Consider the following 111,524-nt stretch of genomic DNA (forward strand, 5'->3'; position numbering starts at 1 on the left):
TGACCGTTCGTCCGACGGATGGAATTGGCAAGCACCAGTCACTACGGCATGCTGTCGATGGATATCGTAGTGCCACTACTTGGTCGTAGGGCAATTCTCGGGTGTCGTACTCCCCCCTTCGCTACTGAGATAGGTTTTTTGATGATGGTGTTGATCCTGCCCGAGTCGCGGCATGCCGGATAAGGCATTGGCCGAGGAGCAGCGCCTGGCCGCCCTGTATGCCCTCGAGCTGCTGGACACGGCCCGCTGCGAAAGTTTCGATCGCATCTGCCGTCTGGCCGCGCAGTTCTTCAAGGTCCCCACGGCGTTGATCACCCTGGTGGATCGTGATCGGCAGTGGTTCAAGTCGCGAGTGGGTTTCGCCGTGGAGCAGACGCCGATCGATCAGTCGTTCTGTGCCTATACGATCCAGTCTGCTGATGTGTTCGAAGTTCAGGACGCTCGCCAGGACGTGCGTTTCCATGCCAATCCGCTGGTGACCGAGGGCCCGGGCATAGGTTTTTATGCCGGGGCGCCCTTGATCACTTCCACGGGGCACGCCATCGGCAGCTTGTGTGTCATCGACAAGCTGCCACAGCGGCTCGATGCCGCCGAGCGCCAGCAATTGCGCGACCTGGCATCCCTGGTGATGGAGCAGATCGAGCAACGCCAGCGCCAGACCCGCCGTGATCCGGTCAGTGGCCTGCCCAACCGCGAGCAGTTCCAGTGCGACCTGCACGACCTGGCGGACCAGCAACCCGGGGAGAGACGGGTGCTGGTGCTGGTGGATGCGGTAGACATGACCGTGGCCCATGAGTTGACCCTGGCCCTGGGCATGGCGCCGTTCGAGACCATTGTGCGTTTCCTTGCCCAGCAGTTGCTGGCCTACCTCGGGCGGCATGTGCGGATCTATCACGTCTCGGCCAAGCGCTTCGGTTTCCTGCTGCCGGCCGCGCCGGGGGTGGAGCGCTTGCTGGAGGGCTTGGTGCGTCGCCTGCGCCGCCAGCCGCCGGGCCTGGAGTTGCCGATGATCCCGGGAGTGTGCGCGGGCATGGTGGAGTTCTCCACGGACCATGATGCGGTGCCGGACGTATTGCGCAAGGCCATGTTCGCCCTGGAACTGGCCGCGCTGGAGCGCTGTACCTGGGCGCCCTACGACCTGGTACGCGACCAGGCCTACCGGCGTGCCTTCAACCTGGCTGCGGACATCGGCGAAGCCCTGGACACCGGGCAGATCTACCTGATGTTCCAGCCGCGCTTCGCCTTGCCCGATGGTGCCCAGGTCAGTGCCGAGGCGCTGATCCGCTGGGACCATCCCTGGCTGGGGCCGATTTCCCCTGCGGAGTTCATCCCGGTGTTGGAACGCAACGCCCAGATCCACCAGGTGACCCACTGGCTGATCGATGCGGTGTTGCACAAGCTGCATCTATGGAGCGCCAGTGATGTGCAACGCTTGTCGATCAATCTCTCGCCCCAGGATTTCGAGGACCAGGACATTGCCGATGTGCTGCGCGATGCTTGCCTGCGCCACCGTATCGATCCTCGGCGCCTGGAGGTGGAAATCACCGAGGGTGCCTGGTTGCGCTCCAACCCGAAAGTACTTGAGCAGTTGAGCAAGATTCGCGCCCTGGGCATGGATGTGGCCATCGACGATTTTGGTACCGGCTACAGCAACTTCGCCTATTTGCACCAGATTCCGGCCAATGTGGTGAAGCTCGACAAATCCATGGTCACTGACCTGGAGAGCAATGCCCAGCACCAGAAAATCACCCGCTCGGTGATCGCCCTGGCCCGCGAACTGGGCTACCGCACCGTGGCCGAGGGCATCGAGAGCTTCAAGTGCCTGCAGATGCTGCGGTCCTTCGGCTGCGACGAGGCCCAGGGCTACTTCCTGGCCCGGCCCATGGCCCAGGACAAGTTCCTGGCCCGCAGCGAAGCGCAGCGCTTTCCGCTGCAGGCTGGGTTCTAGGACCGGAGTCGTTGCTTGAGCCCTGTTGCCATCGGGCGTTTAACCTTTCTATACAAAATCCCCACACTTGGAGATGAACGGCCCTGGGGCGCTCGTTAGGCTGGGGTCGGCAGGTCTCCTGATACCAGGAGGACGCTGCCGTCTCATTTCCGATCCGAATGACCAAGGGATTGCTCGATGATGAAGTTCGTCAGAGTCATGGCGAGTTGCGGTGTAGTGATTCTCAGCCTGGCCAGTTGCAGCAATGCCGCGCAGCAGCCATATGCGCGGCGCTGCGAGTTGCCGGCGGCTGGCCTGCAGGCCAGGCAGGTGCCGGCGCCCAGCGGCGCCTGGTGCGTGGGCAAGGCTGCTTTCGCCTTGCGCGATCCGGCGCGTGCGGAGACCTTTTCCAAGGTCGCCGGCGCCCGCCGCGAGCTGGCATTGAAAGTCTGGTATCCGATCGTTGCGCCTGCCGGCAGGCTGCCCCGTGCCGAGTACGCCGAACCCGAGGCCCTGGCCGCGATGCAAGCCGGAAGCGCGGTGGAGGTCGCCAGCCATTCGGCGGCCGGAGCCAGGATGGAAAAGCACCGCCAGTATCCGGTGCTGCTGTTTTCTCCCGGCCTGGGAGCAGTGGCCGAGCTCTACAGCGGCCTGCTGGAAGACTTGGCCAGCCGTGGCTATGTAGTGGTAGCCATCAATCACCCTTACATTTCCGGGGTCACGGTGCTGCCGGGAGGCCGGGTGGTCCCGGTCCTGGACGTGCTCGAGCAGGACGAGGAACAACTCGCGGCCGCCGCGCCTTCGGTGGTGGCGGACCTGCGCAGTACCCTCGATTGGCTGCAACTGCGTAACCAGGAGCCGGAGCACCTGCTAGGCGGACACCTGGACCTCGAGCATGTCGGGGCGCTGGGCCATTCCTTCGGCGGTTCGGCTGCCTTGCAGGCGACGCGCCTGGACCCGCGCCTGCGGGCGGCGGCCAACCTCGACGGCAGCATCCAGGGCGAGCTGGCCGGTCCCTGGAACAAACCCATGCTGTTATATGCGGCTGGCCAGGACCCACGGGACGCTAGCATGGACGCGGTGTGGGCAGCCCGTCGGGGGCCTGGGGCATACAAGGTGCTGGAGAATGCCGGGCACCATGACTTCACCGATGGGCGCTGGGTGCTCCCGGCGTCGGTCATCAAGGCCATGGGCGACGACTTCGGCAGTATCGATCGCGGCCTGGCAGTACGGACCTTGCGCGAGGATCTGGGCGACTTCTTCGCCCGTTACCTGGCTCGTCCCTGAGACGGAGGGGACCCAGATATGGAGGCCGGCCACAAGGCCGGGCTTGGGGTTTTGTCGCGCTCGCGCTTCGCGTGCCCGATACCCTTTGCCGCGCAATTGTCTCTGCGTATAGGAGGTGACGAGTGAGCTGCATACCGTCACTTGGGTGCTGGCGGAGGTAGTCAAGGACCAGGGAAGTGGCTTCCTCGGCACAGGCTCTTCGGTCATTGCCCTTTCTGGAGTGAAAGTAACCAGCCCAGTTCGGGGATGCACAGTAGCTGCTGAAATCGAGAAACCGTTGTGTGATGCTCACCAATGGCCTCGTCCATCCTGCCGTTGTTTCTTCCATATACCCCAAGGCGTCGAGGGGAATCATCCAGTGGGTGAGCGCCAGCTCCAGCTGGTTTGTGCACCGTTCGCCGCCAAGTGCAGATCGAATTCACCCCGCCGGATTCCTGGACTGGATGATTGGCCAAGAAGATTGGTTGGAAGCGGTTGCGGCTGGGATTGCCAGACTGGAAAAACAAGACGGGTTCTTGTTCCAGTGGGTTATGCGAAGTTGGCGGATTGCCATGGAAAGGGAAGTGGAGCGGGTGAAGGGAATCGAACCCTCGTTATCAGCTTGGGAAGCTGGAGTAATGCCATTATACGACACCCGCTCGAACGGCTGACTTTGTACCAGATGTGGCCGTGGATTTGAAGTTTTTCTTTATCCGATCTGTACTTGCGTGTCCCTTCGATGTTGCCAGGGCGCGCCACGCGCCCGCTACTCATGCGGTTCGAGGACGGTGGCGGCCTGTGGGAAATCCCATCAACTGGCACGCGCATGCTGGCCCAGGGCGTAGTGCGGGCGCGCCTGGTGTTCATGCTGTCCTGGTTTGAGGAAGTTCAGCAGGGCCCGGCGGCTGTCGCGACAGGCGGCCTTGTGCTCCATGTCGAGAAAGTGCCCGGTGGCCTGGATGGTGCTGAAGCTCGAATGCCGCACGTGGTTGGCGAACAACTGGGCATCCTTGGCCGAGGTGTATTCATCCCATTCGCCATTGATGAACAGCACCGGGACCTGGATGTTGCGCGCCGCCTTGACGTAGCACTGGCGATCGCCGTGTAGCATGTGGCTGATGTGGAAGCGCATCTGCCCGTACTCATGCTCGGCCAGGCTGCTCACATGGCGATAGTTGAAGCGCTTGAACAACGATGGCAGGTGCTTGCCGATGGTGTCGTTGACCAGGTGGCCGACGCGATGGCGGTCAAGGTTGCCGAGGTAGTCGACCCCGCGCTCCAGATAGTCACGCATCGGCTCGTTGATCACCGGCGAGAACGAGCTGATCACGGCCTTTTCGATGTGCCGTGGTCGCTGGGACAACGCTTGCAGGGTCGCGGCCCCGCCCCAGGAAAACGACAGCACATGTTCGGCGGCGAAGTGCTCGATCAGCTCCAGCAGGATCTGTCCCTCGATTTCCTTGGTCAGCATGCGCTCATGCCGGTTGTGGGCCTTGGAGCGACCCGCGTAGGGCTGGTCGTAGAGCACCACGTTGAACTGCGGATGGAGGTTTTTCACGGTCTGGGCAAAGGACGCCGTGGTCGCCATCGAGCCATTGACCAGAATAATGGTCTTTTCTGCGGCCTCTGCGCGATAGAACTCCGTGTAAACCCGATACTGACCCTGTATATCCAGCACAGCGATTTCTGGCCTCATGTCATAAGACTCCTGGCAAGCGGGTATGCGCGCATACGATTGAGTGTGCACGGGCAATGTGACAGGTAGGCATACGCCTGGAATCGAAGCCCATGTCGATCCGGTAAGGCAGGTCGACGGGTGTTGTTATTGGCGGGCGGTTACCGGGGGGAATGCAGAGCTGGCAGGCTCAGGCCGGCTGAAGACTTATTGTTGGTTCTATTTTGTGTCGCTTCTATTTTGTGACTGGCCGGTCACAATTCGGCCGACGGACTGATTCAAGCAGGGCAATCACGAACCTGCAAGTGCCGTTGGGCAAATTGTTCGACAGCGTCCGCCCAGTGGTCGTCCTGTACCCAAGTCTTCAGATCAGGGCGATCTCGGCGGCGCTGAGCGCCCGGTATCCACCTGGGGCCAGATCCGGGTCGAGCACCAGCGGACCCATGCGCTCGCGATGCAGGCGCAGGACCTTGTTGTCGAAGTGGCCGAACATGCGCTTGACCTGGTGGTAGCGCCCTTCGACGATGCTCAGCCGGGCGCTGCGGGGGCCAAGGATCTGCAGTTGGGCAGGCAGGGTGGTGAGGTCTTCGAACGCGAAGTACAGGCCACGGGCGAAGGTCTGGACATATTCAGGGCCGATCTCTTGTTCGGTCTCCACGTAATAGAGCTTGGGCAGCTTGGTCTGCGGTTGGGTCAGGCGCCGCGACCAGTTGCCGTCGTTGGTGATCAGCATCAGTCCGGTGGTGTTGTAGTCCAGGCGCCCGGCGATGTGCAGGTCCTCTGGATCGGGTTCGTGGATCAGCTCGAGCACGGTCTTGTGCTCGGGATCGCGAGTGGCGCTGACGCAGCCCATGGGCTTGTGCAGCATGAAATAGCGCGCGGGCTTGCCGGCCTGGAGCAATTCGTCATCGAGTTCCACCCGGTTGAATTCGCGGACGTCGGCCCTGGGATCGCTGACCGCCTGGCCATCGATGCGCACTCGGCGCTGGACCAGGAGCAGCCGGACCTGCTGGCGGTTGAAACGTGGCAGGTTGCTGAGGAAACGATCAAGGCGCATGGGGCAGGGGAGCGCTCGGCAGTGGGTGCAGGTTCATGGGCGGGGGCGCGCGTCTTCGCCTTGGTCCAGTTGCGCCTCGACCCCGGCACAGCGCGGACACAGGCAGGACTGGTTGCGCAGCTCTGGCGGCAGGCCTTGGATGATGGCCGGGTCGATGCTCACGCTGTAGCACCAGCAGGCCCGGCCGGCACTGCGCGGGTCAGCCAGGGTGCAGTCGTTGCGGGCGCCACAGGCGGGGCAGAACTCGGGTCGGTCCATGGTCGGGGCGAGAGCGGTTCGGGACGAAGGAACGTGCAGGGTGTCTGCCGATGGCCGACCGGTCAAGTCGTTGCTCACGATTCGCCGGGCTTTTTCATCGGGCTGCGGGGCGAGGATACCGGTGGTCGCAGACAGGTATCAATGTGTTGCAAAAAAACGCACTGAAAGGCGTTTTCACGGTCAGATATTTCGTCAATCGGCCATTTGCCGATTGCCGCCCGCCAGCGTCGCTGGTGTGGCTTCTTCGCGGTCCAGGAGGCCGCCATGTATCGTCGACTTGTGCTGATTGCCTTGCTGGGTTCTAGCCTTTGTGCGTGTGCGCCTTACTACGCCGGGGACTACTACGATTCGCAGATCTACAGCTCCCCGGCGCCGGCCTATTACTACGGTGGCGGTTCTTCCTATTACTACTCCACCGGGCGTGGTTACTACGCGCCGCGCTACTACCAGCCTGCGCCCCGTTATTACCGGTCGTCCCCGCATTACTACCAGGCGCCGCGCGCGTTGTACCGGCCATATCCGGACCGTGGCTGGGGCGGGCATGACCGCCGCGGCGACTGGAACAACGACAATGGCGGCAACCACGATTGGGGCGGCCATGGCCACCATGACCGTGGCGACCGTGGCCGGGGAGGGCGCGGCCACTGATTCCCGGTTGTCGAGTCTTTCCTGGGACTAACTAGTAGTCGGTGAGGTCCGCCAGTGGATGGCGGCCTTCCCAGACCTTGTGGAAGTGCGCCTGCACCACGGCCTCCGGTACGCCGTTGATGTCCGCCCAGTGCCAGTGTGGCCGCTGGTCCTTGTCGATCAGGCGCGCGCGTACCCCTTCGGCGAACTCCGGGTGCCGGCAACAGTTCAGGCTCAGGGTGTATTCCATCTGGAACACCTCGGCCAGGGACAGGTAGCGCGCCCGGCGGATCTGTTCCCAGACCAGGTGGGCGGTCAACGGGCAGCCTTCGCCGAGGGTCTTGGCCGCACGGCTGTAGAGGGCGTCCGGATGGTCGCGCAGCTGGCTGATGGCGCGCCAGGCGCAGGCCACGTCGCTGACATCCAGCCATTGGTCGATCTGTGGTCGGCGTGGCAGCCATTGGGCTTCGGGCAACTGCCCCAGGGCTTCCTGCTGCAGGGCGCGGAACAGGCTGTTGAGCTGGCGCGCAGTCTGCTCCTGCCAGTTCAGTTGCAGCAGGCCCTCGATCAGTTCTTCTTGCTGTTCATCCAGCAGGAAACGGTCGGCGAGATCCAGGTCCAGGGCATCGCGGGCGTTGATGTGGGCGCCGGTGAGGCCGAGGAACAAGCCGAGCTTGCCGGGCATGCGCGAAAGGAACCAGCTGGCCCCCACGTCGGGATACAGGCCGATGCTGATTTCCGGCATCGCCAGGCGGCTGCTGGGGGTGACGATGCGGATTCCAGCCCCCTGCAACAGGCCCATCCCGCCGCCGAGCACATAACCATGTCCCCAGCAGATCAGCGGCTTGGGGTAGGTGTGCAGGCGATAGTCCAAGCGATATTCGGCGGCGAAGAAATGCCCGGCCAGGGGCGGTACCTCGCCCGGATGCGCCAGGCATGCCTGGGCCAGGCTACGCACCTCGCCTCCGGCACAGAAGGCCTTGGCGCCATTGCCGCGCAGCAGGACGCAGACCACCTGGGGATCCTTGGCCCAGGCCTCGAGACGCTCGCTCAATTGCTGGATCATGGGCAGCGAGAGGGCATTCAGGGACTTTTCCGCGTCCAGGGTGGCGATGGCAATACGCGCGCCACCGGTGGCGGTGAGTTCTTCGACGTGCAGGTTCATCGTGACCTCGTTGCTAAACCAGAGCGGTCAGTATGATCGCTGTGGGGGAAAGTGCCGGTTATGTGTCAGATCAATTGACAAGCGAAGTCGGCTTTCCTAGGGTGCGGCCATTGTTTTTTTCGGGCATGGCCATGACTGCTGACGATCGTATCAAACTCGAACCGAGCTGGAAGGCGGCCCTGCGGGCCGAGTTCGACCAGCCCTACATGAGCGAACTGCGGGAGTTCCTGCGCCGGGAACACGCTGCCGGCAAGGAGATCTATCCGCCCGGCCCGCTGATCTTCAATGCCTTGAACTCGACCCCGCTGGACAAGGTCAAGGTGGTGATCCTCGGCCAGGACCCCTACCACGGCCCGGGCCAGGCCCATGGCCTGTGCTTCTCCGTGCAACCCGGGGTTCCGGCGCCACCTTCGCTGGTGAACATCTACAAGGAGCTCAAGCGCGACCTGAACATCGATGTGCCCAATCATGGCTATCTGCAGAGCTGGGCCGAGCAGGGCGTGCTGCTGCTCAACACCACCATGACCGTGGAGCGGGCCAATGCGGCCTCCCATGCGGGCAAGGGGTGGCAGTTCTTCACCGACCGGATCATCGAGGTGGTCAGCGAGCACCAGCCGCACCTGGTGTTCCTGCTCTGGGGCGCCCACGCCCAGAGCAAGCAGAAGCTGATCGATAGCACCAAGCACCTGGTGCTGACCTCGGTGCATCCATCGCCGCTGTCAGCCTATCGCGGCTTCTTCGGCTGCGGGCATTTCAGCCGCGCCAACAAGTTTCTCGAGCAGAACGGCGAGACCCCGATCGACTGGCGCTTGCCAGCGCTGTAGCAGGCCGTTGAAAAAAGTAAGCGAGGCAGTCAGCGCCAGGCAAAAACAGGTGAAAAAGCGCAGTTTACGCGTGGTGAATGAGCATTTTGACCGGGCTGGCGCACCAGACTGTTTTCGACGCCAGCGATGGCAACGCAGATGGTTTTTCAACGGCCTGGTAGACAAAGCCGGCAGCCGCTAGCCCTTGTTCCAGTGGCGGAACAGGGGCTCGGCGAGAAACAGCACGAACAACAAGCGCATCACTTGCATCGCCGTCACCAGCGGCACCGAGAGTTGCAGCACCTCTGCCGTCAGGCTCATTTCCGCGATTCCCCCGGGCATCATGCCCAAGGTCAGCGAGCGCAGGTCCAGTTGGGTCAGCAGGCTCAGGCACCAGGCCGCGAGGCCGGCGATCAGCATGCTCATGGCCGTGCCCAGCAGGGTGCGTCCCATGAACGAAGGGGCCTGGCGAAAGAACTGACGGTTGAAGTGGCATCCCAGCCCGCTGCCGATCAACCACTGGCCCATCTGGCTGGCGCCATCGGGCAGGCCGGTGTGCAGGTTCCAGGCGATGCTGGCCACGGCGCTGAGCAACAATGGGCCGAACAGCCACGGGTTGGGTTGGCGCAGCCACTGCCAGAGCCAGGCCAGCAGGGCGCCGGCGGGGAACAGCAGGGCCAGCCAGCGCCAGTCGACGCTGGCGCTGTGCAGCACCGGCGTCCCCTGGCCCAGGAGGTACTTGAACGCCGCCGGTACGCACAGCACCACCGCCAGCACCCGCAGGCTCTGCCCAGCCGCTACCCGGCTGAGCACCGCGCCGTTGCGCGCGCCGAGGTTGACCATCTCTGCGGAGCCGCCGGGCATGCTGGAAAAGAACGCGGTGGCGCGGTCCTCGCCGGTACGCCGCAGCAGCCAGACCGCCATCACGCTGGACAGGCTGGTGACCAGGGCTCCGCAGAAAATCAGGCCGAAGTGGCTCATCACCTGGTCCATCACCGCCGGGGTGAAGTGCAGGCCGATGCCGATGCCCACTATCCATTGCCCGCACTTGCGTCCCCCAGGGATCTGCGCCAATTGCCAGGGCGTCAGGCTGCGCACCAGGATGATCGCCAGCAACGAGCCGACCATCCAGGGCAGGGGCCAGCCGACCTGGCTGGCGAGATAGCCGCCAGCCAGGCCCACCAGTGGCGTGCCCCACCATTGCCGCAAAGCGCCTTCAGACATCGGTCACCACGCGCTGGCGGGCCGAACGCTTGCGCCAGATACGCAGCAGCGGCAGGCACAGCATGCACGCCGTCAGTACCCAGACCCCGAGCGTGATCGGGCTCGACCAGAGGATCTCCAGCGCGCCGTTGGAGATCGACAGTGCACGACGCAGGTTCTGCTCCATCAAGCCGCCGAGGATGAAGCCCAGCAGCACCGGCGAGAGCGGGAAGTCGAGCTTGCGCAGGATGTAGCCGAAGATGCCGATGCCCACCATCAGGAACAGGTCGAAGGTGGTGGCGTGCACGGCATAGACGCCGATCGCGGTGATGATCGCGATGGCCGGCACCAGGGCCCAGTTCGGCACCGCGAGGATGCGGGTGAAGAGGCGGATCATCGGGATGTTGAGGATCACCAGCATGACGTTGGCGATGAACAACGAGGCGATCAGGCCCCAGACGATGTCCGGTTGTTGCTGGAACAGCAGCGGGCCCGGGGTGATGTTGTACAGCGACAGGGCGCCGATCATCACCGCCGTGGTGCCCGAGCCCGGCACGCCCAGGGTCAGCATCGGCACCAGGGCGCCGCAGGCCGAGGCGCCGATCGCGGTTTCCGGAGCCGCCAGGCCGCGTTTGTCGCCCTGGCCGAAAGTGCCGCTGGCGCCAGCGATGCGTTTCTCGGTCATGTAGGCCACGGCGCTGGCCAGGGTCGCCCCGGCCCCGGGCAGCACGCCCATGATGAAGCCCAGCAGGCCACAACGGATGTTCACTGCCAATACCGCGGCCGCTTCCTTGAAGTTGAACAGCATGCGCCCGGTGGCCTTGACCGCTTCCTGACCACGGTGAGTCTTCTCCAGGAGCAGGAGTATCTCGCTGATGGAGAACAGGCCCAGCACCAGCACCACGAACTGGATGCCATCGGCCAAGTGGATGTTGTCGCCGGTGAAGCGGTACACACCGCTGTTGGCATCGATCCCCACTGCCGACAGGAACAGCCCGATCAGCGCGGCGATGAAGGTCTTCAGCGGCTTGTCGCCGGCCATGCCGCCGAGGGCGACGATGGCGAACACCATCAGCACGAAATACTCCGCCGGGCCGAAGGCGATGGCCCACTGGGCCAGCAGTGGGGCGAACAGCACCATGCCGCAGGTGGCGATGAGGGCACCGATGAACGAACTCCAGGCCGACAGCGACAAGGCCACGCCGGCCAGGCCCTGGCGAGCCATCGGATAGCCGTCGAGGGTGGTCATCACCGTGGAGGCCTCGCCGGGGATGTTCAGCAGGATCGAGCTGATGCGCCCGCCGTACTCGCAGCCCAGATAGACCGCCGCCAGCAGGATCAGCGCCGATTCCGGCGGCAGGCCCAGGGCGAAGGCGATGGGGATCAGCAGTGCCACGCCGTTGATCGGACCCAGGCCCGGCAGCAGGCCGACCACGGTGCCGATCAGGGTACCGGTGAGGGCGGTGACCAGGTTGTAGGGGCTCAGGGCCACGCCGAAGCCCTGGCCGAGGTAGCTCAAGGTATCCATGTCAATTCTCCAGAACGTCGAGCAGGCCCAGGGGCAGGGGCACGTCCATGACCCGATCGAACAGCCAGTACAGGCCGATGCTGAGCAGGCTGACGATCACCAGGCTGGGCCACCAGCGGCCGCCATACAGGCGGGCCATGGGGACGCCGACGAGGATTCCGGCGAGGATGAAGCCCAGGGGTTCGAAGGTGCCGGCCAAGACCAATAGCAGGGCTACGCAGAGGCCGATCTTGACCAGGGCCTCACGGTCCAGGGGTGGTTCGTCGTCGCTGTGCCTGATCGGTGTCGGACGCACCAGCAGGTACAGCAGCGCCAGGCCCAGCAGGCCGAGCATGAGTAGCGGAAAGGCCCTTGGGCCCACGGGTTCGTAGGAAAAGGCCGCCTGGTACGGCCAGGCCATCAGCGCGAGGCTGGCACAGGCCAGCAACAGCACCGAGGCGAATAGACGTTGGACGAGCATGGCTAACTCCCGGGCCCGACCCTCGCTGCGCAAGGGCCGGGTCGTCAGAATGGGGGGTCACTGGATCAGGCCGAATTCCTTGGCCAGGGCTTTGTAGTCGGCCACCTGTTTCTTCACATAGGTGTCCAGCTCCGGGCCGGTCAGGGCGAAGGGGAACAGCTCGCGCTGGTCACGCAGCTTGGCGAACTCCTCGGAGGCCAGGAGCTTGTCGAAGGCGTTTTTCCACCAGGCATACTCCTCGTCGCTGACCTTCGGCCCCAGGTAGAAGCCGCGCACCACCGGCCAGACGATGTCATAGCCCTGTTCCTTGGCGGTGGGGATGTTCTTCATTTCCGGCTCGTCCAGGCGCTGCTCGGAAAACACCGCCAGCAAGCGCATGTCGCCGGCGAGGATGTGCGGCATGGAGTCGGAGATGTCGGTACTGCCCACCTGGATGTGCCCGCCCAGCAGGGCCGTGGCGATTTCCCCGCCGCCCTCCAGGGCCACGTAGCGCAGGTCCCGCGGGTTGATCCCGGCGGCCTTGGCGATCAGCGCGGTTTGCATCCAGTCCTGGCTGCCGACGGTGCCGCCGGAGCCGATCACCACCTTGCTCGGATCTTTCTTCAGGGCCGCGACCAGGTCATCGAGAGTCTTGTAGGGCGAATCGTTCTTCACCGCGATGGCGCCATAGCTGGTGCCCACGGCCGCCAGCCAGTGCACGGCGTTTTCATCGAAGCGCCCGAACTTGCCCTGGGCCAGGTTCAGCAGCGAACCGCTGGACCAGGCCACCAGGGTCCCGGCATCGGCCGGGCGCTGGGCCACCACCGCGTTATAGGCCACGGCCCCGACGCCGCCGGGCATGTAGGTGACGCGCATCGGTTTGCTGAGGATCTTCTCGTTGACCAGGGCGCTCTGCACCAGCTTGCAGGTCAGGTCGAAGCCACCGCCGGGGGAGGCCGGGGCGATGCATTCCGGGCGCTTGGGTTCGGTGGATGCGGCCAGCAGCTGGCCGGTGAACAACAGGCAGCCGGCGGCGAGGGCCAGTTTACGCAATGAAAAGTCCATGAGTGTCTCCACAGGAGTTGTTATCGGTATGCCCGGGTCGTCCTCGATCCCTGGGCGCAGGGGCCGGCCTGTCGGCATCGGCCATGTACGCGGTCCGTGGGGTCACCACAGGGCCACGCTGTAGCTCACCAGCAGGCGTACCTCGTCCGCGTCGCGAGCCGAATAGTTGGAGCGGTAGGTGGCATTGCGCAGGCGCACCGCGACATCCTTGAAGGTGCCGCTTTGCACCACGTACTTGAGCTCGGTGTTGCGTTCCCATTCCTTGCCGGTGTCGCCGTTCTTCAAGGCGATGTTGTCGCCGCTCAGGTAGCGGGTCATGAAGCTCAGGCCGGGAATCCCCAGCTTGGCGAAGTCGTAGTCGTAGCGGGCTTGCCAGGAACGTTCCTCGGCGCCGGCGAAGTCGTTGATCTGCACGAAGTTCACCAGGTAAGGGTCGCTGCCATCCACATAGGGAAAGGCGCTGTCGCCGGACAGGTGCTGATAGCCGGCGCTGAGTTTATGCCCGTCCAAGGCATAGCTCACCAGGCCGTTGAGGGCGCGGTTGTCGATCTTGCCGCCGCGGGCCTGGCCCTGGTCGTTGCTGATGGCCAGGCGCAGGTCGCTGGTGAAGGTGCCGGGGCCCAGGGGACGCGATGCCAGCAAGCCGAGGAAGTGCTGGTTGTAGACGTCGTCCAGCTGGGCGAAATGGTAGCTGGCGGTGATTTTGTCGCTGAGCTTGTAGTCCAGGCCGCCGAAGTTGAAGTGCTTGCCGGCCACGTTGCTGGCGAAGCGGCTGTTCTTGTTGTTGAGGCGGATATCCTCGTAGTTGCTGTCGTCGCGGTCCTTGGCTTTGTCCAGGCGACCGCCGGTGAAGGTCAGGTTGTTGATTTCCCTGGACGTCAACAGGCCGCCCTGGAAGGTCTGCGGCAAGATCCGCCCATCGTTGGGCTTGAGGATCGGCAGCTCGGGGATCAGGCTGCCGATCTTCAACTCGGTAGCGGAGAACCTGACCTTGCCGGTCAGGCCCAGCTTGGAATACTGGTTGGCCGCGCGACCGTCGTCGTGGGTCGGCAACAGGCCGGTGCCGGTGCGGTCGGGGCTGGAGTCGAGCTTGACCCCGAGCATGCCCAGGGCATCGACGCCAAATCCCAGGGTGCCTTCGGTGTAGCCCGACTGCAGGTTGAGCATGAAGCCCTGGGCCCACTCGTCGCGCTTGGATTGCTGGGTGCGGGTGCCGTCGCGAAAGTCGCGATTGAAGTACATGTTGCGGGTTTCGAAGGTGGCGCTGCTGTCTTCGAAGAACGCGGCCTGGGTCAGCGGAGCGGCAAGGGCGGCGGCGCTGGCGAGGGCGGTCGGGGTCAGGCGGGAGAAACGCACAGGCGCGCTGGCCTGGGAGTGCGGGGATGGCATCCGGTGGTACTCCGATATTGTTCTTATTCTGATGAAAACGCTTCGAGGCGCTTTGCATGTCGGCGGAGCTCGGCAAGGCTGCCGAAACTTTCCGTGACAGGACTCTAAAGGGCCAACCTTTCGCTAACCTTTCAGCCAGCTTTCAAGGTTTTCGGGCTTCACAGCAGCGGTTGCGGCGGTACACTCCGCGCGCAAAAGGACTGTCGATTCCCCCCTGAACGAGGTGCAAAACCATGCGGGTCCTGCTGGTCGAAGACCATCTGCAACTGGCTGAAAGTGTCGCCCAGGCGCTCAAGAGCACGGGCCTGACCGTGGACGTGCTGCACGATGGGGTGGCCGCTGACCTGGCGCTGAGCAGCGAGGAATACGCCATGGCGGTGCTGGATGTCGGCCTGCCGCGCATGGATGGCTTCGAGGTGCTGGCGCGCTTGCGCACCCGTGGCAAGAACCTGCCGGTGCTGATGCTCACCGCTCGCAGCGACGTCAAGGATCGGGTGCATGGGTTGAACCTGGGGGCCGACGATTACCTGGCCAAGCCTTTCGAACTGACCGAGCTGGAGGCCCGGGTCAAGGCCCTGTTGCGCCGCAGCGTGCTGGGCGGCGAGCGCCAGCAGCGATGCGGAGTGCTGGCCTACGATCTGGATACGCGGCGCTTCACCCTGGGCCAGGAGCTGTTGACCCTGACCTCGCGCGAGCAGGCGGTGCTCGAGGCCCTGATCGCCAGGCCCGGGCGGGTCATGAGCAAGGAGCAGCTGGCGTCCCAGGTGTTCGGCCTGGATGAAGAGGCCAGCCCGGACGCCATCGAGATCTACATCCACCGTTTACGCAAGAAGCTCGATGGCCACGCGGTGGCTATCGTCACCTTCCGTGGCCTGGGCTATCTGCTGGAAAGTCGCGATGCATAGGCCCAGCAGCCTGCGCTGGCGCCTGTTGTGGAACCTGGCGCTGTTGCTGGTGGTATTGATGCTGGCCAGCGGCCTGAGCGCCTACTGGAACGGTCGCGAGGCCGCCGACACCGCCTACGACCGAACCCTGCTGGCCTCGGCGCGGACCATCGCCGCCGGTTTGTCCCAGCGTGATGGCAGCCTCAGCGCCAACGTGCCCTATGTGGCCCTGGACACCTTCGCCTATGACAGCGCAGGGCGGATCTACTACCAGGTCAACGATATCCACCAGCAGTTGATTTCCGGCTACGAGAACCTGCCGGGACCACCGCCGGGCACCCCGCGCACCGATGACTATCCAGCCCTGGCGCGATTCTACGATGCCACCTACCAAGGGCAGAACGTGCGGGTGGTGAGCTTGCTCAAGGCGGTCAGCGAGCCGAACATGAACGGCATGGCGGAAATCCGCGTGGCCGAAACCGATGAAGCCCGGGTGGCCATGGCCCGCAGCCTGATGGCCGATACCCTGTTGCGCCTGGGGATGTTGGCCATCGGTGCCTTGCTCCTGGTGTGGTTCGCGGTGAGTGCCGCGTTGCGGCCGCTGGAGCGCTTGCGCAGTGCGGTGGAGGAGCGCCAGCCGGATGATTTGCGTCCCTTGCCACTGGTGTCGGTGCAGCATGAACTGGGACCGTTGGTACGGGCCTTGAACCATTTCACCGAGCGCCTGCGCGGCCAGTTCGAGCGCCAGGCGCAATTCATCGCCGATGCGGCGCATGAGTTGCGTACTCCCCTGGCGGCGCTCAAGGCGCGTCTCGAACTGGGGCTGCGTTCCCAGGAACCGCAGACCTGGCGTTCGACCCTGGAGAACGTGGCCCAGGGCACCGATCGCCTGACTCACCTGGCCAACCAGCTGTTGTCCCTGGCCCGGGTGGAAAACGGCGCCCGGGCCATTGCCGAAGGTGGGGCGCAGTTGCTCGATCTCAGCCAGCTGGCCCGGGAGCTGGGCATGGCCATGGCGCCGCTGGCCCATGCCCGGGGCGTGGCGCTGGCCCTGGAGGCCGATGAGCCGGTGTGGCTCAAGGGCGAGCCGACCCTGCTCAACGAGCTCTTGAGCAACCTGCTGGACAACGCCTTGGCCCATACCCCGCCGGGCGGCAACGTGGTGCTGCGGGTCACGGCGCCGGGAGTGCTGGAGGTGGAGGACGACGGTCCGGGGATTCCCCTGGAGGATCGCGAGCGGGTCTTCGAGCGCTTCTACCGGCGCAACCAGCAGGTGGTCGGATCGGGCTTGGGCCTGGCCATCGTCGGCGAGATCTGCCGCGCGCATCTGGCACAGGTCAGCCTGCATGACGGCCAGCCGTCGGGCTTGAAGGTGCGGGTGAACTTCGGCGCTGACCAGGAGCCCCTGTAGGGAGTGCCACTCAATAGAGCATCGAGCGCGACTCTTCGAGGTCGCGGCACATGGCCTGGTCTTCCGGGTCGATCTTCAGCTTCTTGAAAGCAGGCACGCTCAAGGCATCGACCCGCGAGAGGCGATGGTCGGTGTCCTTGTGGCAGTACAGGATAGCGACCTGGACCAGGTCGACGTAGTCGATCCCGTCGGCTTGGCGCTTGAAGTCCAGGTACTGCTCGGGGATCTGTGCCAGTTGCTCGGGGAATTCCCAGACTTGCAGCAACTTGTTCCCCAGCAATGGATGGATCTGTTCGATCACGTGATTGAGGCTGACCGGGTCGGCCAGCAGCTCGTAGTGGTCCTCGGCGTAGGTCAGGATCGGCAGCACGCCAATCTGGTGCACCAGGCCGCCGAGCGCCGCCTGGTCCGGCTTGAGCTGGCTGTAGCTGCGGCATAGGGCATAGCTGACCCCGGCCACCTCAAGGCTGCGCCGCCAGACGTCGCGCATCTTGCGTTCCACCACCTCGGAGCGGGCGTTGAAGATCTGCTCCATCACCAGGCCGATGGCCAGGTTGCTGCTGTAGTTGACTCCCAGGCGGGTGATGGCGGTGTGCAGGTCGGTGACTTCCTGGGCCGCCCGCAGCAGCGGGCTGTTGACCACCTTGATCAGCCGCGCCGACAGGGCGGTATCGCGGCCTATCACCTTGCTCAGAGTGCTGACACTGATTTCCGGGTCTTCGGCGGCCTGGCGAATCTGCATGGCCACCTCCGGTAGGGTCGGCAGGACCAGGTCATCGTTGTCGATGGCCTCCAGCAAATCCTGTTGGACCTTTTCCGCCAGCTCAGTCATCTCGGTTCTCTTGGGTGGTGCAGGAAAGGGCGGGCGATCAGCGCTGGATTTCGCGATCACGGTCCAGCTGGTATGGCAGCTCGAGCAATTGCAGGTCCGGTCCTTCGGGCGTCCCCAGGTGCAGGTTGCCATCTTCCACGGCCTCGGCCTGCAACACCGCCAGTAATTCGATCCGCTCCGGGGCGCGGGCCGCCAGGACCACTTCGCCGATGGCGCTGCCGTGGATCGGGGCAAACAGCGGAGTGCCGGGCTCCGGTTGTTCGTCCGTGGCCAGGGCCAGGCGGTACAGGCGGCGCTTGAGCTTGCCCAGGTACTGCATGCGGGCGACGATTTCCTGTCCGGTATAGCAACCCTTCTTGAAGCTGACGCCACCCACGGCCTGCAGGTTGAGCATCTGCGGGATGAACAGCTCGCGGGTCTGTGCCATGACCTGGCCCAGGCCGGCCCGGATCTGCCCCAGCAGCCACTGGTTCAGCTGGCCTTCGGGCAGTCGCGCGGCCAGTTGCTGGCCCAGGCTGGCGGCGCGTTCGGCCGGGACCCAGAGTTCGGCGCGGTCGCTCGAGACGCGCACCGCGATCAGGCCATCTGCCCGGGCCACGGCACCGTCTTCCTGGGGCAGTTCCAGGCCCAGCTGGTCGAGGGCGGCCTGGGCCGAGGACAGGCCGAAACGGGCCCAGCGGGTGCTTTCATCGCTGAGCGTGGCCTTGGAGAACACCGCGTATTTCTTCAGGTCCGCCAGTTGCGGCTCCACCAGTTCGCCGGCCATGGCCAGCAGGCAGCCGTCACCCTCCAGGAGGATACGGAAACTGGATTGCATGCGGCCTTTCTGGGTGCAGCGGGCGCCAAGGCTGGACTGGCTGTCGCTGAGGTAATTGAGGTTGCAGGTCAATTGGCCCTGCAGGAATTTGCCGGCATCGGGGCCGCGGACGGCGAGTACGCCTTCGTGGGACAGGGGGCAGAAAAAAGCGGAGTCAGCCATGGTTCATCGCAGGGTAAAAAGTCTGGGGCACATCATAAGGGGGCGCCTTTGAAATGGATAGTTCACAAAGGATAGGCGGTGGCCGACCAAAGCCGACTGTCATCACCTGTCCCGGGCTGTATACTGGCGCCCTATTTGAGGAGCGTTCCATGGTTGAAGATGTTGAACTGAATCGCCTCTACTGGCACAGCCGTCGCGGCATGCTCGAACTGGACGTGTTGCTGGTGCCGTTCGTCAAGGAGGTGTACCCGCATCTCAACGAAACGGATCGCCAGTGCTACCGCAACCTGCTCGAGTGCGAGGACCAGGACATGTTCGGCTGGTTCATGGAGCGCAGCGAATCCCCTGATCCCGAGTTGCAGCGCATGGTGCGCATGATCCTGGATCGTGTCCAGCCCAAGTAAGCTGTTCGAGAGCCGCTGGCGGGCGTCCATGCAACTGCTGGCGGCTTATCTGTTGGCCCAGGCTTTCGCCCTGGGTGCCGTTTTTCTTCTCGACATTCCGCTTTTCTCCAAGCTCCTGGGGTTGTCGCTGTGCCTGTTGCACGCCGCCTGGGCGCTGCCCCGGCAAGTCCTGTTGAGCCACTCCCGAGCCTTCACCCGCCTGCGTCACGGTGTCGCCGGCTGGCAGTTGTGGAACCGTGCCGGTGGCTGGCAGGCGGTGCAGTTGTGTCCCGATAGCCTGGCGCTGCCGTTGATCGTGGTATTGCGTTTTCGCCTGAAGGGCCGGCGCCGGATTCACTCCGTCTGCGTTCCGCGGGATGCGCAGGCGGCCGACGAGCATCGGCGCCTGCGGGTACGGCTCAAGTTCGCTCGCGATAGGTGGGCGGCTGCAGAATAGTGTCCCGGGCCTCGGGGAGCATCTGTGGATAGTCGAGGGTGTAGTGCAGGCCCCGGCTTTCCTTGCGAGCCATGGCCGAGAGAATCATCAGCTCGGCGACCTGGGCCAGGTTGCGCAGCTCGATGAGGTCGCGGCTGACCTTGTAGTTGCTGTAGAACTCGTCGATCTCGTCCAGAAGCAGGCGCACCCGGTGCTGTGCCCGTTGCAGGCGTTTGTTGGTACGCACGATGCCTACGTAGTCCCACATGAACCGCCGTAGTTCATCCCAGTTGTGCGCGATGATCACGTCCTCGTCGGAATCGGTGACCTGGCTGGCGTCCCAGGCGGGCAGGGCGATAGGCAAGGCGACCTGCGGTAGTTGCCGGAGGATGTCGGCCGCTGCCGAGCGTGCATAGACGAAGCACTCGAGCAGCGAATTGCTGGCCATGCGGTTGGCCCCGTGCAGGCCGGTAAAGCTGGTCTCGCCGATGGCATACAGGCCAGGCACGTCGGTCTGGCCATGCTGGTCGACCATGACTCCGCCGCAGGTGTAGTGGGCCGCCGGCACCACCGGTATGGGCTGCCGGGTGATGTCGATGGAGAATTCCAGGCAACGCTCGTAGACCGTGGGGAAGTGGCTCTTGATGAAAGCTTGCGGCTTGTGGCTGATGTCCAGGTAGACGCAGTCGATACCCAGGCGCTTCATTTCATGGTCGATGGCCCGGGCGACGATGTCCCGGGGGGCCAGCTCGGCCCGTGGGTCGAAGCGCTGCATGAAGCGCTCGCCATTGGGCAGCTTCAGGTGGGCGCCTTCGCCGCGCAGGGCTTCGGTCACCAGGAAGTTCTTGGCCTGCGGGTGGTACAGGCAGGTGGGATGGAACTGGTTGAACTCCAGGTTGGCCACCCGGCAGCCCGCGCGCCAGGCCATGGCGATGCCATCGCCGCAGGCACTGTCGGGGTTGCTGGTATAGAGGTAGACCTTGGCCGCGCCGCCAGAGGCGAGGATCACGAAGCGCGCGCCGAAGGTGTCGACTTCGCCGGTGGTGCGGTTGAGCACGTAGGCACCCAGGCAGCGCTCGCCTTCCAGGCCCAGGCGCTTCTCGGTGATCAGGTCGACCGCGACCCTCTGTTCCAGCAGTTCTATATTGGGATGCTGCCGGGCCTTGGCCAGCAGGGTGGTGAAGATGGCCGCGCCGGTGGCATCCGCCGCATGGATGATCCGCCGATGGCTGTGGCCTCCTTCACGGGTCAGGTGAAACTCGAAGCCGTTGTCATCGTTGCCGGCTTCTTCGTCACGGGTGAAGGGGACTCCCTGGTCGATCAGCCACTGGATCGCCTCGCGGCTATGCTCCACGGTGAAGCGCACGGCGTCTTCGTGGCACAGGCCGGCACCGGCATTGAGGGTGTCGTCGACATGGGAATCGACCGTGTCGGTGTCGTCCAGCACCGCGGCCACGCCGCCCTGGGCGCGATAGGTCGAGCCGTTGGCGAGGTCGCCCTTGCTCAGGACCGCAATCCGCAGGTGGCTGGGCAGCGTCAGGGCCAGGCTCAAGCCGGCGGCACCGCTGCCAATCACCAGAACATCGTGTTGAAACTGTTGGCTCATTTGAAGGATTCCGCTCAAAGCGACCCGGGACGGGGTTGGCGCAAGACGCCTGAATCGGCAAGTCAAAGCAGCCACACAGCCCACTAGTATATAGAGGGGGGGAGCGGCACAATAGCCGCGCCTGCATGGCATTGTGCGACTTCGCTGAGCAAAAGCGCTGCTTGCGGTCAGCCGGGGCTCAGGCCGTTACCAGGCCTGACAGGGACGATCGAGGGCACAGGGCTGTTTTTCTCTTTAGCGTTACACATACTTCGTCCGGCACGGCTATAAAGATTGGGAACTTTTGCCAAGGCCCCAAACTCAATAGAAGGTTGCCTGAAAGAAGGGACAGCGTCGGTTTTATCCAGGGTTTTCAGCCTGTTTTCCTGGGGTGAAAATCGACGACAGGATTATTCGCGCAGCCGGCCTTGCCCGCGCTGCGTTTTTCGTGCGTGCCGGATCAGAGCCCGCAGGAAACTTGCTTGGAGGGGGAGAACTTTTGCGAAAAGCCCGAGTCTATGTTTGCAAGCCTGATCAATTAGTAGTGCACGCCTCCTCCGAGTTTATCGAGGAGTGTTCATGCTAACCCAGGAAGAGGATCAGCAGCTGGTCGAGCGCGTTCAGCGTGGCGACAAGCGAGCGTTCGATCTGCTCGTGCTGAAGTACCAGCACAAAATTCTCGGGTTGATCGTGCGTTTCGTGCACGACACCCATGAAGCCCAGGATGTCGCACAGGAAGCCTTTATCAAGGCATACCGTGCACTAGGTAATTTTCGTGGTGACAGCGCGTTCTATACGTGGCTTTACCGTATCGCCATCAATACGGCGAAAAACTATCTGGTTTCACGCGGCCGCCGGCCGCCGGATAGCGATGTCAGTTCTGAAGATGCGGAGTTCTATGATGGCGATCACGGCCTGAAGGATCTCGAATCACCGGAACGGTCATTGCTGCGGGATGAGATCGAAGGCACCGTCCATCGAACCATCCAGCAACTACCTGAAGATTTGCGTACGGCTTTAACTTTACGTGAATTTGATGGTCTGAGTTACGAGGACATTGCCAGTGTCATGCAGTGTCCGGTGGGTACCGTGCGCTCCCGGATTTTCCGCGCTCGGGAAGCCATCGATAAAGCCCTGCAGCCGTTGTTGCAGGAAACCTGAGACAGCGGCGACAGCCAAGAGAGGAACCGCCATGAGTCGTGAAGCCCTGCAGGAATCGCTGTCCGCGGTGATGGATAACGAAGCGGACGAACTGGAATTACGTCGGGTATTGAATGCCGTCGACGAAGTGGAAACCCGTGAGACCTGGGCTCGTTATCAAATCGCCCGGGCGGCCATGCACAAGGAGTTGCTGCTTCCACGTCTGGATATCGCCGCTGCCGTTTCTGCAGCCCTGGCTGATGAAGCCGTACCTGCCAAGGGTTCCCGTGGGCCATGGCGTAGCCTGGGTCGCCTGGCGGTAGCCGCCTCGGTGACGGTTGCGGTCCTGGCGGGTGTGCGCTTGTACAACCACGATGAGATCGCTGGCGTCGAACTGGCTCAGCAGGCTGGCCAGCCCACCCTGGCAGCGCCACAAGTCAAAGGCCCAGCGGTACTGGCCGGCTACAATGAGAATTCGGAAGCCACTGGCCCCATGGCCAATGGCGTATTGCAAGGACAGCCAGGCTGGCATGACCAGCGTCTGCCAAGCTATCTGCGTCAGCATGCCCAGCAAGCTGCACTCAAAGGCACTGAAAGCGCATTGCCTTATGCTCGTGCGGCAAGCCTGGAAAACCGCTAAGGAGGATCATGCGCGCCATCCCTCTACTCTCGCTTCTGCTCAGTGGCTGGTTTGTGGTTCCAGCCCACGCCGACGAAGCCCAGGACTGGTTGCAGCGTCTTGGGCAAGCGGAACAGCAGCAAAGCTTCCAGGGCACCTTCGTTTACGAGCGTAACGGTAGTTTCTCTACCCACAACATCTGGCATCGTGTCCAGGATGGAAGGGTTCTCGAGCGTCTGGTCCAGCTCGATGGCTCTGCTCAAGAGGTAGTGCGTGTCGATGGTCGCACCCAATGTGTCAGTGGCACGCTGGTGGCAGGATTGGGAGATTCTGCAGACTCGGTGGCGCGTGCGCTGGACCCTCAGAAACTCAAGAATTGGTACGACCTTGCCGTCATCGGCAAGTCGCGGGTGGCAGGGCGTCCGGCGGTGATCGTCTCGGTCGCGCCCAAGGACCAGCATCGCTACGGCTTCGAGCTGCACCTGGATCGTGAGACCGGGCTACCACTCAAGTCCTTGCTGCTCAACGACAAGGGGCAATTGCTCGAGCGCTTCCAGTTCACCCGCCTGGATACTCGCGATGTTCCGGGGGATGCCGAGCTGCGTGCCACCGCCGACTGCAAGCCAGTCACCCTTGATAGTGATAAGGCTTCGGCAGTCAAGGCTGCACAAACCTGGCGCTCCGACTGGTTGCCGCCGGGCTTCGAGTTGACCAGCAGCAGTGCGCGCAAGGATCCGCAAACCAAGGTGATGGTCAACAGCCTGCTGTATGACGATGGCCTGGCACGGTTCTCGGTATTCCTCGAGCCGCTCAACGGTGCAACGGTCACCGACACCCGGACCCAGCTTGGGCCCACCGTGGCGGTATCGCGTCGCCTGACCACGCCCGATGGCGAGATGATGGTCACGGTAGTCGGGGAGATCCCGATCGGTACCGCCGAGCGTATCGCCTTGTCGATGCGTTCAGACTCTACCGCTAAGCAATGAAGCTTTATTGGTTGTGCAAGAGGTCAGTGATGGCTACTCCACAATTGAGAAGATGAAATGTTTGGCCAGCAAATTCATTTGCAAAATCCCCAGAGTTTTTTTATAGGTCAGAGCCTTTCGGTTCTGACCTAATTTGTCGTTCCTGGAACAAAACTGCCGCCCGCTTGGTGTCGGCGCTGTTCGTTCCCTATCGCTTAACCACGCTCGTCGTAACGGGAGCCGTATGTCGATACCACGCTTGAAGTCCTACTTCACCATCCTCGCCACTGTGCTGGTGCTTGGGCAGGCCGTTTCTGCCCAGGCGGCCGAACTGCCTGATTTCACCCAACTGGTCGAGCAGGCATCGCCTGCGGTGGTGAACATCAGTACCACGCAGAAACTGCCTGATCGCCGGGTCTCTGCGGGCCCCATGCCCGACCTCGAAGGCCTGCCGCCGATGCTGCGGGAATTCTTCGAGCGTGGCATGCCGCCACAGCAGCGTTCTCCCCGTGGGGATCGACAGCGCGAAGCCCAGTCCCTGGGCTCGGGTTTCATCATCTCCCCGGATGGCTACATCCTGACCAACAATCACGTGATCGCTGACGCTGACGAAATCCTCGTACGCCTGGCCGATCGCAGCGAATTGAAAGCCAAGCTGGTCGGTACCGATCCGCGTTCCGACGTGGCGCTGTTGAAGATCGATGGCAAGGACTTGCCCGTATTGAAGCTGGGCAAGTCCCAGGATCTGAAGGCTGGCCAATGGGTCGTGGCCATCGGCTCGCCGTTCGGCTTCGACCATACCGTGACCCAGGGCATCGTCAGTGCCATCGGTCGCAGCCTGCCGAACGAAAACTATGTGCCGTTCATCCAGACCGACGTGCCTATCAACCCGGGTAACTCCGGTGGCCCGTTGTTCAACCTGGCCGGTGAGGTCGTGGGGATCAACTCGCAGATTTATACCCGTTCCGGCGGCTTCATGGGCGTTTCCTTTGCTATCCCGATCGACGTAGCCATGGACGTGTCCTCCCAGCTCAAGGCGGGAGGTAAGGTCAGCCGTGGCTGGCTTGGCGTGGTGATCCAGGAGGTCAACAAGGACCTGGCCGAGTCTTTCGGACTGGAAAAACCTGCCGGAGCCCTGGTCGCACAGATCCAGGATGATGGTCCGGCTGCCAAGGGTGGCCTGCAGGTGGGAGATGTGATCCTCAGCCTCAATGGCCAGCCGATCGTCATGTCAGCGGACCTGCCACATCTGGTCGGCGCGCTGAAAGCCGGCGCCAAGGCCAACCTGGAAGTGATCCGTGACGGCAAGCGCAAGGCTATCGAGCTGACCGTCGGCGCTATTCCTGAAGAAGATCGGGACCTGAGCCAATTGTCCAAGTCCGGCGTCGAGCGCAGTAGCAACCGCTTGGGCGTGGCCGTGGTCGAGCTCAGTGCGGAACAGAAGAAAGCCTTTGATCTCAAGGGTGGCGTGGTGATCAAGGAAGTACAGGACGGCCCTGCGGCGCTTATCGGCCTGCAGCCTGGCGATGTGATCACTCACTTGAACAACCAGGCGATCAGCTCGACCAAGGAGTTCACCGAAATCGCCAAGGCGCTGCCGAAGAACCGCTCGGTTTCCATGCGGGTACTGCGCCAGGGACGAGCCAGCTTCATTACCTTCAAGCTGGCGGAGTAACTCGCCAGTTCCAGGTCTCGCCCAATAAAAAGCCCGCCTCACAAGAGGCGGGTTTTTTATTGTTCCGTCCAGCGTCAGCGCATCATGTCCTTGATCATCTGTTCCTGATCCATCATCTCGCGCTGGCGAGCATCGATTCGTGACGACAGCGGAAAGTTGCTGCCGGCGCGGCGCTTGGCGAAATCCAGCTGCTGGATGGCCTGGCGATAGTCTCCCACCAAGGCGAAGTACTCGGCGCGCGCCTGGTGCAGACCGATGATGTTGCCCGATAGGCCGCGGGTTTCCGCCACCAGGTACCAGACGTCCGGGTCATCGGGGCGGCTCTTGAGCAGACTTTCCAGGGCCTTTTCCGCATCGGCCGGACGATTCTGCTTGAGCAGCAGGTCGACCCGGATCTGGTGCAGCGGATAGTTGTTCGGATACTGGCCGAGCATCCGCTCCACTCGCGCCTGTGCGTCCGGCAGGCGGCTGCTGTTCATGTCCAGCTCGATCTGGGCCAGGTTGTAGGTAATGTCATTGGCCGATCTGGCTAGTAGCGGCTTGAGGTTCTCCCGAGCTTCGTTCCACTGGCTGCCCTTGATCTGGGCGATGGCCAGCCCGTAGCGGGCAATGTCGTTCTTTGGGTTTTCGTCGAGCTGGGCACGGAAGCGCTTGGCGGCCAGGCCAGGCGATTCCTCATAGTTCAGTTGCACCCGTGCGCGGATCAGTTGGTAGCGTAGGCTGTCCTCGATGCCGCCAGGCTTGGCCTGTTCGGCACGGTTGCGCGTGTCGGCGATCCGCGATTCGGTAACCGGGTGAGTCAGGAGGAACTCTGGCGGCTTGGCGTCGAAGCGGTACTGGCGCATCAAGCGTTCGAACATGGTGGGCATCGAGCGCGGATCGTAGCCAGCCTTCTCCAGGTTGAGAATGCCGATGCGGTCGGCTTCCTGTTCGTTCTGCCGTGAGAAGCGCCGCTGCTCCTGGATAGCCGCGGCCTGGGTGCCGGCGATGGCGGCGATCCCGGCGTCACCGGCGCCGGTGGCGGCAATCACGATGCCGGCCAGCATGGCGGCCATCATCGGCACCTGCATCCGGCGTTGTGCCTCGACGCCACGGGCGAAGTGGCGTTGGGAAAGGTGCGCCAGTTCGTGGGCCAGTACCGAGACATATTCACCCTCGGTCTGGGCGTTGAGGAACAGCCCGCCGTTGACGCCGACTATTCCGCCTGGTGCAGCGAATGCGTTGAGCTGGGGACTGTTGATCAGGATGAATTCCAAGCGCCGGTCGTTGACCTGGCTGGTCTCCACCAGCTTGTAGACGCTGGTTTCGACGTAGTCCTTGAGCTGCGGATCACTCAATTGCGAGACCTGGCTGCGCAGCAAGGAGAGCCAGGCCCGGCCCAGTTGGTATTCTTGTTGTGGAGAGACAATGGCTGAACTGGCATCGCCAAGTGACGGCAAGTCGTCGGCGAAGCCCGGTGAGGCGAGCAGGCAAGCGAGCGTCAGCAGAGTAGGGCGCAACAAATTCATGCACAGAGCCTTAATCGACAAAGGCTCTACTGTAGCTGGACACCTGTTCGGGAGCCAGACAAGGGCGGTGAAAACTCTGATGGAATAACGGTGCTTTTCGGCAAATTACTGCGTCTACGTCTGTACGCCTTTGGCGCGCGGGATTTTTGCGCCTGCTGGTTATCGGCTGCTTCGTCCCTCGGGGTATCCTAACGCCCTTGCATTTACCACCGGAGTAACACCATGACCGATGTCGTCGCCCATGATGCCGAGCTGGACGCCAGCGGGCTGAACTGCCCGTTGCCGCTGCTCAAGGCCAAGATGGAGCTCAATCGCCTGGCCAGTGGTGCGGTGCTCAAGGTCATTGCCACCGATGCCGGCTCCCAGCGCGACTTCCGCACCTTCGCCCGCCTGGCCGGTCATACGCTGCTGCGCGAAGAGGACGAGGCGGGAGTCTATCGCTACTGGTTGAAAAAGGCCTGACGCCGTTCACCGCTTTCATCTTAAGGATCACTGATGTTCAAAGTGCTACGCGACTGGATACAGCGCTATTTCTCGGACGAAGAGGCGGTGGTGCTGGCTGTCTTGCTGTTCCTGGCCTTCACCGCGGTACTGACCCTGGGCGGCATGCTTGCGCCGGTGCTGGCGGGCATGGTCCTGGCTTACCTGATGCAGGGGCTGGTGGTGAGCCTGGAGCGCCTGCGGTTGCCGGGTGGCGCCGCGGTAGGACTGGTGTTTGCCCTGTTCATGGGGGTGTTGCTGCTGTTCATCCTGGTGGTGGTGCCGCTGCTCTGGCACCAGTTGATCACCCTGTTCAACGAACTCCCGGGCATGCTTGCCAAGTGGCAATCGCTGCTGCTGTTGTTACCCGAGCGTTATCCGCACCTGGTGTCCGACGAACAAGTACTGCAGGCCATCGAGGTGGCGCGGGGCGAGATCGGCAAATTCGGGCAATGGGCTCTGACGTTCTCGCTGTCGAGCCTGCCGTTGCTGGTGAACATCATGATCTATCTGGTGCTGGTACCGATCCTGGTGTTCTTCTTCCTCAAGGATCGGGCCATGATCAGTCGTTGGGTCATCGGCTACCTGCCGCGGGAGCGGACACTGATCACCCGCGTGGCCCACGAGATGAACCGGCAGATCGCCAACTATATCCGCGGCAAGGTCATCGAGATCGTCATCTGCGGCGGTGTCACTTATATCGCCTTCGTCACCCTGGGCCTGAACTATGCGGCGCTGTTGGCGTTGCTGGTGGGAATCTCGGTGGTGGTGCCCTATGTCGGCGCAGTGGTGGTGACGGTGCCGGTGGCGTTGATCGCCCTGTTCCAGTGGGGGTGGAGTGACCAGTTCATCTACCTGATGGCGGTCTACGGGATCATCCAGACCCTGGATGGCAACGTGCTGGTGCCGCTGCTGTTCTCCGGGGCGGTGAACCTGCATCCGGTGGCGATCATCTGCGCGGTACTGTTGTTCGGCGGGCTCTGGGGCTTCTGGGGGATCTTCTTTGCGATTCCCTTGGCCACTCTGTTCAAGGCTGTGCTGGATGCCTGGCCGAGGAAGGATCCGATGGTGGCGCCACTGCTCTAGCGGTGGAGCAGATGCAAGCGGGGCGGCTGATCAGCCGCCCCGTTGGTTTCAGGCCTTGTTCAGGGCCTGGGCTGCGGCCAATACCGCATCGACATGGCCCGGGACCTTCACTGCGCGCCATTCCTGGCGCAGCACACCGTCCTTGTCGATGAGGAAGGTGCTGCGGTCTACACCCATGTATTCCTTGCCATAGAGCTTTTTCAGCTTGATCACGTCGAACAGCTGGCAGATGGCTTCGTCCTTGTCGCTGATCAGTTCGAACGGGAACTCCTGCTTGCACTTGAAGTTTTCGTGGGACTTCAGGCCGTCGCGGGAGATGCCGAAGATCTCGGTGTTGGCCGCCTGGAAGGCCTTGTACTGGTCGCGAAAGCCCTGGCCTTCGGTGGTGCAGCCTGGGGTGCTGTCCTTGGGATAGAAATACAGCACCACCTGCTTGCCCCTGAGGCTGGACAGGCTGACGGTCTGGCCGCTGGTGGCGGGGGCCTGGAAATCGGCGACGGGTTGGTCGATAGCTACGGCCATGGGGGTTTCCTTACATGGGGTTCTGTGGGCGCCAGGGTTCGATCAGGGCGTCGAGGTTCATGGCGTCGGCGAAATCCAGGAACTGGTCTCGCAGCCAGCTGATCTGGGTCCCGGCGGGCAGGGTCACGGTAAAGGTGGCATTGAGCATGGTGCCGCCGGTTTGCGGTGCCTGGTAGGTATCGCAGGTCAGGTTTTCCAGCTCCACATGGTGGTCGATGAAGAACTGGCACAGCTCGTTGATGATGTCCGGGCGGTAGGCCGCACTGACATAGGCGACATAAGGCAGGGCCTGGGGGCGGTTCTCCAGGGCGGCACTGCGTACCACGTTGGCGGTGAAGGCGTGCTTCTTGGCCAGGAAGGGCAGGTTGCTCTCCAGGCGTGCCAGGGCATCCCAGCTGCCGGAGACTTCCAGCACCAGCGCGCTGCACTCGCCGTGCCGGGTCAGGCGCGAGGTCACCACGGCGCAGCGGTTTTCATGGCTGGCGCGGCACAGGACGTTGGTCAGCTCCATGGGGTTGGCGCCGAGGGCACTGATGACAAGGAATTGTTCGCGAACGGTGGGGGTGGACATGCAGCGTTCCTAAAGCGATGAGCGGTCGATACTTGCAATAAGCCTGGGCCGGGCAAGCGCCGCTGGCGGCTTCCCGAAGTCCTGGACCACAAGCCGGTGGCGGGCCCCGGGATTCATGGAATAGAGGCAGGCAACGCGGGAACGGGGCTTTGGGGAGGCGGCGGGAGGCGATAACCCGGCCCATGTGCTTATCAAGTAGCAATCAAAGGCTGAAGGGTAGCGAAAACCATCGCTCAGGGGAATGCTCAGGGTGCGGGACTTCGCTTGTGCAAGGAACTTGGCGCCAGTACCATTACCGCTCTCTTTTTCCGGCAGGAGCGGTTGCATGATTGCGGGCAGTATGGTGGCACTGGTCACACCCATGGATGCACAGGGAAATCTCGACTGGGACAGCCTGAGCAAACTGGTGGACTTCCACCTGCAAGAGGGCACCAACGCCATCGTGGCGGTCGGCACCACTGGCGAGTCGGCCACCTTGGACGTCGATGAGCACATCGAGGTGATTCGTCGGGTAGTCGACCAGGTGGCGGGGCGCATCCCGGTGATCGCCGGCACCGGCGCCAACTCGACACGCGAAGCGATCGAACTGACCACCAATGCGAAAATCGCCGGCGCCGATGCCTGCCTGCTGGTGACCCCGTACTACAACAAGCCGACCCAGGAAGGCCTGTACCAGCACTTTCGCACCATCGCCGAGGCCGTGGACATTCCGCAGATCCTCTACAACGTGCCGGGCCGCACCGCTTGCGACATGCAGGCCGAGACCGTGATCCGCCTGTCCACCGTGAAGAACATCATCGGCATCAAGGAAGCCACCGGCGACCTGGAGCGCGCCAAGGCCATCCTGGCCGGTGTACGTAGCGATTTCCTGGTGTACTCCGGCGATGACGCCACTGCCGTGGAGCTGATCCTGCTGGGCGGCAAGGGCAACATCTCGGTGACCGCCAACGTCGCGCCGAAGGCCATGAGCCAGATGTGCGCCGCGGCCATGGCTGGCGATGCCGCCAAGGCTCGGTCGATTCACGAGACCCTGATGCCGCTGAACAAGACTCTTTTCATCGAATCCAACCCTATTCCCGTGAAATGGGCCCTGCACGAGATGGGCTTGATGCCGGACGGTATCCGCCTGCCGCTCACCTGGCTCAGTGCCGCCTGTCACGAACCGCTGCGGCAGGCCATGCGCCAGTCCGGCGTATTGGTTTAATTGAGGAAGTACAACGCATGAAGCGAATGGCCGGACTTTCCGCACTTGCCTTGATTATCTCCAGCACCAGTGGCTGCGGTTGGATCTGGGGCCCGGAAGGCTACTTCCGTGACCGGGGTAGCGATTACCTGCAAGCGCAACAAACGGCACCGATGCAACTGCCGCCGGATATCCAGACCTCCAAGCGTCTGGATCCGCTGCTGCCGATCCCGCGCAACGTTGCCGACGATAACGTCAAGGGCGAGTACGAAGTGCCTCGTCCACAACCGCTGTCGGCCATTGCCGATTCCAGCGACTACAGCCTGCAGAAGAGCGGCGACTCCCGTTGGGTCATGGCCCAGCATCCACCGGCCGAGGTCTGGCCAGTGGCGGTGCAGTTCTTCCAGGACAACGGTTTCCGCTTGGACCAGCAGCGTCCGCAGACCGGCGAGTTCACCACCGCCTGGCAGCGTTCCGACGAACTTTCCGCCGCCGTTGCCAAGCGCCTGGGCAGCGCTGGCGTCGCCGCCGATAGCGAGACTCGGGTACGGGTACGCATCGAGCCGGGCGTGCAGCGCAACACCAGTGAAGTCTATGTGGTCAGCGCCGAGCGCCCTGCCGGTAGCACCGCCGATGTGGAGTTCACCAATCGTTCGGTCAACACCGGCCTGGACGCCGCCCTGGTGGATGACCTGCTGGCCAGCATGAGCCGTACCTCCGAGAAAGGTGGCTCGGTATCCCTGCTGGCGGCCCGTGATTTCGACACTCCAAGCCGTGTCAGCCTCAGCGAGGACGGCAGTGGCAACCCGGTGCTGAACCTGGGTGCCGACCTGGATCGTGCCTGGTCCAGCGTCGGTCGTGCCCTGGAACAGGGTGAATGGCGGGTCGAAGACATCAACCGCAGCCTTGGCCTGTACTACATCAACCTGGCGGAAAAGGCCGAGAAAAAGAACGACGAGCCGGGCTTCTTCGGCAAGTTGTTCGGCAGCAAGCCCGCCAAGGAAGAGGTCGAGGCCCGTGCCGAACGTTATCAGGTACGCCTGAGCAAGGTGGGCGAGAACGTCCAGGTCACCGTCGAGAAGAACATCAACACCGTGGCGCCCGCCGACGTGGCGCGCAAGGTGCTGGGCATGATTCAGGACAACCTGGGCTGATTGGATGCGTTTCGCCGTTCTCGGCAGCGGTAGCCAGGGCAATGGCACCCTGATCGCCAGCGGCGACACGCATGTACTGGTGGATTGTGGTTTCTCCTTGCGGGAAACCGAGCGGCGCCTGTTGCGCCTGGGTGTCGCCCCGGAGCAACTGAACGCCATCCTGGTGACCCACGAACATGCCGACCATGTGCATGGCGTGGGTTTGCTGTCTCGGCGCTACAATCTTCCGGTCTACCTCAGTCAGGGAACCTTGCGTGGCATGCGCAAGCCAGTGGTGGCCACGGGCTTCGTACAGGGTGGCGAGCGGTTGCAGGTTGGTGGGCTGCGCATCGACGTGATCAGTGTCGCCCATGATGCCCTGGAGCCTACTCAGTTTGTCTTCAGCGATGGCCGACGACGCTTCGGCCTGCTGACCGATCTCGGTTCCTATGGTTCCGAGGTGTTGGACGGCTATCGCGGGCTGGATGCCCTGATGATCGAGGCCAACCATTGCCAGGAAATGCTGGCACGAGGTTACTACCCGTACTTCCTCAAGCAGCGTGTCGGTGGTGACCAGGGACATTTGAACAACCAGCAGGCCGCAAGCCTGGTGGCCGAATTGGGATGGCAGGGCCTGCAGCATCTGGTCCTGGCTCATCTGAGCAGCAAGAACAACCTGCCGCAGCTGGCCCGGCAATGTTTTGTCGACACCCTCGGGTGCGACCCGGACTGGCTGCAACTGGCCGATCAAGATTCAGGGCTCGACTGGCGTCACATCGCCTAGCCCAACTACCTAGCAAGCGGAGCCCATCATGGAAAAACGTGAAGAACTCTACCGCGGCAAAGCCAAATCGGTTTACAAGACCGATGACGCCGACCGCCTGGTCCTGCTGTTTCGCAACGACACCTCGGCGTTCGACGGCAAGCGCATCGAGCAGCTGGATCGCAAGGGAATGGTGAACAACAAGTTCAACGCCTTCATCATGCAAAAGCTCGAAGCCGCCGGTGTGCCGACCCAGTTCGACAAGCTGCTGAGCGACAACGAGTGCCTGGTGAAGAAGCTGGACATGATTCCGGTTGAGTGCGTAGTGCGCAACTACGCCGCCGGTAGCCTGGTCAAGCGCCTGGGCGTGGAAGAGGGCATGAAGCTCAATCCCTACACTTTCGAACTGTTCCTCAAGGACGATGCCAAGGGCGATCCCTTCATCAACGAATCCCATGTGGTGGCATTCGGTTGGGGCACTGCCGAACAACTGGCCCGCATGAAAGAGTTGTCGCTCAAGGTCAACGAAGTCCTGAGCAAGCTGTTCGACGACGCCGGCCTGTTGCTGGTGGACTTCAAGCTGGAGTTCGGCGTGTTCAGCGACGGTTCCATCGTCCTGGGTGACGAGTTCAGCCCGGACGGTTGCCGCCTGTGGGACAAGGACACCAAGAAGAAGATGGACAAGGACCGCTTCCGCCAGGGCCTCGGCGATGTGATCGAAGCCTACGAAGAAGTGGCCCAGCGCCTCGGCGTACCGCTGTAATCGACGCAAGCATCTGATAGCACGGAAAAATTTGCCTAGGGGGCTTCGCTTCCGGCAAAGGTGCTGTTATGATGCGCGCCGTTGGAGAGATGCCAGAGTGGCCGAATGGGACGGATTCGAAATCCGTTGTACCTTCGCGGGTACCTAGGGTTCGAATCCCTATCTCTCCGCCATTATTGAACAAGACTAAGCCCCCGTAATCTTTGAAGATTACGGGGGCTTTTTCGTTTTATGCCTTTTTCCCCATGTCCCTTGGCTTACTCCAAGGCGCGCGCGAGATCCTGCGCTGAATTTCAAGCGGACCTGCATTGAGTATTTGACATATTTGATTTGTGATCACATATTGTCGAGCACAAGAATCACAATACAGGTACGCCCCATGTCCGAAGGTCCCATCCCTCTTCCCACGTTGCGTCAGGTTTCGCGCGATACCTTGCAAGAGCAGGTATATCGGCAAATTCGCGAGGCCTTGATGAGCGGCCGCTTCCAGCCTGGTCAGAAGGTGACCATCCGTGGCCTGGCCGAAGCGTTGGGTTCCAGCCCGATGCCGGTGCGCGAGGCTCTGCAGCGCCTGAGTGCGGAAAATGCCTTTGAGGTCACCGAGACTTCTCGCTTACGGGTACGAATGATGACCGTGGAACGTCTGCGGGAGATTCGTGATGCCCGGGTGGCCCTGGAGGGGTTGTTGGCGGAGAAGGCGGTGCAGCACATGCAGCACGGTGACTTGCAGGAGATCGTCGAGCTCTGCCGGCAGATGCGCAAGGCCGCTGACGAAGTGGATGTTTCCCGCTATCTATGGACCAACTTCGCCTTCCACCGGCGTATCTACGCCGTGGCTCGGGCCGAGCTGACCATGGCTGCGGTGGAGAATTTCTGGTTGCACATGGGGCCTTGTTTCGCCCTGGTGGCCCCCGACAAGGCTCACCTGCAGCGTTCCATGGAGGCCCACGATCGGATCGTCGCGGCCCTGTCGACCGCAGATGCGCCTGCTGCCCGAGCAGCGGTCACCGACGACATCATGCAGGCCGCCGACTCCCTGGCCCGTTTGCTGGCCAAGGCGCCGAAGGCAGCGGCCAAAGGAGGTCGGGCATGAGCGTCTTGCAACGTTTACAGCCTTATCCGGACCTGCGGGTCATGATTTCCGGTGGTGCGGCGGGTATCGGCGAAGTGCTCGCCCGTGCCTATCTCGAGGCTGGAGCCCAGGTCCATGTATGCGATGTCAGCGAGGCGGCCTTGGCGGCGTTTCGCGACCGCCATCCCCAGGCGTTGGCCAGCCGGGCCGATGTCGGTGATCCGCAGCAGATCGAGGCGTTGTTCCAGCTGCAGGTCCAGCGTTTCGGCGGCCTGGATGTGCTGGTCAACAACGCCGGTATCGCCGGGCCCACCGCGGGTATCGATGCGGTCAGCGATGCCGACTGGCAACGCACCATCGATATCAATCTCACTGCCCAGTACCGTTTTGCCCATCATGCCGTGCCTTTGCTCAAGGCCTCGAGCAATGCCCACCTTTTGCATATCGCCTCGGTGGCCGGACGCCTGGGTTACGCCTGGCGCACTCCATATGCGGCGACCAAATGGGCGATCGTCGGCTTGATGAAGTCCCTGGCCGCCGAACTCGGCGCCAGCGATATCCGGGTCAATGCCCTGTTGCCGGGGATCGTCGAGGGACCGCGCATGGACGCGGTGATCCAGGCCCGGGCCGAACAGACCGGGACTCCCGTCGCGCAGATGCGCCAGCAGTACCTGGACAAGATTTCCCTCAAGCGCATGGTCAGCGCCGAGGACGTGGCCGCCATGGCGCTGTTCCTCTGTTCGCCGGCGGCGCGCAATGTCACCGGCCAGGCGATCAGCGTCGACGGTAACGTCGAGTACCTCTGACAGGCCGTTGAAAAACTACCTGCGTTGCCATCGCAGCGTTGAAAACAGGCTGGTGCGCCAGCCCGGTCAAAATGCTCATTGACCACTCGTGAACTGCGCTTTTTCGCCTGTTTTCACCTTGCGCCGGCTGCCTTGCCTACGTTTTTCAACAGCCTGCTAGCCGTACATGCGGCCAACCCTGCCGAAGGACTCGGCGGCGGATTTCATCAGCGACACCCTGGGATTTTTTTCTTCAAGAATAAAAGTCGGAGTACCGTCATGCCTGGAAAAACCCCTGTCATCATCACCTGTGCCGTCACCGGTGCGATCCATACGCCGTCCATGTCACCGCACTTGCCGGTTACCGCTGGGCAAATCGCCGCCGAAGCCATCGCCGCTGCCGAGGCCGGCGCCGCCATTGTCCACCTGCACGCCCGGGACCCTGAGGATGGGCGGCCGAGCCAGGACCCGGAGCTGTTCCGACGCTTCCTGCCACAGATCAAGTCGGCCAGCGACGTAGTGATCAACTTGACCACCGGCGGAGCGCCGACCATGGGGGTCGAAGAGCGCCTGCAACCGGTGCTGGAGTTCAAGCCGGAACTGGCTTCGCTGAACATGGGGTCGATGAACTTCGGCCTGTACGAAATGCTCAACCGCTTCACCGAGTTCAAGCACGACTGGGAGCGTCCGTACCTGGAAGAGAGCGACGATCGGATCTTCCGCAATACCTTCCGCGATATTGCGCACATCCTCAGCGCTTGTGCGCAAAACCGTACGCGTTTCGAGATCGAGTGCTACGACATCGGCCACCTCTATACCGCGGCGCATTTCCTTGAGCGCGGCTTGCTCAAGACGCCGCTGTTCATCCAGTCGGTGTTCGGCCTGCGGGGCGGGATCGGTGGCCATCCCGAGGACCTGGCCCATATGCGGCGCACCGCCGATCGCCTGTTCGGCGAGGACTATCACTGGTCGATTCTTGGCGCCGGACGCCACCAGATCCCCCTGGGGACCATGGGCCTGGCCATGGGCAGCCATGTCCGGGTGGGCCTGGAGGACTCGCTCTGGGATGGTCCGGGCAAGCTGGCCGCCAGCAATGCCGATCAGGTGCGGCGTATCCGCGCGGTGATCGAGGCCTTGGGCGGCCGTGTGGCGACGCCGGACGAGGCCCGGGCCATGCTCGGCCTCAAGGGGCGCGACCAGGTCGCTTTCTAGGCGACATATCCAGCCTGGGCGGAGCCTGTCCGCCCATCCCGCACAACAACAATAAAGGGATAACACCATGCGTATCGAAGTCCTGGTGGATGTCAAAACCAATCTCGGCGAAGGTCCGGTCTGGGACCTGGAACAACAACGGCTGTACTGGGTCGACAGCGCCGATGGGCGAATCCTGCGCTGTACCGTCGATGGCACCGAGCTCAGGGCCTGGGACGTGGCGCAGAAAATCGGCTCCATGGCCCTGCGCCGCTGCGGGGAACAAGCGCTGGTCGCCTTGCAGGAAGGGCTGCATAACCTGGACCTGCGTAGCGGCGAATTGCAGCTGATCGTGGATCCGGAGCCCGATCTGCCGCACAACCGGCTCAACGATGGCAAGGTCGACCGCCAGGGGCGTTTTGTCTTCGGCTCCATGGATACCCGCGAAGAAAGCCCCAGTGCCAAGCTCTATCGGTTGGACCCGGACCTCAGCCTGCATACCCTCGATAGCGAGATCATCGTTTCCAATGGCCCGTGCTGGAGCCCGGGAGGCGACCTCCTGTATTTCGCCGACACCTGGTCGGGGGAAATCCGTGCCTACGACTACGACACCACCTCGGGTGCGGTGAGTAACCGGCGGACCTTCGCCAAGGTCGATACCGCCGCCGGCGGTGCTGCCGATGGTTGTACCGTGGATGCCGAGGGCTACCTGTGGCAGGCCCTGGTCTATGCCGGCCAGTTGGTGCGCTACAGCCCGGACGGGCGGGTCGACCGGGTCATCGAAATGCCAGTGAAGAAGGTCACCAGCCTGACTTTCGGCGGACCGGACCTGGACATCCTGTTCGTCACCTCGATGGCACGACCGCCATTGCCACGCTTCCCAGCGGACGGCCAGCAGCGTGGGGCCTTGTTCGCCATCCATGGCCTGGGTGTGCGGGGTATCGCCGAGCGCCGTTTCGCCGGCTGAAGCAGTCCCCTCAATCCCTTCTGCAATCCCGTGTCAGTGCGCGTCGTCACGCGCCTGGAGAGGCCCATGGCTATCGTCAAGAAAGCTTCGCTGCACCAGATTCATCGTCACTCCTGGGTGTCTTTGCTGGTCTGCTGGATGATCTGGATCCTCAATGCCTACGACCGTGAGATCGTCTTGCGGCTGGGGCCGACCATTTCCAAGCACTTCGAATTGTCCGCCGAGCAATGGGGGACGCTCGCGACCCTGATCATGCTGGCCCTGGCCTTGCTGGATATTCCCGGTTCGATCTGGAGCGACCGGCATGGTGGCGGCTGGAAGCGTGCGCGTTTCCAGGTCCCGCTGGTGCTGGGCTACACCGCGATTTCGTTCCTGTCCGGATTCAAGGCCCTGAGCGGCAACCTGGCCGCGTTCGTCGCCTTGCGCGTGGGCGTCAACCTGGGCGCCGGTTGGGGGGAGCCCGTCGGGGTCAGCAATACCGCCGAATGGTGGCCGGTGGAGCGCCGCGGGTTCGCCCTTGGGGCACACCACACCGGTTACCCGATCGGCGCCATGCTCAGCGGCCTGGTGGCCAGCTTCGTCATCGGCACCTTTGGCGAGGACAACTGGCGCTACGTGTTCTTCTTCGCCTTCGTCGTGGCCGTACCACTGATGCTGTTCTGGGCACGCTACTCCACGCCCCAGCGTATCACCCAGCTCTACCTCGACATCGCCGCCAAGGGCATGACCCCACCGCACAGCACTCCCGTGACCCAGGCCAAGGGTCAGGCGTGGCGTACCTTCGTCGCGACCCTGGGCAATCGCAATATCGCCCTCACGGCCGGCAATACCCTGCTTACCCAGGTGGTGTACATGGGCGTGAACATCGTCCTGCCGGCCTACCTGTACAACATCACCGGCCTGTCCCTGGCCGAGTCCGCGGGCATGAGCGTGGTCTTCACCCTGACCGGGATTCTCGGGCAACTGATCTGGCCGGCGCTGTCCGACATCATCGGCCGGCGCCCGACCCTGATCATCTGCGGGCTGTGGATGGCCGCCAGTGTCGCGGCCTTCTACTTCGCCAGCACCCTGGCGCTGGTCATCGTCATGCAGTTGCTGTTCGGCCTGGTGGCCAATGCGGTGTGGCCGATCTACTACGCCGTGGCCTGCGATTCGGCCGAGCCTTCGGCTACTTCCACCGCCAACGGCATCATCACCACTGCCATGTTCATCGGTGGCGGCATGGCGCCGCTGCTGATGGGTAGCCTGATCGCCTCCGGCGGAGGCTGGACCAGCCTGCCGGGCTACATCCTGTGTTTCTTCGTCATGGCCGGTTGTGCCCTGGGCGGCGTGCTGCTGCAGCTGTTCGCCCGGCCTGCGCAACCGCCGCTGGCGCAACCCGAGTTCTAGAACAACACCGATGCGCTCCCCGGCCATCGCTGGCGGGGCGCCAAAGCCGCTCGATAGGAGCTCCGTACCATGCATACCGCCGCACCCATCGCTCCCCGGGACCAGCAGCAGTTGACCCGCCTGATGTTTCGCAAGCTCATGCCATTGCTGATCGCCGCCTATGTCCTGAGCTTTCTCGATCGCACCAATATCGCCCTGGCCAAGCACCAGCTGGATGTCGACCTGGGAATCTCCGCCGCGGCCTATGGCCTGGGCGCCGGCTTGTTCTTCCTCACCTACTCGCTGTCCGAAGTGCCGAGCAACCTGATCATGCACCGGGTCGGCGCGCGCTTCTGGATTGCCCGGATCATGGCCACCTGGGGCCTGATCTCGGCCGCCATGGCCTTCGTCCAGGGCGAGACGTCCTTCTACGTGCTGCGCCTGTTGCTGGGCATCGCCGAGGCGGGGTTGTTTCCCGGCGTGATGCTGTACCTGACCTACTGGTTCGACCGCCAGCAGCGGGCCCGGGCCACCGGTTACTTCCTCTTGGGGGTATGCCTGGCCAATATCATCGGCGGCCCGTTGGGCGCGGCATTGATGAAGATGGATGGCTTGCTGGGCTGGCATGGCTGGCAGTGGATGTTCCTGCTCGAAGGCTTGCCGGCGGTGTTCTTCGCCTGGGTGGTCTGGCGCCACCTGCCGGATCGCCCGGGCAAGGCTCGCTGGTTGAGTGCCGAAGAAGCCCAGTCCATCGAACAACGACTGGCCAGGGAGGCCGACGAAGGAGCGGGGCAGGGCGGGCATTCGTTCAGGCAGTGCTTCACTCCGCAGATCCTGCTGGCGATCTTCGTGTACTTCTGCCACCAGATCACCATCTATACCGTGATCTTCTTCCTGCCCAGCATCATCGGCAAATACGGCAGCTTGAGTATCATGAGCGTCGGCTTGTTGAACTCCCTGCCCTGGATCGCCGCCGCCGTGGGAGCCGTCGCTTTGCCCCGGCTGGCCAACAGTGCCCGGCGCTCGCGACAGTTGCTGGTCCTGGGACTGCTGGTGATGGCCTCGGGATTGCTGATCGCCGCGGTTTCCGGGCCGGTATTCAGCCTGGTGGGCTTCTGCGTCGCTGCGCTGATGTTCTTCGTAGTGCAGTCGATCATCTTTCTGTATCCCGCTTCCCGGCTCAAGGGCGCGGCCCTGGCAGGTGGCCTGGGGTTCGTGAACTGCTGCGGCTTGCTGGGCGGGTTTGTCGGGCCCTCGGTGATGGGCGCGATCGAAATGACCACGGGCGACGCCATGAACGGTCTCAAGGTCATCGCCCTGGTCTTGCTGGTAGCGGCGCTGGTGGCGTTGCGTTTGCGCCAGGGACAGGAGGATCGGGGCTATACGGACGCTGTGGACGGGCGACCGGTCAAGCAGCACTCGATGTGATGGCCGGGGCCGGCCTGCCTCAGCGCGAGCAGGCCGGCTGGTCAGGGATACGGATATCCTTGCCCTTGAGCAGCACCGGAGCCCCCGGGTAGACGTTGAACGGGTCGAGCTGGCCACCGTCCACCATGGCCTCGCGAACCTGATAGCGCACATTGCCGCTGGCTTCCAGGCGTGTACCCTCGGTTTCGCAGCGGATCGTAAGTGTGGATCGCTCCTGGGCTGGTAACTGGCGGACCAGGGTGCTGTATGCCAGGTTGATCACGACGTTGCCGGAGGCTTGCGACTGGAGTGAGCCAAGCGGGTTGACGATGGGGCGGATATCCAGGCGATAGACCTGTTCCCGCTCTACCTTGTGCAAGGGCCTGAGGGTGACCGTCTTGCTCTGGCCAGGGCTCAGCGAGAGCTTGAAGGGGGAAGCATACAGGGGCGGATTCTGCGACTGGGTGATGGCTTCGAGTTTTTCCTCCGCCAATTCGACCCCAGGGTTGAGCAGTCGTGACAGGTTGATCGATACATATTCCGCGCGATCCCCCAGGTTGCTTATTTCCATGGTCATGGATTGCTCCTGCACCACCAATACCTTGGGTTGGACGTCGATTACCGCCCAGGCCTGGCTTGGCGACAAAATACAGGTCAGACATAGCCAGGCCCCGCTGCCGCTGGCTGGTTTTCGACTTCTTGCTGGCCATCGCACTCTGCTTGTCATTTCAGGGATCCACGGCGACGGGTTCGAAGGTCAATGACAGCTCACCGCTATAGAGGCCGCTGGTGTCCTTGAAGGAGCCCACAGGAGGCATGGCTGAGACCGCCAACTGGTAAAAGCCTATGGAGTCCTCGTCTGCATTGGGCGCCTTGGGGTTCCTGAATTCGGTATTCCGAGCTACCACCAGAAGTTTCATCGGCTCGCCCTCCAGGCCGAAGCTGACACTGGGCTTGCGGAACACCAGGGTTGGGTTCTTGATATGGCGAATTTGTGGTTCGGCATCCATCCGTACCTGAAATATCCCGGTGGATGACACGATGCGCAATCGGGCCTGGACTTCATAAGGAGAACTCCAGCTGCCCGGTTGCTGCATCTCCAACCCTTGGTCGAACCAGCCTCCAAAGGAGTCGGTCACGAACAGGTTGTTGGGGTTTTTCACGAAAGCGGTGATGGTACTGGTGATTTTGCCACTAAGGTTCACGTCCGAGGAGTGGGCCAATGGTGCCAGTGTGCCGGCAAGGAGCAACAGGCCAAGTGAGAGAGTGGTCTTCATGGGATGTCCCCGGTTTGAGGAAGGTGCGCTGCCATTTGATAGATCAGCACGCCGTAGCCGATATTCAGGGACAACGGGGCGCCCTGCTGATCGGGTGTGGTGGTTTCGACGATGACTCTCTGCCGGGGGCGGAAAGTCAGCCGCCAGACACGATGCCGGGCGGGGGCGGACAAGGTGCGCAAGGTCATCTGACGTTTTTGGCCCGGTGACAGCACCAGGCGCTGGGGGGATATCAGCAGCGATGGGGCTTGCACTTGCTCGACAGGCATCAATTCTTCCGGCGATTGCCCCGGATTGACCAGCAACTCCTGGCGCACATCCAGGAACAGCGGGGTATCGCCGGTGTTCTCCACATGCAGTTGCGGCATGCGTGCACCAGGCTCCAAGCGCAGCACGCTGTCGGAGAGTTGCAGTATCCCGGCGGCCAGGCTGGATGCTGGGAGTAACAAGGCGACCGCTGCACAACACATCCGGGCGTTATACAGCTTGCTCACTGTTGGAGAAGCGTCCATGGCGCACCCGTGGCTTGAAGGAGTCGCATGCTATGTATCTTCATTTCTCTGTATACACCGAAGAACCTCAGTGGCAGTCCAGGACTACCGGTTTTTCATCGAAGTTGAACGTCAGTTGCTTGCCGGGAAAGAAATGCGGCGTGCCAGGGAACACCGCGACGCGTTCCTGTTTCGTGCCATCGGTAGTCTTGAGATCGGAGAACAGCAGGCGCACGCTGCCGGTGTTTTCCAGCAGTATCCCCCCGTCCTGGCAACGGTGGCCCCAGGTCTCACGTTGATTGGCAGGCTTGGGCATGTGGCGGACCAGCACGCCATACCCCACCGCTACGGAAACCGGGGCGGCAATCTTTTCCGTTATCGCGTTGTCGATTTGCAGCGAGCGAACGGGAAGGACATAAACCCGGTACAGCTCCTCGGCCTGAGGTTCATGCAGGGACCTTAGGCTGACCTTACGGCTCTGGCCGGCACCGAGGGTGATTTTGTCGGGATTGGCCAGCAGGCCTGGGCGTTCCAGTTCGTTCACCGGCACCTTGATCTCAGGAACCAGGCCCGGATTCTGTACTTTCTGCACGGACACCGACAGGTAGAGTGGAGCATCGCCAAGGTTCCTCAGGCTGATGCTGTGCTCGTGGCTGTTGTAGACCTTCAGGCTGGCCGGCATCACCATCAGTTCACCTTCCGCACGGACAGCGGTGGAAGCGAGCAGAAGCAGGCCAGGTAGGGCCAGCTTTGCCGGAATGCGGAGGAAATTCATCGAGGGAGGCTCCTGTTCGGTCGGTTCATTCATTGCAGCGGTACTGGCTTTGGCTACCGTCGACGGTTTTCGAAAGATCGCAGCGATAGCGTCGCTGACCCTTCTCGACGGTGATTCCGGGCAAGATAGATTTGCTGGAGATGGAGAACAGGCCGTTGGGGTAGGCCGTGTCGCCGGTTTCGACGATGCGTCCGCCTACTGGCTTGCCAGCGGGGTCCACCAACAGGCCGCTGTAGATCATATGGATGTCCACCTTGGCATCGGCGGAGTACACCTGGCCGGGGTGGGCGCGGATGATGTTGGCGGGAACCTCGATGTTCATGTCCAACTCTTTGCTGTTGGTAAGGACACGAGCGAATGCGACATCGCCGTAGTTCCCCAGTGGCACTGCATACGTGCCGTTCCCTGCGACCGGGTGGCCCTCCACGCTGAAGCCATAGGGGGTATCGCCGATCGCTGGGGTGTTGAGCAGCATGGCGCTTCCGCTGGGGCTGTAGCGGCCCAGGGAGACGCCCTGGGAGCTGGCGGCGAGCATTCCGCGGTAGTTGAAGTCGGCGTTGCTGGTGTCCGAATCGTGGCCCAGGTTGAGGGACACGTCGCCACGGGTGCCGGAACGGCTGGCATAGGCATTAACGCTGTTCTTGCTATCCAGCCGGCTCACGGTCATCCCGGCGGTGGAGGTGCCGTAGCTGTCCTGGAATTCCTTGCGGTAGTCGCCGCTGACCTGGGTTTGGCCACCGACACGGGCGGCGCGGAAGCTCGCCTGGTTGCGATCCAAGGTCCAGGTCATGTTGAAGTACAGGGAGTAATCGCTTTGGTCCAGGCTGCTGTAGCCGCCTTTCTGCACGCCAAGTACGAACGACGACCAGAGCCCGTTGGGACGATAGTTCCAGCGCACTTCGGCTTGCTGGATCTCGCCACGACTGCGTTTCTGGTAGTTGTAACCGGCCGTTATGCCTAGCACGTTGCGGCTATAGGAGAAGTAGGTGCTGGGCATGCCCTGGTAGAAGCGCGAGACGCCGGTGTTCTGGTAGCGGTTGAACGACAGGTTGCCGAACAAGTCGTCGTTCATGGTCAGGTTGACGTAGGCCCCGGTGCTGCGTTCACCGCTGAGCAGCCCGACGGTCGGAGTCAGGCTGGCCGAGCCGATAGTGCTGGGGCGGGTGGCGTTGAGTTCGGTAGCCCAGCGCGAGTCGCCGCTGACGGCGGAGGCGTTCATGTAGAACTGGCTCATGTTGCGGCTGGCGCTGGCCTGGAACAGGCGGCCACCGTCGTACATGTCCTTGCCGGCGGTGATGTGCCAGGAGTTGCTGCCGCCACCGGCGAAGTTGAGGTTGTTGATGTCGCGGATTTCACTGTTGACCACGTTGCCGCTGCGGTCGACCAGGCGTACCTCCACCGGATAGTAGCCGCCGGGCAGGTCCAGGTAGCTGAATTCGTTGCGACCCAGGATGGCCGGGCGTTTGAGAATCAGTCGGCCGTTGCGGTAGAACTCGTAGTTGCCCTCGCGTGCCGAGTACAGCACTAGCGATCCGACAGCACGGTCGGAGCGCAGGTTTTCCTGGCTGCCCAGGGTGATGAATTGGTCGAAACTGGGCGTCAGCAGAGTGCTCACCGCGCCGGAAGCGTAGTCTACGCTGTCCTGCTTGCCTGCACGCAGGTAGGAGGCGCCGAAGTTCTTTTGCAGGAAGTAGGACGAGACGTCGTGATCCTGGCGACTGTAGCCGCGGACTTCACTGCGGTTGGCGTACCAATTCATGTAGCCGAAGCTCTGGGAGGGCATGCCTAACCAAGTGCTGCCGCTCAGGTTCATTGCACGATAACCATCGGAAGCGCCGCGCAGGTCCAGGGACTGGTTGTTCACCAGTCCCCAACTGGTTTCGGGCTGCAGGTAATCATCCTTGGAGTCGCGCAGGCTCAGGGTGCGTCGCTGCTTGTCGATGCTCACGTGGTATTCGTCCAGTGACAGGTCGCAGCCTTGTTGGCACTGCTTGTAGTCGATCTTGGCGAGTACCCGGCGGATCGCATCCTGTTCATCGATGGAAATGCCGTTCTCGGTGTATTGGCTGGCGTCGAACTCCAACCGGTTGCGCATCACCGAATAAGAGACCAGCCCCGGTAGGGTCTTTCCGTTGAGGGTGGAGACGTAGGTGGCGCTGTTGTCCATCTCGACCGCACTGAAGCCTTCTGGCACCCCGTAGGAGATCTTCATCTGGGCGAAGGCCGGAGTCTCAACGACGGCGATCAGGCAAATCGATAGCTTTGCCAGTCGAAAGGGAATTCGATGGATGCGCATACCAAGGTTTTGGCTCTTGAAAGGGTCAAAAGCCCAGGCCAGAAGGCCTGGGAGTCGATCAGGATCGGTCTACCGCGAGGGTTATGGTTGTCCGGTGGCGGCGACAGGTTCGAACACCATCACCAGGTCGCCGCTGTAGGTGCCGCCATCGTTGCCCGAAGCGCCACCAGGCGCGTCGGCGCTGATTTTCAGGTCGTGGATTTCGTCGGTGCCGCCGTCCAGGGCGATGGACTGCTTCACCTGCTGGGTCTTGCCAACTGCCAGGAGGTGTTCACCACCGGCATGGCCGAACTTGACGGTGGGATTGAGCATTTCCTTGCTGCCATTGCTCATCTTCAGGGGCTGGGCCAGGGAGACGTTGAACTCGGTGCCCTTGGTCCAGACGCGGATGGGCAGGGTGCGGGAGAACTTGCGCTGTTTGTAGTCCTCGGCCTCCAATTCCTCGGTGCCGTACCAAGTGGAACCGTCGGGTTTGGAGACGAAGATTGAGTCGTTGATCTGTGCGGTCAGAGTGATTTTCTTGGTCACCCCGTCAGCTGCATGGGCCATGCCTGTCAGAGCAAAACCCAGGGCTACGAACAAGAGGGATTTATTGAGTTTCATCGTTCGATTCCATTGCTAGAAAATACACGTGCGGTCCGCATCGGTTGCGGATAGCACGGGTCCGTTCGGATCCGGGGAGGATTTTTCCTGGCGTGCCTGGCGTGGCGACATCAGCCGATTCCTAATCTGCCGATGCGCCAATCCGTGAAGAAAAGAGCGCTAGTGAGGGCTATCGGATTGCGCCCTGCGGAAGGGGTAAAAATGAGCTTTTAAGTGAGGGAAGGCTGGCAACAAAGAGATCTCGGAAAAGATCGAAACAGGCTTTATCCGATTCGCAGATGCTGGCGACGGCATCTGGCTAGCGATAGCGGAAAGCGTTAGGGCCGGCCTGGGCTATATCAGGTAGGGGAGAGTGTTTGCGAACGTGTTTTAGGTAGCGAGGCGGTTAATCCCGCGGAGTACTGCAGGCGTTCGTGGAGAGGTGAAGTGGCCGCTGCATTTGCTTCGCAGCGGCTCGGTATCGATGGCAGTCGACACGGTTGCGGCCAGGAACCGGCCGATTCGGATTATCTGTCCAGCAGCTTGAGGATGTCCTCGTACAAAGCCTTGGGCAGGAACACGCCGGCGTCCTTGCTGCGCTGGCGGGCCTCGTAGCGACGCTGGGATGGCAGGCGCGCGCCTTGTTGCACGATCCCATCGAACAAGGCTTGTGCACGCTGGGCGCCTTCTTCGGGCTTGCCGTTGGAGAACAGTTGCGGATCGAAGGCCAGGATCAGTTCGCCGTGCAGTGGCGTGGCGCCCACGCCGGCGTCGAAGGCCATGGATTCCATGCTCGTCATGTCGTTGATCAGGGCGCCTGCCAGGAGCTCGACCATGGCCGCCAGGGCCGAGCCCTTGTGCCCGCCGAAGGTGAGCATGGCACCCGACAGCGCGGCCAGCGCATCGGTGGTGGGCTGGCCGTCGCTGTCGATGGCACAGCCTTCGGGCAGCGGGCTGTTGGCCCGTCGGTGCAGCTCGATATCTCCCCGGGCGATGGCGCTGGTGGCGAAGTCGAAGACGAAGGGATCGCGACCTGGGCGTGGCCAGCCGAAGGCGATGGGGTTGGTGCCGAACACCGGTTTGCTGCCGCCAGCCGGAGCGACCCAGCTATGGCTTGGCGTGAGCGCCAGGGCGGCGAGACCCTGGGCCGTCAGCGCCTCGATTTCCGGCCAGAGGGCCGAGAAGTGATAGCAGTTGTTGATCACCATGGCCGCCACGCCGTTCTGGCGAGTCTTGCGTACCAGCACCGGCAGTGCCGTTTCGAATGACAACAGCGAGTACCCCCGGTGGGCGTCGACCGCGACGATACCGGCGCAGCGGTCGCTCAGGGTGGGCAGGGCCTGTGGGTCGACCTGGCCTTCGCGCATGGATTTCACGCAGACCAGCAACCGATACAGGCCATGGGAGTGGCACTCGTCGGCTTGTCCGCTGGTGACGGTGCGCGCGATGGCTTGAGCATGCGCCTCGGAAAAGCCGTTGCTTGTCAGTACATCGCTGGACAGTCGATAGGCTTGGTCGAGCGACAGATTAATCAAGTCAGACATGGAACTTATCCTTGGGTCCTGGGTGAACGATGGATAGGTCGAGGGCCGGCCCGACGCCGTGCCGGGTCGGTCCTCTACCAGCTGCTGCGGGACGTCCTCAGCTCTGGCGCTGGCCATTGACCAGGCGTGACAACGCCATGGGGTTGGCGCCCTGGATGGCCACGGGCAGCAAGGCGTCCGGGAAGTTCTGGTAACAGACCGGCCGCAGGAAGCGCGCGATGGCTGCGGTTCCCACGGAGGTGGAACGCGAGTCGGAAGTGGCCGGGAAAGGCCCGCCGTGGACCATGGCGTCGCATACCTCGACACCGGTCGGCCAGCCGTTCACCAGGATCCGCCCAGCCTTGCGCTCCAGAGTCGGCAGCAGGTTGCGAACGGCCTGGGCGTCGGCCTCGTCCAGGTGCAGCGTCGCGGTCAGTTGCCCCTCCAGGTGCTCGGCGACCTGCAGTACTTGGGCGGCGTCTTCACATGCCACCACCAGCGAGGCGGACCCGAAGATTTCCGCCTGCAGCGCGGGCTCCCGCAGGAAGTCCTGGGCACTGGCCACGAACAGGTGGGTCTGGCACTGGTTCGGTCCTGCGCCTTCCAGCCCGGCCCCGAGCACTCGTGCCGCGGCATTGCCGGCCAAGGCTTGCAGGCCGTTTGCATAGGCCCTGAAGATGCCCGGGGTCAGCATGGTCTGGGCGGGGCTGCGCTGGACTGCCTGGGTAGCCGTGGTGAGGAAAGCGTCCAGGGCATCGCCCTTGATGGCGATGACCAGCCCAGGGTTGGTGCAGAACTGGCCGGCTCCCTGGTTCAGCGAGGCGACGAAGCCCTCGGCCAATGCGGGGCCGCGGTTGCGCAGGGCATGCTCGAACAGGAAGACCGGGTTGATCGAACTCATCTCGGCATAGACCGGGATGGGTTCCGGACGAGCCTGGGCTGCCTGGGTCAGGGCGATACCGCCACTGCGCGAACCGGTGAAGCCCACGGCCTTGATTCGTGGATCGCGCACCAGGCCGATCCCGATCTCCGCTCCCGAGCCGTACAGCAGCGAAAACACCCCGGGGGCCAGGTCATGTGCGGCCACCGCTCTGCTGATGGCCTGGCCTACCAGTTCGCTGGTGCCAGGATGGGCGCTGTGAGCCTTGACGATCACCGGGCAGCCTGCCGCAAGGGCTGAAGCGGTATCGCCGCCGGCCACGGAGAAGGCGAGGGGAAAGTTGCTGGCGCCGAAGACGGCCACCGGGCCGAGGGCGATGTGCCGCTGGCGCAGGTCGGGGCGTGGCAGCGGCTGGCGCTCCGTCAGGGCCTCATCGACACGTACGTCGAGCCATTCGCCGGCCCTTACGGTTCGCGCGAAGGTGCGCAATTGGAAGCAGGTGCGTCCGACTTCGCCCTGGATGCGGGGGCGGGGCAATCCCGATTCCGCCACGGCGCGGTCCACCAGGGCGTCGCCCAGCGCCTCGATCTGCCCGGCGATGCCTTCCAGGAAGGCTGCGCGCTGTTCCAGCGAGGTTTCGCGATAGCTGTCGAAGGCCGACCAGGCCAGGGCGCAGGCCTGTTCGACATGTTCGCGGGAACCGCCGGGGTACCCGGGTTCCAGTGCCTGGTCGGTTGCCGGGTTGATGGCCTTGATCGCGTCGCGGTTGCCCGGCACGGCTTGTCCGCCGATGAGCATCTTTCCTGTCAGGTCCATATCAGGCCTCCTGAGATGACTAAGGTATTTGCCTGCCGCCTGGCCGAGGACCTGGGGGCAGGAAGAAATGCAAGCGGCGCGCATGGGCGCGCCGCTTGGGTGGGGAACCTGCGCCGTCAGGCCAGGTTGTTTTCCTGCAGCCAGTTGGCGTACCAGGTACGGAACAGCTGGTACTGGGCCTCGGCGTAGTTGCGCTGGGCATCGCTCAAGGCATCGGTCTCGTTGAAGTGCAGGGTGTATTCCAGGTCGCCGTTGAGCACCATCAGGTGCTTGTAGTAGAGGACCAGGTCGCCGCCTTCATCGAACGACGACAGCACGTGCAGCGCCGACTCCAGTTCCAGCGCCAGGCGGCGGGCCTTGGCATCGCCCTTGGCGGCCTGCTTGCTCAGGGCCACCAGTTGCAGCACTTCACGTGGCAGGGCATTGCCGATACCGGTGATCGAACCGGTGGCGTTGCAGTTGACGAAGCCATTCACCACGTCGGTGTCCACGCCCACCATCAAGGTCACGGTGTCATCCTTGGAGGTGATGAATTCCGCCGCATAACGGCTGGCTGCGGCGCCACCGAATTCCTTGAAGCCGATCAGGTTCGGATGCTCGCTGCGCAGTTCGAAGAACAGGTCCGCGCGGGTGGCGAAACCGTAGTGGGGGCTGTTGTAGATGACTGCCGGCAGGTTCGGCGCCGCGGCCAGGATGGCCTTGAAGTGGGCCTTCTGCGCGACCAGCGAGGCACCGCGGGACAGTACGCGGGGAATGACCATCAGGCCATGGGCGCCGACCTTGGCCGCGTGGGCCGCGTGGGATACCGCCTCCTTGGAGTTGACGGCACCGGTGCCGACGATGGTCGGGATGCCGGCGGCCACCAGGCGGGCAACGCCTTCCTGGCGCTGGGCTTCGGTGAGCAGCGGCCAGTCGCCCATGGAGCCGCAATACACCACGGCGCTCATGCCCGCCTCGATCAGCTCGCGGCCCTTGCGTACCAGGGCGTCGAAGTCCGGTTTGCGATCTGGCGTGCACGGGGTCATCAGTGCGGGGATGGTGCCGGTGAAAATGTTGCTCATGACGCTACCTCATGGTTGTTGGGTTTGTTGTAGCTACATCGATGGCTCGAACCGGATCGCTCGGTTTCTGGTTCATTGCGCATAATCGAATATCGTATACGTTATATAATCAATGTTTGTCGAAGTAAAGCCTTGGGTGTCATTTGCGTGGAGCAGGGCGATGCAGGCTCATCCATGAGCCTGGGGGCTCAGCGTCCCGCGGTGCGGCTGGCGGAGCCCTGGTCAACGTCCCGCAACGACATGCCACGGGTCTCCCGGGCCGCGCCCACGGCGATGATCGAGATCACGGCCGAGGCCACCAGGTACCAGGCGATGGGAGTCGAGCTCTGGTATTCCTTGAGCAGGGTGATGGCGATCAGCGGCGCCAGGGAGCCAGCCAGGATCGGCGCCACCTGGTAGCACAGCGACAGCGCGGTGTAGCGCACATGGGTCGGGAACAGCTCCGACATCAGGGCCGAGTAGGGCGCGTAGGTCATGGACTCGATGGCCAGGCCCAGGGTGATCGCCGCCATGATCAGCCAGTCGTTGCCGGTGTCCATCATCGGGAAACCGACGAAGCCCCAGGCCCCGGTGAGCACCGCGCCCACCAGGTACACCGGCTTGCGCCCGATGATGTCGGACAGGTAGCCCATGAGCGGAATCATGAAGAAGTGCAGCAGGTGGGCGCCGAACATCAGCAGCAGGATCTGCGAGGTGTCCTTGTGCACCACCAGCTTCAGGTAGGTGATGGAGAACGTGACGACTATGTAGTACAGGATGTTCTCGGCGAACCGCGCGCCAATGCCGATCAACACTCCGCGCCAGTGCTTGGTCACGACCTCGACGACGCCCAGTTGTTCTTTCTCGACCTTCTGCTGGCGGGCCTGGGCCTCCTTGAAGATCGGTGCGTCATCGACCCGGGTACGGATCCAGTAGCCGATCAGCACCACCACCGCGGAGAACCAGAAGGCCACCCGCCAGCCCCAATCGAGGAACTGCTCTTCGGAAAGATTGGAGGACAAGAGCAGCAGGATCACCGTGGCGATCAGGTTGCCGGCCGGCACTCCGGCCTGCGGCCAGCTGGCCCAGAAGCCGCGACGGTGATCCGGGCTGTGCTCGGATACCAGCAGCACCGCGCCACCCCATTCGCCACCGAAGGCGAAACCCTGGATCAGGCGCAGCAGCACCAGGAGGATGGGCGCGGCATAACCGATCCGTTCGAAGGTCGGCAGGCAGCCCATGAGGAAGGTGGTGATGCCCACCACCACCAGGCTGATCTGCAACAGGTGCTTGCGGCCGACCTTGTCACCGTAGTGACCGAACACCAGGCCGCCGATGGGCCTGGCCAGAAAGCCCACGGCATACAGGGCGAAGGCGGCGATGATGCCATCCATCGCGCTGCCGGTCTGGCGGAAGAACAACTGGCCGAAGACCAGGGCCGAGGCCGTTCCATATAGAAAGAACTCATACCACTCGGCCACGGCGCCAGCCATCGCCGCGGCCACCACCCGCTTGATCCCCGCAGGTGCCTTGGTCGCCGTTCGTTCCAGTTCGCGAGGTGTCGCAGAAGTCGTCGAGGTCATCGATGTCGCACTCCGATAGGTATTGTCAGGGGGAGTTTCGCTAGGGCTTCGAGTCTTGCGCCGGCCCGATAGAGGCCATGGGCAGGAGGATCGAAGTCCTATTTTTATACGGTATTTCGTATACGATATATTTTTAAGCAAGAAAGAGGCCAAGCCGCTGCATGGCCTTGGCCATGGCGCCAAGGCGCGGATCTGCTGGGGCGCGCGCTCAAGAAGTGGCGGTGGGGATGGGCGGGGAGGGGCAGGCAGGTGTTACGGCAAGTGGCACTGGCCGCAGCCGTGCCACGCAAAGGAGCATTCAGTGTGGCAGGTGTTCGTACAGGCTCTGGCACACCCCGTTGATATGGGTCTCGATCAACCGGGCGGCGAGTTCGACATCCCGCGCGCGGCAGGCGGCGACGATATCCTTGTGCTCGTGGTCGGCCCGGTCCTTGCCCGCCGAGAGGCTCATCTGCATGCGCAGGTAGCGCTCGATCTTGTCGTGGATCGAGCGAATGAGGTTGACCAGGAAGGGCCGCTGGGCCGGCTCATAGAGGCAGGCATGCAGCTCCCAGTTGAGCTCGGCCCAACGCCCGATATCGTTTTCGCCGACGAATTCGGCGCAGATGGCCTCGGCCCTGGCGAAGGTCTCCTCGGTCATGTTCGGCACGGCCAGGCGGATTGCCTTGACCTCCAGCAGCACCCGCACCTCGAACATCTGCGCCAGCTCGGGTTCGGAGATCCGGGTGACCAGGGCACCGCGATTGCGATGGAAGTCCACCAGCCCTTCGGCTTCCAGGCGCTTGAGCGCTTCGCGAACCGGGATCTTGCTGACGTTGAACGCCTGGGCGATATCGTCCTGGCGAACGGGTTCGCCTTCGGCCAGCTGGCCGCAGATGATCGCTTCACGCAGGTGCTTGGCAATGATTTCCGAGGTCGAGGGCGTCACGCCCAGGTTCGGCGCTTTGTTGAAGGGAAGTGGCACGGAGGTTACCGAAGGCGGTTGAGGGTGCGGATATCTTATACGAAACCCCAGGGCCTGGAAAAACCGCACCATGCCCAGCCGCGACATCCGCCTGGACGCCAGCCCCCGGGCCTTTCTACACTGGGCGCCGACTGGGCCATGGAACATCGCCGATGAATCGCAATGAACTGCGCAAGGCTGACATCAACCTGATGGTGGTATTCGAGGCGCTGATGCTCGAACGCAACGTGACCCGGGTGGCGGAGAAGCTGTTTCTCGGCCAGCCCACCATCAGCTCCGCGCTCAACCGGCTGCGGGCGATGTTCAACGATCCGCTGTTCATTCGCGTCGGCCATCGGATGGAGCCCACCGCCCGTGCCGAGCAGTTGATCCAGCACCTGTCGCCGGCTCTGGACGCCCTGTCCTCGGCCCTGAGCCTGACCCACGATTTCGATCCCGCCAGCAGCACCATGACCTTTCGCATCGGCCTGTCCGATGACGTCGAGTTCGGCCTGTTGCCGCCCTTGCTGCGGGCCTTGCGCCAGGAGGCGCCGCAGGTGGTGGTCGTGGTCCAGCACGTGGACTACTGGCGGATTCCCGACCTGCTGGCCTCCGGCGATATCACCGTCGGTATCAGCCAGACCCGCGGCCTGCCGGCCAATGCCAAGCGCAAGTTGCTGCGCCATATCACCCCCAGCGTGCTGCGGGCCGATGCCAGCGACACGCCGATGAGCCTCGACGAATACTGCTCGCGGCCCCATGTTCTGGTGTCCCACACCGCCAACGTCGCCGGCTTCGCCGATGAGTGGCTGGCGGAGATCGGCCGCACCCGCCAAGTGGTGCTGTCGGTGCCGCAGTACAGTTCGCTGCCGGCGCTGCTGGCCGGGACCAAGCTGATCGCCAGCCTGCCGGACTACGCCGCCCAGGCCATGGCGACCACCGGGCAGCTGTACTGCGAACCGTTTCCGTTCAAGACCCCGACCCTGGACCTGTCCATGGTCTGGCTCAGCCACGTCGACACCGACCCAGCCGAACGCTGGCTGCGTTCGCGCCTGGAAGCCTTCATGAGCGAGCGCACGCCACTGCCGCTGGCTACCTGATCGGTGGTTCCCGCCGGGCCGGGCTGGCATTGTCGGCGGCACCTGCTTTGCTCAGTACAAACCCCCGAGCCAATCCTCCACCGGCGGAGAGTGTCCATGATTCGATCCCGTTCCCTGCTGCGTGGTCGCGGCAGTCATGACAGCGGCAAGGTGGGCATGGTCGAGCTGTTTTTCGACCTGGTGTTCGTGTTCGCCGTGACCCAATTGTCCCATGCGCTGCTGGCGCACCTGTCGCTGGCCGGCGCGCTGCAGGTGGCGTTGCTGATGGTGGCGGTGTGGTGGGTGTGGATCTTCACCTCGTGGATCACCAACTGGCTGGACCCGCAGACCCTGCCGATCCGCCTCGGGCTGTTGGTGTTGATGGTGGCCGGGTTGTTGCTGTCGTCCTCGATTCCCAAGGCTTTCGGTGACCGTGGCCTGCTGTTCGCCGCAGCCTATGTGTTCATGCAAGTGGGACGTACCGCCTACTCACTGTGGGCGGTGCGTGGCGAGCCGCTGAACATGACCCGCAACTTCCAGCGGATCCTGCTGTGGTTGATGTTCTCCGGGGTGTTCTGGATCGCCGGCGGCCTGCTCCAGGGCCCGGGACGCCTGACCTGCTGGACCCTGGCCCTGGGCATCGAGGTCTTGGCGCCATCGCTGTATTTCTGGGTGCCGGGGCTGGGCCGCTCGACCCTGGAGGACTGGAATATCGAAGGCAACCACATGGCCGAGCGTTGCGCGCTGTTCGTGATCATCGCCCTGGGCGAATCGCTGTTGGTCACCGGCGCGACCTTCGCCGAATTGGCCACCACCGCCCAAGGCTTGCTGGGCTTCATCGTCGCGGTGCTGGGTAGCATCGGCATGTGGTGGGTGTACTTCGACAGTGGCGCCGAACGTGCCCATCACCGCATCGCCCATTCCACCGACCCCGGGCGCCAGGCGCGGATCGCCTATACCTACATTCACTTGCTGATCGTCGCCGGGATCATCGTCAGCGCGGTGGCCGACGAACTGGTGCTGGTCCATCCGGACCACGCCCGCCAGGCGGGAATACTGGTGATCATCGGCGGGCCCTGGTTGTTCCTGCTCGGTTGCGCCTTGTTCAAGTGGGTGATGAACGACCGGCCCTGGCCGCCGCTGTCGCACCTGGCGGGGCTGGCCGGCCTGACGCTGCTGTTGCCGGTGGCCTTGGGCCAAGTGTTTTCCGCCCTGGCGCTGGGCAGCCTGACCACCCTGGTGATGCTGCTGGTGGCGGCCTGGGAAACCCTGGCCCTGCGCGAGCGCGCAGCGGCAAGGCAATGACACCAATGGATGATTCAAGGCCCTCGGCGCTTGTGTAGTATTGAGCGCCCTTTTCCCTGAATGACCGGGAGCTTTGCCATGCCGCACCTGCATATGGAATACACCGCCAACCTGCCGCAACTGGATGCCGACAAGGCGCTGCTGCGCTTGAACCATGCGCTGGTGGCGTCCGAGCAGTTCTCCGATGAGTTCGATATCAAGAGCCGGGCGGTGAAGGTCGATACGTTCCGGGTCGGCACCGGCCTTGGCGAGCGCGCCTTCGTCCACGTCAAGCTGGCGCTGCTCAGCGGCCGTTCGCCGGAAATCAAGAAGCAGCTGTCCGAAAGCCTGCTGGTGGTGCTGCAAGACCTGGCGCCCTGGCCGGCAGAGCTGCAGATCCAGCTGTGCGTGGAACTCATCGATATCGACCGGGCCTCCTATACCAAGGCCGCCCTCGGTCTCTGACCCTTCCCAAAGCCGGGCTTGCGGCGGGCACCGCCTAGAGCAGGCCCGGTTCGGCGCAGACCTTGACCACCTGCTCGCGCAGCCAGGCCTGGGCACTGTCCTGGTCACTGGCCTGGCTCCATTGCATGTCCAGGGTGAACCCCGGCAATCCGGCGGGCGCCTCGCAGTGGTTGAACACCGCCTCGTTGGCCAGCAGGGCCTGGATGCGCCGGGGCAGGGTGAGGATGAAGTCGGTGCCGGTGATCATCTTCAGCGCTGCGCTGTAGCTGTTGGAGCGCGCGGCGATCTGGCGTTTCTGGGCCTGTCGGGCCAGCCAGCCATCCACCATGTTGCTGTCGGATGTCCAGGGCGTGGGGAACACATGGCGTCGCTCGACGAACGACTGCAGGCTGAAACGCGATTGCGTGGGCGGCGTCGCGCGTTTGTCGAAGACACAGACCAGTTCGTCCTCCAACAGCACCTGGGACTGGAGATCGGCGTGGCTGCGGTGGAAGTTGGGGCCGAAGCAGATCACCAGGTCGAGGCTGCCGTCGCGCAACTCGTCGGCGGGAATGTCCGCTTCCAGTTTCTGCACGTTGACCGTCACCGGCAGGTCGGCGTAGTCGAAGCCCTTGAGCAGGCGCGGCAGGATCAACAGCTCGAAGTATTCGGGAGCGCAGAGATTGAAGGTTACCGCCTGGTGAGCCGGATCGAACGCCGGCATCGCGCCGTGGCACAGGTTGATGCTCTCCAGGATCTTCAGCACGTGGCTGTACATGCTGGTGGCCTTGTAGGTCGGACGCATGCCGGTGCGGGTGTGGATGAACAGCTCGTCCTGGAAGCCGTTGCGCAGTTTCTTCAGGCAGTAGCTGACGGTCGACTGGCTGACGCAAAGGGTTTCCGAAACCCCGGTGACACTGCTTTGCTCGTACACGGCCACGAAGACCATGAGGTCCTGCATGTCGAGTTTCCTGAGCACATTGCTGATGAGCATCCGTTACATCCTGCTGGGCACCTGGCGCCGGTGGCGCGCAACCGGGTCGATGCTAGCGGAACGATCGTCCTAGTTAAATGCCCGGGGCGGGGATTCGCGGACAGCATCGGGACATAAATTTCCGATAATACGACTTGGGCATTCAGGCCCGCGAAACTGTCCCGTTTTCAGGGGGGATTGGCCGCCATGGCCGGCTGCGGTCGGCTGCTGCGCACCAGGCCGAACATGCCCAGCGCCACCAGCAGGGCGCCGAACATTTCCCCGGGACGCGGCACCTGGCCCAGCCATGACCAATGGAACAGGGTCAGGAACAGCGTGCTGAGATAGACATAGGAAATCACCGTGGACGGGGCGATGACGCCAATGGCCCGGTGCAGCAGCCAGAAGGTCGCCAGGGTGGCGAATAGCGCCAGGTACAGCAGCCACGCCAGATCGTGGCCGGTGAGCTGCGCCGCACTGCGCCAGCCGCCGCTGGCCAGGCAAGCGATGAACAGGAACAGCGAGCCGAACAGCATGTTCCAGAAAGTCATGGCCGCCGGGCTTCGACCTTGCAGGGCCCGAGCCTTGAAGCGCTGGCTCAGGGGCGGATAGGCGGCCATGGCCAGGCAACCCAGGGCGTAGACCCCTACCGCGTACCACGACGGCCATTGGCCTGGCGCGCCGCCCTTGAGGATCAGCAGCAGTGCGCCGGCGGCGGCCGTCAGCATCGGCAGCAGCCTGCGCCTGCGGCTGTCGCCGGGCAGCAGCCAGCCTTCGAACAACAGGGTCAGCAGCGGCACCAGGGTGTACAGGGTCCCGGTGTTCACCGCCGAGGTGTAGCGCAGGGCTTCGAACAGCGAACCGAAGTACAGCGCCAGCAACAGGCCCAGCAGGCCGTGGGCCGCCAGCCCCCAGAGGTTCGGCACGCAGAAGCCCTTGAGCCACAGCAGGGGCACGAACAGCAGCGCCGAGAACAGCAAGCGCAAGGCGGTCAGCAGCACCGGATCGATGGCTTGGCCGACCTGGGCGGCGGCGAAGAACGAGGCAGCGATCAACGCCGCCCAGAGCAGCATGCCGAAGTTGGCCTGGGTGAAGTTCACAGGGTTCATGCAGGCCTCCCGGGCCGGGGTACAAGGCGGCTCAACGAATGTGCCTGGCGTAGTGCCGGGGATCGAAGCGCAGCACCATGAGGATCATCAGCAGCATCACCGCGGTCAGCGACCACCAGGCCCATTCGAAGCTGCCCAGTTGGTCGCGGATCAGGCCCGCCAGCAGTGGCGACAGCCCGGCGATCAGGTAGCCGATACCCTGCACGAAGGCCGTCAGGCCACCGGCGCGGCGCGGGTCGTGCAGATGGTCCAGGGAGACGATCAGGCTCATGGGGAACAACCCGCCGATACCCAGTCCCAGCAGGCAGGGCCAGAGCAGGCTCAGGTGCCGCGGGCTGAGGATCAGCCCGCAGAAGCCGGCGATGATCAACAGCAACAGCGCCACCAGGACCAGGCGTCGATCCTGGCTGCGGTTGGCGATGGCCGGGGTGATGAGCCCGGAGATCACCTCCATGGCGGTGAGCAAGCCCAGCAGCAGGCCGGCGCTCTGTTCGCTCCAGCCGTTCTCCACGTAGTAGGGCGCGAGCCAGGCCAGCACGCAGGTGTAGGAGGCGGTGCCGAGACCGAAGAACACCGCGAGCAACCAGGCCCGGCGATTACCGGCGAACGACTCGCGGCCACCGCTGGCGCCCGGCAGGCTGGGCAGGGAACGCCGCTGGGCATACCAGAACACCAGGGCCAGCAAGGCCAGGGCGGCCCAGATCGCCAGGGCCAGGCGCCAGCTGCCGCTCTGGTTCATTACCAGGGGGGCGAAGGACGCGGCGATGGCTGCGCCGCCCATGATCGAGGTGACATACAGGCCCATGAACAGCGAGACGTTGTCGGCGAAGCGCGACTTGATCAGCGCCGGCATCAGCGCCTGGATCAGGGCGATGCCGATACCGGCCAGCACGGCACTGAGGATCAGCTGCGCCGCCGAATCCATGAACAATCGCGAGGCCGTGGCCAGGCCGATGATCAGCAACGACAAGACCACGGTGCGGTGTTCGCCCAGGCGCCGGGCGATGTCCATGCCGAAGAACATCGCCAGGCCCATGGCCATGACCGGCAGCATGGTCAGCAGCGAGGCCAGGCTGAAACTCAAGGGAATATCGCCACGAATGCCCGAGAGCAGCGGGCCGACGGCGGCCATCGACGGCCGCAGGTTGAGGGCCACCAGAATCACGCTGGCCATCAGCCAGAGTGCGGGGCGGGAGGTTGCACGAACGCTTTCCATAACCAGACCTTCAATAAGCAGTGGGCTGATTAGGCGGTGCCGTGCGTGCCGGGGGCAAATCAGAAAGTTTGCAGCACTATTTAAAAATTAAATAAGACTCAAGCGGCAAGCGGCAAGCTCCAAGCATGCGCTTGAGGCTTGCTGCTTGAGGCCGCCCTTAGAACGGCTTGGTCGGCAGGTACTTGCCGTCCAGGGTGATGACCGCGCGGGATCCGCCTTCGGGGTCCTCGACCTTCTTGATGTCCAGCTTGAAGTTGATGGCGCTGATGATGCCGTCGCCGAACTGCTCGTGGACCAGGGCCTTGAGGGTCGAGCCATAGACCTGGAGCATTTCATAGAAGCGGTACACGGTCGGGTCGGTGGGGATGCCGCCAGGGATGCTGCCGCGGGAGGGAATGCTCTGCAGCAGGCGGCTGGCGTCCTGGTCCAGGCCGAGCTTGTCGCAGACCAGGTCGGCCGCGGCGGCCGGCAGTGCATGCTGGCCCAGCAGGGCGGCGGTGACGAAGGCCAGGCTCAGCCCGGTGCCGTCGGTGAGGTCCTGCCAGGACAGGTTCTTGCGCGCCTTGGCGTCGATGATGGTGTCGGCCAGGGCCAGGCGTGGGGCTTGGGCGAATTGGGATTGCAGCATGGGTGGATTCCTCTTGGGTGAGTGAAGGTTGCTGCTCAGGCAGCGGTCGAAGGGCGGCTGGCCAGGGCGCAGGTATACGGGTGCTCGGCCAGGGAAACGAAGCCCCGGGTAGGGCCGTCGAGGGCGACGATGGCGCCGCTCTCGATGTCGTAGACCCAGCCATGCAGGTTCAGCCGGCCCTGTTCCAGGGCCAGGGCCACCGAGGGGTGCGTCTTCAGGTTAGCCAACTGGGCGATGACGTTGTCCCGGACCAGGGCGTCCAGGTGTTCGGCGGGCGAGGCATGGCGCCGGGCGGCGTTGATCACCCGGGCCGATTCGGCGTGACGCAGCCAGTGGGCCACGGCTGGCAGGTGGTCCAGGCATTTGCAGGTGGAGAGGGCGGTCATGGCGCCACAATCGGAGTGGCCGCAGATGACGATATCGCTCACCCCCAGTACCGCCACCGCGTATTCCACCGTGGCCGATACGCCGCCGGGCTCGGGGCCGTAGCTGGGCACGATGTTGCCGGCGTTGCGGATCACGAACAGGTCGCCGGGCTCCTGCTGGGTCAGCAGTTCCGGTACCACCCGGCTGTCGGAGCACGTGACGAACAGCGTGCCGGGGCTCTGGGTGCTGGCCAGTTGCTTGAACAGTTCGCTGCGCTGGGGGAAGGCTTCGCGCTGGAACTTGAGGAAGCCGTCGATGATGTGCTGCATGGGGGTCTCCTTGCGTCGCTGATGGGGCAAGGATGGGAGTTTTCAGCTATAGGGTCCAAGACCGGTTTATTATGCTTTCCATAAGTCATGCCTATAGTTGGAGCCGTCATGCTCTTGCGTCATATCCGTTACCTGCTGGCCGTTGCCGAGCACCGCAACTTCACCCGCGCCGCCGAGGCGCTGCACGTGTCGCAGCCGACCTTGTCGCAACAGGTCAAGCAACTGGAGGAGTCCCTGGGAGCGCCGTTGTTCGACCGTTCCGGGCGCAGCGTGCGCCTGACCGATGCCGGCCAGGCCTATGTCGCCTATGCCCGGCGTGCCCTGCAGGACCTGGAGGCCGCCCGGCGAGCCATGCATGACGTGCAGGACCTGAGCCGCGGCTCGTTGCGCCTGGCCCTGACCCCGACCTTCACCGCTTACCTGGCCGGGCCCTTGCTCAGCCGCTTCAACCAGCGCTATCCGGGCATCCGCCTGAGCGTCGAGGAAATGACCCAGGATCGCCTGGAGGCGGCCCTGGCCGAAGATCGCCTGGACCTGGGCATTGCCTTTGCCGGCCAACACCTGGCGGAAATCGAGAGCCAGGACCTGTTCAGCGAGACCCTGAGCCTGGTGGTCGGCCCGCGGTACCAGGCCCGGGAGCAAGAGCCGCTGGACGCCGAGGCGCTGGGGCGTCAATCGCTGGCGCTGCTCAGTGGCGACTTCGCCACCCGCCGCCATATCGACCTGTATTGCCGCCAGCAGGGCATTGCGCCCTGCATCGCCATCGAGGCCAATTCGGTCAGTGCGCTGGTGGAGATCGTGCGTCGCGGGCAGCTGGTGACGTTGTTGCCCAGTGCCATTGCCCGGGAGCAGCCGGGCTTGCGCGCGCTGACCCTGGCCTCACCCCTGGCGCCGCGCAGCGTGGTGCTGCTGGGGCGTCGGGGGGCCTATCGCAGCGCGGCTTGCCAGGCCTTCCGGCAGTTGCTGGAGCAGGACTACGGCACGACCAGCCACTGATTGACCACCTGGTCATAGGCGCCGGTGGCCTTGCTCAGGTGCAGCCACTGATCGACGTAGCTCTTCCAGGCCACGTCGTCCCGTGGCAGGAGGAAGGCCTTCTCGCTGTATTGCAGGGCATGCTCGGGGTTGACCGCGCACAGCCCCGGCTTGCGCCGTTGCTGGAAGCGCGCCTCCGAGGCATCGGTGATCATCACGTCGGCCTGGTGGTTGAGCAACTGGTCGAAGATTTTCACGTTGTCGGCGAACAGGGTCAGGTCGGCGTTGGGCAGGCGCGTCCTGGCGAAGACCTCGTTGGTGCCTCCCGGGGGCTCGATCAGGCGCACCGAGGGCTGGTTGATCTGTTCCACCGTCTGGTAGCGCTTGAGGTCCTGACAGCGCACCAGGGGAATCTTGCCGTCCACGCCCAGGGGCTGGCTGAAGAAGGCCTTCTTCTGGCGCTCCAGGGACACCGAGACGCCGCCGACGGCGATGTCGCACTGCTGGCTCTGGAAGTCCGCCATCAGGCCCTTCCAGGTGGTGTTGACCCACTTCACCCGGACCCCGAGGCTCTGGGCCAGGGACTCGGCCAGGCTGATGTCGATGCCCTCGTAGTGCCCGTCGTCGCGCAGGTAGCTGTAGGGCTTGTAGTCGCCGGTGGTGCAGACCGTCAGGTGACCGTTTTCCAGCACCTGGTCCAGGCGTGAGGTCGGCTCCTGGGCGAGGCAGAGGGCGGGGGCCGCGAGGCCCAACAGGGTACTGAGCAGAAGGCGCGGGAGCATCGAGTCGTTCCTTGAGTGGCGGCAGGGCATAGTGCAGGAGCCACATCGGGCCGGGCAAGGGCCTGGAGCCCTGTGCGCAGTGGCGACTAATGTCGGTTTGACTGGCTTTCGACCTTTTTTTCACGAATGGCTGGTTAACCTGTGGCCCAGGATCACCACCAGAGCTCATCCGCCATGTCGTCCCACCCCCCACCGTCCATCGAGCTGGAGTTCGCTCGGCGTTACGACCAGGAACACGCGCGCGTCTGCCGTGAGCCTCGTCCTACCGGGATGGGCGCGCGACTCGGGTTGTGGCGCATGGCGCACCTGGTACGCCATGCGCTGAAGGTCGCCGGCGAGCCGGGGCTGATCCTCGACGTGGCCTGTGGCACCGGTCGCTACTGGCCGTTGCTGGCCGAGCATGGCAACCGGGTGATCCTCGCGGCGGATCCATCCCAGGACATGTTGAACCATGCCCAGACCCATCATCCGGCCGGCCTGTTGAAGCGGGTCAAGACCTTCCACAGCTCGGCGTTCGATATCGGGCTGTCGGCCAACGCGGTGGACAGCATCATCTGCATGCAGTTGTTCGCCCACATCCACCATAGCGAGGATCGCCTGGCCCTGCTGCGCGAGTTCCACCGGGTCAGCCGTGACTCGGTGATCGTCGCCGCCCGGGTCGAATTCGTTCTCAAGTCTTGGCGGCCAGCGGTGCAAGCGGGCCTGCCACTGGCCGACAAGGCGCAGCTGGAAAGCGAGTTCGCCGAGGCTGGATTCGAGATCCTCAGCCATCAGGACTTGTTGCCTGGTTGCGCACCTTCACGGGTCTACGTGCTGAGAAAACAGGGTTAGTCCCGACTCTCGGACTATTCTTGCTCTCCGGCAGCAGATTTCGTGCTTGCTCTTATCGGGGGGCAATGCTCGGAAATCGCCGGAGGCGATATATACTGCGCGCCATTCTTCAAGGGAGAGCCGTGTGGCCATCGATATACACTGGATTCGCGACAACGATAGCCTCGGTCAGCTTTGCACCGAATGGCAGCAATTGCCCTTCGTCGCCCTCGACACCGAATTCATGCGGGTCGACACGTTCTACCCCATCGCCGGCCTGTTGCAGGTAGGCGATGGACAGTGCGCCTACCTGATTGACCCTTTGACCATCGACAACTGGCAACCTTTGGCCGAACTGCTGGAGAACCCGGCGGTGCTCAAGGTGCTGCATGCCTGCAGCGAGGACCTGGAAGTCCTGTTGCGCCTGACCGGCAGCCTGCCGGCGCCGTTGTTCGATACGCAACTGGCGGCCGCCTACCTGAACCTGGGATTCTCCATGGGCTACTCGCGCCTGGTGCAGGAAGTCCTGGGTATCGAATTGCCCAAGGGCGAGACCCGCTCCGATTGGCTGCAGCGCCCGCTATCGGAAACCCAGGTCAGCTACGCCGCCGAAGATGCCGTGCACCTGGCCCAGGTGTTCAGCCAGCTGCGCCCGAAGCTGTCCGAGGATAAGTACCGTTGGGTGCTCGAGGACGGTGCCGAGCTGGTGGCCAACCTGCGCCGCGAGGTGGACCCCTACGAGGTCTATCGCGATGCCAAGCTGGCCTGGAAGCTGTCCCGGGCCCAACTGGCGGTACTGCGCGAGCTGTGTGCCTGGCGCGAGCGTGAAGCCCGCGCCCGCGACCTGCCGCGCAACCGCATCGTGCGCGAGCATGCGCTCTGGCCCCTGGCCAGGACCCAGCCCGATACCCTGTCGGCGCTGGCCAAGATCGAAGACATGCATCCGCGTACCGTGCGCCAGGATGGCGAGTTCCTCCTCGACCTGATCAAGCGCAGTGCCAAGCTGGGCCCGGAGCACTGGCCGCCGGCCCTGCCCGAACCATTGCCGATCGAAGCCTCGGCCCTGCTCAAGCGCCTCAAGGCCGTGGGCCAGGCCGAAGCCGAGCGCCTGGGCATCGCCCCGGAAGTGATGCTGCGCAAGAAAACCCTGGAGAGCCTGCTCAAGAGCGGATTCCCCAGCGGACCCTACCAATTGCCCGATTCGCTGCGTGGCTGGCGCCGCGAATTGATGGGCCAGGCGCTGCTGGATAGCCTGGCCACCGTCGGAGAACAGCCTTGAAACGTATCTGCTCGATCTACAGAAGCCCGCGCAAGAACGAGATGTACCTCTACGTGCTCAAGAGCGAAGCACTGGAGCGCGTGCCGGAAACCCTGCTCGCGGCTTTCGGCAAGCCGCAGCATGCCTTCGACCTGGTACTGACCCCGGAGCGCCAGCTGGCCCGGGAAGACATCCAGAAGGTGCTGGAGAACCTCGACAAGCAGGGGTATCACCTGCAGATGCCACCGGCCGAAGACGAGTACATCGAGCACTTGCCCGAAGAGCTGTTGCGTCGCAATGATCCGGTCTGATTCCTAGGCGCTCGATCCCGGGCGCTTTCCCTGTGCACCTGACTGCCCTGGCCTTCGCCTGGAACGATGGAGCGATACTCCGTCGGCGGTGGCCTGTACCGTTTTTTAAGGTTTGAACCATGCGCGTTCTGATTGCCGAACACGATCACGTTGTTTATGCCCGCCTGTTGCGTCAGGCGGCCCCGGACCTGGATGTGCTGACCAGCGGCGACTCCGCCGAGCTGGCTCGCCTGGCGGCGGACTGCCCGGTATGGCTGGGCCAGCCGGACCTGCTGGCGACCCTGCTGCGCCAGGGGCACAAGCCCCAGTGGCTGCAATCGACCTGGGCCGGCATCACGCCGCTGCTGGCCGACGGCTTGTCCCGGCATTACCGGTTGACCCGGGCGGTGGGGATCTTTGGCCAGGTGATGGCCGAGTACGTGCTGACCTACATCCTGGGCCATGAGCGTGAAGTGCTGGCGCGGCTGGTCAGCCAGGTGGAGCGCAAGTGGGACAACCGCCTGGGCCAGAGCCTGGCGGGGCGCAAGGTCTTGATCGTCGGGACCGGCGATATCGGCCAGAGCGTGGCGCAGTTCCTGGTGCCGTTCGGGGTCAAGCTGTATGGCATCGCCAGCCGGCCCCGGGAGCAGGCACCCTTCGTCGAAGTGGCCGGCCTGGAGGACCTGGGACGCTTGGTGGGGGAGGTGGATTATGTGGTCAACCTGTTGCCCAACACCCCGAGCACTCACGACTTGTACGACGCGGCCCTGTTCAAGCAGTTCAAGTCCACCGGGCTGTTCATCAACGTCGGCCGCGGGGTCTCGGTGGTCGACGCGGACCTGGTGCAGGCCCTCAAGGATGGCCACCTGGCGGGCGCGGTGATCGATGTCTGCCGCCAGGAACCGCTGCCACAGCGGCATCCGTTCTGGACCGCCTGGGGCTTGCTGCTCACCGGCCACAGTTCCGCTCCCACCTCGCCGGAGCTGATGGTGCAACTGTTCGTGGAAAACCTGCGGGCCTACCAGGCCAAGCAGCCCCTGCGCGGCGAAGTGGACTTCGCCCGGGGCTACTAGGACGTCGGAACTGCAAGCTCCAAGCTTGAGGCTTTAGAGGTTGAAGTCGCCTTCGGACACGGTTTCGCTGAGCGGGCGACGCGGGCTCGGTACTTCGCGGGCCTGCAGGTATTCGGCCAGGCTCGACTTGTCGCCCAGCTTGCCCACCGCGACGGCGGCATGCAGCGCATAGCCTTCGGGAATCTTCAGCTCCTTGCGGGTCAGTTCCTGGTCGAAACCGGCCATGCCGTGGGTGTGCCAGCCACTGAGGCTGGCCTGCAGCGCCAAGTGGCCCCAGGCCGAGCCGGTGTCGAAGGTGTGCCACAGGGCCGGGGTTTCCTCGCTGGCGCCGGGGGCGGCGAAGGTGGTCTTGGAGATCACGATCACCAGCGCCGAGGCGTGTTGTGCCCAGCCGCGGTTGAACTCGTTGAGCAGGCCCAGGAAGCGCTCCCAGTTCGGCGTGTCGCGCCGGGCATAGAGAAAGCGCCAGGGTTGCGAGTTGTAGGCCGAAGGCGCCCAGCGCGCGGCTTCGAAGAAGCTCAGCAGGGTTGCTTCGGGGATGGTTTCTGCGGTGAAGGCCCGTGGCGACCAGCGCTCGGTGAATTGCGGGTGGATGGCGTGGTCGGCAACGCGGGGATTGGCGCTCATGCAAAGACTCCATACAACGTTGGGAAAATGGAATAACCGGCAGGCGCAGTTGGCTGGGCGCAGAGGCTTTCCTGACCCCGTGGGGTGCGCCGGATACAACGCGGCGAGCGTGGATGGCATCCGGGGCGAGGGTCGGCTCGGGAAGCAAAGCTACTGTGCCCATTGGCGGCTGGCAAGCGCCGGGTTACCGACAGTCGCCAGTGCTTGGCCCGCCGGGTCTTCGGCACTAGACTGGCGGCCTTTTCACCCTCGGATACTGATGCTTGAGCCATGGCCGCCAAAGTCGAACCATTCTGGATACGCAAGACCCTCGAACAACTCGACCAGGAGGAATGGGAGTCGTTGTGCGACGGCTGCGGCCTGTGCTGCCTGCAAAAGCTCGAGGATGAAGACGACAACAGCGTCTACTACACGCGTATCGCCTGCAAGCTGCTGGACCTCAAGACCTGCCAGTGCACCGACTACCCCAATCGCCGCGAGTCGGTGCCCGACTGCATCCAGCTGACCCCGGGCAAGGCCGACGAGTTCAAGTGGCTGCCGCCCACCTGCGGCTACCGCCTGGTGAGCGAAGGCAAGGACCTGCCGCTCTGGCATCACCTGGTGTGCGGCGATCGCGATGCGGTGCACCACGAGCGGATTTCCCAATCCGGGCGCATGCTCGCCGAGGGCAGCGTCGCGGAAGATGATTGGGAAGACCATCTGATTTTCCGCGCGGGCTGAGTGACCCGGCCCCTTTTCAAGGCCGCACGGCTCGCAGACAGGTTCTCAAGCAAGGAGTGTGTATGAGGGTGGGGGCGAAGCTGGCGCTGGCCTGGGTGCTGCTGGGATTGAGCGCGGCGGCTGTCGCGGCGAAGAAGGTCGACCTGGATTATCACGTGCGGTTCCTGCCCCAGGGCGACCAGGCTGAAGTGCGCCTGACCCTGGCTGACGGCGCGGCGCTGCGCAGCCTGGACTTCGACCTGGGCAAGGACGGCGACTACAGCGACTTCAAGGCCGATGGCCAATGGCAGGCCGTCACCGCCCAGGCGGGTGGCCGGCGTGGCACCTGGCGTCCGGCTGGCGGCAAGGCCAGCCTGAGCTACCGGGTACGCCTGAGCCACAGCCCGAAGAAGGGCAGCTATGACAGCCGCAGCACTGCCAATTGGGCCTTGTTGCGTGGCGAGACGCTGGTGCCGCCAGCCCGGCTCGACCAGCAAGATGGCGTCGAGCTGGTGGCGCGCCTGGACTTCGAACTGCCCAATGGCTGGAAGAGCGTCGAGACCGCCTGGCCGCGTATCGGCAAGCAGCGCTTTCGCATCGATAACCCCGAACGCCTGTTCGATCGCCCCACCGGCTGGATGCTCGCCGGCAACCTGGGTAGCCGCCGCACCCGCCTGGGCGCTACGGAAGTCAGCGTGGTGTCGCCCCTGGGCCAGGGCATGCGGCGCATGGATGTCCTGACCCTGCTGACCTTCGTCTGGCCCCAGGTGCAAGCGGTGTTTCCACGCCAGCCGGGCAAGCTGCTGATCGTCGGCGCCGGTGATCCGATGTGGCGCGGTAGCCTCGCCGGGCGCGATTCGCTGTACTTGCACAGCCGCCTGCCGCTGGTCGGCGAGAGCGGTGTCAGTCCGTTGCTGCGCGAGTTGGTGCAATCCCTGGGGCGCATCAACGATAGCCAGCACAGCGACTGGATCAGCGAAGGCCTGGCCGAGTACTACGCCATCGAGCTGCTGCGCCGGGCCGGTGGCATCAGCGACGAGCGCTATCAAGTACTGCACAAGCGCCTGGTGCGGGATGGCCAGGGCGTCAGCAGTTTGCGCGGCGAGCAGGTGAATGCAGCCACCGTGGCCCGGGCCGTGCTGCTGTTGCAGGAACTGGACCGGGAGATTCGCCTGAAGACCCGCAACAAGCGCTCGCTGGACGATGTGTTGCAAGGAGCGATGCGCCTGGAGCGGGTCACTACCGCCCAGTTCATCCAGCTGAGCGAAAGCGTGCTGGGCGGGTCGTCCCAGGTGCTGGACAGCCCGCTGCTGCGCTGAGTTGCCCGCTTCAGACCTTGGTTTCGGGCGCCTTGGCCGCTTCCTCGATCGTCTTGGCGGTGCGCCCCGCGACGTCGGCGTTGGCCTTGAGATCGCGCAGCTGCGCGCCGGCGCGTTCGATCCTGCTTCGCACCTCCTGCATGTCCCGGCGGCTCTTTTCCAACAGGCTCTTGGCCGAGCTGTGCCCGGTGATGCCACGGGCCAGGGCCACGCCGCCGATCGCCATCTGCACCAGGCCGAACACGCCGCCCCGGCGCAGGCCCTTGCCCATCATCACCACGCCGCCGGCCAGCGAGCCGATGCGTTCCCAGCCCTGGACGTTCTGCCGGGGATGGCTCTGGAACGGGGTCGACTCGATGGATTGCAGCTGTTTGCGCTCGCTCATGATCTGTCTCCTTGGGGAGGTGGGGGATATAGGGCTGACTGCACCGGGACCTTGCCGGTTCCCGGAGATTGGGCGCGGGTGATTCAGAACTTGGGGCCGGAGCGGGTGTTGTTGCCCTTGGCCAGGCGATCGTAGAGCACCACGTTGACCGTCGCCGCGAGGTTCATGCAGCCGTGGGTGGGGATGTAGATCACGTCTTCGCACCAGTCGCGGATCTCCTTGTCCAGGGAGCCGTCTTCCGGGCCGAAGATATACAGGGCGCGGTCGGGGTGGGTGTACTCGGGCAACGGGCGAGCGCCGTCCACCAGTTCCACCGCGACCGGAATGCAGCCCAGGGGAAGGATCTTCTTCAGGTCGTCGATGCCGATCAGCGGAATGTCCTGGTGGACCTTCTTGGTGTCGGTGACGAAGTCGCGGGCACGCTCATAGCGCTTGCCGGTGTAGAACACCGAGGCGACGCCATAGCAGCCGGCGGCGCGCATCACCGAACCGACGTTCTCCGGCGACTTGGGGTTATACAAACCGATGCAGCTGTACCTTTTGTTTGCCACGAGCGAGAAGCCTTGGAGAAAAAAGCGCGATTATACGGCGATTGTTCCAGGGCGGGGGGCTGATCTGGCGAGGGCCGCGGGCACCTCGCCAGGGGGCGGCCTACTGTTCGTCCTTCTTCATCATCCCGGCCAGGGCGGCGAAGGGATTGTGGGTCGCCTTGGCGACCTTGGGGGTGCTCAGGGACCCTTCACCGAAGTACTGCTGGTCGGTGTAGCGCGAGTGCTCGTTGTCATGGCAGTACAGGCACAGCAGCTCCCAGTTGGAGCCGTCCTGGGGGTTGTTGTCATGGTTGTGGTCGCGGTGATGCACGGTCAGCTCGCTCAGGCGCTTGCCGGAGAATTCCCGGGCGCAGCGGCCGCAGACGTGGGGGTACATCTTCAGCGCCTTGTCGCGATAGCCCATTTCCCGGTCGCGCTGGGCATCGGCGAGGATACGGTCCAGCTTGGAAGTGGTGGACGAAGGAGTGGACGAACTCATGGCTTGACCTTTGGTGAGAGGCTGATGACGGTGATGGTCGAAGTTTAGCGCAGGCCCCGGGTGTCCCGGCAGTCTCCCGGGCGGGCAGCGCGACGAAAGCTGCGCGAGGGCGTGTATTGGAGAAGGCAAAATAGCGCGGTTGGGAGTAGCCTGACACCTGACAATAGCCATGGAGTCATTGATGAAGCGCACTCTTGCAACGGTGCTGGCCGCCGCATTGGCGATGCTCGCCGCGGTCGCAGGCCAGGCCCGGGCCGACGAGCCGCAAGCGGCCCCGGTGGTCACCCCGACACCGGCCCTCGGCGCGCCGGGAACCGCTACCCCGACCCCTTATCCGCAAGTGACCCCGCCCAGCACGCCCAAGGCTGGCGCCAATGGCAGCGCGCCGTTGCTGCCGCCCATCGACATGCCCAAGCCGCCCAAGGACCAGACCCTGCCAGGGCTGGAGCAGAACGACAGCAAGAGCGGGCACTAGGCCCCTGGGGGGCGTGGTTCAGATCTGCTGGGCGAGCAACTGGCCGTCGGCCATGCGCAGGCGCCTGGACAGCGACACGGCCAGGGCGCGGATGATCTTGGCGGCGATCTTCGGCGCGTCGTTGAGCATCTTCTCCAGGGAGTCCTTGCCCAGGTTGAGCAGTTGGCAATCGGTGGCGGCCACGCAGGTGGCCGAGCGCCGCTCGCCATCGAGCACCGCCATTTCGCCAAAGGCGCGCCCGCTGCGCAGGGTGGCGACGCTGACGAGCTGGCCATCATGGCCGCGCTTCTGCACCGCCACCTGGCCACTGTGGATGATGCACATGAAGCTGCCGGCATCGCCCTCATGAAAGATCACATCGCCCTGGGCGATGCTGTTGATGCTGAAGTAGCCGGCGGCGGCGTTGAAGTCGGCGGGCAGCAACTGGTCGAACAGGCCGCAGTCCATCAGCCAATCGCGGATTTCATTGTTCAGGAGAGTGGGTTCGGACATGGGGTCTTTTTCTTGTGTCTGTGGCTCGGGCCTGGATCGGCGGCGGTCCTGGGTTAAGACAGGAGCGCCGCCGGGAGTTCCTCAGCCCAGGCCCAGAATGTTCAGGACAAAGGCATATTCGAGGGCTACGTCACGCAATCCCTGGTAGCGCCCGCTCATGCCGCCGTGGCCGGCGCCCAGTTCGGTCTTGAGCAACAGCAGGTTGGCGTCGGTCTTGGTGGCGCGCAGCCTGGCCACCCACTTGGCCGCCTCCCAGTACTGCACGCGGCTGTCGTTATAGCCGGCGATCACCAGGATGGCCGGGTACGCCTGGGCCCGGACGTTCTCGTAGGGGGCGTAGGCCTTGAGCCGCGCATGCACTTGCGGGTCCTCGGGGTTGCCCCATTCGTCGTACTCGGTGACGGTCAGTGGCAGTTCCGGGTCGAGCATGGTGTTGAGTACGTCGACGAACGGCACTTCGGCAATGGCCACCTGGAACAGCTCGGGGCGCTGGTTGAGCACCGCGCCGATCAACAGGCCGCCGGCGCTGCCGCCGCTGATGGCCAGTTGGCGGGAAGTGGTCAGGCCCTGGGCGACCAGGTGCTCGGCACAGGCGATGAAGTCGTCGAAGGTGTTCTGCTTGTACTCCTGCTTGCCGGCGCGGTACCAGGCTTCGCCCAGTTCACCGCCACCGCGCACGTGGGCGATGGCGAAGGCCACGCCGCGCTCGAGCAGGCTCAGGCGGGCATGGGAGAACCAGGGGTCGAGGCTCGCGCCATAGGCGCCGTAGCCGTACAGGTAGAGGGGCGTGGGCTGGCCCAGGTACTCGCGCTTGACCACCAGGCTGATGGGCACCTGGGTGCCGTCGGCGGCGGTGGCCCACAAGCGCTGGCTGACGTAGGCGTCGGCATCGAACTCGCCCAGCACCGGGGTCTGCTTGAGGACTTGCTGCTGGCCGTCGGCCAGTTGCAGCTGGCGTATCTGGGCCGGGCGGTTGAGGGCTTCGTAGCGCAGGCGGATACACTCGCTGCCGAACTCCAGGCTGTTCTGCACATGCAGGCTATAGGCCGCATCCGGCAACTGCACGCGGTAGCCGGGCAGGCCTTGCGGGCGCACTTCGATGATCGGCAGGCCGCCTTCGCGCAGGCTCAGGGTCATGGCCCCGGCATTGAGGGTCACACCGTCGAGCATCACCTCGGGATCGTGCGGCACCAGCAGTTGCCAGGTGTCCTGGGTGGGGGCGCCGCCGGTGTCCTGCGCCTGGTAGAGGGCGAAGTTGATGCCATCGCGGTTGCTGCGGATGAACCAGGTCCACTGGCCATCGAGCAGGCCGTGGTCGACATCGTATTCATGGTCTTCGGTGCGCGGCGCGACGCAGGTGAACGGCAGGTGCGGCTGATCGGCGTCCAGGGCCCAGGTTTCGCTGGTGGTCTTGCTGCCCATGGACAGCAGCAACTGGCGTTCGGAGCTGGCGCGATAGCAATGCAGGAAGAAGCGCCCGTCGGGTTCGTGGAATACCTCTTCAGCAGCGCTGTCGCCCAGGCGGTAGCGCAACAGCTTGTGCGGGCGGTGGGTCTCGTCCAGCTCGCCGAAGAACAGGGTCTGGCTGTCGTTGGCCCAGGTCATGCTGCCGTCGCATTGCTCGAACGGCAGTTCGCTGACCTGGTCGCTGGCCAGCTCCTTGACGAACAGGCTGTAGATTTCCTCGCCGCTGGTGTCGAGGCTGTAGGCCAGGCGCTGGTGGTCGGGGCTGATGCTGAACGCACCCAGGGCGAAGAACCCGCCGTTGGCCAGGACGTTCGGGTCCAGCAGCAGCTGCTCGCGGCTTTCGTCCACCACCAGGCTGTCGTCCGCCGGGCGCGGGCAGCGGTAGTGGCGTGGATACTCGTCGCCGGCGGTGGTACGGGTGTAGTACAGGTACGGCCCCCAGGGCGAGGGCAGGGACAGGTCGGTCTCGAGGATCCGTCCCTTGATCTCCTGGAACAGCGCCTCGCGCAGGGGCGCCTGTTGGGCCAGTTGGCGTTCCTGGTAGCTGTTCTCCGCCTTCAGGTAGTCGAGCACCGCGTCGGTGTCGCGCTCCTGCAGCCAGGCATACGGGTCAGCGCCGCCGGCCTTGTGGGCGATCGGGGCGTTGGTGTCATGGGCGGGTACGGGCATGGGAGGCTCTCGGACGATGACAAATGAAGGCTCGGCAGACGGCGGTGCAGCCTGACACGGGAAAAGTCGTTATCATAAGCGCCTCTTTGCCTGCCTTGCCACGGACACCATGACCGAGAACGACTATCTGATCGCCTGGGGTTGCTACGCCTTCGCCGCCTTGGGTTGCCTGCTGGTGTGGATGCGCCTGACCCGCTGGATGTGGCGTTGGTTGCGCGAGCCGCTGCGCGTGCTGATGGCGGTGCTGCTGTTCAGCCCGACCATCATCGACCCGGTCAAGGAGAAGCTCGCTCCGGCCGTGGCCATCACCGCCCTGGACGTCGCCTTCAAGGTGGGCAACAACGCCTGGCGCGCGGTTTCCGATCTGTTCATGTACGGCATGATCGCCTTCGGCGTGTACCTGCTGTTCGTGCTGATCCGCTGGCCCATCGAACGCGCCGCCCGGGAACGCCGGCAGCGCAACGAAGCGGCCAAAGCCGCGGCCAGGGCCGCCGAGGTCGAAGATGACCAGCCCTTTGGCAGCGCCGGCAACGACCGCTACGGTCGCCCATCCGTGGCTGGCGCGCGGGTCGAGCCACGCCTGTAACCCCGTTTCCGGCACTGCAGCGAGAGTCCGAGCATGTGTGAATTGTTGGGCATGAGCGCCAATGTACCGACCGACATCGTCTTCAGCTTCACCGGGCTGATGCAGCGTGGCGGCCGGACCGGCCCCCACCGCGATGGCTGGGGCATCGCCTTCTACGAAGGCCGTGGCCTGCGCCTGTTCCAGGACCCGGCCGCCAGCAGCGAATCGGAAGTGGCCAACCTGGTGCAGCGCTACCCGATCAAGAGCGAAGTGGTGATCGGCCACATCCGCCAGGCCAACGTCGGCAAGGTCTGCCTGGCCAATACCCATCCTTTCGTCCGCGAGCTGTGGGGCCGCAACTGGTGCTTCGCGCACAACGGCCAGCTGGCGGATTTCCACCCCGAGGCCGGTTTCTACCGGGCCGTGGGCGACACTGACAGCGAGGCGGCGTTCTGCGATCTGCTCAACCGGGTCCGCACGGTTTTTCCCGAGCCGGTGCAGATCGAGCTGTTGCTGCCGATACTGATCCAGGCGTGCAGCGAGTACCGCGGCAAGGGTGTGTTCAATGCCCTGCTCAGCGATGGCGACTGGCTGTTCTGCTTCTGCTCCACCAAGCTGGCGCAGATCACCCGGCGCGCACCGTTCGGCCCGGCCCGCTTGAAGGATGTGGACGTGATCGTCGACTTCCAGGCCGAGACCACCCCCGACGACGTGGTCACGGTGATCGCCACCGAACCCTTGACCGAAAACGAAACCTGGACCCGCTACCAGCCGGGACAGTGGGGCCTCTGGCGGCGCGGCGAATGCGTCAGCCAGGGCCAGACCGAATAAGGACATCCCTATGTTGCTCAGTTATCTGCGTCTGGTGCTGTTCGCCGCCGGTCTGTTGATCGGTGTGCAGGTGCCGGGGTTCATCAACGACTACGCCAAGCGTGTCGAAGCCCACCTGATCGAGTCGCAGAACAGCCTGCAGGGCTTCCAGGCCACGGCGCAGCAGTTCTTCAAGGGCGACCTGAACGCCCTGGTGGCTCACTACCGGGCCAGCGACGACCCGGTGTTTCGTAGCGATGCCCAGAGCCTGAGCGCCTTGCTCGGCCGCCAGCTGGCCCTGGACAAGCAGTACCAGGCGATGCAAGGCCCCTGGTACATCCGCTTGCTGCAAGTGGTACTGGCGGCCGACCCGGCGATCCGCAAGGAAACCTGGGATGGCTACAGCTACCAGATCCTGCTGACCCCGGAGGCGATGTCCTGGGCCATGGGCGGCGCCATGTTGCTGTCCTTCGGCCTGGAATGCCTGTATCGGCTGATCGACTGGGTCGTGCTCGGCGGTCGCCGCCAACGCCAGAGCCGGCCGATCGAGGAGCGCGACCTCAAGGGGCTCTGAGTCCGTGTCGTAGCGCCTATGGCGATGGCGCCAGGAGCAGGTGCTCCTGGCCGACCTGCTGGGCGTAGCGCTGTACCACGCGCTGGCACAGCTGCACGATCTCCTCCACCAGTTCCACCCCCACTCGCCACGACACCACCACCTGCAGGTTCGGCGGTCGCTGCTCGATGGCCAGCAGCGTCAGCTCGCCCCGGGCCAGTTCCTCGCGCACCAGGACCGGCGGCAGGGCGCCGATGCCGAAGCCATCACGCAGCAGCCGAGTGATGGCCGATACCGAATTGACGCAGTTCAGGCGCGGCGCCAGTACGCCGTTGGCCTGCATCAGGCTCAGGATCTGCTGGTGGGGCAGGGAGTTCCTCGAATAAGTGACGATCCGCTCCCGGGCCAGCTCCACCAGCGAGCCGTAGGGGCGGTGGTAGATCGAGTTGCTGGCGGCGACCCAGCACACCGGATAGCTGGCCAGTTCCAGGCTGCGAATGCTTTCCTGGCGAAGCAGGTCGGTTTGCAGTACCAGGTCGAGAAAGCCTTTTTGCAACTGCTCGCACAGGTTCAGCGAGGTGTCGGCCACCAGCTCGATTTCCACCTGGGGATAGTGATCCATCATCTGCGCCACCAGGGGGCTGAGCCAGGTATGGATCACCGTATCCATGACCCCGATGCGCAGCCGTCCGACCTTGCACGAGGGCGCTTCGATCGACTGCTTCAGCACCTTCAGGGTATCGAGCATCTGCTCGGCATGCTCCAGCACCTTCACCCCTTCGGGGGTCAGGCTGACGCCCCGCGAATCGCGCCGGAACAGCTTGACCCCCAGCTCGTCCTCGAGCACGGCGATGCGGCTGGAGACCGCGGCCTGGGTGGTGCAGAGCTTTTCCGCGGTCAGGCTGAAGTTCTTCAGCCGTGCGACCCAGACGAAGGTTTCGAGGAACTTGAGATTCATGGGATCAACTTTTCTTATGCCTTGGAGCGGCTTTTATTAGTTGGACGTGGGCGCTGCCCGAGTCGAAAAATGCACCGACCCACGATAGGCGTCGTCGTGGTCCAGAACAACACCGATAATCCGGGAGATCGCCATGAGTGCGCCCGATCCACAGGCCGCCAAGGCCCCGCATCGCGTCGGCTGGTATCGCGACATCGACCAGCAGGAGCGCCGGGCGTTCTGGAGCTGCAAGATTGGCTACGGCCTGGACACCCAGATGCTCAGTCGTGATCCCGCCCCTGATCGCCCTGTGGGGCATCATCTCGGCCGCAGCCAGCCTGTGCCCCTGGGCGTGGCCATCGGTACTTTCGCCGCAGTGTCCTATGGCGTGGTGGTGCTGGCCGCCCTGAGCCTGCCGGAGGCCCGTGGCAAGGAACTCGAGGCCCGCTAGCTGATAACCTGCGGACACTGCACCCGGCCCCCGTGGCCGGCACTGATAAAAACACAGGAGCACCGACCATGAGCCGCCTGCTATTGAACTGCGACATCGGCGAAAGCTTCGGCAACTGGACCATGGGCCTGGATGCCGAGGTCATGCCTTTCATCGATTGCGCCAACATCGCCTGCGGTTTCCATGCCGGCGATCCGGGCATCATGCGCAAGACCGTGACCCTGGCCCTGGCCAACGGCGTGCGTATCGGCGCCCACCCGGCGTATCAGGACCTGGCGGGTTTCGGGCGCCGCTCCATGAGCTATTCCGCCACGGAGATCCAGGATCTGCTGCATTACCAGGTCGGCGCCCTCGATGGCATCTGCCGGGCACAAGGCACCCGGGTCAGCTACATCAAGCCCCACGGCGCCCTGTACAACGACATGATGGCCAAGCCGGCGCAGCTGCGCGCGGTGATCCAGGCGGTCGCGGCCTACGACCGGCAATTGCCGCTGATGCTCATGGCCACCCGCGACAACCGCGCGGCCCAGGCCCTGGGCGATGAGCACGGCGTGACCCTGTGGTTCGAGGCCTTCGCCGACCGCGCCTACGACAGCGCCGGGCACCTGGTCTCGCGCCAAGTGCCGGGCTCGGTGCACCACGACTCGGACACCATAGTCCGCCAAGCCCTGGCCATCGCCCGTGGCGAACCCCTGGTGGCCAGCGATGGCAGTGCCTTGCTCCTGCAGGCCAATACCTTGTGCGTGCACGGTGACAACGCCAGTTCGGTGGCGGCGGTACAGCGCATCCGCGAGGCCCTGGACCAGCAGTCCGACTCATGAACTACCGGGTGGAGGTGGCGGCCATCGATTGCCTGATGGTGCGCCTGTTCGATGGGATCGCCGAAGACCACATGCCCTGGATGCTGGCCGCCGCCGAGCGCCTGCGCCAGGGCTTCGGCGCGGGTCTGATCGACCTGGTGCCGTCGTACACCACGCTGATGGTGCACTACGACCTGCGCAGCCTGGACCCGGGCCAGGCCCGCGAGCTGATCGACGCAGCCCTGGCGGACCTGGTTCCGCTGGATGCCGGAGGCGGGCGCGAGCATGTGCTGCCGGTGTGGTACGACCCCAGCGTCGGGCCGGAGCTGGCGCTGCTGGCACGGCGCAGCGGCTTGCCGGTGGTCGAGGTGATCCGTCGGCACAGCCAGCACCAATATCGGGTGTTCGCCCTGGGCTTCGCTCCCGGCTTCGCCTTCATGGGCCTGGTGGCGCCTGAACTGGCGGCGCCCCGGCTCGATACCCCGCGCAAGCGCGTGGCGGCGGGCAGCGTCGGCATCGCCGAACGCCAGACCGCGGCCTATCCGGCGGTGTCGCCGGGCGGCTGGAACCTGATCGGGCGGACCCCGAGCCGCTTGTTCGACCGCGAGCGCGAGGGCTACAGCCTGTTGCAGCCGGGAGACCGGGTGCGCTTCGCGGCAGTGGAGCGGGCCGAGTTCCTGCGCCTGGGTGGCGACGACAGCCCGCTGGAGGTGCCGGCATGAGCCGTTTGTCGATCGAGGCCAGCACGCCTTTGTGCCTGCTGCAGGACGCCGGGCGGTTCGGTGTGCGCCACCTGGGCGTGACCCAGGGCGGGGCGCTGGACTGGGTGTCGATGTCCTGGGCCAACTGGCTGCTGGGCAATGCCCTGGATGCCCCTGTGGTGGAAGTCACCCTCGGCGGCCTGGCCTTGCTGGCCGAGGACTATTGCCTGCTGGCGCTGGCCGGGGCCGACCTGGGGGCTTATGTAGATGAGCGACCGCTGGCCCCGGGCCGTAGTTTCGTCCTGCAAAAGGGCCAGCGCTTGCGTTTTACCCAGCCGCATTCCGGGGCCCGGGCCTATCTTGCGGCCCCCGGCGGTTTCGACGCGCCGCAGGTATTGGGCAGTTGTTCCAGTGTGCAGCGCGAGGCCCTGGGCGGTCTCGACGGGCAGGGGCGGGCACTGGGCGAGGGTGGGGTACTGGGGTATTCCGGAACCGGTGGTGCGCTCAAGTGTTTGTCGGCCGCACAGCTGGCGGATTGGCCAGGCGCTGCGCCGCTGGAGCTGATCCTCGGGGCCCAGGTCGGCCAGTTCAGTGGCCTGAGCCTGTTCGATGCCTTCAACCGCGACTGGACCCTGGACAGCCGGGCCGACCGCATGGGCGCCCGGTTGTTGGGACCGGTGCTGGAGTACCAGGGCCAGCCGATGATTTCCGAAGGCATCGCCCTGGGGGCGGTCCAGGTGCCGCCGGATGGCCAGCCGATCGTCTTGCTCAACGACCGGCAGACCATCGGCGGTTATCCGCGCCTGGGCGCATTGACGCCCTTGTCCCTGGCCCGGCTGGCGCAATGCCTGCCCGGCAGCAAGGTGCGCCTGGCGCCGGTGGTGCAGGAGACCGCGCATCGGCAGCAGTTGGCGTTCTTGCGCCGCTTTGTGTAATGGCTGGCGGCCGCTGCGCGCCGGTACGCAGCCTGCGGCAGCGGCTACAGGGTATTGATCTGTAGCCGCTGTCGAGTCATCACGAGGCTGCGAAAAGGCCCGCAGGGCCTTGCTTGACGGCCTACTTGGACAGAAAGCGCATGCCTTCTTCCAGGCCGCGCAGGGTCAGCGGATACATCTGGTCCTCGATCAGCTCGCGCACGATGTTGGTGGAGGCGGTGTAGCCCCAGGTGTCCTTCGGGTAGGGGTTGATCCAGATGAGCTTCTTGTACTTCTCCATGAAGCGCTGCATCCACACGTAGCCGGCTTCTTCGTTCCAGTGCTCGACGCTGCCGCCGGCCTGGGTGATTTCATAGGGCGCCATGGCGGCGTCGCCGACGAAGATCACCTTGTAGTCGGCGCCGTACTTGTGCAACAGGTCCTGGGTCGAGGTCCGTTCCGAACCGCGGCGCAGGTTGTTCTTCCACACCGATTCATAGATGAAGTTGTGGAAGTAGTAGTACTCCAGGTGCTTGAACTCGGTCTTGCAGGCCGAGAACAGTTCCTCGCAGATCTTCACGTGGGCATCCATGGAGCCGCCGATGTCGAACAGCAACAGCAGCTTGACGCTGTTGCGCCGTTCCGGACGCATCTGGATGTTCAGCAGGCCGGCATCCCGAGCGGTGTGGTCGATGGTGCCGTCGATATCCAGCTCCTCGGCCGCGCCCTGGCGGGCGAACTTGCGCAGCCGGCGCAGGGCCACCTTGATGTTGCGGGTGCCCAGTTCCACCGAGTCGTCGAGGTTCTTGTATTCGCGCTGGTCCCAGACCTTGACCGCCTTGCCCTGGCGCTTGCCGGCATCGCCGATGCGGATGCCTTCGGGGTTGAAGCCGCCGGAGCCGAAGGGGCTGGTGCCGCCGGTGCCGATCCACTTGTTGCCGCCGGCGTGGCGTTCCTTCTGCTCTTCCAGGCGCTTCTTGAACTCCTCGATCAGCTTGTCCAGGCCGCCCAGGGACTGGATCTGCGCCCGTTCCTCATCGCTGAGCGAGCGCTCGAACTCCTTGCGCAGCCAGTCCTCGGGGATCAGTGCCTGCAGGTGGTCGTCGAGCTTCTCCAGGCCGTTGAAGTAGGCGCCAAAGGCCCGGTCGAACTTGTCGAAGTGGCGCTCGTCCTTCACCAGCAGCGCCCGGGCGAGATAGTAGAACTCGTCCATGTCGGCGAAGGTCACGCGCTGCTTGAGCGCGTTGATCAGGTCCAGCAGCTCGCGCACCGACACCGGTACCTTGGCGGCGCGCATTTCATTGAACAGGTTGAGCAGCATGGTTATCGCTCTCTAATGATCTAGGGATCTGTTCAAAAGCTCGCCGAGCGGCGATCAGGCAAGGCAGAAACAGGTGAGGAGGCGGAGTTTAGCGAGCTAAATGAGCATTCCGAACCGGTTTCTAACGCAGCATGATCGACGCGCAGGCAGCTTCTGGGCAGAGCCTAACGACCGCCGCGTCGGCTCATGAAGGCCAGGCGTTCGAGGAGCTGTACATCCTGCTCGTTCTTCACCAGGGCGCCGGCCAGCGGTGGGATGGCCTTGGTCGGATCGCGTTCGCGCAGCACCGCCTCGCCGATGTTGTCGGCCATCAGCAGCTTGAGCCAGTCCACCAGTTCCGAGGTCGAGGGCTTCTTCTTCAGGCCCGGCACCTTGCGCACGTCGAAGAACACGTCCAGCGCCTCGCTGACCAGGTCCTTCTTGATGTCCGGGTAGTGCACGTCGACGATCTTCTGCAGGGTCGTGCGGTCAGGGAAGGCGATGTAGTGGAAGAAGCAGCGGCGCAGGAAGGCGTCCGGCAGTTCCTTCTCGTTGTTGGAGGTAATGATGATGATCGGCCGCTGCTTGGCCTTGATGGTCTGGTCGATCTCGTAGACGTAGAACTCCATCTTGTCGAGTTCTTGCAGCAGGTCGTTGGGGAACTCGATGTCGGCCTTGTCGATCTCGTCGATCAGCAGGATCACCCGCTCCTCGGACTCGAAGGCTTCCCAGAGCTTGCCCTTCTTCAGGTAGTTGCGGATGTCGTGGACCTTGTCCACGCCCAGTTGCGAATCGCGCAGGCGGCTCACCGCGTCGTACTCGTAGAGCCCTTGGTGGGCCTTGGTGGTGGACTTGATGTGCCAGGTGATCAGCTTGGCACCGAAGGATTCGGCCAGTTGCTCGGCGAGCATGGTCTTGCCGGTGCCGGGTTCGCCCTTGACCAGCAGCGGACGCTCCAGGGTGATGGCGGCGTTGACCGCCAGCTTCAGGTCATCGGTGGCAACGTATGCGCTGGTGCCTTCGAACTTCATCTGCAATTCCTCGAACGGTGACGACGAGCTGCCCGGGGCAGGTCGCTTGAATGGACACGAATGGCGCGACTATAACGCGGCGCTCGCTTGACTGTGAACGCAGACGCCCCATTCAGTCTCTGAATGGAGCGTCACGGGGTGACTCAGTCAGTCGACGGCTTGGGTTGTTCATAGCGGGCATTGAAGGCCTGGACGAAACCGTTGCGCAAAATCTGTAAAAACGCCTGGAATGCGCTGACATCCTGCTGGTGCACGTTGCCGCTGAGCTCGACCCGGGTGGCGAACTGGTTCTTGCGCTGGTTCTTCAGCAGGGTTTCCCCGGCGCCCACCAGGGCTTCCCAGACCGAGCGGAAGATATTCTTGTCGCGGTTCTCGACGTCCTGTTGCCAGTCGAAGACTTCCACGTCCCGCAGCAGCGGCTTGATGTAGCCGTGCAGTTGGCCCTTCTCGGCCTGGGCCTCGATCACCAGGTCGCCGTGCCCGGCCTTGAAGTCGAACTTGCCGTAGGCCGAGGCGAAGTCGTTGAAACGCCTGAGCTCGATATCCCGGGCCCGCAGGCGGAACTCAAACGCCTCGAAGTCGCTCAGGGGATCGAAGGTGGCGTTGGTTTCCAGGGGGGCCTGGCCCAGTAGCAGGGCCTTGCCCTCGAAGCGAGCGTCGCGCTTGCCCTGGGTGTCGACCACGTTGGTCAGGTTGTAGAAGCTGGCATTGACCTGGGTCGCGCCCAGGTTCACCGGTGGATTGGAGCCGAAGTTGCGAAAGTGGAGGGTGCCGTCGTCGATCCGCACTTCATCCAGGGTGATGGGCAAGAGCTTGCCCAGTTGCGCCCGCCAATCAGTGCCTTCACCGGTCTGCGAGGCCTGGCGGTCGGCGCCGCCATCGACGAAGTTCACCTGGGGCTGGACGAACTGCACCCGCGCCACCACCGCATGGTCGTACCACAGCGCATGCCAGCTCACCGCCAGGTCGATCAACGGCGCCTTGACGAAAGGCACCGGCACCTTGCCGCTGACCTTGACGATCTCCAGGCCGTTGATGCGGTAGGCACCGCGCCACAAGGCCAGGTCGACATCGCTGACCCGGCCACGGTAGTCGCCCATGTCCGCGAGCTTGTCGTTGAGGTAGTCACGCACCAGGTAGGGCAGGGCGATATGCAGGCCGGCCAGCAGCACGACCAGGCCCGCCAGAGTCCACAGGGGCCAACGATAGCGACGTTTCATGGGGACAGCCTCCAGTCCTATAAAGGCATTGACTGCCCTGGCTCCAGGTCGTTCGGCGCGACTGGACGCTCAAGGATGCCAGGCATAACCTTGAGGACTTCTTCACTGCTGCATAAGGACCCAGCCATGAGCCGAATTTTTGCTGACAATGCCCATTCCATCGGTAACACGCCCTTGGTGCAGATCAACCGCATCGCCCCGCGCGGGGTGACCATCCTGGCCAAGATCGAAGGGCGTAACCCGGGCTACTCGGTGAAATGCCGCATCGGCGCCAACATGATCTGGGACGCCGAAAGCACGGGCCGGCTCAAGCCGGGCATGACCATCGTCGAGCCCACCTCGGGCAACACCGGGATCGGCCTGGCTTTCGTCGCCGCGGCCCGTGGCTACAAGCTGATGCTGACCATGCCGGCCTCCATGAGCATCGAGCGACGCAAGGTGCTCAAGGCCCTGGGGGCAGAACTGGTGCTCACCGAGCCGGCCAAGGGCATGAAGGGCGCGATCGACAAGGCGGCGGAAATCGTCGCCAGCGACCCGGGCAAGTACTTCATGCCGCAGCAGTTCGACAACCCGGCCAACCCGGCGATCCACGAAAAGACCACCGGCCCCGAGATCTGGAACGACACCGATGGCGCGGTCGATGTACTGGTGGCCGGCGTCGGCACTGGCGGCACCATCAGCGGCGTGTCGCGCTACATCAAGAAGACCCAGGGCAAGCCGATCCTCGCGGTAGCGGTGGAGCCGGCCACTTCGCCGGTGATCAGCCAGAAGCTCGCCGGGCAGGAGATCAAGCCCAGCCCGCACAAGATCCAGGGCATTGGTGCCGGTTTCGTGCCCAAGAACCTGGACCTGGAAATGGTCGACCGGGTGGAGCTGGTGACCGACGAGGAGTCCAAGGCCATGGCCCTGCGCCTGATGCAGGAGGAGGGCATCCTCTGCGGGATTTCCTGCGGCGCGGCGATGGCGGTGGCGGTGCGCCTGGCGGAAACCCCGGAAATGCAAGGCAAGACCATCGTGGTGATCCTGCCGGACTCCGGCGAGCGCTACCTGTCGAGCATGCTGTTCAGCGACCTGTTCACCGAGCAGGAGACCCAGCAGTAACACGGCTGGCCGTCGGCCCATGGACCGATGGCTGATCCATATCAGTCGCTGCTTGTGCGGCTTATGCTACTTAACGCCTTTGTTGCACGACCGTTAACGCTGAATGTTCGGTCGTGCGGGTTTTTCCGGGGTTCAGGAGTGTTTATCATGACCGGCTGCCAGGTCGGGTGATCGCTCCCCCCACCGGTGCCTATTTCCAAGGAGTTGTTGCATGAGCTTTTCCTTTGCCGCCAAGTTCGCGGTGTTGTCGCTGTTCATCGGCAGCATCCTTTTCGTGCATCTGCGCGGTAAGGCGCGCCTGCCGGTACTGCGCCAGTTCGTCAACCATTCGGCGCTGTTCGCCCCCTACAACACGCTGATGTACCTGTTCTCCGGCGTGCCCTCCAAGCCGTACCTGGACCGCAGCAAGTTCCCCGAGCTGGATGTGCTGCGCGACAACTGGGAAACCATTCGCGACGAGGCCATGCACCTGTTCGACGAGGGTTACATCCGCGCCGCCGAGAAGAACAACGACGCCGGTTTCGGCTCCTTCTTCAAGAAGGGCTGGAAGCGCTTCTACCTCAAGTGGTACGACAAGCCGCTGCCCTCGGCCGCGGCCCTGTGCCCCAAGACCGTCGAGCTGGTGAGCGCCATTCCCAACGTCAAGGGCGCGATGTTCGCGCTGTTGCCCGGCGGCAGCCACCTGAACCCGCACCGCGACCCCTTCGCCGGCTCGCTGCGCTATCACCTGGGCCTGTCGACGCCCAACTCCGACGCTTGCCGGATCTTCGTCGACGGCGAGGAATACGCCTGGCGCGACGGTGAGGACGTGATGTTCGACGAGACCTATGTGCATTGGGTGAAGAACGAAACCGAGACCACCCGGGTGATCCTGTTCTGCGACATCGAGCGTCCGTTGAGCAGCGGCCTGATGACTCGCGTCAACCGTTGGGTCAGTGCCCAGCTGGGGCGGGCCACCGCACCGCAGAACCTCGACGACGAGCGGGTTGGCGGCATCAACCAGGCCTATGCCTGGAGCAAGCGTTTCAGCGACAGCTTCAGCGGCGTGGTCAAGCAGTGGAAGCGTCGCAATCCCAAGCTGTACCGCATCCTGCGCCCGGTCCTGGCGGTGGTGGTGCTGGTCATCCTGTGGAAATGGCTGTTCGGATAAATCTTGCAATGAATATCGGGCGCTGGTTATATTCGGCGCTCGATGAGTCAAGCGACTCATTCTTTTCTTCCTTCGAGAACCCTCGGCACATGGCCTTATCCCTCATCAACGCGGTAGTGGTTTCAGCGGTCAACGCTGGCGTCGTGCCGTGCGGGAATCAGCAGCCTGTGCAGATCGGTCAGAACCCCCCACCTGTCAGTAGCACGCCGGTGTACGCAGTCGTATCACCGCCGGGCGTTGGCTTCTCGGGCTGATCAGCAACCGCTGCTGTTTCTCCTGCCCGCCTGAAAAAACACTACTGAACTTCAGCCCTGGCTGAATTGGCTTCTTGCCTGACTACAGGTGGTTTCATGTTGCTCATATCAAAAAAATCCGCTTATGCGGCGGCTTCCACGAGTCTGTTCGTCCTGCTCTGGAGCAGCGGCGCGATCTTCTCCAAATGGGGGCTGGCCCATGCCTCGCCCTTCGCCTTCCTACTGGTGCGCTTCGTCATCGCCCTGGCCGGCCTGGTGCTGCTGGTGCCCGTGCTCAAGCTGCGCTGGCCCAGGGGGCGCCGGGCCATGGGGTTCGCCGTGGCCACGGGCCTGGTGCTGCTGGGCGCCTACCAGATCTTCTACATCCTGGCCCTGGACCTGAAGGTCACCCCCGGGGTGATGGCCACCATCATGGGGGTGCAACCGATCCTTACCGTGGTGCTGATGGAGCGCCAGCGTTCCTGGAGCCGCCTGTTCGGCCTGGGCCTGGGGCTCGCCGGCCTGATCATGGTGGTGTACCAGGGCATCGGCCTGGCAGGCATCTCGATCTCCGGCATGCTCTGCGGCCTGCTGGCCCTGGTGAGCATGACCGCCGGCTCGATCATGCAGAAACGCATCACCGACAACCCCCTGGGCACCCTGCCGGTGCAGTACCTGGCCGGGCTGTTGTTGTGTGCGTTGTTCGTGCCGTTCCAGCCGTTCCACTTCGAATACGACGCAGGTTTCCTGATCCCGGTGCTGTGGATGGGGCTGGTGGTGTCGGTGCTGGCCACCTTGCTGCTGTACCGCCTGATCGCCCAGGGCAACCTGGTGAATGTCACCAGCCTGTTCTACCTGGTGCCGGCGGTGACGGCGCTGATGGACTACCTGATCTTCGGTAATCGCCTGGCGCTGCTGAGCCTGTTCGGCATGGGCCTGATCATCGTCGGGCTGGTGTTCGTGTTCCGCAAGAGCGCCTGATCGAGGTACACCGGCCGGGTGCAGTGCCCGGTCGCAGGCAGTGGCGAGGGAGCTTGCTCCTTCGCCACGCCACCCTTCAGCTGCGCAGGGGGGCCTGCTCCTGGCGTACGGCATCCATGAAGGCCTGCATCGCCGACGACTGGATCCGCTGGCGCCGGGTGATCAAGCCAAAGGGCGGCAGGCGCGCTTCGAACTGGATCGGCAGGACGGCCAGCAGGTGCCGGCCGGGATAGTCCTCGACCACCGAGACCGGGGTGACGCCGATCATGTCTGTCTGCTGGACCAGGGACAGCAGGGTCATGATCGAGGTGGTCTCGACGATGCTGCTGGGAATATCCACCCGGGCGTTGTGGAACACCTGGTTGACGATCGAGCGCATGGGGCTGGGATGCTGCTGCAATACCCAGGTCTGCTCCTGCAATTGCGCCCAGTCCAGTTGCGTGGCTTGGGCCAAGGGGTTGCGGGCTCCGGCGATCACGCACAGGGCTTCTTCACCAAGGCTGTCGAACGACAGTTCCTCGGCCCGCGCTCCGGCTGGAATCCGCCCCAGGACGACATCCAGCTGCTCCTGCAACAAGGCTTGCACCAGGACGTCGCTGGTATCCACCTGGATGCTCATGGACAGCCGTGGATGGCTTTGCTTGAGGGTGGCGATGGTCCGGGTCAGCAGCCCCGAGGCCAGGGCCGGAATGGCCCCGACCGTGACCCGACCCAGGTTGCCCGACTCCAGGGACACCAGTTCCTCACGCATGCCGCTGAGCTCGGCGAAGACCATTCGCGCGTAATAGATCACCGTTTCGCCGAACGGCGTGGCGCGCATTCCCCGTGGCAGCCGCTCGAACAGCTCGACGCCCAGCAAAGTCTCGGCCTCGTGGAGCATCTTGGTTGCCGCGGGCTGGGTCATGCCGATGTGCTCGGCGGCACGGCGCAGCGAGCCGAACTCCTGCAAGGCGAGCACCAGCCGCAGTTGCCGCAGGCGCAGGCGGCTGTGGATCAGATGGGCATCGGGAATCCTGGTCATGGGCGGCTCTTGGTCGGTGGATGGGGCGATCCCAAGCTATCCGATAACCCTAACTGCTAACAAATGCAGATTAGCGATTACCTGGGGTTATCAGCGGATGCCCATAAGTGATTAGCCGGGGCTCGGCCGGCTGGCTACAGTCGCTTCACCCCTTGAGCTGTTGCCAAGCCGCTGTCTTCAAGGGGCGCACAACTACAAAAAGCCGCCTTGTCCCTTGCGCAAGGCACTGACCGGCATTCAAGGAACATCGACATGACTCGTCCAGACTCTGCCCTGGTACTTGCCAGCGCCCTCTCCAAAAGTCGGCTGCGCTTGCTGCCCTTCCTGATCCTGATGTACATCCTGGCCTTCATCGACCGTTCCAATGTCGGTTTCGCCAAGGCCGCGCTGCAGGCGGATACCGGCTTGGGCGATGCTGCCTTCGCGTTCGGCGCGAGCATATTCTTCATCGGTTATGCCTTCTTCGAGGTGCCCAGCAATTTCATGCTGCACCGTCTCGGCGCCCGGGTCTGGCTGTGTCGGATCATGGTCACCTGGGGCCTGGTGTCGGCGGCGATGATGTTCGCCCACGACGCCCAGACCTTCTATGTGCTGCGTTTCCTGCTAGGGGTGGCCGAGGCCGGATTCTTCCCGGGCATCATCCTCTACCTCACTTACTGGTTTCCGGCCCAGAGCCGTGGCCAGGCCCTGGGGTGGTTCTATTTCGGCCTGCCCCTGGCCCTGGTGCTGGGTAGCCCGCTGTCGGGCTGGCTGCTGGAGTTCCACGGCATATTCGGCTTGACCAACTGGCAGTGGCTGTTCGTGGTCGAAGGCTTGATGGCATCGGTAGTGGGAGTCGCGGCCTATTTCTACCTGGTCGACCGCCCGGCCGATGCTCGCTGGCTGGACGCGGCGCAGAAGCAGGCGCTGCAAGCCGCCCTGGCCGAAGAAGATGCGCGTAAGCAGCACAGCAGTCCCCATGGATTCTTCAGCGCCCTGCGCAATCCGCGCGTGCTGCAGTTCTGCCTGGCCTACTTCACCATCCAGATGAGCGTCTATGGAGTGGTGTTCTACCTGCCGACCCGGATTGCCGGTCTGCTGGACGGCCATGTGGGCTTGAGCGTCGGCTTGATCACCGCGATTCCCTGGATCTGTGCGCTGCTGGTCACCCGCCTGGTGACCCGGCATGCCGACCGCAGTGGCCAGCATCGGCGCCTAGCGGTGCTGATGCTGAGCATGGCCGCCATCGGGATCGCCGCTTCGGCCCTGGGCAGCAGCATGGTCGCGGTGGTCCTGGCGTTCTGCTTGGCCGCATCCGGCTTCGTCGCCGTGCAGCCGCTGTTCTGGACCATTCCCACCGGTTATCTCAGCGGCGCCGCGGCGGCGGGAGGAATTGCCCTGGTCAACTCGATCGGCAACCTCGGCGGTTTCGTCGCTCCCAATCTCAAGACCCTGACCGAAGCCCAGTTCGCTGACCCCCGTGCCGGAATGTTCGCCCTGGCCCTGGTGGGCATTCTCGGCGCCATCCTGCTCTCGCGCCTGAGTGCCCGGCCCGTCGAGTGCTCCACCGAGCCACTGGCTCCGGCCCGGCTCGACTGATCATTACCCAAGCCCTGACAAGGACCCCCCGCATGAAAATCAAAGCGATCCGTACCCGTGTCTTCGAATGGAAAGGCAAGGTCGTGCCCCCCAAGGCGCACTTCTGCACCAACGCCTCGGACATCCTGTTCGAGCGCGGCGACGCCATGGGCTCGTTCCGTTTCCACGGTTGGCTGGTGGTGGAAGTGGAAACCGACAACGGCCTGGTGGGCATCGGCAACTGTGCCCTGGCGCCGCGTGTGGCCAAGCAGATCATCGATACCTACCTGGCACCGCTGGCCATCGGCGAGGACCCTTTCGACAACGAATACATCTGGCAGAAAATGTATCGCCAGAGCCATGCCTGGGGGCGCAAGGGCATCGGCATGGCGGCGATCTCGGCGATCGACATCGCCATCTGGGACATCATGGGCAAGGCCGTGGGCAAGCCGGTGTTCAAGCTGCTGGGCGGACGCACCAAGGAGCGGATCTGGACCTATGCCTCCAAGCTCTACGCCAACGACGATCTCGATCTGTTCCTGGAAGAGGCCCAGGGCTACCTCGACCAGGGCTTCAATGCCTTGAAGATGCGCTTCGGCTACGGCCCCAAGGACGGGCCGGCAGGCATGCGCCGCAACATCGAGCAAGTGCGCGCCTTGCGGGAACTGGCGGGGCCGGATGTCGACATCATGCTCGAGTGCTATATGGGCTGGACCCTGGAGTACGCCCGGCGCATGTTGCCCAAGCTGGCCGAATTCGAGCCGCGCTGGCTGGAGGAACCGGTGATCGCCGATGACCTGGAAGGCTACGTCGAGCTGAAGAAGATGGGCATCATGCCGATTTCCGGCGGCGAGCACGAATTCACCTCCTACGGCTTCAAGGAATTGCTGGAGCGGCGTGCCGTCGACGTGATCCAGTACGACACCAACCGCGTCGGTGGCATCACCGCGGCGCGCAAGATCAACGCCCTGGCCGAGGCCTGGTCGGTGCCGGTCATCCCCCATGCCGGCCAGATGCACAACTATCACTTGACCCTGTCCAGCACCGCCTCGCCCATGGCCGAGTTCTTCCCGGTGTTCGATGTCGAGGTCGGCAACGAGCTGTTCTATTACGTGTTCAAGGGCGAGCCGCAGCCGGTGCAAGGCTATATCCAGCTCGACGACCACAAGCCGGGCCTGGGCCTGGAAATCTGCGAAGACCATCTCGGCGAATTCAACATCATCGAATAAGCCTCGGCAGCCGTCCGTGGACGGCTGCCGCCATGACATCCAGGAGGACGGGCATGCGCCTGATTCAGTTTGAGAACGATGCCGGCCAGCGCCAGGTCGGTAGGGTCGAAGGCGACCGGGTCCACGTTTTGCGCGATACCGCCAGCACTCGCGAGCTGGCCCTGGCGGCGATCGACAATGAACGCGGCCTGCTGCAAGAAGCCCAATCCCGTGGCAGCGCCAGCAGCCTCGACTATCCCCGGTTGCTGGAGCAGGGGCGCCTGCTGCCGCCGCTGGACCATCCAGACCCGGCCCACTGCCTGGTCAGTGGTACTGGCCTGACCCACCTGGGCAGTGCCGCCGCCCGGGACAAGATGCACCAGCAGCCGGCCCAGGGCGATGCCGGTGTCACCGACACCATGCGCATCTTCAAGTGGGGCCTGGAAGGGGGCAAGCCGCTGGCCACGGAGGTGGGAGCGCAGCCGGAATGGTTCTACAAGGGCGATGGCAGCATTGTCGTGCGGCCCGGCGGCGACTTTCCGGTGCCGCCCTTCGCCGAGGATGCGGGCGAGGAGCCGGAGTTGACCGGCCTCTACGTGATAGGTGCCGATGGCCGGCCCTATCGCCTGGGTTATGCCCTGGGCAACGAGTTCTCCGACCATGTGATGGAGCGGCGCAACTACCTGTACCTGGCCCATTCCAAGCTGCGCTATTGCGCCTATGGTCCTGAGTTGCGGGTGGGTGCACTGCCGGGCCACTTGGCCGGAACCAGCCGGGTGCTGCGTGACGGCAAGGTGCTCTGGGAACAGGAGTTCCTCAGTGGCGAGGACAACATGTGCCACAGCCTGGCCAACCTCGAATATCACCATTTCAAGTACGCCCAGTTCCTGCGTCCTGGCGATGTCCATGTGCATTACTTCGGCACCGCCACCTTGTCCTTTGCCGACGGCATCCGGACCCGGCCCGGCGACCGCTTCCAGATCAGCCTCGAGGCATTCGGCGCCCCGCTGGAGAACGGCATCGGCGAAGGCCCGCGTCCGGTGGCGGCCGGCCAGGTTCGTGGCTTGTGACTTTCAATTGCCGGCCGTGGCGGCCGGCCAGGGAGACCCCATGACTTCATCGTCCGGATACAACTACATCGGTGGCACCCGCAGTGCCCGGGGCCATGTCCAGTTGCAAAGCCTCGACGCCCAGACCGGGCAAGCCCTGCCAGGCGTCTTCTACCAGGCCACCGAGGCGGAGGTGGATGCCGCGGCCCGGGCGGCAGCCGGCGCTTGCGCCGAATATCGCGATCTTGGCCCTGAACAACGGGCCCTGTTCCTCGACGCCATCGCCGCGGAGCTGGAAGGCCTGGGTGCCGACTTCATCGCCACGGTATACCGGGAGACCGCCTTGCCCACGGCGCGTATACAGGGCGAGCTGGGGCGTACCTGCGGCCAGTTGCGGTTATTCGCCAAGGTCCTGCGTCGTGGTGACTATCTCGGGGCGCGGATCGATCGTGGCCAGCCCCGGCGCCAACCCCTGCCGCGGCCCGACCTGCGCCAGTACCGCATTGGCCTGGGACCGGTAGCGGTGTTCGGCGCCAGCAACTTTCCCCTGGCGTTCTCCACCGCCGGTGGCGATACCGCGGCAGCCCTGGCCGCCGGTTGCCCGGTGGTGTTCAAGGCCCATAGCGGGCACATGGCGACCGCCGAATGGGTGGCCGATGCGATCATCCGTGCGGCGCAGCGCTGCCAGATGCCCGACGGAGTGTTCAACATGGTCTATGGCGCCGGGGTCGGAGAGTGGCTGGTCAAGCACCCGGCCATCCAGGCCGTGGGCTTCACCGGTTCCCTCAAGGGCGGCAATGCCCTGTGCCAGATGGCGGCGAACCGACCACAGCCGATCCCGGTGTTCGCCGAGATGTCCAGCATCAACCCGGTGATCCTGCTACCCGAGGCCTTGCAGGCGCGTGGCTCGCAGATCGCCGCTGAGCTGGCAGGTTCGGTGACCCAAGGCTGTGGCCAGTTCTGTACCAATCCGGGATTGATCATTGGCCTGCGCTCAACGGCCTTCAGCTCGTTCCTTGAACAGTTGGTCGCGCAGATGAACCAGCAGCCGCCGCAGACCATGCTCAATAGTGGCACCCTGGCCAGCTATTGCCGGGGCGTGCAGGCCCTGTCTCGGCACCCGCGGGTTCGGCGGCTGGCGGGCCAGGCGCAACAGGGCGGCCAGGCTTGCCCGCAGTTGTTCCAGGCCGATGCGAGCCTGCTGCTGGAGGGCGATGGCTTGTTGCAGGAAGAGGTCTTCGGGCCGGCCAGCATCATCATCGAAGTGGCCGATATGGCCGAGCTGGCCATGGCCCTGCAGGGCTTGCGTGGACAGTTGACCGCGACCCTGATCGGCCAGGAGCAGGAGCTGCTGGCGCAGCGTTGGCTGAGCGACAGCCTGCAGGAGAAGGTCGGCCGTCTGCTGATCAACGGGTATCCCACCGGTGTCGAGGTTTGCGAGGCCATGGTCCACGGCGGCCCCTATCCGGCAACCTCGGACCCACGGGGAACGTCGGTGGGCACCCTGGCCATCGAGCGCTTCCTGCGCCCGGTGTGCTTCCAGAACTACCCCGATGCGCTCTTGCCCAGGGCTTTGCAGGATGCCAACCCATTGGGTATCCGCCGTTTGGTGGACGGAGAGCCCAGCAGCGCCGCTCTTTGAAGCCGGATGCCCGGCGGTCTCAGGCCGCGGTCTTCGCCGCTGGCCTGAGGACCAGCCACAAGGCCGCGGCGATCAGCACCCCGCCATACAGGTGGCCCATGGACAGCGGCTCGTCCAGCAACAGGGCACCCCAGAGCACGCCGAACGGCGGGATCATGAAGGTCACGGTCATGGAGCGCACCGGGCCGATGGAGCTCAGCAGGCGGAAGTACAGGACATAGGCGAAGGCGGTGCAACCCAGGCCCAGGCCCAGCAACGACAGCCAGACGCTCACGCCACCCCAGCTGGCCGGTGGCTGGCTCAGGGCGCTATAGGCGAACAGCGGCAACAGGAACAGCGTGGCGCCGAGCATGCTGCCCAGGGCCGAGAGGCGGCTGTCCAGGCCCCCGGCCTGGTCCAGCCAGCGCCGCGCGAGGAAGCCGGCGAAGCCATAGCAGGTGGTGGCCAGCAGGCAGGACAGGGCGCCGAGCAGCAGTTCATGATCGAAGGCCACCGGCCCGGCGCGGCTCAGGATGCCGACCCCGAGCAGCCCCAGGAACACGCCGGCGAGCTTGGCCGGGGTCAGGCGCTCATGGAAGAACAGGCCGCCGATCAGCACCCCCATCAGCGGCGTGGTGGCGTTGAAGATCGCCGAGTAGCCGGCAGGGAGCACCAGGGCCGCCACCGAGTACAGGGTGGCGGGCAGCCCCGAGTTGATCACGCCCAGCAGCAGGACGGTCTTGAACTTGCCGTGGAAGTTCCAGCCGACCCGCATCAGCGCCAGCATGGCCAGCAAGCCGGCGGCGGCGATCGACACCCGAAAGAAGGCGGTGGGCACGCTGCCCAGGACCGGGGCGATGATGCGCATGAACAGAAAGCTCGCGCCCCAGATGGCGGCTAGCGACAACAGGCGCAACAGATCGACAGGTCTCACGGAAGGTTCCTTGGGTGGCAGGGCGGGAATCTTGCCCAGCGCGGGTGGGCATGGCAAACCTTATTGGCGCACGGGCCAAGCCTGCACTCCGATTGTTGCGTTCGATGGTCGTGGCGGATTTTCCCGGGGCCGATCTCTGGCGACCGATACAGGGCGAGGCGACCGTCGGGTCACAAAAATGCGCTTCTCCTCGGGCCATTGCAGTGGCTAAGCTCAGGCAATCCAAATTCCCGTAGAGGTCTTCCTATGCCGCAGTCATGGCCCGCCGCCGACATCGCTCGAATCATCTTGAGTGGCTTCGACGACTACCGCGACAACTTCCGCCGGATTGCCGATGGCGCCCGGCACCGCTTCGAACAAGCGCAATGGCAGGAAGCGCAGAGGGCCTCCACCGCGCGGATCAACCTCTACGAGGAGAAGGTCGGGGAAACCGTGGCGCGGCTGCACCAGGCCTTCAGCGACGAGGTGCTGATGGACGTCAGCCAATGGCCGCTGGCCAAGAGCGCCTGCATCGGCATGATCGACCTGCGCCTGGACGATGAACTCTCCGAGACCTGGTACAACTCGATCTTCTGCGGGCTGTTCAGCCATGACCTGATCAGCGACGGCTGCATGTTCATCCATACCACCCGGCCCAGCCTGCGCCGCGCCCGGGCCGCCCAGACCCGCAGCTACATGCCTCGGGGAGAGCTGTCGAGCATGCTCGGGCAGATATTGACCGACTATCGCTTCAGCGTGGACTACGCCGACCTGTCCGGGGATATGCGGCGCCTGGAGGCGCAGCTGCGCGAGAACCTGCCGGATTGGGTGTGCAAGGACCCGGAACTGACCGTGGAGCTGTTTTCCTCGGTGCTCTACCGCAACAAGGGCGCCTACCTGGTGGGGCGCATCTATACCCACGAGGAGCAGTGGCCGCTGGTGATCCCGCTGCTGCACCGCGAAGGCCGGGGCATCCAGGTCGACGCGCTGATCACCGACGAGGCCGAGGTCTCGATCATCTTTTCCTTCACCCGTTCCTACTTCATGGTGGATGTATCGGTGCCGGTGGAGTTCATCGGCTTCCTCAAGCGCATCCTGCCGGGCAAGCACATCGCCGAGCTGTACACCTCCATCGGTTTCTACAAGCATGGCAAGTCGGAGTTCTACCGGGCGCTGATCAACCACCTGGCCAATACCGACGATCGTTTCATCATGGCGCCCGGGGTCCGCGGCATGGTCATGAGCGTGTTCACCCTGCCGGGCTTCAACACCGTGTTCAAGATCATCAAGGACCGCTTCTCGCCGTCCAAGAACGTCGACCGGGCCACGGTGATCGAGAAGTACCGGTTGGTGAAGAGCGTCGACCGGGTAGGGCGCATGGCCGATACCCAGGAGTTCGCCGACTTCCGCTTCCCCCTGTCCAAGTTCGATCCGGCCTGTCTCGAGGAGCTGCTGGAGGTGGCGCCGTCCACCGTGGTGGTGGAGGGCGATACGGTGCTGATCCGCCACTGCTGGACCGAACGGCGCATGACCCCGCTCAACCTCTACCTGGAGCACGCCAACGAGGCCCAGGTGCGCGAGGCCCTGGAAGACTACGGCCTGGCCATCAAGCAACTGGCGGCGGCCAATATCTTCCCTGGCGACATGCTGCTGAAGAACTTCGGGGTCACCCGCCACGGCCGGGTGGTGTTCTACGACTACGATGAAATCAGCTACCTCACCGAGGTCAATTTCCGCCATATCCCGGCACCGCGCACCCCAGAGGACGAGATGGCGTCCGAGCCCTGGTACTCCATCGGCCCCCACGATGTGTTCCCCGAGGAGTTCCCGCCGTTCCTGTTCGCCGATATCGGCCAGCGCCGTCTGTTCGACCAGTTGCACGGCGAGCTGTACAACGCCGATTACTGGAAGGGACTGCAGGAGGCGATCCTCGCCGGCAAGGTGATCGATGTCTTCCCGTATCGGCGCAAGGGGCGCGACGAGGAATAACGCGGCGAAAGGCCGTCACAAGCTGCAAGCTAAAAGCGCCAAGCTGCGTTAACCTTGCGGCTTTTCGCTTGAAGCCAGTCGCTGCTTTCCCATGACCGACCAATCGCCTGCTATCGACCAACTACTGAAAAACCTCGATCAAGCCATGCTCGCCGACCGCCACCGGTTGCGTCGGCAGCTGCTCGAACTGCGCAAGAAGCCCGACGAGGCCAAGCTCGCCCAGTGGCTGGAGCGGATGCAGGCGTCGTGCAACCTGGTGACGGCGCGGCGCGACAGCGTGCCCGCTATCCGCTATGACGACAGCCTGCCGATCGCCGCCAAGCGCGACGAAATCAAGGACGCGCTGCTCAAGCATCAGGTGCTGATCATCGCTGGTGAGACCGGCTCGGGGAAAACCACCCAGTTGCCGAAGATCTGCCTGGAAATCGGTCGCGGCCAGCACGGCCTGATCGGCCATACCCAGCCCCGGCGGATCGCCGCCCGCAGCGTCGCCAGCCGGGTCGCCGAAGAATTGGCCACGCCCCTGGGTTCGCTGGTGGGCTACCAGGTGCGCTTCGAGGATCAGAGCGATGCCAGCACCCTGATCAAACTGATGACCGACGGCATCCTGCTGGCGGAAACCCAGAACGACCGCTTCCTCGAGCGCTACGACACCATCATCGTCGACGAGGCTCATGAGCGCAGCCTGAACATCGACTTCCTCCTCGGCTACCTCAAGACCCTGTTGCCACGGCGCCCGGACCTCAAGGTGATCATCACCTCGGCCACCATCGACCTGGAGCGCTTCTCCAGGCACTTCGACGATGCGCCGATCGTCGAGGTCTCCGGTCGTACCTTCCCGGTGGAAACCTGGTATCGGCCCCTGACCCTGGAGCAGGACGAGGAGGGCAACCGCGTCGAGGACGACCTGACGGTGGACCAGGCGATCCTCGCCACCCTCGACGAGATCGCCGCCCATGAACGCAGCGAGCGCCGCAGCCCCGGCGACGTGCTGGTGTTCCTGCCGGGCGAGCGGGAAATCCGCGATGCCGCGGAAATGCTGCGCAAGGCCCAGCTCAAGCACACCGAGATCCTGCCCTTGTACGCGCGGCTGTCGCCGGCCGAACAGCAGCGCATCTTCCAGTCCCACCCGGGACGGCGGGTGGTGCTGGCGACCAACGTCGCCGAGACCTCGCTGACGGTGCCGGGCATTCGCTACGTGATCGACAGCGGTACCGCGCGCATCAGCCGCTACAGCTACCGGGCCAAGGTCCAGCGCCTGCCCATCGAGGCCATTTCCCAGGCCAGCGCCAATCAGCGCAAGGGCCGTTGCGGGCGGGTCGAACCGGGGATCTGCGTGCGCCTGTACAGCGAGGAGGATTTCCTCGCCCGGCCGGAGTTCACCGATCCGGAAATCCTGCGGACCAACCTGGCGGCGGTGATCCTGCAGATGCTCCACCTGCGCCTGGGTGAAATCACCGCCTTCCCCTTCATCGAGCCGCCGGACGGCAAGGCCATCAGCGACGGCTTCAACCTGCTGCAAGAACTCTCGGCGGTGGATCGCAACAGCCAGCTGACGCCCCTGGGCCGGCAGCTGGCGCGTTTGCCGGTGGACCCGCGCATGGGCCGCATGCTGCTGGAGGCGGCGCGCCTGGGCAGTCTCCAGGAAGTGCTGATCGTCGCCAGTGCGATGTCGATCCAGGATCCGCGCGAACGCCCACCGGAGCGCCAGCAGGCGGCGGACCAGGCCCATGCCCAGTGGAAGGACGCCGACTCGGACTTCGCCGCACTGGTCAACCTGTGGCGTGGTTTCGAAGAACAGCGCCAGGCCCTGACGGCCAGCCCGTTGCGCAACTGGTGTCGCAAGAATTTCCTCAACTACCTGCGCCTGCGCGAGTGGCGCGACGCCCATCGCCAGTTGAGCCTGATCTGCCGTGACCTGCAGCTGAGCCTGAACAAGGAACCGGCGGACTACCCGAAACTGCACAAGGCGGTGTTGGTGGGCCTGCTGAGCCAGATCGGCCAGAAGACCGAGGATGGCGACTACCTGGGCGCCCGCCAGCGGCGTTTCTGGATCCACCCGTCCTCGGGCCTGGGCAAGAAACGCCCGCAGTGGCTGATGACCGCCGAGCTGGTGGAGACCACCAAGCTCTATGCGCGCATGGTGGCCAAGATCGAGCCGGACTGGATCGAACCCCTGGCCGGCCACCTGGTGAAGAAGAACCACTTCGAACCCCATTGGGAAAAGAAGCGCGGCCAAGTGGTGGCCTACGAGCAGATCACCCTGTTCGGCCTGATCGTCGTCGGCCGCCGGCCCGTGCACTACGGCCCGGTGGACCCGGTGGTATCTCGCGAGCTGTTCATCCGCGAGGCCCTGGTGCGGGGCGAGATCCAGTCCAAGGCCAAGTGCCTGGCGGCCAATACCCGCCTGCTGGAGCAGCTCGACGCCCTGGAAGCCAAGGCCCGGCGCCGGGACATCCTGGCGGACGAGGAAACCCTGTTCGCCTTCTACGATGCGCGGCTGCCGGCGGAAATTCACCAGACCGCCACCTTCGACAGCTGGTACCGGGTCAACAGCCAGAGGGACCCGCAACTGCTGATCATGCGCGAGGAAGACGTGCTGGCCCGCGAGGCCAGCGAAGTCACCGCCAGGCAGTACCCGGACACCCTGCACATCGGCGATTTGGAACTGGCCCTGAGTTATCACTTCGAGCCCAACCATCCCCGCGACGGCGTGACCCTGCGGGTGCCGGCGCCGCTGCTGCCGGCGCTGCCTGCCGAGCGCCTGGAATGGCTGGTGCCGGGCCTGATCGAGGCCAAGTGCATCGCCCTGGTACGCAACCTGCCCAAGGCCCTGCGCAAGAACTTCGTGCCGGTGCCGGACTTCGTCAAGGCGGCCTTGCAGCGCATGGACTTTGCCGACGGTTCGCTGCCCCAGGCCCTGGGGCGCGAGTTGCTGCGCATGACCGGCGCGCGGGTCAGCGACGAAGCCTGGAGCGAATCCGCGCAGCAGGTGGAAAGCCACTTGCGGATGAACCTGGAAATCGTCGATGCCCAGGGCAAGTTCCTCGGCGAAGGCCGGGACCTGGCCGAGCTCACCGCGCGCTTCGCCGAGGCCAGCCAGGCGGCCCTGGCGGTGCCGCAGACCGCCAAGAGCCAGCAGCCGGTGGAAGCCAAGGTGTTCGCCGCGGTGGCGCAGAAGACCCAGCAGAAGATCGCCGGGTTGTCGATGACGGTCTATCCGGCCCTGGTGGAAGAAGCCGGGACGGTCAAGGAAGGGCGCTTCTCCACCGCCGCCGAGGCCGAGTTCCAGCATCGCCGGGCCTTGCAGCGCTTGCTGTTGCAGCAGTTGGCCGAGTCGGCCAAGTTCTTGCGCGGCAAGCTGCCGGGGCTCACCGAGCTGGGCCTGTTGTACCGCGAGCTGGGGCGAATCGAGGCCCTGGTGGAGGATATCCTCCTGGCCAGCCTCGACAGCTGCATCCTCGACGGCGAGGCCAGCCTGCCCCGGGATGGCGCGGGCCTGGCCTCCCTGGCCGAACGCAAGCGCGGCGCCTGGACCGAACATGCCGAGCGCCTGGCGCGCCTGGCCCTGGAGATCCTCAAGCTCTGGCACGGCCTGCAGAAGCGCTTCAAGGGCAAGATCGACCTGGCCCAGGCGGTGGCCCTCAACGACATCAAGGCCCAGCTCGGCAACCTGGTGTACCCGGGCTTCGTTCGTGAAACCCCGGCCCTGTGGTTCAAGGAACTGCCGCGTTACCTCAAGGCGGTGGAGCTGCGGTTCGACAAGCTGGGCAGCCAGGTGCAGAAGGACCGGGTGTGGAGCACCGAGCTCGCCGGGCTCTGGACCCAATACCAGGCCCGGGCCCAGAAGCACGCCCAGGAAGGCAAGCGTGACCCGCAGCTGGAGCTGTACCGCTGGTGGCTGGAGGAGTACCGGGTATCGCTGTTCGCCCAGCAACTGGGGACCAAGGTGCCGATCTCCGACAAGCGCCTGAACAAGCAGTGGAGCCAGGTGGAGGCCTGATCCATGCAGTCCCGGCTCCCCGGAGCCGGGCTCCGTCGATCTTGCAATTGCGGCGAAACGCCAGAGGTTATGGCAAACTTCGCCGTCATAAATGCCGGCCCCGGTTGCCTGTATCCCAGGCGGCCCGGGCGAAGCGGAATAAAGCGATGCCTGGAACGCGCCCCAGCACAGCCTGAGCAGCGGGGCGCTCCCTTTACGGTTTGGCACGAGAGTGCCAATACCTTCTGCCTCATACACACTAGAGGAACGACCGTGCATAACGTCGTCATCAGCGGCACCGGCCTGTTTACCCCGGCCAACAGCATTTCCAACGAAGAGCTGGTGGAGTCCTTCAACACCTACGTCCACCAGTTCAACAGCGACAACGCCGCCGCCATCGAGCGTGGCGAAGTGCAGGCCCTGACCGAATCCAACGCCGCCTTCATCGAGAAAGCCTCGGGCATCAAGAGCCGCTTCGTCATGGACAAGGACGGCATCCTCGATCCACAACGCATGACTCCACGCCTGCCGGAACGCTCCAACGACGAATGGTCGGTGCTCTGCCAGATGGCCGTGGCCGCCGCCGAGCAAGCCCTGCAACGGGCCGGCCGCACTGCCGCCGACATCGACGGGGTGATCGTCGCGTGTTCCAACCTGCAGCGCGCCTACCCGGCCATCGCCATCGAAGTCCAGGCCGCGCTGGGTATCCAGGGCTTTGGTTTCGACATGAACGTCGCCTGTTCCTCGGCCACCTTCGGCATCCAGGCCGCCTGCAACAGCGTGCAGCTGGGCCAGGCCCGGGCGATCCTGATGGTCAACCCGGAAGTCTGCACCGGGCACCTGAACTTCCGCGACCGCGACAGCCATTTCATCTTCGGTGACGCTGCCACCGCGGTGGTCATCGAGCGGGCCGACCAGGCCACTTCGGCCCACCAGTTCGAGATCGTCAGCACCAAGCTGCTGACCCAGTTCTCCAACAACATCCGCAACAACTTCGGTTTCCTCAACCGCGCAGCCGAGGAAGGCATCGGGGCCCGGGACAAGCTGTTCGTCCAGGAAGGCCGCAAGGTATTCCGTGACGTCTGCCCGATGGTGGCCGAGCTGATCGCCGCCCACCTGGAGGAAAACCAGCTCAACGTCAGCGACGTGAAGCGCTTCTGGCTGCACCAGGCCAACCTCAGCATGAACCACCTGATCGTCAAGAAACTCCTGGGCCGCGAGGCTACGCTGGAAGAGGCGCCGGTGATCCTCGATACCTATGCCAACACCAGTTCGGCGGGTTCGGTGATCGCTTTCCACAAGTACCAGGACGACCTGGCCAGTGGTGCCCTGGCGGTGCTCAGCTCCTTCGGCGCGGGCTATTCCATCGGCAGCGTGCTCCTGCGCAAGCGTTGATCGGCGCGGGCCGGGTGTGGCGCGAGGTGCCTGCGAGGCGTCACACCCGGGCAACCCCGCATGATTGAACGAGGCACGAATGGCTGCTGTTGATGACACGCAACTGCTCAAGCGCCTTCTGGCGGGCGAACAGAAGGCTTTCAAGGAACTGGTCGGTACCTACCAGAGCGCCATGCGCGCGGTAGCCTACGCCATCGTCGGCAATCGGCACGCCGACGAGGTGGTGCAGGACGCCTGGCTTTCGGTGGTGCGCAACCTGTCGGGCTTCCAGGGGCGTTCCAGCCTCAAGACCTGGCTGCTGACCATCACCGCCAACGCGGCCAAGGGCCGCTACAAGCAACATCGCCGCGAAGTCCTGCTCGATGACCTGCCCGCGCCCCACGGTACGGTGGGCGACGAGCGGTTTTCCTCCAGCGACGGCCACTGGCTGGTGGCGCCCTTCGCCTGGCACGAAGACACTCCCGAAGCGTTGTTGACCCAGGCCGAGCTGCGCGATTGCCTGGAGCACACCCTGCTCAGTCTTTCCGAGCTACAAGGCAGCGTGCTGACGCTGCGCGAGCGCGAGGGATTGGAGCTCGAGGAAATCTGTAATCTTCTGGGGATCACCCTGTCCAATGTCCGGGTACTGTTGCACCGGGCGCGGTTGAAGGTGTTCGCCACGGTGGAGCATTTTGAGGAAACCGGCCAATGCTGACCTGTAAGGAACAAGTGGCGCGCTCCAGCGATTATCTCGATGGCCAACTGAGCTTTCGCCAACGCTTGCTGATGCGCCATCACCTGCTGTTCTGCCCCAATTGCCGGCGTTTCATTCGCCAGATGCGCCTGCTGCAGGCCACCTTGCGCGTGTTGCCGGAACCACCGCTGGAAGGTCTCGACGAACTGGCCGAACGCCTGGCCGCCGAGAGTAGACGCGAGCGCTGAGCGTCATGCAGCCGCGGATGTCGCCAGGCATCCGCCGCGATGTTTTTCTGCCTGTTCCTGCCTGGGAATCGCGTCCGTGATTCCCGCCCGCGTCGTGCTCGCTGCGCGTCGGTTCGCACAAAAATAACCATTTCGTCATCTTCTGCCTTGTCCCTGGAAACAGTCGCAAACCGCTCTAGGACGGGCCTTTCGCCTTATTTCTTTTCGAAGTAAAAAAGTTCCTCTGTAATCAAATCTTTATTTTCCAGCAACCTGGCTGAAATCCTCGGACCCCAAGATTCCCCCCGACACCAGCGGCCCAGTCCGCGTGTTTTCCAACGCTACAGACCACCAATTAGGGGAACTCTTCGATGATCCGTAAGCACTTCGCCGGTTTTGCCGCCAGCGCCCTGGCCCTGGCAGTGACCGCCCAGGCTTTCGCTGGCACCGTCACCACCGACGGCGCCGATATCGTAGTCAAGACCAAGGGCGGCCTTGAGGTTGCTACCACCGACTCCGCCTTCAGCTTCAAGTTGGGCGGTCGCCTGCAAGCCGACTATGGCCGTTTCGACGGGTTCTATACCAAGAATGGGAATACCGGTGACGGCGCCTACTTCCGCCGCGCCTATCTGGAATTGGGCGGCACCGCCTACAAGGATTGGAAATACCAGATCAACTACGACTTCTCCCACAACTCGGGTTCTTCCGATGATGGTTACTTCGACGAAGCGACCATTTCCTATGTGGGCTTCAAGCCGGTGACCATCCGCGCCGGTCGTTTCGACCAGGACTTCGGCCTGGAGAAAGCCACCAGCTCCAAGTGGATCACCGCGATGGAGCGTAACGCCGCCTACGAGCTGGCCGACTGGGTCAACTCCCACGAGAACGGCATGGGCCTGCAGGTCAGTTCGGTGGTGGCCGACATGGCCTACCTGTCCGGTAGCGTGTCCGCCAAGGACATCAACGACAGCGACGGCGACAGCGTCAAGCAGTTCAACGCCCGGGCGGTGTTCGCCCCGATGCACGAAACCGGCAACGTCCTGCACTTCGGCCTGGACTTCGCCAGCCGCGATCTGGGCGACACCGCCTTCGACTCGCGGATCCGCCCACGCCTCGGCGTGCGTGGCATCGCCACCAACGGCGGCAACGATGCCGGTGCCAACGGCAACCGCGCTACCTTCGGCGGCGGTGCCGGCCTCAACGGTTCGAACCTGACCGCTGCTGGCGCCTACGACAACGACCGGGTGTTCGGTGGTGAATTCGCCTTCGCCAGCGGCCCGTTCTCGGCCCAGGCCGAATACCTGACCCGCAAGATGAAGGCCGACAGCGCCTCCTACAAGGACGTCAAGGCCACCGGCTTCTACGGCCAACTGGCCTACACCCTGACCGGCGAGTCCCGCGTGTACAAGCTCGATGGCGCCAAGTTCGACACCATCAAGCCTGAGAACAAGCAGTACGGTGCCTGGGAAGTGTTCTACCGCTACGACAACATCAAGGTCGATGACAAGAACATCGTGACCTCCACCGCGACCCGCGAAGTGGGCGATGCCAAGGCCAACATGAACACCATCGGCGTCAACTGGTATGCCAACGAGGCGATCAAGGTTTCCGCGAACTACATCAAGGTCAACACCGACAAGATCACCAACAGCGTTGGCGACGACAGCGGCGATGCCCTGGTAGCCCGCGTGCAGTACGTGTTCTAAGGCTGTCGCAACAAAGTCGAGCTCTTTCTCATCCGTTATGGCTCCTCTCGTTTTGACCCCGCCCTGGCGGGGTTTTTTTTGCCTGTCGGCCAGGCTCAGGGACAGTTGGTTTCATGCAGGTAGAGCCACTGCGCCGAGTCGCCCTGGATGCGGATCAACGCCAGGGACAGGCGCGCTGTCGACACTTGATCCAGGCGATGGGTCTCCTTGTAGCGGATCGCCGCGCACTGGCCTTCCTGCCATACGCAGCGCAGGTCGCTGACCTCGATCTGCAAGCCTTGGCGGGCGCCCAGGGCGCCGCGAAACAGCTGCTCGACCTGCTCGCGATCGGCCATGGTTCCGGCGGTGGTGACCATCTGGAAGTCCTCGGCCAGCAGTTCCATGACCTGTTCGATCGGTGCCGCGCTGTCGCCCTGGGAGTGAGTGAAGACGCCATGGATCAACTGGTGGATCTGGTGAACGCTGTGCAGTGCCTGTTTAACGATCGACTGGTGCATGAAGGACCTTCTTCGGTGGGGTGAGCTTGCCGAGCAGCGGCAGGATGAGCAGGCCGGCCAGGGCGGCCAGCAGCAGGCTCAGGTGAAAGGCGCGGGTGGCCGGGACATGCCCGAGCAACAGGTTGTAGAGCATCAGCAGCCAGGCCGCGCCGAGGCTGAAGGCCATCTGCCGGTTGATGTTCCAGATCACGCTGGCCTGGTGTGTGTCGCTGCCGCTGAAGTCCAGCAGGGCGGTGGTCTGCGCGGTATTGGCGCCGGCGCCGCCGCCCAGGCCCATGAGCAGGTAGGCACCGATGAGCAATGGCAGGTCGCGGCTCGAGTCGACCCAGCACAAGGTGGTGATACCGGCGCTGTGTAGCACCAGGGCGATGGCGAACAGCCGGGCGGCGCCGAGCTGGTTGTAGAAGCGCCCGCAGGCCAGCATCGCCCACAGCGCGCCAGCGGCGTACAGCAACATGAACAGGCCGCTGTGCCGGGCGCTCAGGTGCAGGTTGTCCTGGAGAAAGAACAGGCTCAGCAGGTTGACCCCGGTGAAGATCCCGGGAATGGCGTGGTAGATCGCCACCGACAGGCCGAGGCGGACATTGCCCAGCAGGCGCAGGTCGACGATGGGCTGTGGATTGCGCCGGCAATGCCAGCGGTACGCCAGGGCGAACGCCAGGCCGCCGGCCAGGCAGGCCAGGGCCTGCTGGGTCGGATATCCGCTGCCGTACAGCGACATGCCCAGGAGCAATCCGGCCAGGGCGCCGCTGACCAGCAACAGGCCGCGCAGATCCGGGCGCCTGGCCGCCTGGCGGTCTTCATTGGCGATCCAGCACCAGGCCAGCAGCGCGGTCAGTAGCGACAGGGGCAGGCTGGCGAAGAACACCCAGCGCCAGGAGCCCAGGTCGACGATGGTCCCGCCCAGGGTCGGCGACAGTGCTGGCGCCAGCAGCGCCACCGCCATCACCAGGGTCGAGATCCGCGCCCGCTGCGAGCCCTGGAACAGGTTGAAGGTCAGGGCCTGGCCGAGGGGGATCAACAGGCCGCCGGCCATGCCCTGGAGCAAGCGCCAGGCCACCAGCGGCAGGAAGCCTTCGGCCAGCCCGCAGAACAGCCCGGCGAGACTGAACAGCAGCATCGAGGCGGCGATGACCTGGCGGTTGCCCAGGCGCGCCGCCAACCAGGGGCTGATGGGGATCGCCAGGGTCAGGCCGAGGATGTAGGCGTTGGCCACCCAGGCCACGCTGGCGCTGGAAACCTGCAGCTGGGTGGCGATGCTGGGCAGCGCCACCGCCGACATGAAGATGTTCACGCAATCGATGAAGAAGCCGAGGAGGAATATCACCGCCACTTTGTATCTATAGGTCATGCCGCCTCCCGTTTTGCCCGCAGCTTAGGGAGCCTGGGCCGAACCTGTCGAGGCGCCTATACTTGATTCATTGTTCTAGGAAATTTGACAATGAATGAGAACCTCCACGGCCAGTTGCACCGGATCCAGACCTTTCTCGCGGTGGTGGACTTTGCCTCCTACACCCGTGCCGCGGATTACCTGGGAATCAGCAAGGCCATGGCCAGCCTGCATATCAAGACCCTGGAGCAAGTGCTGGCGACGCCCTTGCTGACCCGGACCACGCGGCATATCGCCCTCACCGAGACCGGCCAGGATCTCTACGATGAATTCAAGGGGATTGTCGCCAATATCGATACGGCCTTCGATAACGTGCTGCATGGGCGCAACCGGGTCTCGGGCAAGCTGCGCATCAGCTCCACCGCCGAATACGCCCAGGCCTTCATCCTGCCGCTGCTGCCACTGTTCACCGCGCGTTATCCCGAGGTGCGCCTGAGTTATCACTTCAATTCATCGCTGAACGACCTGGTGGCGGAGAAGCTCGACCTGGTGATCCGCCTTGGGCACCTGGTCGACTCGGGGTTCAAGGGCCGCCAATTGGCGGACTACGGCATTGTCCTGGTGGCCAGCCCGGGGTTGCGGGAGAGCCTCGCCGTGAGCCGCCCCGAGGAGTTGGCGAACTGCCCCTGGATCGGCAACAGCAACCTGGGCGGCCCGCCGGGCTGGACCTTCAGCCACCCGCGCCGGGGCCAGGTGCAGGTGCGGGTCGCGCCCGGGCACGAGTCGAACTCGGCGTCGGCGATCCGCGCCATGGCCCTGGGCGGGATGGGCCTGGCGGTGTTGCCGGAGTGGCTGGTCCTGGGCGACCTGGGCGAGGGACGGCTGGTACGGGTGCTGCCCGACTACAGCCTGGCCCGGCAGCCGGTCCATGTGCTGTTTCCCAACAGCCCGCACTTGCCGCGCAAGTCCCGGGTGTTCATCGACTTCCTGGCCGAGCACCTGGGCCCTGCCTGAGTGTTTCGGCGCGGCCGGCGATGGGGGGATATACTCCGCGGGTCGTTCGAGCTGACTCCTGGGGAACCCGATGCCGCTGCAATCCTTGAACAGCCTTTCCGCCGTCGATCCCGTGCAATGGGATGGACTGCTCAAGGATGGGCAACCCTTCGTCCGCCACGCCTTTCTCAGTGCCCTGGAAGACAGCGGCAGCCTCGGGCCACGTTCCGGCTGGCAAGCCGAACACCTGCTGCATGTGCAAGATGGCCGGCTGCTGGCGGCGCTGCCCAGCTATCGCAAGTGGCACTCCTACGGTGAATACGTGTTCGACCATGGCTGGGCCGAGGCCTGCGAGCGAGCCGGCATCGACTACTACCCCAAGTTGCTCAGCGCGGTGCCGTTCAGCCCGGTGAGCGGTGCGCGGGTGCTGGCGGCGACCCAGGCCGACGCGGTGGAGTTGCTCGAGAGTCTGCCCGGCTACCTGGAGATCGAAGGGTTATCCAGTGCCCATGTCAATTTCACCGACGACTTCAGCGACCAGGCCCTGGAGCGCCAGGCGGACTGGATGCTGCGCCTGGGTTGCCAGTTCCACTGGCACAACCGCGGCTATCGGGATTTCCAGGACTTCCTCGATACCCTGAGTTCGCGCAAGCGCAAGCAGATGCGCAAGGAGCGCGAGCAGGTGGCGGGGCAGGGCATGGACTTCCAGTGGCTGGAGGGGGCCGAACTCAGTGAGGCGCAGTGGGACTTCGTCTATGCCTGCTACGCCAACACCTATGCGGTGCGCCGCCAGTCACCCTACCTGACCCGCAGCTTCTTCAGCCTGCTGGCCCAGCGCATGCCCGAGGCGATCCGCGTGGTCCTGGCCTGCCAGGGCGGGCGGCCGGTGGCCATGGCTTTCAGCCTGATCGGGGGCGGCAGTTTCTATGGGCGCTACTGGGGTTGCCTGGCGGAGTTCGATCGCCTGCATTTCGAGACCTGCTTCTACCAGGGCATGGACTATGCGATCGCCCATGGGCTGCAGCGCTTCGACGCCGGAGCCCAGGGCGAGCACAAGCTGATTCGCGGTTTCGAGCCGGTGCTCACCCGCTCCTGGCATTACCTGCGCCATCCCGGGCTGAAGACCGCGGTGCAGGATTTTCTCCAGCGCGAGCGGGCCGGCGTCCGGGCCTATGCCGAGCAGGCCAGGGACGCCTTGCCCTATCGCCAGGCCTGAGCCTCAGCGGTCTTCCTGGCCCAGCCAGCGATAGACCAGGCCACCGACCACCGCGCCGAGGATCGGCGCCAGCCAGAACAACCACAATTGCTGCAGCGCCCAGCCGCCGACGATCAAGGCCGGGCCGGTGCTGCGGGCCGGGTTGACCGAGGTGTTGGTCACCGGGATCGAGATCAGGTGGATCAGGGTCAGCGCCAGGCCGATGGCGATGGGCGCCAGGCCCGCCGGGGCGCGCTTGTCGGTGGCGCCGAGGATGATCACCACGAACATGCCGGTCATCACCAGTTCGCAGACCAAACCCGCAGCCAGCGAGTAGCCACCGGGCGAGTGTTCGCCATAACCGTTGGATGCCAGCCCCGACGCCAGTTCGAAGCCGGGCTTGCCGCTGGCGATGAAGTACAGCAACGCCGCGGCGATCACGGCGCCGATCACCTGGGCTACCACGTACGCCGGCAGTTCCCTGGCCGGGAAGCGTCCACCCACCACCAGGCCCACGGATACCGCGGGGTTGAGGTGGCAACCGGAGATATGGCCGATGGCGAAGGCCATGGTCAGGACGGTCAGGCCGAAGGCCAGGGCGACCCCCAGCAGGCCGATGCCGACATTGGGAAACGCCGCTGCGAGCACGGCACTGCCGCAACCGCCCAGCACCAGCCAGAAGGTACCGAGCATTTCAGTCATGGAGCGCTTGAACAAAGACATGGGAAGAGTCCTTGATAGGTATACCTATCGACGCGATATCGCCGTTATGCATCCCGCAGGTCAACAACAGGTTTCACTCTGGAACCTAGCCTCAGTACAGCAGGCTTTGGTGGCAATTCCACTCGCCCATGAAAAACGCCAGGCCCCGTGGGCTGGGGCTCTGGCGTCTTTTCAGGGTGTTGCGCGGACCCTGTAGCCGCTGCTGGGCCTGCGAAGCTGCGCCAAGGCCCGCAGGGCCTTCCAACGATGGCGGCGGCTGCTCGATCTTGCGGCCGCTACGCGCCCGTGCGCAGCCTGCGGCAGCGGCTACACGCACCTGTAGGCATCAATCGACGCCGACGAAGCCGCCGGTCTGGTGTTGCCACAGTCGCGCATACAGGCCGCCGTGGGCCAGCAGTTCGGCATGGGTGCCGGTCTCGGCGATGCGCCCCTGTTCCAGCACCACCAGGCGGTCCATGCGGGCGATGGTGGAGAGCCGGTGGGCGATGGCGATCACGGTCTTGCCCTGCATCAGGGTCTCCAGGCTTTCCTGGATCGCCGCTTCGACTTCCGAGTCCAGGGCCGAGGTGGCTTCGTCCATGATCAGGATCGGCGCGTCCTTGAGCAGCACCCGGGCGATGGCGATGCGCTGGCGCTGGCCGCCGGACAGCTTGACCCCGCGCTCACCCACGTGGGCGTCGAAGCCGGTGCGGCCCTGGGCGTCGGACAGCAGCGGGATGAACTCGTCGGCGCGGGCCTTGTGCACGGCTTCCCAGAGTTCCTCGTCAGTGGCGTCGGGACGTCCGTAGAGCAGGTTGTCACGGATCGAACGGTGCAGCAGCGAGGTGTCCTGGGTGATCATGCCGATGCGCTCGCGCAGGCTTTCCTGGGTCACCCCGGCGATGTCCTGGCCGTCGATCAGGATCTGCCCGCCCTGCAGGTCATAGAGGCGCAGCAGCAGGTTGACCAGGGTCGACTTGCCCGCCCCGGAGGGGCCGATCAGGCCGATCTTTTCCCCGGGACGGATGTGCAGGTTGAGATCGCTGATGACCTTGTTGGCCTTGCCGTAGTGGAACTCGACATGCTCGAAGTTCACCCCGCCTCGGGTCACTTCGAGCTTGGGCGCCTGTTCGCGGTCGGTCAGTTGCAGTGGCTGGGCGATGGTCTGCAGGCCGTCCTGGACCATGCCGATGTTCTCGAAGATGCCGTTGATCACCCACATGATCCAGCCGGACATGTTGACGATGCGGATCACCAGGCCGGTGGCCAGGGCGATGGCCCCGGCGCTGATCAGCGACTGGCTCCACAACCACAGGGCCAGGCCCGTGGTGCCGGCGATCAACAGGCCGTTGAGGGTGGTGATGGTGACGTCCATGGAGGTCACCACGCGACCGGCCAACTGGCTTTTCTCGGTCTGTTCGGCGATGGCCTCGCGGGCGTAGCTCTGCTCGAAATGGGTATGGGCGAACAGTTTCAGGGTAGCGATGTTGGTGTAGCCGTCGACGATCCGCCCCATGAGCTTGGAGCGGGCGTCGGAGGCATCGACCGAGCGTTTCTGGATGCGCGGCACGAAGAACCGCATGGCGCCGATGAAACCGACGATCCACAGCAGCAGCGGGATCATCAGGCGCCAGTCGGCATCGGCGAACAGCACCAGGGCGCCGACCGCATAGATGGTCACGTGCCACAGGGCGTCGATCACCTGCACCGAGGAATCCTGCAGCGAGTAGCCGGTCTGCATGATGCGCTGGGCGATGCGCCCGGCGAAGTCGTTCTGGAAGAAGTTCAGGCTCTGGCGCAGCACATAGCTGTGGTTCTGCCAGCGGATCAGGCTGGTCATGCCGGGGGTGATGGTCTGGTGCATCAGCAGGTCGTGCAGGCCGACCATCAGCGGGCGCAGCAACAGCGCCACCACCGCCATCCAGGCCAGCTCCAGGCCATGGTCGCTGAAGACCTGGACGCTGGGCGTGCCCTGGGCCAGGTCGATGATGGTGCTCAGGTAGCTGAACAGCGACACCTCGATCAGCGCCACGAACAGGCCCACCACCAGCAGGGCGACGAAGCTCGGCCAGACTTGCTTGATGTAGTGGAAATAGAAGGGCAGGACCCGGTTGGGCGGGGTGGTCGCGGGGGTGTCGCGGAAGATATCGATCAGTTGTTCGAAACGACGATAGAGCATGGGGTCTGCAGCCCGTTGTACGGGCTCTCCTGTGCTATAGCGGACGGGGCGCCGGGTAGGGCGCCGCCGTCGGGGACAGGCTGCGTGATCAGTCGATGCGCTTGGCCGACTTGATCAGTACCGGGTCGACCGGGACGTTCTGCATGCCTTGCTTGGTGGTGGTCTGGGAATTGACGATCTGGTCCACGACTTCCATGCCGTTCACCACCTTGCCGAACACCGCGTAGCCGGCATCGCGGCCCGGATCGAGGAAGGCGTTGTCGGCGACGTTGATGAAGAACTGGCTGGTAGCCGAGTCGGGGTTCGAAGTCCGGGCCATGGCCAGGGTGCCGCGCACGTTGTGCAGGCCGTTGGAGGCTTCGTTCTTGATCGGATCACGGGTGTCCTTTTGCACCATCTGCGCGGTGAAGCCACCGCCCTGGACCATGAAGCCGGGGATCACCCGGTGGAAGATGGTGTTGGAGTAGAAGCCGCTGTCGACGTAGTCGAGGAAGTTCTTGCTGGACACCGGCGCCTTGACCGGATCCAGTTCGATCTCGATCTTGCCGAAGCTGGTGTCCAGCATGACGTGGGGTGCCTTGGCCGGTTGCGCTGCCATCAGGTTGGCGGCGAAGAGTACGGAACCGGCGGCGAGGGCGATTTTTTTCAGCATGGGTCAGTGATCCTGGGTGGTGGTGTCGACTGTATTGATGAAGTGCAGCAGGGTCTGGTTGAAGCGCTGCGGTTGGTCAAGCGGTGTGGCGTGCCGGGAGTCCTCGATCACCACCAGCTGCGCGTGCGGCAGCAGTTTGACGTAAGCCTCCTTGAGCGCCACCGGGGTGTAGTCGTGGTCGGCGCTGACGACCAGGGTTGGACAGGTGATACGGCCCAGGCGTTCCTGGACTCCCCAGCCGACGATGGCGTCGAAGCTGGCGAGATAAGCACGTTTGTCGTTTTTTGCCCAGCGTTCGGCCATCTTCTGCCGCAACTCGGCTTGCTCCGGCTTGGGAAACAGTCGCTGGCCCAGGGCCTTGCCGATGGCCGCCATGCTCAGCAGCCGGGACAGGCTCCAGCGTTTGAACCACTGCCAATAGTCGTCGGCCGAGCGCAGCTTGACCTCGGGTGCGCTGTTGACGATGCACAGGCTCTTGAACAGGTGCGGCTGGTCCACGGCCAGCTGGAAGCCGATCATGCCGCCCATGGACAGCCCGACATAGTGCACCGGCCCCAGGCCCAGGTGTTCGACCAGGGCCATGAGGTCGGCGGCGAATCCAGGGATGCTGTAGCGTTCCCGGGGCTTGTCGGAGCGGCCATGGCCGCGTACGTCCGGGATGATCAGGCGATAGCGGGTCGCCAGTTCCGGGACCTGCTTTTCCCAGTCCTGGGCGCTGGAACCCAGGCCGTGGACCAGCAGCAGGGGCTCGCCCCGGCCGTATTCTTCGTAGTGCAGGGTGCAACCTTCATGCTCGAAATACGCCATGGCAGAACTCCTTGTTCTGGTGGTTGGGACTTCAGGCTTGCTCGGGGGCGGCGAACGGCGCATCCAGCGGCGCGGTGTCGAAGGTGCGCAGCAGTTCCACGAGGATCTGCGTCGCCGGGCCCAGGGGTTTGTCCTTGTTGGAGTACAGGAAGAAGGTCGGATGGCGGCTGCCGCCCTGGTCCAGGGGCAGCACCTTGAGCAGGCCTTCGTTCAGCTCGCGCTCGATCATGTGCCGTGGCAGCCAGGCGAAACCCAGGCCGCTGCTGACGAACTTGGCGGCGGTGGCCAGGCTGCCCACGGTCCAGCGCTGCTCGGCGCCCAGCCAGCCCACGTCCCGTGGTTGCTGGCGGCCGGAGTCGCGGATCACCACCTGCAACTGGCTTTCCAGGTCCTGGAAGGCCAGTTGTCGTTGCAGGCGGTGCAGGGCGTGCTCGGGATGGGCCACGGCGACGAATTCCACCGAACTCATCTCGGTCCCCAGGTAGCCGGGGATGTTGAAACCGCTGATGGCCAGGTCGGCAACGCCCTCGAGCAGCACTTCCTCGACCCCGGACAGCACTTCCTCGCGCAGGCGTACGCGGCAGCCGCGGCTCTGCGGCATGAACGCGGTAAGGGCGCGGACCAGCCGCGCATTGGGGTAGGCGGCATCCACCACCAGGCGGACCTCGGCTTCCCAGCCCTGCTCCATGTGATGGGCCAGGTCTTCGAGTTGGCTGGCCTGCTTGACCAACTGCCGGGAGCGACGCAGCAGCACGCCGCCGGCCTCGGTGAGCACCGCCTTGCGCCCATCGATACGCAGCAGCGGCACGCCGAGCTGGTCCTGCATGCGGGCCACGGTATAGCTGACCGAGGATTGCGAACGGTGCAGGGCCTCGGCGGCTTGGGCGAAGCCACCGTGATCGACCACGGCCTGCAGGGTGCGCCATTGATCCAGGGTCACGCGGGGCGCTTTCATGAGGGGCTCCTCTTGTCCTAAGCTGGCGCTCC

107 protein-coding genes, 2 tRNA genes and 2 pseudogenes are annotated in these 111,524 nt (G+C 64.1%); 59 read left to right on the top strand and 52 right to left on the bottom strand.

What is annotated here, in order from left to right; all coding sequences use genetic code 11:
- The first annotated feature begins 172 nt into the window (after positions 1-172).
- On the top strand, positions 173-1,948 hold the full coding sequence (locus H7A76_RS07920; RefSeq protein WP_185697993.1) for a sensor domain-containing phosphodiesterase: 1,776 nt from the start codon (positions 173-175) through the stop codon (positions 1,946-1,948).
- 180 nt (positions 1,949-2,128) lie between these two features.
- Positions 2,129-3,214: a hypothetical protein gene (locus H7A76_RS07925; protein WP_185697994.1), complete on the top strand. Its 1,086-nt coding sequence runs from the start codon at positions 2,129-2,131 to the stop codon at positions 3,212-3,214.
- 564 nt (positions 3,215-3,778) lie between these two features.
- Here H7A76_RS07925 and H7A76_RS07930 read toward each other — a convergent pair.
- The 4 genes from H7A76_RS07930 to H7A76_RS07945 form a co-directional block, all read right to left on the bottom strand.
- Positions 3,779-3,852: transfer RNA gene (locus tag H7A76_RS07930), tRNA-Gly, on the bottom strand.
- 152 nt (positions 3,853-4,004) lie between these two features.
- Positions 4,005-4,889 (bottom strand): alpha/beta fold hydrolase, encoded by an 885-nt coding sequence (locus H7A76_RS07935; RefSeq protein WP_185697995.1) that lies wholly within the window; start codon positions 4,887-4,889, stop codon positions 4,005-4,007.
- A gap of 343 nt (positions 4,890-5,232) precedes the next feature.
- On the bottom strand, positions 5,233-5,925 hold the full coding sequence (locus tag H7A76_RS07940; protein ID WP_185697996.1) for a pseudouridine synthase: 693 nt from the start codon (positions 5,923-5,925) through the stop codon (positions 5,233-5,235).
- Between the two features lie 33 nt (positions 5,926-5,958).
- Positions 5,959-6,183, bottom strand: coding sequence for a cysteine-rich CWC family protein (locus H7A76_RS07945; protein WP_185698150.1), 225 nt, complete (start codon positions 6,181-6,183; stop codon positions 5,959-5,961).
- A gap of 264 nt (positions 6,184-6,447) precedes the next feature.
- Between H7A76_RS07945 and H7A76_RS07950 the strand changes: the two genes are divergently transcribed.
- A complete protein-coding gene (locus H7A76_RS07950; RefSeq protein ID WP_185697997.1) occupies positions 6,448-6,831 on the top strand; it encodes a hypothetical protein in 384 nt (127 codons plus the stop codon).
- A 31-nt stretch (positions 6,832-6,862) separates the two neighbouring features.
- Here the strand turns inward: H7A76_RS07950 and H7A76_RS07955 are convergent, their stop codons facing one another.
- A complete protein-coding gene (locus tag H7A76_RS07955; protein WP_185697998.1) occupies positions 6,863-7,975 on the bottom strand; it encodes an enoyl-CoA hydratase/isomerase family protein in 1,113 nt (370 codons plus the stop codon).
- 131 nt (positions 7,976-8,106) lie between these two features.
- Here H7A76_RS07955 and ung point away from each other — a divergent pair, with 131 nt between their 5' ends.
- On the top strand, positions 8,107-8,799 hold the full coding sequence (gene ung / locus H7A76_RS07960) for a uracil-DNA glycosylase (RefSeq protein WP_185697999.1): 693 nt from the start codon (positions 8,107-8,109) through the stop codon (positions 8,797-8,799).
- A gap of 177 nt (positions 8,800-8,976) precedes the next feature.
- Here the strand turns inward: ung and H7A76_RS07965 are convergent, their stop codons facing one another.
- The 5 genes from H7A76_RS07965 to H7A76_RS07985 form a co-directional block, all read right to left on the bottom strand.
- A complete protein-coding gene (locus H7A76_RS07965; protein ID WP_185698000.1) occupies positions 8,977-10,002 on the bottom strand; it encodes an AbrB family transcriptional regulator in 1,026 nt (341 codons plus the stop codon).
- A complete protein-coding gene (locus H7A76_RS07970) occupies positions 9,995-11,509 on the bottom strand; it encodes a tripartite tricarboxylate transporter permease (RefSeq protein WP_185698001.1) in 1,515 nt (504 codons plus the stop codon). The genes H7A76_RS07965 and H7A76_RS07970 overlap by 8 nt, the downstream gene beginning before the upstream one ends.
- A 1-nt stretch (position 11,510) precedes the next feature.
- Positions 11,511-11,969: a tripartite tricarboxylate transporter TctB family protein gene (locus H7A76_RS07975; protein ID WP_185698002.1), complete on the bottom strand. Its 459-nt coding sequence runs from the start codon at positions 11,967-11,969 to the stop codon at positions 11,511-11,513.
- A 57-nt stretch (positions 11,970-12,026) separates the two neighbouring features.
- Positions 12,027-13,013 (bottom strand): tripartite tricarboxylate transporter substrate binding protein, encoded by a 987-nt coding sequence (locus tag H7A76_RS07980; protein WP_185698003.1) that lies wholly within the window; start codon positions 13,011-13,013, stop codon positions 12,027-12,029.
- Between the two features lie 102 nt (positions 13,014-13,115).
- On the bottom strand, positions 13,116-14,402 hold the full coding sequence (locus H7A76_RS07985; RefSeq protein ID WP_185698004.1) for an OprD family porin: 1,287 nt from the start codon (positions 14,400-14,402) through the stop codon (positions 13,116-13,118).
- Positions 14,403-14,635: 233 nt separating this feature from the next.
- Between H7A76_RS07985 and H7A76_RS07990 the strand changes: the two genes are divergently transcribed.
- Entirely contained in the window at positions 14,636-15,307 is a 672-nt protein-coding gene (locus H7A76_RS07990; RefSeq protein WP_022642855.1) for a response regulator, read from the top strand.
- Positions 15,300-16,697, top strand: a complete 1,398-nt coding sequence (locus H7A76_RS07995; RefSeq protein WP_185698005.1) for a sensor histidine kinase — start codon at positions 15,300-15,302, stop codon at positions 16,695-16,697. Before H7A76_RS07990 ends, H7A76_RS07995 begins: the two co-directional genes overlap by 8 nt.
- A 10-nt stretch (positions 16,698-16,707) precedes the next feature.
- On the opposite strand, the gene H7A76_RS08000 is transcribed toward H7A76_RS07995, so the two are convergent.
- Together H7A76_RS08000 and H7A76_RS08005 are read right to left on the bottom strand one after the other, a co-directional pair.
- Positions 16,708-17,529, bottom strand: a complete 822-nt coding sequence (locus H7A76_RS08000; protein WP_185698006.1) for an HDOD domain-containing protein — start codon at positions 17,527-17,529, stop codon at positions 16,708-16,710.
- A 37-nt stretch (positions 17,530-17,566) separates the two neighbouring features.
- Positions 17,567-18,508 carry a YgfZ/GcvT domain-containing protein gene (locus H7A76_RS08005; RefSeq protein WP_185698007.1) on the bottom strand — a complete coding sequence of 314 codons (942 nt, stop codon included), beginning with the start codon at positions 18,506-18,508 and terminating at the stop codon, positions 17,567-17,569.
- Between the two features lie 149 nt (positions 18,509-18,657).
- Here H7A76_RS08005 and H7A76_RS08010 point away from each other — a divergent pair, with 149 nt between their 5' ends.
- Together H7A76_RS08010 and H7A76_RS08015 are read left to right on the top strand one after the other, a co-directional pair.
- Positions 18,658-18,912: a succinate dehydrogenase assembly factor 2 gene (locus tag H7A76_RS08010; RefSeq protein ID WP_022642859.1), complete on the top strand. Its 255-nt coding sequence runs from the start codon at positions 18,658-18,660 to the stop codon at positions 18,910-18,912.
- On the top strand, positions 18,896-19,348 hold the full coding sequence (locus H7A76_RS08015) for a protein YgfX (RefSeq protein ID WP_185698008.1): 453 nt from the start codon (positions 18,896-18,898) through the stop codon (positions 19,346-19,348). Before H7A76_RS08010 ends, H7A76_RS08015 begins: the two co-directional genes overlap by 17 nt.
- Here H7A76_RS08015 and nadB read toward each other — a convergent pair.
- Complete coding sequence (gene nadB, locus H7A76_RS08020; protein WP_185698009.1) at positions 19,311-20,933, bottom strand: L-aspartate oxidase; 1,623 nt, start codon at positions 20,931-20,933, stop codon at positions 19,311-19,313. The genes H7A76_RS08015 and nadB overlap by 38 nt on opposite strands.
- A gap of 558 nt (positions 20,934-21,491) precedes the next feature.
- On the opposite strand from nadB, the gene rpoE reads away from it, so the two are divergent.
- The 4 genes from rpoE (at position 21,492) to H7A76_RS08040 (ending at position 25,311) form a co-directional block, all read left to right on the top strand.
- Positions 21,492-22,073, top strand: a complete 582-nt coding sequence (gene rpoE, locus H7A76_RS08025; RefSeq protein ID WP_022642864.1) for an RNA polymerase sigma factor RpoE — start codon at positions 21,492-21,494, stop codon at positions 22,071-22,073.
- Positions 22,074-22,104: 31 nt separating this feature from the next.
- The gene (locus tag H7A76_RS08030; protein ID WP_022642865.1) at positions 22,105-22,692 is read left to right on the top strand and encodes a sigma-E factor negative regulatory protein; all 588 of its coding nucleotides are present in this window, start codon (positions 22,105-22,107) and stop codon (positions 22,690-22,692) included.
- Positions 22,693-22,700: 8 nt separating this feature from the next.
- Positions 22,701-23,657: a MucB/RseB C-terminal domain-containing protein gene (locus H7A76_RS08035; RefSeq protein WP_185698010.1), complete on the top strand. Its 957-nt coding sequence runs from the start codon at positions 22,701-22,703 to the stop codon at positions 23,655-23,657.
- A gap of 223 nt (positions 23,658-23,880) precedes the next feature.
- On the top strand, positions 23,881-25,311 hold the full coding sequence (locus tag H7A76_RS08040; protein ID WP_185698011.1) for a DegQ family serine endoprotease: 1,431 nt from the start codon (positions 23,881-23,883) through the stop codon (positions 25,309-25,311).
- A 74-nt stretch (positions 25,312-25,385) separates the two neighbouring features.
- Here the strand turns inward: H7A76_RS08040 and H7A76_RS08045 are convergent, their stop codons facing one another.
- Positions 25,386-26,819: a M48 family metalloprotease gene (locus tag H7A76_RS08045; RefSeq protein WP_185698012.1), complete on the bottom strand. Its 1,434-nt coding sequence runs from the start codon at positions 26,817-26,819 to the stop codon at positions 25,386-25,388.
- A 222-nt stretch (positions 26,820-27,041) separates the two neighbouring features.
- Here H7A76_RS08045 and H7A76_RS08050 point away from each other — a divergent pair, with 222 nt between their 5' ends.
- Positions 27,042-27,281, top strand: coding sequence for a sulfurtransferase TusA family protein (locus H7A76_RS08050; protein ID WP_011059792.1), 240 nt, complete (start codon positions 27,042-27,044; stop codon positions 27,279-27,281).
- 33 nt (positions 27,282-27,314) lie between these two features.
- Positions 27,315-28,385, top strand: coding sequence for an AI-2E family transporter (locus tag H7A76_RS08055; RefSeq protein WP_022642870.1), 1,071 nt, complete (start codon positions 27,315-27,317; stop codon positions 28,383-28,385).
- A gap of 48 nt (positions 28,386-28,433) precedes the next feature.
- Here H7A76_RS08055 and H7A76_RS08060 read toward each other — a convergent pair whose 3' ends face one another.
- Positions 28,434-28,907, bottom strand: a complete 474-nt coding sequence (locus tag H7A76_RS08060) for a peroxiredoxin (RefSeq protein WP_185698013.1) — start codon at positions 28,905-28,907, stop codon at positions 28,434-28,436.
- A 10-nt stretch (positions 28,908-28,917) separates the two neighbouring features.
- A complete protein-coding gene (locus H7A76_RS08065; protein WP_022642872.1) occupies positions 28,918-29,478 on the bottom strand; it encodes a glycine cleavage system protein R in 561 nt (186 codons plus the stop codon).
- 325 nt (positions 29,479-29,803) lie between these two features.
- On the opposite strand from H7A76_RS08065, the gene dapA reads away from it, so the two are divergent.
- From dapA to H7A76_RS08120, 11 genes are all read left to right on the top strand, one after another.
- Positions 29,804-30,682, top strand: coding sequence for a 4-hydroxy-tetrahydrodipicolinate synthase (dapA, locus tag H7A76_RS08070; RefSeq protein WP_185698014.1), 879 nt, complete (start codon positions 29,804-29,806; stop codon positions 30,680-30,682).
- Between the two features lie 17 nt (positions 30,683-30,699).
- Positions 30,700-31,815, top strand: coding sequence for an outer membrane protein assembly factor BamC (gene bamC, locus H7A76_RS08075; protein ID WP_185698015.1), 1,116 nt, complete (start codon positions 30,700-30,702; stop codon positions 31,813-31,815).
- A 4-nt stretch (positions 31,816-31,819) separates the two neighbouring features.
- The gene (locus tag H7A76_RS08080; protein ID WP_185698016.1) at positions 31,820-32,578 is read left to right on the top strand and encodes an MBL fold metallo-hydrolase; all 759 of its coding nucleotides are present in this window, start codon (positions 31,820-31,822) and stop codon (positions 32,576-32,578) included.
- 28 nt (positions 32,579-32,606) lie between these two features.
- Positions 32,607-33,320: a phosphoribosylaminoimidazolesuccinocarboxamide synthase gene (gene purC, locus H7A76_RS08085; RefSeq protein WP_185698017.1), complete on the top strand. Its 714-nt coding sequence runs from the start codon at positions 32,607-32,609 to the stop codon at positions 33,318-33,320.
- An 83-nt stretch (positions 33,321-33,403) separates the two neighbouring features.
- A tRNA-Ser gene (locus H7A76_RS08090) sits at positions 33,404-33,493 on the top strand.
- Between the two features lie 206 nt (positions 33,494-33,699).
- Positions 33,700-34,413, top strand: a complete 714-nt coding sequence (locus H7A76_RS08095) for a GntR family transcriptional regulator (RefSeq protein WP_185698018.1) — start codon at positions 33,700-33,702, stop codon at positions 34,411-34,413.
- On the top strand, positions 34,410-35,198 hold the full coding sequence (locus tag H7A76_RS08100) for an SDR family oxidoreductase (RefSeq protein ID WP_185698019.1): 789 nt from the start codon (positions 34,410-34,412) through the stop codon (positions 35,196-35,198). Before H7A76_RS08095 ends, H7A76_RS08100 begins: the two co-directional genes overlap by 4 nt.
- 258 nt (positions 35,199-35,456) lie before the next feature.
- Entirely contained in the window at positions 35,457-36,389 is a 933-nt protein-coding gene (locus H7A76_RS08105; protein ID WP_185698020.1) for a 3-keto-5-aminohexanoate cleavage protein, read from the top strand.
- Between the two features lie 67 nt (positions 36,390-36,456).
- The gene (locus H7A76_RS08110; RefSeq protein ID WP_185698021.1) at positions 36,457-37,335 is read left to right on the top strand and encodes an SMP-30/gluconolactonase/LRE family protein; all 879 of its coding nucleotides are present in this window, start codon (positions 36,457-36,459) and stop codon (positions 37,333-37,335) included.
- Between the two features lie 66 nt (positions 37,336-37,401).
- The gene (locus H7A76_RS08115) at positions 37,402-38,724 is read left to right on the top strand and encodes an MFS transporter (RefSeq protein WP_185698022.1); all 1,323 of its coding nucleotides are present in this window, start codon (positions 37,402-37,404) and stop codon (positions 38,722-38,724) included.
- 69 nt (positions 38,725-38,793) lie between these two features.
- Positions 38,794-40,131, top strand: coding sequence for an MFS transporter (locus tag H7A76_RS08120; RefSeq protein ID WP_185698023.1), 1,338 nt, complete (start codon positions 38,794-38,796; stop codon positions 40,129-40,131).
- Positions 40,132-40,150: 19 nt separating this feature from the next.
- On the opposite strand, the gene H7A76_RS08125 is transcribed toward H7A76_RS08120, so the two are convergent.
- The 11 genes from H7A76_RS08125 to H7A76_RS08175 all read right to left on the bottom strand — a co-directional run bounded on the left by H7A76_RS08125 (position 40,151) and on the right by H7A76_RS08175 (position 52,337).
- On the bottom strand, positions 40,151-40,687 hold the full coding sequence (locus H7A76_RS08125; protein WP_221775152.1) for a hypothetical protein: 537 nt from the start codon (positions 40,685-40,687) through the stop codon (positions 40,151-40,153).
- Positions 40,688-40,838: 151 nt separating this feature from the next.
- Entirely contained in the window at positions 40,839-41,387 is a 549-nt protein-coding gene (locus H7A76_RS08130) for a hypothetical protein (RefSeq protein ID WP_185698024.1), read from the bottom strand.
- Positions 41,384-41,881 (bottom strand): hypothetical protein, encoded by a 498-nt coding sequence (locus H7A76_RS08135; protein WP_221775153.1) that lies wholly within the window; start codon positions 41,879-41,881, stop codon positions 41,384-41,386. Before H7A76_RS08135 ends, H7A76_RS08130 begins: the two co-directional genes overlap by 4 nt.
- Before the next feature lie 85 nt (positions 41,882-41,966).
- Complete coding sequence (locus tag H7A76_RS08140) at positions 41,967-42,653, bottom strand: pilus assembly protein (RefSeq protein ID WP_185698025.1); 687 nt, start codon at positions 42,651-42,653, stop codon at positions 41,967-41,969.
- Positions 42,654-42,678: 25 nt separating this feature from the next.
- Positions 42,679-44,865 carry a TcfC E-set like domain-containing protein gene (locus H7A76_RS08145; RefSeq protein WP_221775154.1) on the bottom strand — a complete coding sequence of 729 codons (2,187 nt, stop codon included), beginning with the start codon at positions 44,863-44,865 and terminating at the stop codon, positions 42,679-42,681.
- A gap of 165 nt (positions 44,866-45,030) precedes the next feature.
- Entirely contained in the window at positions 45,031-45,552 is a 522-nt protein-coding gene (locus tag H7A76_RS08150) for a CS1 type fimbrial major subunit (RefSeq protein ID WP_185698027.1), read from the bottom strand.
- Positions 45,553-46,058: 506 nt separating this feature from the next.
- Positions 46,059-47,075, bottom strand: coding sequence for an Ldh family oxidoreductase (locus H7A76_RS08155; RefSeq protein WP_185698028.1), 1,017 nt, complete (start codon positions 47,073-47,075; stop codon positions 46,059-46,061).
- Between the two features lie 97 nt (positions 47,076-47,172).
- Positions 47,173-48,750, bottom strand: coding sequence for an aldehyde dehydrogenase (NADP(+)) (locus H7A76_RS08160; protein WP_185698029.1), 1,578 nt, complete (start codon positions 48,748-48,750; stop codon positions 47,173-47,175).
- A gap of 116 nt (positions 48,751-48,866) precedes the next feature.
- The gene (locus tag H7A76_RS08165; RefSeq protein ID WP_185698030.1) at positions 48,867-49,811 is read right to left on the bottom strand and encodes a dihydrodipicolinate synthase family protein; all 945 of its coding nucleotides are present in this window, start codon (positions 49,809-49,811) and stop codon (positions 48,867-48,869) included.
- 188 nt (positions 49,812-49,999) lie between these two features.
- Complete coding sequence (abaF, locus tag H7A76_RS08170; protein WP_312026246.1) at positions 50,000-51,373, bottom strand: fosfomycin efflux MFS transporter AbaF; 1,374 nt, start codon at positions 51,371-51,373, stop codon at positions 50,000-50,002.
- A 298-nt stretch (positions 51,374-51,671) separates the two neighbouring features.
- On the bottom strand, positions 51,672-52,337 hold the full coding sequence (locus H7A76_RS08175; RefSeq protein WP_312026247.1) for a GntR family transcriptional regulator: 666 nt from the start codon (positions 52,335-52,337) through the stop codon (positions 51,672-51,674).
- Between the two features lie 152 nt (positions 52,338-52,489).
- Between H7A76_RS08175 and H7A76_RS08180 the strand changes: the two genes are divergently transcribed.
- The 3 genes from H7A76_RS08180 (at position 52,490) to H7A76_RS08190 (ending at position 55,144) form a co-directional block, all read left to right on the top strand.
- A complete protein-coding gene (locus H7A76_RS08180) occupies positions 52,490-53,416 on the top strand; it encodes a LysR substrate-binding domain-containing protein (RefSeq protein WP_185698031.1) in 927 nt (308 codons plus the stop codon).
- A 96-nt stretch (positions 53,417-53,512) separates the two neighbouring features.
- A complete protein-coding gene (locus tag H7A76_RS08185) occupies positions 53,513-54,700 on the top strand; it encodes a low temperature requirement protein A (protein WP_185698032.1) in 1,188 nt (395 codons plus the stop codon).
- A 78-nt stretch (positions 54,701-54,778) separates the two neighbouring features.
- Positions 54,779-55,144: a 5-carboxymethyl-2-hydroxymuconate Delta-isomerase gene (locus tag H7A76_RS08190; RefSeq protein WP_185698033.1), complete on the top strand. Its 366-nt coding sequence runs from the start codon at positions 54,779-54,781 to the stop codon at positions 55,142-55,144.
- A 34-nt stretch (positions 55,145-55,178) separates the two neighbouring features.
- Here H7A76_RS08190 and H7A76_RS08195 read toward each other — a convergent pair whose 3' ends face one another.
- From H7A76_RS08195 to H7A76_RS08215, 5 genes are all read right to left on the bottom strand, one after another.
- Positions 55,179-56,117: a LysR family transcriptional regulator gene (locus tag H7A76_RS08195; RefSeq protein WP_185698034.1), complete on the bottom strand. Its 939-nt coding sequence runs from the start codon at positions 56,115-56,117 to the stop codon at positions 55,179-55,181.
- 167 nt (positions 56,118-56,284) lie between these two features.
- Positions 56,285-57,205: a DMT family transporter gene (locus tag H7A76_RS08200; RefSeq protein WP_185698035.1), complete on the bottom strand. Its 921-nt coding sequence runs from the start codon at positions 57,203-57,205 to the stop codon at positions 56,285-56,287.
- Between the two features lie 31 nt (positions 57,206-57,236).
- A complete protein-coding gene (locus tag H7A76_RS08205) occupies positions 57,237-58,421 on the bottom strand; it encodes a cyanate transporter (protein ID WP_185698036.1) in 1,185 nt (394 codons plus the stop codon).
- A gap of 157 nt (positions 58,422-58,578) precedes the next feature.
- Positions 58,579-59,049, bottom strand: a complete 471-nt coding sequence (gene cynS, locus H7A76_RS08210) for a cyanase (protein WP_068586127.1) — start codon at positions 59,047-59,049, stop codon at positions 58,579-58,581.
- A 35-nt stretch (positions 59,050-59,084) separates the two neighbouring features.
- Positions 59,085-59,744: a carbonic anhydrase gene (locus H7A76_RS08215; protein WP_185698037.1), complete on the bottom strand. Its 660-nt coding sequence runs from the start codon at positions 59,742-59,744 to the stop codon at positions 59,085-59,087.
- Between the two features lie 108 nt (positions 59,745-59,852).
- Here H7A76_RS08215 and cynR point away from each other — a divergent pair, with 108 nt between their 5' ends.
- On the top strand, positions 59,853-60,740 hold the full coding sequence (gene cynR, locus H7A76_RS08220) for a transcriptional regulator CynR (RefSeq protein WP_185698038.1): 888 nt from the start codon (positions 59,853-59,855) through the stop codon (positions 60,738-60,740).
- Here cynR and H7A76_RS08225 read toward each other — a convergent pair.
- Positions 60,719-61,501 carry a transporter substrate-binding domain-containing protein gene (locus tag H7A76_RS08225; protein WP_185698039.1) on the bottom strand — a complete coding sequence of 261 codons (783 nt, stop codon included), beginning with the start codon at positions 61,499-61,501 and terminating at the stop codon, positions 60,719-60,721. The two genes, cynR and H7A76_RS08225, sit on opposite strands and share 22 nt — an antisense overlap.
- Positions 61,502-61,675: 174 nt before the next feature.
- Between H7A76_RS08225 and H7A76_RS08230 the strand changes: the two genes are divergently transcribed.
- The 4 genes from H7A76_RS08230 to H7A76_RS08245 all read left to right on the top strand — a co-directional run bounded on the left by H7A76_RS08230 (position 61,676) and on the right by H7A76_RS08245 (position 64,932).
- The gene (locus H7A76_RS08230) at positions 61,676-62,332 is read left to right on the top strand and encodes a class I SAM-dependent methyltransferase (protein WP_185698040.1); all 657 of its coding nucleotides are present in this window, start codon (positions 61,676-61,678) and stop codon (positions 62,330-62,332) included.
- A 124-nt stretch (positions 62,333-62,456) separates the two neighbouring features.
- Entirely contained in the window at positions 62,457-63,590 is a 1,134-nt protein-coding gene (gene rnd, locus H7A76_RS08235) for a ribonuclease D (RefSeq protein WP_185698041.1), read from the top strand.
- Positions 63,587-63,880: a YcgL domain-containing protein gene (locus H7A76_RS08240; protein ID WP_031321118.1), complete on the top strand. Its 294-nt coding sequence runs from the start codon at positions 63,587-63,589 to the stop codon at positions 63,878-63,880. Before rnd ends, H7A76_RS08240 begins: the two co-directional genes overlap by 4 nt.
- Before the next feature lie 119 nt (positions 63,881-63,999).
- Positions 64,000-64,932: a D-2-hydroxyacid dehydrogenase gene (locus tag H7A76_RS08245; RefSeq protein ID WP_185698042.1), complete on the top strand. Its 933-nt coding sequence runs from the start codon at positions 64,000-64,002 to the stop codon at positions 64,930-64,932.
- 33 nt (positions 64,933-64,965) lie between these two features.
- Here H7A76_RS08245 and H7A76_RS08250 read toward each other — a convergent pair whose 3' ends face one another.
- Entirely contained in the window at positions 64,966-65,559 is a 594-nt protein-coding gene (locus H7A76_RS08250; protein WP_185698043.1) for a nitroreductase family protein, read from the bottom strand.
- A 270-nt stretch (positions 65,560-65,829) separates the two neighbouring features.
- Between H7A76_RS08250 and H7A76_RS08255 the strand changes: the two genes are divergently transcribed.
- Together H7A76_RS08255 and H7A76_RS08260 are read left to right on the top strand one after the other, a co-directional pair.
- Entirely contained in the window at positions 65,830-66,279 is a 450-nt protein-coding gene (locus H7A76_RS08255) for a YcgN family cysteine cluster protein (protein WP_022642907.1), read from the top strand.
- 62 nt (positions 66,280-66,341) lie between these two features.
- Entirely contained in the window at positions 66,342-67,577 is a 1,236-nt protein-coding gene (locus tag H7A76_RS08260; protein ID WP_185698044.1) for a hypothetical protein, read from the top strand.
- Positions 67,578-67,587: 10 nt separating this feature from the next.
- Here the strand turns inward: H7A76_RS08260 and H7A76_RS08265 are convergent, their stop codons facing one another.
- The 3 genes from H7A76_RS08265 to H7A76_RS08275 all read right to left on the bottom strand — a co-directional run bounded on the left by H7A76_RS08265 (position 67,588) and on the right by H7A76_RS08275 (position 68,991).
- On the bottom strand, positions 67,588-67,962 hold the full coding sequence (locus H7A76_RS08265) for a DUF2892 domain-containing protein (protein WP_185698045.1): 375 nt from the start codon (positions 67,960-67,962) through the stop codon (positions 67,588-67,590).
- Positions 67,963-68,045: 83 nt separating this feature from the next.
- Positions 68,046-68,513: an RNA methyltransferase gene (locus H7A76_RS08270; protein WP_185698046.1), complete on the bottom strand. Its 468-nt coding sequence runs from the start codon at positions 68,511-68,513 to the stop codon at positions 68,046-68,048.
- A gap of 100 nt (positions 68,514-68,613) precedes the next feature.
- Positions 68,614-68,991 carry a YajD family HNH nuclease gene (locus H7A76_RS08275; RefSeq protein WP_185698047.1) on the bottom strand — a complete coding sequence of 126 codons (378 nt, stop codon included), beginning with the start codon at positions 68,989-68,991 and terminating at the stop codon, positions 68,614-68,616.
- A gap of 181 nt (positions 68,992-69,172) precedes the next feature.
- Between H7A76_RS08275 and H7A76_RS08280 the strand changes: the two genes are divergently transcribed.
- Positions 69,173-69,466, top strand: coding sequence for a hypothetical protein (locus tag H7A76_RS08280; RefSeq protein ID WP_185698048.1), 294 nt, complete (start codon positions 69,173-69,175; stop codon positions 69,464-69,466).
- An 18-nt stretch (positions 69,467-69,484) separates the two neighbouring features.
- On the opposite strand, the gene H7A76_RS08285 is transcribed toward H7A76_RS08280, so the two are convergent.
- Together H7A76_RS08285 and H7A76_RS08290 are read right to left on the bottom strand one after the other, a co-directional pair.
- On the bottom strand, positions 69,485-69,958 hold the full coding sequence (locus tag H7A76_RS08285; RefSeq protein WP_185698049.1) for a cyclic nucleotide-binding domain-containing protein: 474 nt from the start codon (positions 69,956-69,958) through the stop codon (positions 69,485-69,487).
- A gap of 81 nt (positions 69,959-70,039) precedes the next feature.
- Positions 70,040-72,094, bottom strand: a complete 2,055-nt coding sequence (locus tag H7A76_RS08290; RefSeq protein ID WP_185698050.1) for a S9 family peptidase — start codon at positions 72,092-72,094, stop codon at positions 70,040-70,042.
- Between the two features lie 109 nt (positions 72,095-72,203).
- Between H7A76_RS08290 and H7A76_RS08295 the strand changes: the two genes are divergently transcribed.
- Genes H7A76_RS08295 through H7A76_RS08305 form a run of 3 tightly spaced genes read left to right on the top strand, consistent with a single transcriptional unit; the run spans position 72,204 to position 74,043 of the window.
- Positions 72,204-72,680 carry an MFS transporter gene (locus H7A76_RS08295; RefSeq protein ID WP_185698051.1) on the top strand — a complete coding sequence of 159 codons (477 nt, stop codon included), beginning with the start codon at positions 72,204-72,206 and terminating at the stop codon, positions 72,678-72,680.
- Positions 72,681-72,713: 33 nt separating this feature from the next.
- Positions 72,714-73,490, top strand: coding sequence for a class II glutamine amidotransferase (locus tag H7A76_RS08300; protein WP_185698052.1), 777 nt, complete (start codon positions 72,714-72,716; stop codon positions 73,488-73,490).
- A gap of 10 nt (positions 73,491-73,500) precedes the next feature.
- Entirely contained in the window at positions 73,501-74,043 is a 543-nt protein-coding gene (locus H7A76_RS08305; RefSeq protein WP_185698053.1) for a DUF2937 family protein, read from the top strand.
- Positions 74,044-74,059: 16 nt separating this feature from the next.
- On the opposite strand, the gene H7A76_RS08310 is transcribed toward H7A76_RS08305, so the two are convergent.
- Positions 74,060-74,980, bottom strand: coding sequence for a LysR family transcriptional regulator (locus tag H7A76_RS08310; RefSeq protein WP_185698054.1), 921 nt, complete (start codon positions 74,978-74,980; stop codon positions 74,060-74,062).
- A gap of 133 nt (positions 74,981-75,113) precedes the next feature.
- On the opposite strand from H7A76_RS08310, the pseudogene H7A76_RS08315 reads away from it, so the two are divergent.
- The 5 genes and pseudogenes from H7A76_RS08315 to H7A76_RS08330 form a co-directional block, all read left to right on the top strand.
- Positions 75,114-75,279: pseudogene (locus H7A76_RS08315) on the top strand (MFS transporter); the annotation flags it as partial.
- A 26-nt stretch (positions 75,280-75,305) separates the two neighbouring features.
- Positions 75,306-75,410 (top strand): annotated as a pseudogene (locus tag H7A76_RS32285) (hypothetical protein); the annotation flags it as partial.
- A 68-nt stretch (positions 75,411-75,478) separates the two neighbouring features.
- Positions 75,479-76,231 (top strand): 5-oxoprolinase subunit PxpA, encoded by a 753-nt coding sequence (locus H7A76_RS08320; RefSeq protein ID WP_185698055.1) that lies wholly within the window; start codon positions 75,479-75,481, stop codon positions 76,229-76,231.
- Positions 76,228-76,932: an allophanate hydrolase subunit 1 gene (locus H7A76_RS08325; protein ID WP_185698056.1), complete on the top strand. Its 705-nt coding sequence runs from the start codon at positions 76,228-76,230 to the stop codon at positions 76,930-76,932. Before H7A76_RS08320 ends, H7A76_RS08325 begins: the two co-directional genes overlap by 4 nt.
- On the top strand, positions 76,929-77,846 hold the full coding sequence (locus tag H7A76_RS08330) for a biotin-dependent carboxyltransferase family protein (protein ID WP_185698057.1): 918 nt from the start codon (positions 76,929-76,931) through the stop codon (positions 77,844-77,846). Before H7A76_RS08325 ends, H7A76_RS08330 begins: the two co-directional genes overlap by 4 nt.
- 121 nt (positions 77,847-77,967) lie before the next feature.
- Here H7A76_RS08330 and H7A76_RS08335 read toward each other — a convergent pair whose 3' ends face one another.
- The 3 genes from H7A76_RS08335 to H7A76_RS08345 all read right to left on the bottom strand — a co-directional run bounded on the left by H7A76_RS08335 (position 77,968) and on the right by H7A76_RS08345 (position 81,376).
- Positions 77,968-79,146, bottom strand: a complete 1,179-nt coding sequence (locus H7A76_RS08335) for a VWA domain-containing protein (RefSeq protein ID WP_185698058.1) — start codon at positions 79,144-79,146, stop codon at positions 77,968-77,970.
- Between the two features lie 164 nt (positions 79,147-79,310).
- On the bottom strand, positions 79,311-80,156 hold the full coding sequence (locus tag H7A76_RS08340; RefSeq protein ID WP_022642923.1) for an AAA family ATPase: 846 nt from the start codon (positions 80,154-80,156) through the stop codon (positions 79,311-79,313).
- Between the two features lie 143 nt (positions 80,157-80,299).
- Positions 80,300-81,376 carry a DUF748 domain-containing protein gene (locus tag H7A76_RS08345; protein WP_185698059.1) on the bottom strand — a complete coding sequence of 359 codons (1,077 nt, stop codon included), beginning with the start codon at positions 81,374-81,376 and terminating at the stop codon, positions 80,300-80,302.
- 126 nt (positions 81,377-81,502) lie between these two features.
- Here H7A76_RS08345 and cysK point away from each other — a divergent pair, with 126 nt between their 5' ends.
- The 3 genes from cysK (at position 81,503) to H7A76_RS08360 (ending at position 84,841) form a co-directional block, all read left to right on the top strand.
- Positions 81,503-82,477, top strand: a complete 975-nt coding sequence (cysK, locus tag H7A76_RS08350; protein WP_022642925.1) for a cysteine synthase A — start codon at positions 81,503-81,505, stop codon at positions 82,475-82,477.
- Positions 82,478-82,688: 211 nt separating this feature from the next.
- Positions 82,689-83,627, top strand: coding sequence for an aspartyl/asparaginyl beta-hydroxylase domain-containing protein (locus H7A76_RS08355; protein ID WP_185698060.1), 939 nt, complete (start codon positions 82,689-82,691; stop codon positions 83,625-83,627).
- Between the two features lie 350 nt (positions 83,628-83,977).
- Positions 83,978-84,841, top strand: coding sequence for a DMT family transporter (locus tag H7A76_RS08360; RefSeq protein ID WP_185698061.1), 864 nt, complete (start codon positions 83,978-83,980; stop codon positions 84,839-84,841).
- Positions 84,842-84,917: 76 nt separating this feature from the next.
- Here the strand turns inward: H7A76_RS08360 and H7A76_RS08365 are convergent, their stop codons facing one another.
- A complete protein-coding gene (locus H7A76_RS08365) occupies positions 84,918-85,862 on the bottom strand; it encodes a LysR family transcriptional regulator (protein ID WP_185698062.1) in 945 nt (314 codons plus the stop codon).
- A gap of 252 nt (positions 85,863-86,114) precedes the next feature.
- Here H7A76_RS08365 and H7A76_RS08370 point away from each other — a divergent pair, with 252 nt between their 5' ends.
- The 4 genes from H7A76_RS08370 to H7A76_RS08385 are packed head-to-tail and all read left to right on the top strand — an operon-like array spanning position 86,115 to position 91,318.
- Complete coding sequence (locus tag H7A76_RS08370; RefSeq protein WP_185698063.1) at positions 86,115-87,440, top strand: MFS transporter; 1,326 nt, start codon at positions 86,115-86,117, stop codon at positions 87,438-87,440.
- 32 nt (positions 87,441-87,472) lie between these two features.
- Positions 87,473-88,648, top strand: coding sequence for an L-rhamnonate dehydratase (locus H7A76_RS08375; protein ID WP_185698064.1), 1,176 nt, complete (start codon positions 87,473-87,475; stop codon positions 88,646-88,648).
- A 53-nt stretch (positions 88,649-88,701) separates the two neighbouring features.
- On the top strand, positions 88,702-89,697 hold the full coding sequence (gene araD1 / locus H7A76_RS08380; protein ID WP_185698065.1) for an AraD1 family protein: 996 nt from the start codon (positions 88,702-88,704) through the stop codon (positions 89,695-89,697).
- Between the two features lie 40 nt (positions 89,698-89,737).
- Positions 89,738-91,318, top strand: a complete 1,581-nt coding sequence (locus H7A76_RS08385; RefSeq protein WP_185698066.1) for an aldehyde dehydrogenase (NADP(+)) — start codon at positions 89,738-89,740, stop codon at positions 91,316-91,318.
- Between the two features lie 19 nt (positions 91,319-91,337).
- Here the strand turns inward: H7A76_RS08385 and H7A76_RS08390 are convergent, their stop codons facing one another.
- Entirely contained in the window at positions 91,338-92,231 is an 894-nt protein-coding gene (locus H7A76_RS08390; RefSeq protein WP_185698067.1) for a DMT family transporter, read from the bottom strand.
- 246 nt (positions 92,232-92,477) lie between these two features.
- On the opposite strand from H7A76_RS08390, the gene aceK reads away from it, so the two are divergent.
- The 6 genes from aceK (at position 92,478) to H7A76_RS08420 (ending at position 102,182) form a co-directional block, all read left to right on the top strand.
- Positions 92,478-94,199: a bifunctional isocitrate dehydrogenase kinase/phosphatase gene (gene aceK / locus H7A76_RS08395; RefSeq protein WP_185698068.1), complete on the top strand. Its 1,722-nt coding sequence runs from the start codon at positions 92,478-92,480 to the stop codon at positions 94,197-94,199.
- 91 nt (positions 94,200-94,290) lie between these two features.
- Positions 94,291-98,202, top strand: coding sequence for an ATP-dependent RNA helicase HrpA (gene hrpA / locus H7A76_RS08400; protein ID WP_185698069.1), 3,912 nt, complete (start codon positions 94,291-94,293; stop codon positions 98,200-98,202).
- Positions 98,203-98,454: 252 nt separating this feature from the next.
- A complete protein-coding gene (locus H7A76_RS08405) occupies positions 98,455-99,576 on the top strand; it encodes a beta-ketoacyl-ACP synthase III (RefSeq protein WP_185698070.1) in 1,122 nt (373 codons plus the stop codon).
- A gap of 79 nt (positions 99,577-99,655) precedes the next feature.
- The gene (locus H7A76_RS08410; protein ID WP_185698071.1) at positions 99,656-100,270 is read left to right on the top strand and encodes an RNA polymerase sigma factor; all 615 of its coding nucleotides are present in this window, start codon (positions 99,656-99,658) and stop codon (positions 100,268-100,270) included.
- Positions 100,264-100,497, top strand: a complete 234-nt coding sequence (locus H7A76_RS08415) for an anti-sigma factor (protein WP_185698072.1) — start codon at positions 100,264-100,266, stop codon at positions 100,495-100,497. Before H7A76_RS08410 ends, H7A76_RS08415 begins: the two co-directional genes overlap by 7 nt.
- 350 nt (positions 100,498-100,847) lie before the next feature.
- A complete protein-coding gene (locus H7A76_RS08420; protein WP_185698073.1) occupies positions 100,848-102,182 on the top strand; it encodes an OprO/OprP family phosphate-selective porin in 1,335 nt (444 codons plus the stop codon).
- A 95-nt stretch (positions 102,183-102,277) separates the two neighbouring features.
- On the opposite strand, the gene H7A76_RS08425 is transcribed toward H7A76_RS08420, so the two are convergent.
- Both H7A76_RS08425 and H7A76_RS08430 read right to left on the bottom strand, forming a co-directional pair.
- Positions 102,278-102,679, bottom strand: a complete 402-nt coding sequence (locus H7A76_RS08425; RefSeq protein WP_185698074.1) for a nuclear transport factor 2 family protein — start codon at positions 102,677-102,679, stop codon at positions 102,278-102,280.
- Positions 102,660-104,030 (bottom strand): MFS transporter, encoded by a 1,371-nt coding sequence (locus H7A76_RS08430; RefSeq protein ID WP_185698075.1) that lies wholly within the window; start codon positions 104,028-104,030, stop codon positions 102,660-102,662. The genes H7A76_RS08425 and H7A76_RS08430 overlap by 20 nt, the downstream gene beginning before the upstream one ends.
- A gap of 90 nt (positions 104,031-104,120) precedes the next feature.
- Between H7A76_RS08430 and H7A76_RS08435 the strand changes: the two genes are divergently transcribed.
- Together H7A76_RS08435 and H7A76_RS08440 are read left to right on the top strand one after the other, a co-directional pair.
- Entirely contained in the window at positions 104,121-105,023 is a 903-nt protein-coding gene (locus H7A76_RS08435; protein WP_185698076.1) for a LysR family transcriptional regulator, read from the top strand.
- Positions 105,024-105,093: 70 nt separating this feature from the next.
- Positions 105,094-106,218: a GNAT family N-acetyltransferase gene (locus H7A76_RS08440; protein ID WP_185698077.1), complete on the top strand. Its 1,125-nt coding sequence runs from the start codon at positions 105,094-105,096 to the stop codon at positions 106,216-106,218.
- A gap of 3 nt (positions 106,219-106,221) precedes the next feature.
- On the opposite strand, the gene aqpZ is transcribed toward H7A76_RS08440, so the two are convergent.
- The 5 genes from aqpZ to H7A76_RS08465 all read right to left on the bottom strand — a co-directional run bounded on the left by aqpZ (position 106,222) and on the right by H7A76_RS08465 (position 111,492).
- Positions 106,222-106,920: an aquaporin Z gene (gene aqpZ / locus H7A76_RS08445; protein ID WP_185698078.1), complete on the bottom strand. Its 699-nt coding sequence runs from the start codon at positions 106,918-106,920 to the stop codon at positions 106,222-106,224.
- 325 nt (positions 106,921-107,245) lie between these two features.
- Complete coding sequence (locus H7A76_RS08450; protein ID WP_185698079.1) at positions 107,246-109,078, bottom strand: ABC transporter ATP-binding protein; 1,833 nt, start codon at positions 109,076-109,078, stop codon at positions 107,246-107,248.
- Between the two features lie 88 nt (positions 109,079-109,166).
- Positions 109,167-109,730 carry a peptidylprolyl isomerase gene (locus H7A76_RS08455; RefSeq protein ID WP_185698080.1) on the bottom strand — a complete coding sequence of 188 codons (564 nt, stop codon included), beginning with the start codon at positions 109,728-109,730 and terminating at the stop codon, positions 109,167-109,169.
- 3 nt (positions 109,731-109,733) lie between these two features.
- Complete coding sequence (locus H7A76_RS08460) at positions 109,734-110,537, bottom strand: alpha/beta fold hydrolase (protein ID WP_185698081.1); 804 nt, start codon at positions 110,535-110,537, stop codon at positions 109,734-109,736.
- Between the two features lie 31 nt (positions 110,538-110,568).
- Positions 110,569-111,492 carry a LysR family transcriptional regulator gene (locus tag H7A76_RS08465; protein WP_022642947.1) on the bottom strand — a complete coding sequence of 308 codons (924 nt, stop codon included), beginning with the start codon at positions 111,490-111,492 and terminating at the stop codon, positions 110,569-110,571.
- Positions 111,493-111,524 lie beyond the last annotated feature (32 nt).

Origin of the sequence: Pseudomonas sp. MSSRFD41 (assembly GCF_014230245.1) — a bacterium.
Classification (GTDB): Bacteria; Pseudomonadota; Gammaproteobacteria; order Pseudomonadales; family Pseudomonadaceae; genus Aquipseudomonas; species Aquipseudomonas piscis.

Bases quoted from the DNA above. Each gene is read 5' to 3' on its own strand.
- H7A76_RS08080 (WP_185698016.1), top strand. From the start codon at position 31,820: ATGCGTTTCGCCGTTCTCGGCAGCGGTAGCCAGGGCAATGGCACCCTG.
- aqpZ (WP_185698078.1), bottom strand. From the start codon at position 106,920: ATGTCTTTGTTCAAGCGCTCCATGACTGAAATGCTCGGTACCTTCTGG.
- H7A76_RS08415 (WP_185698072.1), top strand. From the start codon at position 100,264: ATGCTGACCTGTAAGGAACAAGTGGCGCGCTCCAGCGATTATCTCGAT.
- H7A76_RS08435 (WP_185698076.1), top strand. From the start codon at position 104,121: ATGAATGAGAACCTCCACGGCCAGTTGCACCGGATCCAGACCTTTCTC.
- rpoE (WP_022642864.1), top strand. From the start codon at position 21,492: ATGCTAACCCAGGAAGAGGATCAGCAGCTGGTCGAGCGCGTTCAGCGT.
- cynR (WP_185698038.1), top strand. From the start codon at position 59,853: ATGCTCTTGCGTCATATCCGTTACCTGCTGGCCGTTGCCGAGCACCGC.
- H7A76_RS08340 (WP_022642923.1), bottom strand. From the start codon at position 80,156: ATGAAGTTCGAAGGCACCAGCGCATACGTTGCCACCGATGACCTGAAG.
- H7A76_RS08370 (WP_185698063.1), top strand. From the start codon at position 86,115: ATGACTCGTCCAGACTCTGCCCTGGTACTTGCCAGCGCCCTCTCCAAA.
- H7A76_RS08265 (WP_185698045.1), bottom strand. From the start codon at position 67,962: ATGAGCGAGCGCAAACAGCTGCAATCCATCGAGTCGACCCCGTTCCAG.
- H7A76_RS08295 (WP_185698051.1), top strand. From the start codon at position 72,204: ATGACCGAGAACGACTATCTGATCGCCTGGGGTTGCTACGCCTTCGCC.
- H7A76_RS08140 (WP_185698025.1), bottom strand. From the start codon at position 42,653: ATGAATTTCCTCCGCATTCCGGCAAAGCTGGCCCTACCTGGCCTGCTT.
- H7A76_RS08245 (WP_185698042.1), top strand. From the start codon at position 64,000: ATGCGCGTTCTGATTGCCGAACACGATCACGTTGTTTATGCCCGCCTG.
- H7A76_RS08125 (WP_221775152.1), bottom strand. From the start codon at position 40,687: ATGACCATGGAAATAAGCAACCTGGGGGATCGCGCGGAATATGTATCG.
- H7A76_RS08150 (WP_185698027.1), bottom strand. From the start codon at position 45,552: ATGAAACTCAATAAATCCCTCTTGTTCGTAGCCCTGGGTTTTGCTCTG.
- H7A76_RS08305 (WP_185698053.1), top strand. From the start codon at position 73,501: ATGTTGCTCAGTTATCTGCGTCTGGTGCTGTTCGCCGCCGGTCTGTTG.
- H7A76_RS08130 (WP_185698024.1), bottom strand. From the start codon at position 41,387: ATGAAGACCACTCTCTCACTTGGCCTGTTGCTCCTTGCCGGCACACTG.
- H7A76_RS08160 (WP_185698029.1), bottom strand. From the start codon at position 48,750: ATGGACCTGACAGGAAAGATGCTCATCGGCGGACAAGCCGTGCCGGGC.
- H7A76_RS08385 (WP_185698066.1), top strand. From the start codon at position 89,738: ATGACTTCATCGTCCGGATACAACTACATCGGTGGCACCCGCAGTGCC.
- H7A76_RS08335 (WP_185698058.1), bottom strand. From the start codon at position 79,146: ATGCTGCTCAACCTGTTCAATGAAATGCGCGCCGCCAAGGTACCGGTG.
- H7A76_RS08100 (WP_185698019.1), top strand. From the start codon at position 34,410: ATGAGCGTCTTGCAACGTTTACAGCCTTATCCGGACCTGCGGGTCATG.
- H7A76_RS07965 (WP_185698000.1), bottom strand. From the start codon at position 10,002: ATGTCTGAAGGCGCTTTGCGGCAATGGTGGGGCACGCCACTGGTGGGC.
- ung (WP_185697999.1), top strand. From the start codon at position 8,107: ATGACTGCTGACGATCGTATCAAACTCGAACCGAGCTGGAAGGCGGCC.
- H7A76_RS08355 (WP_185698060.1), top strand. From the start codon at position 82,689: ATGAGCTTTTCCTTTGCCGCCAAGTTCGCGGTGTTGTCGCTGTTCATC.
- H7A76_RS08000 (WP_185698006.1), bottom strand. From the start codon at position 17,529: ATGACTGAGCTGGCGGAAAAGGTCCAACAGGATTTGCTGGAGGCCATC.
- H7A76_RS08185 (WP_185698032.1), top strand. From the start codon at position 53,513: ATGATTCGATCCCGTTCCCTGCTGCGTGGTCGCGGCAGTCATGACAGC.
- H7A76_RS08010 (WP_022642859.1), top strand. From the start codon at position 18,658: ATGGTTGAAGATGTTGAACTGAATCGCCTCTACTGGCACAGCCGTCGC.
- H7A76_RS08280 (WP_185698048.1), top strand. From the start codon at position 69,173: ATGAAGCGCACTCTTGCAACGGTGCTGGCCGCCGCATTGGCGATGCTC.
- purC (WP_185698017.1), top strand. From the start codon at position 32,607: ATGGAAAAACGTGAAGAACTCTACCGCGGCAAAGCCAAATCGGTTTAC.
- H7A76_RS08430 (WP_185698075.1), bottom strand. From the start codon at position 104,030: ATGACCTATAGATACAAAGTGGCGGTGATATTCCTCCTCGGCTTCTTC.
- cysK (WP_022642925.1), top strand. From the start codon at position 81,503: ATGAGCCGAATTTTTGCTGACAATGCCCATTCCATCGGTAACACGCCC.
- H7A76_RS08290 (WP_185698050.1), bottom strand. From the start codon at position 72,094: ATGCCCGTACCCGCCCATGACACCAACGCCCCGATCGCCCACAAGGCC.
- H7A76_RS08460 (WP_185698081.1), bottom strand. From the start codon at position 110,537: ATGGCGTATTTCGAGCATGAAGGTTGCACCCTGCACTACGAAGAATAC.
- H7A76_RS08230 (WP_185698040.1), top strand. From the start codon at position 61,676: ATGTCGTCCCACCCCCCACCGTCCATCGAGCTGGAGTTCGCTCGGCGT.
- H7A76_RS08225 (WP_185698039.1), bottom strand. From the start codon at position 61,501: ATGCTCCCGCGCCTTCTGCTCAGTACCCTGTTGGGCCTCGCGGCCCCC.
- araD1 (WP_185698065.1), top strand. From the start codon at position 88,702: ATGCGCCTGATTCAGTTTGAGAACGATGCCGGCCAGCGCCAGGTCGGT.
- aceK (WP_185698068.1), top strand. From the start codon at position 92,478: ATGCCGCAGTCATGGCCCGCCGCCGACATCGCTCGAATCATCTTGAGT.
- H7A76_RS08275 (WP_185698047.1), bottom strand. From the start codon at position 68,991: ATGAGTTCGTCCACTCCTTCGTCCACCACTTCCAAGCTGGACCGTATC.
- H7A76_RS08115 (WP_185698022.1), top strand. From the start codon at position 37,402: ATGGCTATCGTCAAGAAAGCTTCGCTGCACCAGATTCATCGTCACTCC.
- H7A76_RS08050 (WP_011059792.1), top strand. From the start codon at position 27,042: ATGACCGATGTCGTCGCCCATGATGCCGAGCTGGACGCCAGCGGGCTG.
- H7A76_RS08310 (WP_185698054.1), bottom strand. From the start codon at position 74,980: ATGAATCTCAAGTTCCTCGAAACCTTCGTCTGGGTCGCACGGCTGAAG.
- cynS (WP_068586127.1), bottom strand. From the start codon at position 59,049: ATGCTGCAATCCCAATTCGCCCAAGCCCCACGCCTGGCCCTGGCCGAC.
- H7A76_RS07940 (WP_185697996.1), bottom strand. From the start codon at position 5,925: ATGCGCCTTGATCGTTTCCTCAGCAACCTGCCACGTTTCAACCGCCAG.
- H7A76_RS08215 (WP_185698037.1), bottom strand. From the start codon at position 59,744: ATGCAGCACATCATCGACGGCTTCCTCAAGTTCCAGCGCGAAGCCTTC.
- H7A76_RS08005 (WP_185698007.1), bottom strand. From the start codon at position 18,508: ATGGCTGACTCCGCTTTTTTCTGCCCCCTGTCCCACGAAGGCGTACTC.
- H7A76_RS08440 (WP_185698077.1), top strand. From the start codon at position 105,094: ATGCCGCTGCAATCCTTGAACAGCCTTTCCGCCGTCGATCCCGTGCAA.
- H7A76_RS08410 (WP_185698071.1), top strand. From the start codon at position 99,656: ATGGCTGCTGTTGATGACACGCAACTGCTCAAGCGCCTTCTGGCGGGC.
- H7A76_RS08110 (WP_185698021.1), top strand. From the start codon at position 36,457: ATGCGTATCGAAGTCCTGGTGGATGTCAAAACCAATCTCGGCGAAGGT.
- H7A76_RS07995 (WP_185698005.1), top strand. From the start codon at position 15,300: ATGCATAGGCCCAGCAGCCTGCGCTGGCGCCTGTTGTGGAACCTGGCG.
- H7A76_RS07945 (WP_185698150.1), bottom strand. From the start codon at position 6,183: ATGGACCGACCCGAGTTCTGCCCCGCCTGTGGCGCCCGCAACGACTGC.
- H7A76_RS07990 (WP_022642855.1), top strand. From the start codon at position 14,636: ATGCGGGTCCTGCTGGTCGAAGACCATCTGCAACTGGCTGAAAGTGTC.
- H7A76_RS08030 (WP_022642865.1), top strand. From the start codon at position 22,105: ATGAGTCGTGAAGCCCTGCAGGAATCGCTGTCCGCGGTGATGGATAAC.
- H7A76_RS07925 (WP_185697994.1), top strand. From the start codon at position 2,129: ATGAAGTTCGTCAGAGTCATGGCGAGTTGCGGTGTAGTGATTCTCAGC.
- H7A76_RS08285 (WP_185698049.1), bottom strand. From the start codon at position 69,958: ATGTCCGAACCCACTCTCCTGAACAATGAAATCCGCGATTGGCTGATG.
- H7A76_RS08450 (WP_185698079.1), bottom strand. From the start codon at position 109,078: ATGCTCTATCGTCGTTTCGAACAACTGATCGATATCTTCCGCGACACC.
- H7A76_RS08420 (WP_185698073.1), top strand. From the start codon at position 100,848: ATGATCCGTAAGCACTTCGCCGGTTTTGCCGCCAGCGCCCTGGCCCTG.
- H7A76_RS07935 (WP_185697995.1), bottom strand. From the start codon at position 4,889: ATGAGGCCAGAAATCGCTGTGCTGGATATACAGGGTCAGTATCGGGTT.
- H7A76_RS08345 (WP_185698059.1), bottom strand. From the start codon at position 81,376: ATGAAACGTCGCTATCGTTGGCCCCTGTGGACTCTGGCGGGCCTGGTC.
- H7A76_RS07920 (WP_185697993.1), top strand. From the start codon at position 173: ATGCCGGATAAGGCATTGGCCGAGGAGCAGCGCCTGGCCGCCCTGTAT.
- H7A76_RS08320 (WP_185698055.1), top strand. From the start codon at position 75,479: ATGAGCCGCCTGCTATTGAACTGCGACATCGGCGAAAGCTTCGGCAAC.
- bamC (WP_185698015.1), top strand. From the start codon at position 30,700: ATGAAGCGAATGGCCGGACTTTCCGCACTTGCCTTGATTATCTCCAGC.
- H7A76_RS08065 (WP_022642872.1), bottom strand. From the start codon at position 29,478: ATGTCCACCCCCACCGTTCGCGAACAATTCCTTGTCATCAGTGCCCTC.
- H7A76_RS08250 (WP_185698043.1), bottom strand. From the start codon at position 65,559: ATGAGCGCCAATCCCCGCGTTGCCGACCACGCCATCCACCCGCAATTC.
- H7A76_RS08200 (WP_185698035.1), bottom strand. From the start codon at position 57,205: ATGAACCCTGTGAACTTCACCCAGGCCAACTTCGGCATGCTGCTCTGG.
- H7A76_RS07980 (WP_185698003.1), bottom strand. From the start codon at position 13,013: ATGGACTTTTCATTGCGTAAACTGGCCCTCGCCGCCGGCTGCCTGTTG.
- H7A76_RS08365 (WP_185698062.1), bottom strand. From the start codon at position 85,862: ATGACCAGGATTCCCGATGCCCATCTGATCCACAGCCGCCTGCGCCTG.
- H7A76_RS08145 (WP_221775154.1), bottom strand. From the start codon at position 44,865: ATGAAGATCTCCTACGGGGTGCCAGAAGGCTTCAGTGCGGTCGAGATG.
- H7A76_RS08205 (WP_185698036.1), bottom strand. From the start codon at position 58,421: ATGGAAAGCGTTCGTGCAACCTCCCGCCCCGCACTCTGGCTGATGGCC.
- H7A76_RS08045 (WP_185698012.1), bottom strand. From the start codon at position 26,819: ATGAATTTGTTGCGCCCTACTCTGCTGACGCTCGCTTGCCTGCTCGCC.
- H7A76_RS08195 (WP_185698034.1), bottom strand. From the start codon at position 56,117: ATGCTCATCAGCAATGTGCTCAGGAAACTCGACATGCAGGACCTCATG.
- H7A76_RS08465 (WP_022642947.1), bottom strand. From the start codon at position 111,492: ATGAAAGCGCCCCGCGTGACCCTGGATCAATGGCGCACCCTGCAGGCC.
- H7A76_RS08255 (WP_022642907.1), top strand. From the start codon at position 65,830: ATGGCCGCCAAAGTCGAACCATTCTGGATACGCAAGACCCTCGAACAA.
- H7A76_RS08260 (WP_185698044.1), top strand. From the start codon at position 66,342: ATGAGGGTGGGGGCGAAGCTGGCGCTGGCCTGGGTGCTGCTGGGATTG.
- H7A76_RS08425 (WP_185698074.1), bottom strand. From the start codon at position 102,679: ATGCACCAGTCGATCGTTAAACAGGCACTGCACAGCGTTCACCAGATC.
- H7A76_RS07955 (WP_185697998.1), bottom strand. From the start codon at position 7,975: ATGAACCTGCACGTCGAAGAACTCACCGCCACCGGTGGCGCGCGTATT.
- H7A76_RS08155 (WP_185698028.1), bottom strand. From the start codon at position 47,075: ATGTCTGACTTGATTAATCTGTCGCTCGACCAAGCCTATCGACTGTCC.
- H7A76_RS08120 (WP_185698023.1), top strand. From the start codon at position 38,794: ATGCATACCGCCGCACCCATCGCTCCCCGGGACCAGCAGCAGTTGACC.
- H7A76_RS08060 (WP_185698013.1), bottom strand. From the start codon at position 28,907: ATGGCCGTAGCTATCGACCAACCCGTCGCCGATTTCCAGGCCCCCGCC.
- H7A76_RS08190 (WP_185698033.1), top strand. From the start codon at position 54,779: ATGCCGCACCTGCATATGGAATACACCGCCAACCTGCCGCAACTGGAT.
- H7A76_RS08055 (WP_022642870.1), top strand. From the start codon at position 27,315: ATGTTCAAAGTGCTACGCGACTGGATACAGCGCTATTTCTCGGACGAA.
- H7A76_RS08165 (WP_185698030.1), bottom strand. From the start codon at position 49,811: ATGAGCAACATTTTCACCGGCACCATCCCCGCACTGATGACCCCGTGC.
- H7A76_RS08330 (WP_185698057.1), top strand. From the start codon at position 76,929: ATGAGCCGTTTGTCGATCGAGGCCAGCACGCCTTTGTGCCTGCTGCAG.
- H7A76_RS08180 (WP_185698031.1), top strand. From the start codon at position 52,490: ATGAATCGCAATGAACTGCGCAAGGCTGACATCAACCTGATGGTGGTA.
- H7A76_RS08455 (WP_185698080.1), bottom strand. From the start codon at position 109,730: ATGCTGAAAAAAATCGCCCTCGCCGCCGGTTCCGTACTCTTCGCCGCC.
- dapA (WP_185698014.1), top strand. From the start codon at position 29,804: ATGATTGCGGGCAGTATGGTGGCACTGGTCACACCCATGGATGCACAG.
- H7A76_RS08360 (WP_185698061.1), top strand. From the start codon at position 83,978: ATGTTGCTCATATCAAAAAAATCCGCTTATGCGGCGGCTTCCACGAGT.
- H7A76_RS07950 (WP_185697997.1), top strand. From the start codon at position 6,448: ATGTATCGTCGACTTGTGCTGATTGCCTTGCTGGGTTCTAGCCTTTGT.
- H7A76_RS08040 (WP_185698011.1), top strand. From the start codon at position 23,881: ATGTCGATACCACGCTTGAAGTCCTACTTCACCATCCTCGCCACTGTG.
- hrpA (WP_185698069.1), top strand. From the start codon at position 94,291: ATGACCGACCAATCGCCTGCTATCGACCAACTACTGAAAAACCTCGAT.
- H7A76_RS08375 (WP_185698064.1), top strand. From the start codon at position 87,473: ATGAAAATCAAAGCGATCCGTACCCGTGTCTTCGAATGGAAAGGCAAG.
- H7A76_RS07970 (WP_185698001.1), bottom strand. From the start codon at position 11,509: ATGGATACCTTGAGCTACCTCGGCCAGGGCTTCGGCGTGGCCCTGAGC.
- H7A76_RS08105 (WP_185698020.1), top strand. From the start codon at position 35,457: ATGCCTGGAAAAACCCCTGTCATCATCACCTGTGCCGTCACCGGTGCG.
- H7A76_RS08325 (WP_185698056.1), top strand. From the start codon at position 76,228: ATGAACTACCGGGTGGAGGTGGCGGCCATCGATTGCCTGATGGTGCGC.
- abaF (WP_312026246.1), bottom strand. From the start codon at position 51,373: ATGACCTCGACGACTTCTGCGACACCTCGCGAACTGGAACGAACGGCG.
- H7A76_RS08095 (WP_185698018.1), top strand. From the start codon at position 33,700: ATGTCCGAAGGTCCCATCCCTCTTCCCACGTTGCGTCAGGTTTCGCGC.
- H7A76_RS07985 (WP_185698004.1), bottom strand. From the start codon at position 14,402: ATGCCATCCCCGCACTCCCAGGCCAGCGCGCCTGTGCGTTTCTCCCGC.
- H7A76_RS08300 (WP_185698052.1), top strand. From the start codon at position 72,714: ATGTGTGAATTGTTGGGCATGAGCGCCAATGTACCGACCGACATCGTC.
- H7A76_RS08035 (WP_185698010.1), top strand. From the start codon at position 22,701: ATGCGCGCCATCCCTCTACTCTCGCTTCTGCTCAGTGGCTGGTTTGTG.
- H7A76_RS07975 (WP_185698002.1), bottom strand. From the start codon at position 11,969: ATGCTCGTCCAACGTCTATTCGCCTCGGTGCTGTTGCTGGCCTGTGCC.
- nadB (WP_185698009.1), bottom strand. From the start codon at position 20,933: ATGAGCCAACAGTTTCAACACGATGTTCTGGTGATTGGCAGCGGTGCC.